Origin of the sequence: Flagellimonas nanhaiensis (genome assembly GCF_003382275.1) — a bacterium.
Taxonomy (GTDB): domain Bacteria; phylum Bacteroidota; class Bacteroidia; order Flavobacteriales; family Flavobacteriaceae; genus Flagellimonas; species Flagellimonas nanhaiensis.
Genome location: NZ_QTJX01000002.1, coordinates 173,015 through 288,357 on the forward strand (window position 1 = coordinate 173,015; position 115,343 = coordinate 288,357).

Below are 115,343 nucleotides of genomic sequence, written 5' to 3' on the forward strand. Positions count from 1 at the left end.
GCTATACGATTCATGGTAAATCATTGTATGTCATAGATAGCTTGAGTATCTATCCTGAAAACCAAAAACCCGATTTTTTACTGTTGACCCAATCGCCAAAAATTAACCTGGAGCGCTTACTGGATTCCATTCAACCCAAAATGGTCCTTGTGGATGGTAGCAACTACAAGAGTTATGTCTTTCGCTGGAAAAAGACCTGTACCCAAAAAGAAATCCCCTTTCACGATACGCGCGAAAAGGGATTTTATGTTTTTAGTTTGGAAAAAGATTAATGGACGTTGCCCATTAGTTTTTTCATTAGAGGCCCGAAAACCAAAACGATTACACCAGCCACTAAAGAATACTTAGCTATTAAGCTGAAGCCATCCAAATACACGTTCAAGGTGTCAAAACCACCCACATTGCTATCATCACTTTCAATGGCCAATTGTTTGGAGATAAACCCTACAATCTGGAAAGCATAGGCCGATGACAGAAACCAAACTCCCATCATAAAGGCCACAATGCGTTTTGGAGAAAGGTCCGTTATTTTGGAAAGTCCTACGGGAGACATGAACAGCTCTCCAACAGAAATCAAGAAATAAAGCAACAGCAAATAGGAAAAAGGCACCATTCCATTTTCATCTGCACTTCCACCACTTAAAGAAACCACGTAAAAGGCAAGGCCGGCAAAAATCAATCCCATACCAAATTTGTACGGTGTTCTGGGGTTTAACTTCTTCCTGGCCAATTTGGTCCACATAATGGATATTGGAATAGACAAAATAACGATGAACATAGAATTCAGCGCATTGGTCTGACTGGCATTGATCAAGGACAGATTTACATTTCTAGCCGCGAAAAGAGTAATCACACTTCCGTGAAGCTCGTGAAAACCCCAAAAAATGGTCATGAAGAACGTAATCAATAAGGCCATGAAAAGCTTTTTCCGTTCATCTGAAGTGGCCTTGATCATAATGGAGGCCATATAAACTATAACAGCTACACCAATCACATAAAACAGGAGATTGACAATATTGGTATCTTCAAAAGCAGTGCCCTCACCTCCTAATGATTTATAGGAATACAGCAAAAAAGCAATCAATGGAGCCGATAAAAAGGCCAATAATCTAACCAAATTATGCTGCGGAAGTCCCATGACTTTTTTCTCGTATACTTCCATACTCGGGGGTTTTCCTCCTTCTCCAAATACGTTCTTTTTTATTCCGCTCCAGAAGAACAAAAGTCCGGTTAACATTCCTATACCGGCCAATCCAAACCCGTAATGCCATCCATAGGTTTGACCCAACCAACCGCAAAGCAATGGGGAAATGAAGCCTCCAATATTTATTCCCATATAGAATATGGTAAACCCAGAGTCTTTTCTTGGATCGCCATCTTTATATAATGTCCCAACAAAGGTTGATATGTTAGGCTTAAAAAAACCGTTTCCTACAATAATGAAGGCCAAGGCCAAAAAGAAAGCGATATTGTTTTCGATCGCCAACACAAAATGGCCCAAGGCCATTAAAATACCTCCTAAAAATATGGAGGCCCGCATTCCTAAAATGGAATCGGATATTTTACCCCCTATTACCGTAGATGCATATACCAATGACCCATATGAGGCGTAAACTGCAGCAGCAGCATAATCCCTAGTAGACAGGGCCTCGAATATGACATTGACCATGTAGAGCGTGAGCAAGGCACGCATTCCATAGAAACTAAAACGCTCCCACAATTCGGCGAAAAAGAGGTAAAAGAGGCCTTGCGGGTGACCCAGAAGGGTCTTTTCGTTGGCAGGTTTTACAATATCTGACATATATTTTTAAAGTTTGGTTACAAATTTTCCTTGATGAAGTTGGTCATCTTCGTGAACAGGTGCAATCTGGTGTTGCCTCCATAAATGCCATGGTTTTTATCAGGATAAATAGCCCAGTCAAAAGGTTTATTGGCCTGTACCAAAGCTTCGATCATACGCATGGTGTTCTGTACGTGCACATTGTCATCCCCCGAACCGTGTACCAACAAGTATTTGCCTTTCAACAGTTCTGGATAATTAAACGGAGACTCATTATCATAGCCTTCTGGATTTTCCTGAGGGGTTCTCAAAAAACGCTCGGTGTAAATAGTATCGTAAAATCTCCACGAAGTTACCGGCGCCACGGCTATGGCCATTTCAAATGTATCATTTCCTTTGAGCAAGCAATTGGTACTCATGTGTCCACCAAAGCTCCATCCCCAAATTCCGGTTCTGTTTTCATCCACATAAGGTAGTTCACTCAATTTTTTGGCCGCCGCAATTTGGTCTTCCGTCTCATATTTGACCAAGTTGAGATAGGTCACTTTTTTAAAGTCTCTTCCTTTGTACCCAGTTCCACGGCCGTCTACACAAACCACAATATAACCTTCTGAAGCGAGCATTTCATGCCAATAATCATTACTCCCCAACCATCTGTTGGCAACCTGTTGCGACCCTGGCCCACTATACTGAAACATTAAAAGTGGGTATTTTTTATTAGGGTCAAAATCTTTTGGTTTCATCATCCACATGTTCAGATCATTTCCATTGATGTTGATGGTGGAGAATTCCTTCGGAACTATGTCGTACCCTTCCAATTTGTTCAACAGGGCACTATTGTCCTTGATCAACCTTCCTTTGGAAATCAATTCATTGTCCTCATTAAAATCCTTCATTCTTTTTCCCTTGGCAACCCTGTGCAAGGTAAATTCGTAAGGGGTAGTGGCATTTGAAAAGGTGTTGATATAGTAGGTATAATCGGCACTGAAAGCCGCTGAATTAGTTCCTGTTTTGTTGCTCAGCCTCTTTTTGTCCTTCCCAGAAGTTGAGATACTGTAAACATCTCTGTTAATAGAGCCATTTTCAACAGATTGATAGTAAATCTTATCATTGGACTGGTCGTATCCGTAGTACGAAGTAACCTCCCAAAGGCCCTTGGTAATCTGGGTTTTTAGCTTACCATCCTTTTTATGGAGGTACAAGTGATTGTACCCATCCATCTCACTGGTCCAAATAAAGCTATCATCTGACAGGAAGGTTAAATCATCATCAATATCCACATAGGCCTTGTCCTTTTCTTCCAATAGCAGTGATACGGTATTGTTCTTGGCATCAATAGAATGTAATTTTAAATGATTTTGATGTCTATTGATGGTCTGCACGCTCAAATGATCAGGACTGTTCATCCACTTAATTCTTGGGATGTAATAGGCATCACCCAAATTCACATCTGAGATGTTCCCTGAAGCCACATCCAACATATGCAAGGTTACTTTTGAGTTTTCTTCACCTGCCTTTGGATATTTAAACTCGTATTGATAAGGATAAAGATTCTGTCCGTAGATGTCCATTGAAAAATGGGGCACATTGGTCTCATCAAATCGTAAAAAGGCAATTTTGGTGCCATCACTGTTCCATTCAAATGCCCTTACAAATGCAAACTCTTCTTCATACACCCAATCTGTAACACCATTTATAATGGTCCCTTTGTTGCCATCTTGGGTCACCTGTTGGGTTGTTTGTGAAGCAACATCAAAAATGAAAAGATTATTTTCCAGCACATAGGCTACTTTGGTTCCATCTGGAGAAAGTAATGGTTCTTGTATTTTAATGTCCGATACCTTGGTGACGGACTTGGAAGCGACATCGTATACATAATAAATTCCCAGTCGAGAACGCCTAAATATGGGCTCAACTTCCGTGGCCAAGACTATCTTTGACTCATCTTCACTAAAAGTATAGGAAGTAAAAAATGGAATTTCATTCGAAGAGGCCACAATAGTCTCCACTTTTTCCAAGGATTCGTAATCGTATTTGTCCAAGCTACTGGAACGTGGTGAACGATTAAAATTAAGAATGGTGTATTGTTTCCCATCTTTCATGGACCTAAGCACGTCCATGTATTCTGTTCTAAATTCCCCTCCCCAAATTTCTTCAAGGGTCAATTTTTTCTTCTGGGCTATTGAAAGGGTCAAAAATCCGAAAATGGCAAGGAACAGGAGGAACTGTTTGTTCATGTATTAAAAAATTGATTAAAAACTGTCAAGTTTACTAATATTTATTCAAAAAATAAACTTTGATGTTACAATTGCAACAATAATTGGATCAGAAACCCGTGCCAAAATCACCATTGTTGATAGAGTTGATCCCAAAGTTCCATTATCCGTATATTTGAATCCTTTAACCAAGCACTATGAACACTCCCGTTGAAGGGTTTTCTAAACTTTCCAAAGAAGAGAAGATAGATTGGATCGCCAACAATTGTACCAAGGACCCCAAGGTCACAAAATTGCTGTTGGAACAGTATTGGAATCCTGACCCAGAGATTCAAAAAAAACACGATGAGTTCATAGAAAATACCATTTCCAATTACTATTTGCCGTTTGCTGTTGCCCCAAATTTTTTAATCAATGACAAGCTCTACGCCATTCCAATGGCCATTGAGGAGAGCTCTGTTGTGGCCGCGGCCAGCAAAGCTGCCAAATATTGGTTGCAGAGAGGCGGTTTCAAAGCTGAAGTTGTAGGGACTGAAAAAGTTGGGCAAGTTCATTTTATGTTCCATGGCGACACCAAAAAGCTCCAGAGGTTTTTTGACGACCTGAAACCTTCACTTCTAGAAAGCACCGCTTCGATTACGAAGAATATGGAAAAACGTGGTGGTGGGATCAAAAATATTGAGCTCCGGGATTTGAGTGACAAAGTAAAAGGCTACCATCAATTGCACTGCACTTTTGAGACCTTGGATGCCATGGGAGCCAATTTTATCAATTCCTGTTTAGAACAGTTCGCCAAAACGCTAAAGGAGAAAGCAAGTACCTGCGAAGATTTTACATCCAAAGAAAAGGATATTGAGGTGGTGATGAGCATTTTGTCCAATTACGTTCCCAATTGTTTGGTCAGGGCCGAGGTTAGCTGCCCCGTTTCCGCCTTGGACGAAGATGACCTTCCTGCTGATGTCTTTGCAGAAAAAATGGTACAGGCCGTTGAAATTGCCAAAGTAGAACCCTACAGGGCTGTAACCCACAACAAAGGGGTCATGAACGGAATTGATGCAGTAATTCTTGCAACCGGAAATGATTTTAGAGCTGTGGAAGCTGGGGTGCACGCGTATGCATCCAAACAGGGAAGCTATTCCAGCTTGACGCATGCCTCCATTGAAGATGGAGTTTTCAAATTCTGGATAGAGGTCCCTTTGGCCCTGGGTACTGTAGGGGGTTTGACCTCATTACATCCGCTGGTGAAATTGGCTTTGGAAATCCTTCAAAATCCATCCGCCAAAGAATTGATGCAAATTGTGGCCGTAGCTGGACTTGCGCAAAATTTTGCAGCACTTCGCTCCTTGGTTACCACAGGCATCCAAAAAGGACATATGAAAATGCATTTGCTGAACATGCTCAACCAAATGGGCGCTACGGAGAGTGAAAAGAAACAGCTGGTGCAGTACTTTAAGAACAATACAGTGACCAATGCATCGGTAAAGGAGGCCTTGCAAAAGATTCAATCGCAATAATGCAAAAAGAGTTTTACAGCAACGGTAAATTGCTGCTCTCTGGGGAGTATGCCATCTTAGATGGCGCTTTGGGGTTGGCCATTCCCACCAAATATGGACAATCTCTTAAAGTTTCTTCCAATTCCTCCAAAACTTTGCAATGGACAAGCCTTGATGAAAACAATCAGGTTTGGTTTCGTGGAGAGTTTGATTTGGAACATTTCGCGCCCCTATCTACTTCTAATCAGGAGGTATGCAAAACACTATCTGGTCTGTTGTTGCAGGCCAGAATTCAAAACCCCGATTTTCTTTTAAATCAACAAGGCATCCAGGTTGAAACCAAGCTTGATTTTCCAAGGGCTTGGGGCCTGGGTACGTCTTCCACCCTCATCAACAACTTGGCCCAATGGGCACAGGTGGATGCTTATCAGCTTTTATGGAACGCCTTTGGCGGAAGTGGTTATGACATTGCCTGTGCACAAAATGATACCCCAATTACCTATCAACTAAAAGATGGGGTTCCTTGTGTAGAAAACGTCCAGTTTACACCAGCATTTCGAGATTCTCTCTATTTTATCTATCTCAATCAAAAACAAAGCAGCAAGCAGGCCATTGCCAATTACAGAGCGCAAAAATTTGATAAGGCCGATTTGATAAAGCAAATATCTTCGATAACCCAGAAAATGATTTCGGTCTCTTCTTTGGGAGAGTTTGAAAATTTGATGGAAAAACACGAAGAACTGCTATCCAAAATTCTAGGTATTTCTACGGTTAAGTCCCAGATATTTCCGGATTACCCAGGAGCCATTAAAAGTCTAGGCGCATGGGGTGGGGATTTTGTAATGGCGACCTCTGAAAAGAATCCCGAGATATACTTTCAAAAAAAAGGGTTTCATACTGTGATTCCAATTTCAGAAATGCTATTGAATAACCCTCACGTTAATTAAGTATTTTTCAGCAATCCTTATTTCGACTTAAACCATACCTCCTAAATAGGTTTTTGTTTTCCTATGACAATGGGTAAAAAATTGTGATTTGACCTTCATACATAAATTCATATAGGGCATCCGTCAATTGAAATAGGCGGTCACTTATCCTTTTTTGCATTTTAATGACATTAAAGAGCCCTATTATGTCTTCTGAGAGTACCAGTTACTATTCCTCTCCTATTTTGGAGTTCCTGAATTCACTTTTACACTTTAAAAGGAAAAATGTTCTGAACAAATATAAACTGCTGTTACTTTTTTTGACTCTTTTTTGTAGTACAACCTTTATCATTCTCTATAGTTGGATGAAATCTGAAGGTGAAATTGATCTAACCTTAACCTGCACCCATATATTACAATTGCTTCTCTACGGTTTTGTTTTTTATCTATTGTTCAAGAAAACTGATATATTAAACAATGAACAAAATGATTTGGCATCTTCATCCAAAAAACATTCAAAATACGAGAAAACAGGTCTTTCAGAGGCTTTTTCCCAAGAGCTAAAAAGTAAGTTGGAGTATATGATGAATACCAAAAAATTATATCTGAAGCACAATCTTAAACTTGATGATATTGCCGAAGCCCTAGATGTTTCCAGGCATCATGCCTCTCAAGTAATAAATGCAAATTTCAGCATGAATTTTCATGACTTTATAAATTCGCATAGAATTGAAGATGCCAAAAACAAACTAAGTTCTGGTTTTGCTGATTCGTCAGATTCAATTTCAGATATTGCTTATCAATGTGGCTTCAACAATAGAGTTTCATTCTACAAGGCTTTTAGGAAGGTTACCCATAGTACTCCAACGGAATACATGGTAAAAACTACCTAATCTCATATTTTTCCATTAGAATTTTTTCTACCAACAGCTCAAAAGAGTTAGCTTTTCTATTGTATTCTTCTGTAGAATTCCAGCTATATATGTGTTCTTTCCAGTGTTGACGAATTTCTGGCACATGGCAGGTTCTCCAATAAAGTTAAACGAATCCAAAAAACCTATCGGTATGCCTTGACTTCCTATAAAATTGCCATTGTTTTTATTATCATGAATCTTTCTATACAAAGCTTTAAAAAAGATTCCCTCTGCATGTTAATGTCAACTTTGTTCGGCAATTCGTAAAGGTTCTTAAGCCTTAACAAAGTGCGCGTCTTCTTTTGCTTTTTTTGCTGAGCAATCCACAGGGGTGGGGGCTCTAAAACTTACTTCTTTCCAGTATTCGGTTTTGATTTACAGATACCGGAAGATTATTTGAATTAGCTAACAAAATATAGGATTTATCCCCCTCCCTGCTTGGATACACTAACTAACTTTTAATTCATTATTTTTTTTATGAAAGCTAAAAATTATTGGATAGCCTTTGTGCTATTGCTATGTGTTTTTACATCGGCACTGGCCCAAGAAAAAAATGTTTCTGGTAATGTTACCGATGAAAATGGTTTGCCACTCCCTGGTGTTTCCGTCATTGTTGTTGGAACCTCCAATGGTACTCAAACCGACTTTGATGGAAACTACAACATTACAGCAAGCGTTGGACAAATACTGCGCTTTAGCTACATCGGGCAAAAGACTGAAGAAAGAACAGTTGGCTCGTCTTCAATTATCAACTTAAGTATGCAAGAGGACGCTCAGGCTCTTGAAGAGGTGGTCGTTACCGCCCAAGGTGTAAAAAGGGAAAAGAAAGCACTAGGTTATGCTGTCACTACACTTAAAGGAGAAGACATTTCTGAGCGGCCCGAGACAGATGTTGCACGCGCTCTTTCTGGTCAGGTGGCAGGTGTTAATATCCTTGGGGGTAGTGGTCTAGCAGGTAGCGGAGCCAACATTACCATAAGAGGTTTTTCCACAATGACCGGCAGTAATCAACCACTTATAATAGTTGATGGCGTGCCATTCTCAAATGACACCAATGAAACCAGTACCTTCTCCACAAGTGAATCAGGTAATAACTCGGCAAGTAGACTATTGGATTTGGATCCAAACAATATTTCCAGTTTAAGTGTCCTAAAAGGACTGAGTGCTACCGTTTTATATGGGGAACAAGGACGAAACGGAGTTATTCTTATTACAACCAAAGCAGGTTCGGGGAGCTTATCCCAAAGTAAACTGGAAGTATCTGTAAGTTCTTCATACTTCGTTGAAAAAATATCTTCAACACCAGATTACCAAAACCGATATGGAAATGGTTGGCAACAGAGTCTGGGCAAAGCTTTTAGTAACTGGGGTGCCGAGTTGGACGGCCAACAAATTTTGCACCCATATTCTGGAAATGCCTATAATTCTGTTCAACAAGGGGGTGGATCATTTGATCAGTCCTTTCCTCAATTTGCTGGAAATACCAGTTATGAATACAAAGCGTATAACAGCGTTGATAGATTTTTTAGGCCAGGCTATACGGCAATCAACAATATCAATGTTTCAAAATCATCAGAGGTTGGTCGTTTCAATTTAAGCTATTCCAATAGTGAACAGAAAGGATTTACGCCAAACAATACTTTAAGGCGCAACAACTTTAGTGTTGGAGGCACAGTGAAACTATCCAACAACTTCACTTTTAATGGCACCATGAGCTATGCCAATACTGCCAAAAGAAATCCACCAAACGCAGCTAGCACAGGTTCTTCCAATGTATCCTCCGGAGGGTCAGGGGTATTTGCCAATGTTATGTACACCCCGCGCTCAGTAGATTTGATGGGCTTACCATTTGAAGATGATCTACACCGAAGTGTTTACTATAGATCCAATAATAGTATTCAAAACCCTCGTTGGACCGCAGAAAACGAAATTGACCAAGAAGTTTCCGATCGCTCCTTTTTCTCAATGTCCGGAACCTATAATTTCAATGATAAGCTTTCTGCAACTTGGAGAACAGGTTTTGACGGATATAATGAAACAGCCGCATTTAAAGTAAACAAAGGTGGAATCTATTTACCAAATGGATTATACTATGAATCCAGATATACTGGCAAAATATGGGATCATTCCGTTATACTGAACTACAACAATGACTTTTCTGATAAGGTAAATCTTAGTCTGACAGCCGGTGCCAACGCCCGAAGAAACACATTCACCTCTTCATCTGTTCGATATGACAAGCAATTGATATACGGTTCCTTCTTTGCCGATAATTTTGAAGACAGGGTAGGCACTAGCCTTTATAGGGAGCAAGAAAATGTTTATGGAGCATATCTATCAGCCACACTGGGCATCAACAGCTTTGTCTATCTGAATGTAGCTGGAAGAAACGATTGGTCCTCTACCCATGAAAGTGGCAATAATTCTATTGCCTATCCGAGTGCAAGTATTTCTTTCATCCCTACTTCCGCTTTTGAAGGCTTACAGAGCAAAAACGGACTTAATTACCTAAAACTAAGATTAGGTTATGGTAGTTCGGCCAATTTTGCCAATCCCTATGTTACCAAAGATAGACTTGGGGTAGCAGCAAAAGCATGGTTGGATAGTAACGGTAATCCGGTAAATATTAATGGGAGCCCGATAAACATTGCAGATAGTGGTTCAAACCGGTTGGGTAATTCCAATTTAAAACCTGAATTGGTCTCAGAAATTGAACTCGGAATGGACCTAAAAGCCTTTAACAACCGATTCGGTCTTGAAGCAAGTGTATATACCAAAGAGGCAACAGATCAAATATTGGACAAAAGATTGGACCCGTCTTCAGGATATACAGTAACCGCAGTAAATGCAGGAAAACTGGAAACCAAAGGGTTTGAAGCTGGCTTTAACATAACTCCTATTCTTTCGGATAATTTCAGATGGAACTTTATTGCCAATTTTGATGCTTACGAAAGCACCGTAGCAGAGCTTCCCGGTGGAGAAGAGGATCAACTTTTTCTTTCAGGCCCATTTTCCAATCTTGGGAACTTCGCCATACAAGGACAGCCTTTCAATGTTATGATGGGAAATAAAATCCAGAGAGACAACGATGGCAACCCCATTGTTGGAGCAGATGGTCTTTATCTGGAAGAAGATCAAATAGGTATTCTTGGAGATCCAAATCCTGATTGGCAAGGCACTTTGATCAATACCTTATCCTACAAAAACTTCACCTTCGGAATGCAATGGAATTATCAGCATGGTGGTGACATGTATTCCGCAACTGCAGCTACGCTTACAATTCGCGGATTGGCCGGAGAAACCGATTTTGACAGGAGCATCCCTGTTGTAGCTCCTGGCGTAAAACAAGATGGAACAACCAATGACATTCAGATAACAGCCAACGATCATTACTGGGAAAATCTGGGCATTAGTGAATTTAGAATTTGGGACGCCACCCACCTTAGACTCCGAGAGGTGTCTTTGTCCTATTCACTATCCAAAAAAGCACTGGACAAAACCCCTTTCGGTGATATTACCATTACAGCTATCGGTAACAACTTGTGGTTCAAAGCCTTCAACTTTCCAGATTCCATCAATTTCGACCCAGCTGTATCAAGTGAAGGGGTAGGGAACTCAAGAGGTTTTGATCTGCTCACAGGTCCAACAGCTAAAAGATACGGTTTAACAGTTCGTGCATCATTCTAAAAAATAACGAAAATGAAAATAGCATATAAAAATTTATTGATTCTTCTAGCATTGATCTTTTTGATAGGGCTGGAATCTTGTGAATCCATCGATTTGGATGTAAATGATAACCCCAACTCGGCTACCCCTGCCAATTCTGATATTAATCTTTTGCTCAATGGAGCCATGCTCAATTTTTCAAAGTGGCTTGGGGAAGAGGACGAGGATAACAGAATTGGGTTTGAGGCTGGACTGGAATTAGTCCGAATGTTGCACATGTACGGACCCTTGTATGAAAATGCCTATGAACCAGGTGATTTTGACGATGTTTGGAGGCAAAGCTATGGTGGACACCTTTCAGATATTCAAACCATCAAAGAATTGGCTAGCGAAAATGACCTTTTCCACCATATTGGTGTTGCACAGATTTTAGAATCCTATACCCTTACTACTTTGGTGGACTACTTTGGTGATGTTCCATATTCAACGGCTTTTCGTGGTTCTGATGAATTTAATCCCACTTTGGACGATGATGCTGAAGTATATGCCATTGCCTTGAGCCTATTGGACGAAGCCATTTTGAACTTGGCGGAGTCACCGCCGACGAGCATTGCTTCAACAGGAGACATTTTCTATTTTGGTGATATTGACAAATGGGTTACACTGGCCAATACCCTCAAGTTAAGGATATACTCCAATACCAGATTGGTTGACCCAAGTGTCTCCCAAGCAGGCATCAATGCATTACTGGCTGAAGGTAATTTAATAGACTCTCCCCAAGAAGATTTTGCAGTTCTGTATGGAACCAATTCCTCTGCACCAGATATAAGACATCCGCAGTTTATCAATAACTATCAAAATACACCCAGCGGAGAGTATATGAATATGTATTTTATGAATCTACTGGTGAACGGCTTTTCCAGTGGTCCTGATCCACGTACCAGATATTACATATATAGACAGGTTTCCGATTTTCCAGAAGCCAACGCACAAGGTATATTTGACTTTCCCTGTTTAGCAGAAAGTTACCCTTTACACTATGACCCAGACGTTGATGCCTTTTGTACCTCAATAGGTAGTGGTTATTGGGGAAGGATACACGGGGATGCGCAAGGATTGCCTTCAGATTCTGATAAGATTACCACATGGGGAACATACCCCATTGGAGGTAAATTTGACGATGATTCATTTACCGCTGTAGGAAATTCGTCTGGTATGGGAGGAGCCGGTATTAACCCAATTTTACTATCCTCCTTTGTGTATTTCATGCGAGCTGAAGCAGCTCTCATGCTTGGAACATCCGATGACGCTACAACCATGCTGGAAGCTGGTATTAGAGCCTCCATGGACAAGGTGTTGAATTTTGACCCGAATACCTTAACCAACAATTTTGCCTCCGACAGTGAGGATGTTGATAGTTATGTTGCCGAAATCTTAGCCGATTACACCGATGCAGCTAGTGATGAGGAAAAACTTAATGTAATAATGACCCAGGCGTACATTGCCAGTTGGGGCAATGTGGTTGAGGCATACAATAGCTATAGAAGGACAGGAATGCCCTTGGATATGACACCGACCCAATTAGAAAACTCAGGTGCTTTCATTCGTTCCTTCAAGTACCCATCGGTAGCTATAGACAACAACCCAAATATTTCACCAAAAGCAAATCAAGCAGTTAAGGTGTTTTGGGATTTAAATTCCATTGATTTAGACTTTTAAAAAAACAGAACTATGAAAAATATATATAGATCATTGACCTTTTTGATGGTTTTTGCGGGAATACTATCCTGTGAAGATGAAGAGAAAATTCCTTATTTACATGCTCCCGAACTGGAATCCGGAGCGTACTTTAGAAATATTAGTAACGGAGGACTCATGAATAAGCTTGACTTTGAAGGGTCAAGTTATTCCGTCACCGGTGAGTTGATCTCTAAAAATGTAAGTGATGTCTCTTCCATAGATTTTATCGCTTCTTTTGTAGACAACACCGTTGAATCAGAAACTGATGATGTAAACTTGGTAGATCCTGTTGTATTGGAATCCGTTGATCCTTCAACCCTTACAACCAATTCCAATGGGTTTCCAGAGAAAACCTTTGAAGCAACAGGAGATGAAGTGTTACTAGCTTTGGGAATAGACCCTGCCAATGTTGAAGGAGGAGATGCCGTTGTATTTTCCATTGTGATCAAAATGGCCAATGGAACCGTGTTTTCTTCCTCAAATACTGGAGATAGCGTCCGCGGTGAACTCTTCTTTAATTCTCCCCTGGATTATTCCTCCACCATTGTTTGCATACTATCAGAAGTGCCGGCGGGAGATTGGGTGGTGGAAATGGAAGATTCATACCCTGACGGCTGGCAAACCAGCACAGAAAATGGTGGTCCAGGAATTACCGTCACCTTGAACACCGGGGACGTCTTTGAAGTTGGACTATGCTCTCCTTTCGAACAGCCTTCATACGATTGTACAAGTGAACTTGGCAGCGGAAGCGCCACAGTAACTATTCCTCCCGGAATAACGTCAGCAGATTGGTACTTTCCAGGAGATATCTATGGCGAAATTTCTTATCGTATTTATGCCCCTAGTGGAAATTTGGTTGCATCGTATACCGCCAGTGGACCAGCGCAAGGAGGCCCTATCTCATTAAATTTATGTGAAGAATAATAGCTTTCAATAATTTAATCCTTAAAAAAAAAGCGCCATTGGGCGCTTTTTGTCTTTATAATAAATGAGAATCTCCATTGCTACAATTGTGGACTATTGTTAGTTAGAGTTTGGCACATGGGGCGGGGTTTTAAAATGGCCACAGCAAATAAGGAAACTTTGGATTATTTTAGCCGTAAGGGGTTTAAAACCCAAATTCCATTTTCCAAAATGCTCCTATCGCCATTCCAATGAAAAACACAATCCGTCTGGCAATATGCCTGTTTGCCCTACTGGGCTGCAAGCAAATTCCCGAAAAGAAAATCAATTATGAAAGCGAAACTCTTAAGATTCAACAGCTTTCTCCACAAACATTTCTGCATATATCCTATTTGAAAACCGAAACCTGGGGGAAAGTAGGTTGTAATGGCGCAATTTTTATTTCGGATGGGGAAGCCATTGTTTTTGATACCCCAATTAACGATGTCGTATCAGCAGATTTGATCAATTGGGTGGAAAAGGAGCTCCAATGTGCCATAAAAGCAGTAGTGGTTACGCATTTCCATGATGACTGTCTCGGAGGACTCAACGCATTTCACGAAAGAGAAATAACTTCTTACGCCAACTCAAGAACCCTAAAATTGGTTCCGGAGCATTTGACCCTTCCCCAAAACGGTTTTTCTTCCTCCATGAAAATTCCAATAGGCAGCGAGGTGATAACTTTGGATTTTTTGGGAGAAGGACATACTTTGGACAACATCGTGGGTTATTTTCCCAAAGATGGTGTTTTGTTTGGAGGTTGTTTGTTAAAATCAATGGGAGCGGGAAAAGGAAATCTGGAAGATGCCAACACCTCAGAATGGTCAAACACGGTATCCAAGGTTAAATCAAAGTATTCGGAGGCCACCATCATTGTCCCAGGTCATGGAAAAGTAGGCGGGAGAGAACTTTTGGATTTTACCATCGACCTTTTTAAAACCCCATAAAAGAAGCCTCCTTTAAGGAGGCTTCTTCATATTAAGTTTAGTTCCAAATTAATAGAATGTAGCTCTTTTATCTTCAATTTCAGCACCTTCTTTAAGTGCATTGTAAACGTCTGTGTTTACTCTGTTTGCTGCACTAGTTCGTAGGTTATTTGCATACGTACTGAAGTTTTCCATCTTAGGCGCATCTTCCTTCTTGATTACTTTTATCATAAACACTCCGGTTTCTCCCTTGATCAGTCCAGAGGTTTGATTTAAATCCAATCCAAAAGCAGTTCCGATTACCAAAGGTTCTCTCCCTGCTCCCGCAATTGTAGGTGATTTTATGTTCAAAGATGAAGCGCTGCTCAAAGTAATGTTGTTGTCTGAAGCTATAGCTTCCATTGCTTTATTTTGATTGGCAGCAATGATTTGCTCTGCTTTGCGCTCTTTTCTTATTTTGGGAAGTGCAGTAGCTGAAGCATCTTCTGGGGACATAAGTCCTTTTTTGTACTTTTTGGTCAACTGGGCAATGGCATATCCATTGTTTACATTGAAACGTTTGATATCTCCCACTTTGGTATCATCATTAAAGGCCCATTGAACAATTACACGTTGAGATCCAAGACCTGGTAGGTTCTCGTCCATTTCCTTGATTTTGTTCACGGGACGAACAGCATATCCATCTTCTTTGGCTATATCACCAAAAGCTTCTGCTTCGGCATCCAAAGAAGCCATTTCAAATTTTGTGGCGTCTGTAAAAAGAGTATTAATGGTCTCTTCTGAAGGAGCAACTTCCCTTGAAAGGGTAGCTACTTGAACAATATCTTGCTTGTCGTCAATTTTGATTACGTGATAACCAAACTGAGTCTCAACCAAATCAACAGTTCCAACAGGGTTTCCAAAACAGAAGTCGTTAAACGCATCTGCCATAACGCCTTCTTGGAAATAGCCTAGGTCTCCACCTCTAGGTGCAGAAGGTCCATCTGAATTTTCCCTTGCCAACGTGGTGAACACAGCATCTTCTTTTTGAGCTTCAGCAAGAATTTCCCTTGCTTTGGCCTCGGCTTCCTCTTTGGTTCTGGTTATAGTTGGATTGGCACGTTCAGCTCCTTGCCATGTAAATAGGATATGGCTGGCCTTTACAGTACCGTTGGCCTTTTTGTCCATAATCTTGGAAACCCTAAAAAAGTCTCCATCCCTATAAGGTCCATGGATCTCACCAACTCCAAGAGCCATCAATGTATCAGCCACTACGGAAGGTAAATCGTTTTTAGACTTATAAATAGTATCGAATTTGCTATCAGAATTTCTGTCAAGGAAGGCTTCCATATCTGTGGTGTTCCTAAAACCTGGTACAGTATCTGTAGCATTTCTATCTTCAAAAAATTCCACAGTGTCATCAAGAAGTGCACTCACAGCGTCCTCAACAGCCTTTTCATCATCTGCAGAAGCCTTTTCTTCAAAATAAACAAAACGGATATCACGAGCCTTCTCTTGTTCAAATTCGTCTTTATGGTCACTGATGTAAGACTGAATCTCAGTTTTGGAAACCTCGATGGTGCTGTCGGCTATAGAGGTATAAGGAACTCTAACATACTGAATGTCCAATTTTTGGTTGGCCAGGTTGTAATCAAATTCCCCCTCCTTAAGAGTTGCTCCAAGGCCTCCTCTTACCAGGTTAAAGTACATTCTTTCTTTCGCAGCTTGAATAATGGCTTTTTCATCTTGTAGCCAAGCATCATAACGTAAAGGATCGTTTACTTTCCAGTCAGCTATGGCACTTCTAAAAACCTCCTCGTTGAAGATTCCGTTTTCATCTTGAAAATCTGGAATCTGGGCATATCCTGAAGTCTTGACAAACTCAACAATCTGATCGCTCTCCACATCAATTCCCAAATCTTCAAATTGTTGATTGAGAATGGCCTTTCTAATTTCTTGGTCATAAACCGTGCTTACCAGTTGCAAGGATGAAAAGTTAGGACCATACCTTCTTGAGGCCGTTTCTACTTCTTTTCTAAAGTTATCAATGGAAATACTTTCTCCATTAACCTCAGCCACCGCGGAGCCAATTTTTGCTCCACCAAAATCGTTACTGGTAAAGACCCCGGATATTACAAATGCGAACAACGCCATACCAATGATCAAAATCAATACCGTTGTTCGTTTTCTAATATTCTCTAATATTGCCATTTTACTGCTTGTTTTCTATATTTTCAGTGGGCGAAAATACCATTTTCTTTTCAAATAGGAAAGCCCAAAAAGCACTGGAAACTGTTAATCCTCAGGATGAACCTGAACGCTTACCAGGTCAATTTTTGTATTGGACACTTCTAGGATCTGAAATGTAAAATTTTCGATTTTTACCTCAGAGTCCTGTTCTGGTATATCTCCTGTTTCACTCACGATCAATCCACCCAATGTTTCGTACTCTTCACTTTCGGGAAGTTCCAATTTGTAGTTTTCATTGATATAATCTACCTCTAAACGGGCCGAAAACTTATAGACATTCTCACTGAGCTGCTCTTCGTGTAGGTCTGTACTGTCATGTTCGTCCTCTATTTCTCCAAACAATTCCTCAATAATATCCTCTACGGTCAAAATTCCCGAAGTACCGCCATATTCATCAAGTACCACCGCAATACTCTTCCTCTTTTTGGTCAATACATTTAAGATATCCTGAATAAGCATGGTCTCTGGCACAAATTCCACAGGAAGCAGAATGCTCTTTATGGTCTTGGGTTTTTTAAAGAGTTCATAAGAGTGCACATATCCAATAATTTCGTCTATACTTTCTTTGAATACCAAAATTTTGGAGTACCCGGTCTCTGAGAACAATTTGGTCAGATTTTTTGGAGTCTCATCAATATCCACAGCCATGATTTCCGTACGTGGCACCATCACTTCCCTGGCCTTTACGGTAGAAAATTCCAACGCATTCTGAAAAATCTGGATTTCAGAATCCACCTCATCTTCTTCTTCCACGGTTTCCATTTGCTCTGTGATATAATCCCCAAGTTCCAATTTGGTAAATGCCAGTTGCACCTCATCTCCTTCCGTCTTGAAAAATACCCGAAGGATAAAATCCGAAACCTTGATTACAAACCAGGAAATAACGGAAAAAAGAACGTAGAAAAAGTATGCCGGTACTGCCAGTACTTTTAATAGTGTATTGGAATAAATCTGAAAAAGCACTTTGGGCAGGAATTCTGCAGTAAGCAGAATGATAAGCGTGGAAATTACAGTTTGGGAAAGCAAACTGAAATCTGTGAGCAATGAATTTACAAACTCAGAATTTGTGGGAACCAGATTTTGGAACCAATCCATGAGCATGTCGCCCATGAACAATCCATATACCACCAGGGCAATATTGTTGCCGATGAGCATGGTAGCAATGAACTTTGAGGGTTTTTCGGTAAGCCACGTAAGGACCTTGGCCAAAATACCTTCTTGCTTCTTTTCAATTTCAATGTGAATTCTGTTTGCTGATACAAAAGCTATCTCCATTCCAGAAAAGAAAGCCGAGAAAAGCAGCGAAAGCACTATGATAAGCAGCGAGGAATCCAAAATCTATTGTTGATTATCCTTTTTTCTTTGTTCAAAACGTTTGCGGTATCTTCTTCGGAAAAGGAACATTGCAATGGAAACCACTGCAAAAAAGATGAAGATATAAGTTTCCTTTGGGTCAATGCTCCAAAGCGTTGCAATTTTGTATATGGAGATTATCGCTACCGCCAAATAGAGGTATTCTGTGTATCGTAAAATCTTTATCATGTTACTCTTTTTCTTTGATGGTCATTAGGCCATAGGTCTTGTGGGCCTTAAAAAAACTAAAATCCTTGTTGAAGTCCATTCCTTCCCCGTCCATTACAGTACCATCTTCCGGATTAGTGTATGTGAAGGCTTCTTCTGTAAAAATCCAATTATTCTTTCTGTCATAGAACAGCTGCGGAGTTTCCAGTTTTTTACCGTCATGACTCTCAATCACCACATTTCCTTGCAAATCTATCAAGTTGGTTTGTGAATACACAATTCCGTAGTCTGCTGTAATTACACTTTTCTGGTTCTTCTCATCAAAAAAGTCCACTTTAAGTCCTTCTGGAAAGGTACGGAACTTAAAACTTTGGTTATCGTAATCTTCTGTAATGGGACTGGTCAAAACAGCAATAATCCTTGAATTTGATGAATCCTGGGTGTTCAACTCCTTAACGGCTTCCGTATAAGTAAGGGTAAAATTCTGTGCCACACCTTGTGGAAAAACAGGTCTAACGGCCTCTTCTCCTATACGTTCATAATCATCTTTACAGGATATAAAAATGATTGCCACGGTAAAAACCGTGGCAAAACATTTGAAGCTATTTTTTAAAATGTGTCTCACTCTATAGATTGGGCACTTTAACGCTGCCTCCTACCCAACAACTAAAGCTTACTGATTTACCTGCCATACCGGAGGTGAAAATCATTTCTTTGGTAGGTGCCTTTGCAGCATAGCTAGCAGCAGATTTGTTGGCCCGTCCACTCAAAGAAGGGTCTACTCTACCAGCTTTTCTCGCCATATCGGCCGCTTTCCAATAAATTGCCCTTTTCTCAAAAGGTGTGCTACCACATGCATTTGCACTACTTGCGTACAAATTGGCAATCAACAAATATGCTTTTCCATTGGACGGATTGGCATTTATGGCCTTTTGGGCATAATTTCTTGCTTGTGATTTGCTACTTCTTCTTACTGTAGTTGCAATTTTATAAAGGATATTGGATTTTCTATAAGGGTCTGTCTCCAATTCCACTGCTTTGTTGAAATCTGCAATGGCTCCTTTGTTGTCTCCGGCCTTTTGCTTAAGTGTACCTCCATAGAGGTAGGCATCAGCAGAAGGGTCTAAAGCCAATTGGGCCTCAAATAGTTTTCTAAACATTGGGTCGTCCGTACACTCTTTGGAGAACATTCTTCCTACGGCACGCTTAACCCAGTTTACATCACCTTTTTTGGCCTCGTAACTCTTTTCATATAGAGGAATAAGGTTGTCACAATCTGCTAAAGCTCCCAATTTGGAATCTATACTTGTGGCAATCTTTCCATACGACTCAGAATTGGTCTCATAAACTCTCTTTCTCTTTTTCTCTTTTGAGGTAAGAGCTGTTCCAGAGTCTTCCTTCTCCAATAGTTTTTGAAGCGCAGCAGTAAGTTTTTTGTTTTCTGCTTCTACCTTCTCGGTTACATCATCATAAATATCAAATACCTCTTGAAGGTCTTTTGCACCTGTTCCGTGAAGATCTACCAAACTGGAGAAGTATAGGTACAACGCCTTAGGGTTCTTAAAGTTTTTTCTATCCTCTTTAAATGCCTTGTCCAACATTCCGTACAACTGATCGGTTGACGCCATATCGTTGTCATAAAGCAAAAGAGCTTTGTCTATGGCAACATCAGCTTTGGAAAACTTGTTAGGGAAATACTTCAAGCTGTTGTCATACATTGCAAGGATATCCTGGATAAAACCATCCTTATCGGCACCTGAAGAATTTTTGATCTTGTGCTTCAAAATCTTTTCACCATAGGAAAAGTTGGCTTTGTTGATATCCGGGCAGCTTTCGTATACCATTTTCCATGGTTCATAGGCTGCATCATAGTTTTTTACTTTGGCGTGTTCTGCGTAAATGGAAAGATTGGTCATGCACTCCGGATTCTGTGCTTGAGCCATACTTAATCCCACCGACATAAGGACCGCTATCATCGTTAAGTAGTACTTCTTCTTCATCTTACTAATTTTAAAGTGGTTAATGTACAAATTTTCAATAAAAAAACATCTTAAAGAAAACTATATGAGTGGTTATTTATGAATTTTCAAAAAAAAGTCCCCATCAATTAATTTTTCTTTTGACAAACCATCTATCATTTAAGGATAGTCCCACATTAAATTTAAAGTAACTCTCCTCAATAAGGTTTGCATCGGTTGTGCCCCTTCTTCCCACCTCAAAACCAAGGTTTAAATTTGAGAAAGAGTTGCCCAACGGTAGACCAAATCCAAAAGTTATGCCAAAATTATTGATCTCTTTGTTATTCACTTCAAGGCCGGTTACATCATAACGTAATCCTGCCCTATAGGTAATCCTATTAAAATAGCTTGAAAGGGATTGATAATCAGGAATGAAATATCCTCCAAAGGCCATTGTACTGGCATCATTGTAGATGACATTTTCCAATCCCAAAAAATCGTTTTTGAAATCACTGAATTGTTGGAAACTGTATTCCCCGCCTACAAACCACTTCTTATTTTCACCAAAACCAAGTCCAAGAGTGGTCTTTGTGGGGATTTTTAGTTCTGTATTTCGAAGGTTTACAGCATCCAAATCAACATCTATAACCTCAATATCATCTCCTGTAACCAAAGAGAACGAACCTAAGCGCTCTGAATTTTCAGAAACCAGATTGGCCTGGGTATTGATCAAAACAGAAGTGTATAAGGTGTACTTATCCTTAATGGTAGGGTTATAGTTGACGGCATAGTTAAAATCCAAGCCATTGATGCGAGACTCACGTCTGTCCAAGGTACCAAACTGAACATCTTCAACACTCTGAAGCCTCTCATACTCCAATGTGCCAAAGTTATAGCTGACAGTGGCTCCAAAGCTCAAATTTTGAATAGGTTCAAAACCAAGGGACAAGTAAACTCTATTGAGCCCCCCGTCTCCATTGAAAACATTGGTGACCGTAGCTCCATCACCATTTGTGGTCTCATTGGCAAGATTATATCCCACTGAGGAATACGGCATTAGACCAAATCCCACACCAACATTCTTTGCTACCGGAAATCCTATGGCCAAATAATCCAAATTGGTAACGGACACATTCTGCTCCTCTGTAAAATCCTTTAATCGAAACTCGGAATGAGAAATTCCGGCCGTGTAAGCGGTCAGCTTTAATTTGGAATAGGCGGCCGGGTTGCTGAGATTGATATGAATGCTATCAGCGTACATGCTGATGCCCCCCATCATTTGATTGTCGACCGTACCATTGTTTCTCAGGTCTCCCACTCCAAAAAAAGAATATGGTGATAGTGTACCGCTTTGCGCAAAAAGGCCATGGGCGGCCACGCAAAATAAAGCAATCAAAAACTTCTTAACCATCTAACGTTTGTTGTATTCCAGCAAGTAATTTAGCCCCTTCAGGAGGAATTTAGAATTCGCAAATATGGTGTTTTTTAGCCTTTTGGCAAAAAAATGGGAGTCTCCGCCTGTTAAAATAACTGTTAAATCTTGAAAACGTGTTCTGTATTGATCAATAACCCCGTCTACTTCCATTGAAACCCCGTTGATTACCCCACTGTGCATACTGGAGTTTGTGGAGTTGCCAATAAAGTCCAAAACCTCTTCGGGTTCAAGCAAAGGCAATCCAGCAGTTTGGTTGTTCATGGCCTTGTACCGCATCCGTATACCTGGTGAAATGGCTCCTCCGATATATTCCCCGGCATCATTGACCATATCATAAGTAATACAGGTACCCGCGTCTATGATAAGGGTATTGCCCCGCGGATTGTGATAAAAAGCAGCTGTAGCCAGGGCAACCCTGTCCATTCCCAAGGTATGGGGTGTGGCATAGCTATTTTTAAAAGGTACTTTGGAATCATGGGACAGTACATGGACTTTGCAAAAAAGGGAAACAATGTCTTTTTCTTTATGCTCCAATTTGCCCACGGAAGAAATCAAGGCGTGTCTTATTTTTGGAAACTGCTCAAAAAGTTCCTTGACCTTGGAGAGGAACAAACCGGATTCCGAACTTTGGTGCAAGAGCAGTGTACTGTTTTCAAAAACAGCATACTTGATCAGGGTATTGCCAATGTCTATCACCAAATTCATAATACAAAGATGGAGAATTGAAAAAAAACCCGTGCCTTTTTTCAGGTTTTTGTTTGTATATCCTAATTTTGAAATTATATTTGCACCCGCTTTATTGAGCATGGTACCTTAGCTCAGTTGGTAGAGCAACGGACTGAAAATCCGTGTGTCCCTGGTTCGATTCCTGGAGGTACCACAAAAACCCGACATTTTAGTCGGGTTTTTTGTTTTTAAATCCTTCCATAATCTGGGAGCTAAACCAATTAGGTTCTCTATTTGGAATTTTGAGCCCAATTTTCACCATCCCACTTATAGTTCACATGCCAAAAACTATAATTGAGGGCTCATTTACAGAAAAACCACAAAAAAACTAAGGTTTTTATGTAACCTGTTGTTAATCAATTGTTTTATATTTAAAAACTCCCCCGTTTTAATACATCGACATCTAATTTGGCCATTGACTTTCATTTCCCCAATGAACGGCCAAAAGAAGCAACGGAATTGTACCCTAGATCAAATTGGCCCATTAGGCACCAGCAATGTTTTGATCATGTCAAAAAGTAAGCTTCCTAAAAGGAAAAGAAAAGAAGTTGTTATTGAAACTTTGGATGATTTGTTAGCAATTACCAAACAAATCGACCCATGGAAACCTCCTACCAGAGCCCAATTTTTGCTCCAACTTCCCTATTTATCCCATGAAGAACAAACCTATTATGGACAAAAGCTCTCAAAGAGTTTTTCTTCCTGCGGTTGTGATTCTGGTGCTGCTTTGGGACTTTTTTCCCTCGTGGCTTATATCACAATCATTGGTTTTACCTCGGGAAGTTTTGGTTGGAAGCATTTGCTTTTTGGATTGATCGTCTTTTCCCTGGCCAGTCTGATCGGTAAACTTACTGGCTTGACAAGGTCCAATTACCGTGTAAAAAAGATTATCAGAACATTGTCCAACATGGAGAATGAAAACTACAGATTGAACAATTAAACTTTTTATTATGTCTAGAGAATGTGTTGAATGGGGCGAGGAAACGCGCAGGGAATGCGCGGAGTATCGGGACGAAGGATACGAAGAATGCTCCGAGTGGGGCGAAAAATGTAAATGGTATAAACCATGGAACTGCGTGGTGGAACTTTTTTGCAAGGGTTGGTACTGGGTATCAAACATTGTTTGTGTGGCATGGACGTATATTACTACAGCGGTTTGTCTTGCCTGGGAAGTCATAGTCACCGTGGTCACCTATGTGGTCTTGGTCATTGAATTGATTATTGGTACGGTAATAAGCTTTGTTGGATTTGTACTGGAAGTCATATTCTCCATTCCTTTTTTGGGCAGGCTTATTCGAGAAATTTTATCCATCGTCCAGGAAATCATTTACAGGTTTATAGGACTTCTGGATGCCCTTGGCTATCTAGTAGGTATTAGGCCGGAGAAAAAACTACGACTATGCGTTATAATCCTAAGTGACGAGGGTGGACCTGTGGCCGATGAAGCCATGGTGCTTGAAGAAGTTCAGGCCGCAGCGGATATATTTCGTGAACAGGCCAATGTACGGGTAATTCCCTGTAGTCTGTTCAATGCAAAAAACCCGTTCCAAGATGACGTCGCAGCAGATGACGGCTACATCCATATCAACACTACCATATCTAGAGATGAACTTTTGGATCTGCAATGTGGTGCTGGGGCTTGGGGCGAAGACCTTGGCTTTAAGGGCACTGATCTAAATATGATGATGTCCCGTCTCTGTTTTTGTGGTAATGCAAGAAGGCTCTTGGGATACGGCTCTCCGGTCACAGTGTTTGTGGTACGATCCATTGATGGATCTAGCTCTACTGGATGCTCATTAGGACCCTTAGCAGATTATGTGACGGTAGTGGGCACCGAGACAACGGACAAGACTACCATTGCCCACGAAGTGGGTCATGCCTGTGGATTGTGGCACGTGGGGACACTACGTAATCTCATGTATGAGTTTGACTCCAATGACCGCAGGGAAATGAGCACTTTTCAAGAAATGAATTTTAGAAACTCAAGACATGTTACCTATTTCTAAACAGGATTGCTAAAAGAAAAATTAGTCTTACGAGGTTGGGCAAATTTTTAGCCCAGCCTCTGTTCATTTGCCTTCCATCTTTCCAGTTTGGGAATTGCACGGGTTGCGATCCAAGCAAAAAATGGGTTAATCCCATCTTTTTTCATCTCTTGAATACAAAACTGTTGCATTTTCTTTGCAGTGTCAATTTCAGGTGGGGTAAGGAATTTCCCATTTTCATAACACATGGAGCAGTACTTTTTACTGATTGAACCATCTTTTTCCGTACCGCCTCCTTTTTCATCTTTTTTTAACGGAAACCCACAGCTCTGACAAAATTTATATTGTTTCATGACCTCAATCTTTTTTATAACTACTTGCAGAACAACAATATGGGCCATTTAAATATAAACGGGCAAATTGTTCTATTTAACCTTTCATTTCTACTGGTCCTTATAGTTTTCTATTTGTCTCTCCTTCCGTATGTCACCTATGTGATAATGGGCAATGATTGCTTCGATCAGATCATCCTTTACATAGTACCATTCACTTACGTCCAAAGAAAAATCCTTTCCCTGCTTTGCAGTATACCGTACACAGGCTTTGTCCTCCCCGTAAACTTCATCGTGTATGTCAAAGGTCTGCCCAAGGAATTTATCTTCATTTTCTTTGACCAGATCAAGGTATGCTTTCTTTCCGTGAATTGTTCCAAATGGACTGGTATGTTTAAAATTTTCAGCAATTGGCAAGTTCAGATAATCGCCATTTTCCCATTTTTTAAACCATTGTCTTACCAAATCCCGTAATTCCATTTTTATGTGTTTAAGCCTGGGGTATTGAATTATATTTATTTGGGAATTTATCAAGTACTAAATTTAGCTTGATATTATGCTCCAAATAAGCCTTCAATCCATCTAAAACTGTTGTAAACCCTCCTGTGTTGTCCCTGATTGCCTGAATCAATTCATCTCCCTCTTCGGTAAACCCATAATTTCTTATTACCACATAAGTGGTATCATCTGCCAATGCCGTAAACTCATAGTCAACGGTTGTGGTTGGGTCACCCCATTCTGTTGAGATTTTTTTGTTCTTGACAATATTTTTCACGAATACTTCTGCTGAAACACCGTACATTTCCCATTCCCAGGTTACCATTTTGCCTTTTTCAAGTTTTCCGCTTGATTTTGTGAACCAAAAATTGGTGGTAATCTTTGGATCGATAAATGCCTGAAAAACGGTTTCAATAGGTTTTCTGATCAACATTTGGGTTTCGACTACTGGATTTTCCATTTTCTAGTATTTTTTCCTTTCGATTTTCGGGACTTCAGGACCGCAAAAAAAGCTATGCTGAGCATTATCTAAATATGCCATCTTGCGGAACGCACTCCTTCATTTTTTCTCCAGTTTGGCACGATCCCATTTAGACGTATTGACAGCAGCATCATAAGTCGATTGTAAAAACTCGTACAATGCCGTTTCAGGGTCTTTGGAGCTCTGCACGTCTTCATATTTTAAGAAAAACTCTCCCATTTCAGGATTATAAAAAGCCTCTTTGGGCAATACCTTTTGCACTCCAAAGCTAGCATCACTTGGATAGGCATAGGCATAGAAGACCGGTACGGGGAAGTCTTTTGACCCAGGCCAAAAACCCGCACTACTGACCTCTTGCGAATAGGCTTCTTGCATCACCTCCAATGGCATGTTGGGCATACCTCCTTGGTGAAGCGGAGCCGGATTTCCTGAAAATCGGGTGACCGCCAAGTCAAATGCCCCCCAGAACAAATGGACTGGACTACACTTGCCAATAAATTCACTCCTGAATCTATTAAAAACACCGTTTGCCTTTAACATAGCTTGCCAAACACGATTGGCAATCACTGGATCATACGATCGATTAATGGTATTTTCCTTGAAAGGAATGGCGGGTTCCATTTCATTTGGGCTTCCATGAATCTTCACTTTTATGCCCATGCTTTCCAACTTTTGGAAAAGCTCATCATAAAAATCGGCTACCGTCATTGGCCTAAGGTCAATGCTCAACGTTTCTTCATGCGTACATTCAATAAACAGTTTATGATGTTCAAAATCAAAATCGATTTGAAAAATCCTTCCTTCATATGGAATGCCGTGTGTGGAGTATCCATGCGCGCTTACATACAATGCTGTATGCCAAGAGTGATTCTGCCAAGGCATAGTCCTTAGTCTTATCTTGCCCACTATCTGAATCCACTGATGAAGCGTCTCAAGAGTATCCTGCAGTTCTGAAAAATCTAAAACTGGCCAATTTTGTTCGGTTTTCATAGTTTATTTGTTTGATTGATTCACATCAGCATAAAGAATGGAGGTCTTATAACCTACCTCTTTTTTATGGATGTTTTTTACTAATCACCTAAAACCTAATCATTCGTACAGTACCGAAGGGTACAATCCCACATGGGCAGCCAGGGGCTTCTAGAAAGTCAAAACGTTTGTCCATTTCAAGAGAAACATCGACATGGCTGTTAGTACAACACCATAGAATATTGCCGCTTGCCAATTAGAAAATCTGATGGGCCAATGATTCTTCATTTTTGTACCGTATTCTTTTTTAAAAAAAGTACTCCCCAGTCTCAAAAAGAGAAAAGTGAACATGATGAAAATCAGTACTGCTACTAACAATATCCATTTCTTGTCCATTTGTTTGACCTTTAGTTTTGTATTTGCTTGTTGCCGTGATCGAAAAAATAGATTCTAAATCTATTTCTCCTCAATTTACGAGATTTTCCAGACTGCCCCAAATAAACAGCTATGCCGGTCAACTTCTGAACTATGAAATTATGAGAGGGGGCGATTAGTTGTGTATAGAACTATGCGCAGGAGTTTAATTTAGTATTGCAGGAAGTATGTACTCTTTTAAAATATCTCTTGATTGATTTCCCTTTCCATTTCTGAAATTTCCAGAGGTTATTACCACTACGGCATCCAGTTTTGGAAGTATAAAAATAAACTGTCCGCCAGCGCCTCTAGCTTCAATGGATTCTATGGCTCTTCCGTTGACCAAATAGGTATCATGCCACCATTGGTAGCCATATTCGTTTTTGTCTTTTACATTCTGTAACCGCACATGTTTCATTGTCGATTCCAAAACCCAATCTTCGGAAATAATTTGTTTTCCTTGCCATTTTCCTTTATTGAGGTATAGTTGCCCAAATTTGAGCAGATCTCTAGGGGTTAAAAGCATTCCTCCCCCAAAGTAGGGCGTTATCTCTGTGTTATCTGTTTGGTTAATGTAATTGGTAATCCCCAAGGGCGCAAAAAGTTTTTCATCCATGTAAATTTCAACAGGCTTGCTCAATCGCTCATTTAAACATACTCCAAGTAAAAAGGGATTGGCTGACCCATAATCGGCATAGGTTCCTGGATCATTTACCATAGGGGCCTCTAATACGGCTTGAAGCCAGCTTTTTGAATTCCTTTCTGGATCTTGATAATAGTTTTCGGCTGCTAAATTGTTTACATCCAATCCAGAGCTCATGGTCAATAAATCCTTGATGCGAATTTTAGATTTTAGGCTGTCTTTTGTGTATTGGTAGGTCTCAGGAATGAAGTCGTATAACTTTTCTTCAACGCTTTCAATGATCTTGTCATCAATTGCAACGCCTATTATAGCCGATGAAATACTCTTTGAAGCAGACCGCAGATCATGTGGGATATCGGCATTGAATCCCCCAAAATAACTCTCAAAAACCAGTTTGTTTTCCTTAGCTATCAACACACTATGTGTGTTTACCAATGTATTGGCATGAACGCTTTCAATAAGTCGGAGCAGATTGTCTTTATCAATTCCATAGTCGCTGATGTTTGCCGTGGCCCAACCATCAGCCAATTGGGGAGGAGTGCCTGCGTTTTGGGACTGATCTACAGTATCCGTCTTGTATTCCCAGCCCTCAGTGGTATGGGTCAACTTGGTTTTGGTTATTAAAACATCGGTCAACAAAATCTCGAGCTCAATTGCCTTTTCCAAGAGGTTTGCACGAAAATTTAGGCCCGTATTGCCATCGCGGAAAAACAAAGTGTCCCCTTTTCTTGTAAACCCTTCGGTCCAAGTACCCCTAAACCTTTGATCACCAAAAAATGGATAGGCAACATAATTGCCTTCTTCTGTATTTTCTATATAAAGAAGGATATCATCAGACTGCAGCCCACTGTCTACCATAAATGCATTCCAAGCTCCGGTAAATGTGTTATTCTCCGTTTTCTGCAAGCTAATATGATACAAAAACCTTCCAGTTTTAATAAATCCGCTAAGTTCTTGTCCGTTTGGTTCATACTGTAGATTGAAAAACAGCTGTTGATTTATTGCAAAACGTATACGGTCGGAACTGGATGAAACTACATTCTCATCGATAATGATCTTATCATTGGCAATGGTCAGATGGTAATTGTCACCTTCCAACTTTGCTATGGATACCTGAAAATTGAAGCTGCTTTTATTCGGAAGAAAACCTACCCATTCTCCCTGATAGTCTTGTTTGTTATTCTGGGCATAACCCACTACCGTTGAAAGACATAGCAATACCAAAATTCTTAAGTATTTAAGCATGTTTTAAAAGATTTTAGCTACAAAACTACCGTGTGTTGATTCGTAGAAATTGTATGAGATTAACATTTCTCGTCTTTCTTCATCCTTTTTCTGTAGGAACTGGGATTCATATTAAAATGGGATCTAAAAACGCGGTTAAAATGGCTTTGGTCCGAAAATCCTGCTTGATACGCAATCTCTGTCAAGGAATTGGAAGGGTCCAATAAGAGTGGAAGGGTGTTTTTAAGCTTATTTTGCCTTATATACTCTCCTAGGCCCATGGAAAGGTATTTTGATGCAGCTCTTGAGATGTGTACGGGATGCACCTTTAACTGCTCAGATAAATAAGCCAAGCTTAAATCCGAACTGTCATAATGCAATAGCTCTTTTAACTCATCCACCCATTTGGGATACTTTTGGGTCTGCGTAGATCTAAGCTGACTCAAAGTTTCACAAATCTGAACCAACAAGACCTCAACAGACACTTTACTGAATTCATCTTCAAGCAAGAACTCGCGATACAGTTTTGCAAATAGAAAATGTACCTGTGGATGTTGAATGAGTTGGCTACCTTCAAGTAGATTTAACGATATTTCATTTTGCTCCAGCCAGCTCTTTTCAAATTCCAGATGGAAACCACCAGCATGGGTAGAGTGTTTAGAACCATAATGGGGCTCCTGCCAATTGTTGAACATTAAACTACCTGATGGACACAGGGTCTTGACCTTCTTGTTGCAATCCATCATATTCCCTTGCAGCACATACATAAAATATGGGTTTTCATGGTAATGCCAATCAGTCTGGGGGCCAACATAAGAATATTGCGACAACAGTACTCCCGAATAGGTGGTTTCGGAATTTTGTTTACCGTAATATTCTCCTTTGGTCAGGATTTTCATTTTTTGTGTGCTTTAGCCTAAGCTGAGAATATGGGCGGTATGGCCCATTAATCTTAAATATGGGAAAATTTTCTCAAATCATCTAAAAAACAGCTATGCTGGGTAGAACAACAAGAACCGATTTTTCAAGGTTTGGGTATTTAATTGTTTGGCATTAGCATCTTTTTCAGCAATACAATTTGTCCAAGATGGTAGTAACTGTGTTCTATCAAACCATCTATATTTCTTTGATACGTACCATATTTTTCATCCACAAAACTTTGATCGAGCTTTTCATCAGGTAGTTGCTCAATTAACTTGGCCAGACTTTCAGCATCCTCCCAAAATTTGGTCAGAAAAATTTCCCATTCGTTCTGTGATTGTATTTTGGCAAACTGAAAACTGTATTTGTCCCTTATTTCAAGATTACCTCCTTCAAATACATTTTTAATTCCTGCAATATAGTAATGGACATGGTGAGCCAATAGTGAGATTGTATTTAGCGATTTGAACTCCATAGTGGCAATTTTCCAATCCAAATTATCCAGTTGATCCCTGTAATTGGTGTTGGCCACCCAAGTACCGTTGAGTATTGTTTCCCTAAGCCGGTCTGCCAATTTTCTTGTTCTTTTCATATGCGATAGCAGTTTGGTCCATTTGCTTAATGCGAAACTATGGGCTACAAATACTCCTGAAAAACTTCTTTTAATTCTGCAATCTTTCTATTGTAGTGTTCTTGGGTTTGAATTTGTTTATCCGTTAACGAAATTGCTTTTCTTATTCCCACTATCATTTCAATATTGGGCTTCTGGAGACCCCAAGCCTTTTTAACTAAAGTATTGTTTGTTTCAGCCACCTCCTCCAATTTGTTAGTTGCATCCTCATGTTGCTCAACAGAACGCTTTAATTCATTGATATCGACTGCTGTTGTTGTTTCCTTTTTTTCTATCAAACTCCGTATTGGATGCAAAATGGTTTTTGAGTTCATGACTTCATATAACAAGACAGCATTGAGACCTGACAACTCCTGCAGGGCTTCAGCAAATTGAAGTCTCAATTCCTGACGCTTAACTTTTCTGTCAGTGTAAAATGCGTAACCCAATGATAAAATTGCTATTAGCAAGGCCGGTATATCAGTATTTAACGCCGCAAATAGATGAATTATGGTCATTGTCGTATTCTGATTTTTTATTTTTCAATTATAGAATCCTTAGGCTCAGGGTAATTCCCTATATGCCATTCCCACTCCTTGTTTTCAATCTGCAAGAATTTATCAAAATCAGTTGGACCTTTGCGTTGGTATTCACGCCAAAATTTGATTTTGCCATTTTTAAGTTCAACCACTACAACTCCAACATCTGAAGTATCTTTTCCGTAGCTAAACGTATATTCAGCCGCGCCTGACTGTGTACTTCTATTGAACCAAAGATTATGGAATTCCATTTTGTAAATACCGTCCAATTCATCAAAGTAAGGCCGTAATTGTTTGTGCCCTCTATAGTATTGAATATTTGGAGGCTCCATATATATTGCATCCTCATCAAAACTGATAAGTGCTCTTTCTGTGTTCTGGGTAGACCAACCTTCTGCTACATTTTCCATTAGCTCCATAAATGCATCCTCGGAGATGTTTTCTTCAGAGTTATTACATCCCCATGCAAGAAACAATAGCAATATAAAACTCAAATACTTCATTATCTAGCATCTATTTATATGGAACAACGAGGTCTTGGTTGTAATCCAGAAAGATTTTTTACAAATTATTAAAAAAAGAACTATGCCAGTACCTTAAGATGCAAATTTACGAGAGCGGTAATTGCAAGTTTTTAGCGTATTAACTATAAGAATTCTAAAAGGCTACAACTCATGAACATGTGACTAATCCACCTATTCTTATCCACATTGCTGTTAGCTGTATTTATTAAAACTCCACCCCAGGTGCTAAAACCAATTGAAAGAAAATTAACAGGAGAATCAGAAGTGCTATGGGAGCCCAATATATTTTTTCATCAATTCTATTTGGAGTATGTTTTACATGTTTGGTTACATTAACCGAAGACCATATCCACGGAATTGAATAAACGAAAACAATAAATGGAGTAATTGCCTGACGTATGGGAGGCACCCTAAACGGCACAATTAGTAAACCACCAACCAAAGCAGCCCCTACCGCTATAAACCGAATATATCTGAATCTTGCTTTAGGGTTATTTAAATCAACATCCTTTGGGGCAAATTCTAAAAGAAGTCTGCTAAACATAATATTGAGCATCGGTGTAGTGAAAATGCATATTAACGCTAGAGCTATAAGAAGAGGCTGACTCAAATTTAAATACCCCACAAGCGCTTCACCAACATCGGTGCTTGGGGCCAAATAGGCCACCGTTACTTGTGGGATTGATTGTACGAGTCCATGAAAAGCAAGCCACAAGACTAATAATTTCCAAATGCTTTGGGAGTTTTTAATGAAGCTGTATATTACCAAACAAATTAAGCCAATTAAGAAGATCGCCAAAGCTCCAGAGCCTTGCATCAAATACATCATGGGATGTTCTCCTTCCCAGGTATGATTATTGTGATACAGGTAGGACTCCAAGCCAAGTACTTTTTTCCCCAGAACAAGAAATACTTCTTGTAGAAAAAAAATTAGATTGTATGTTAAAGCATACAGCACGGCAGAATTGACCAAGGTGTTGAATGTGACTATACCTTTAGGAGCCGAAACTCCTTTATATTTGGTCCAGTTAATAACTCCCCAAAGTATTGGTCCTATCAATAGAGCTGCAAAAAATACTTGAACTATAATCATTTCTTGGATATCCTAATTTTAAAATAACATTTCTGATAAGACCTATAATTCAAAAATTAGGTTACACAAATAGCAAAATATTTGAAAGTCAGGAAATTTGCACAATGGTTTTGGCTATTATTTCTGGATGGAAAGTTTTTTACAAATTATAAAAAACCAACTATACTGGCAGGGCAAGATTGTATTTATGGGACAGGACCGTATCCCGAAAAAGCATGGCACATGCACCATGTTGGCACCAGTTTTATATTTCTAATTCTCCTTTCAAAAGGATTTGCGCTTTTCCTTTAATTGTCATTTTAAGTTCGTCAATCAATTCAACCTCCATAAATCCAGTTCGTTCGGAACATTGAAAAGAGTTCATTTTTTTCTTGTGTAACCTTTGCCCCCAATATTTGGCCAAAAATGTATGTGTTCCGCCAGTTACCGGGTCTTCATTGGTTCCGCTCCAAGGCCAAAAATATCTTGATTCAAAATCGTAGTCCGGTTTTTCCGATAAAGCAGTAACCAAAACACCATTGATTGAATCGTGTGATTTTTTTAATTTTTCAAAGTCGGGATTTAGTTTGCTCAAGACGTTACAGTCATCTATTTCAAGGAGCAGGATGTTTGTCTCTTTATTGTACTCGCTATTATTTATTTCAGTGATTCCGAGTGCTTCAAGCAATTCATTTGGTGCAATTTGATGTTCAGTTTCATAGATTGGGAATTCCATTATGATATGTTCACCATCCCTTTGAATGACCAAATCCAAATTTTGAATATTCACAAAGTGAATATTTAACATATCCGAGTCTTTGTTGAAAAGCACTTTTGAAGCAGCCAAAGTTGCATGTCCGCACAAAGGAATTTCCATTTTTGGTGAAAAAAAACGAATTGAAAATCGGTTTTGTCCGCTCAGTTGGGTTACAAATACAGTTTCGGAAAACCCAAGTTCTTTGGCAATCAAAAGCATTTCCTCATCGCCTATTTCTTGATTGAGCAAACAGACTCCTGCGGGATTTCCTTTAAAAGGCTCATCCGTGAACGAATCCACGATGTAGGTTTGAATAGTTTTCATTTAGTCCTTAGGTTTCCTCCAAAATCCTACGGTGATAATTTATTTGCCCTAAATGGTAGTTTAAATGGGAATGCAAATGAATTATGGTGAATGCCATTTCTGTTTTCTTTTCCCAAATTATAATTGGAAAGTCTTCAGTTAATCGGTCATCGTCGAGTTTACTTAATCCTTGATCAACAATTTGAATGGTTTCATCAATCCTTTTGTACAATTCCTCTCTGTCAACGAATTTGTCCGAAAACTCTAAATCCCTTTGTCTAACATATCCTATTTGGGCCAATCCGTTTCCAATGTACGTTTTTAGATTCCCAACTATATGAAGGCATAGATTACCTCCAGAGTTTTTTATTGAACGTTCAGTTTTCCACAAGGTCGTATCATCCTTGTACAGTTCAATCTCCTGTTTTAACCTCCTTAAATCCCTATAGTATAACTCTTTTATAGATTCTATTATCATTTTTTGTTTGTCGTCTTTTTAAAGTGGTGCTAACAGTCCAGGCTACAATTTCTTAGAGTTTTTACAACTATTAAAAAAGAGCTATGCTGGGTATTACAAGACACAATCTTGCGGGAGCGGGAGAATTATTGCCAAGTTACCCTACATTTTTATTTTTTAGTATTCTTTTGGCCGCCTTTTTTGCTTCATCAGTAAATTTTGAGTTTTCACCGGCTATTTCCTTCAATTCAAAAATGGTTTTATCCTTAAATTTTGATTCAAAGGATTTTATCAGGTTCTCGTTCAAAGACCTTTCATATGACCCTTCTTTTTCGGGTAGATATTTATCCATCCAATCTTTGCTCAATGCGAAGAACAAAATCAATAGGGCTAAAAAAATTGGATTTATTCCAATTCCCGAGAATCCGACTTTATAGGTCGTTATGTAAAAATCCAAAAATCCGATTAGTCCGATTATTAGGGTCAATGCATAAAATAAGAAGTAAACTTTTCTATTGAAAAAATAAAGAATCATAGATATTGTCAAACAACCAATTCCGATATAATGTTCGGTTGTGAAAATTTTATTCGTATTCAATGTAATTCCAAACGAAATCAGAACTAATACAATCGAAACAACCAGTGGTAATATGTTTAATCTAATTTTTTCCAAAATGCTGCCTAAAGATCCTGGGAATAATTTAGTTTTTCAAAGCTTTTGCAAATTATTAAAAAACCAGCTATGCAGGCACCACAAGATACCATCTTTTGGGAGCGAGGGAATTGTGGCCAATGTCGGCAACATTTTTAAAAACGTTCAATTTCTTCGTATACTTCCTTTTTAGAATTTTCAAATATTTCTCCGCCAAATTCCTCATTGTCCAATGAGATAATTGAAATGTCTTTAATCCCCATTATCCCAAATACAAACTTCAGATAAGTAGTCTGAAAATTCATATGCTCGTTTTTCTCGTTTTCTCCATAGCCTGTGTCGCCGCGGCTTGAAAGAATGAACATTTTCTTGTTTTCAAGAAGTCCAACATAATCTCCGTCTGGTTCACCTGAACGAAATTTCCAAGTTTCGTTAATTCTCATAAGTTGGTCGATGTAAGATTTTAGTCCGCTCGGAATTGACCAGTTGTACATTGGCGTTCCCAAAACATAAATATTATGTTCCTTAAACTCTTTGACCAGTTCATTGCTAAACTCAACACCCAACTGGTTTTCTTTTGTTCTATTCTCTGGTCTTACAAACGCACTCGCAATCCAATTTTCATCTATGGCAGGAATTTTCTCCAATCCAACTTCTCGGAAAGTAAAAGTGTCGTTCGGATTTTTATTCCTCCAGTTTTCTTCAAAAAGTCGTGTTAACTTTCGGCTATGCGATTTTTCGTTTCTCACACTTGCATTGATAATAAGTACTTTGTTCATTTCCTTTGATTTTGATTATGAAACAAAGTTCTGAATAGGAAAAATGAAAAAAATTGATGTAGTTTAAGATGCTTCCATTTTTTTTCGGATTCTGCTCAAGAATTCCGCAGTTATTCCCAAATAAGAGGCAATTAAATAGTTGGGAACTTTGCTGTTTATCTTTGGATAATTCTCTACAAAATCTAAATAACGTTGTTCAGCATCAAGAACATTATTTAAGATTATTCTCCTTTGTAGGCTTCCCAAATAACTTTCGAGAATAATTCTAAAAAAGCGTTCGAGTTTTGGAATTTGCCTTAACATTTCCTGAAAAGAGTCGTAGCGAATTTGCAGTAGTGTGGTTTTTTCAATGGCTTGAATGTTGTAAATAGAAGGTTTTTGTTTTTGAAAACTTTCAATATCTGTTGCCCACCAATTCTCAATTGCAAAATATAGAATTTCTTCTTTTCCTGTTTTAGAATTTATGTAAAAGGCCTTTAAAGTTCCATTGATCACAAAGTTGTCAGTTCGGCAAGTATGTCCGTTTCTCAAAAGATAATCTCCTTTTACAAGGGTTTTCTCTGTCCAAAAAGACCCCATTAAAATTTCTTCTTCGGAACTTAATTTAATGTGCTTTGAAATTGCCTTAACTAGGTGCTCGTTCATTCAAATTGGTGATAATGGTTCTCGGCCATGGTTTTGTTTCTCAGGGTTTCACAAATTATAAAAAACCAGCTATGCTAGTGCCACAAGATATAAACTTGTGGGAGCGGGGGGGGGGGGGGGGGTACAACTCGGCTATAATCCCGTTAAACTGCTGTCGGGATGGTGGATTATAGCCATTATTGCAACCATTCCTTATTTTATTTTCGCTTCGGGTGGTGGTGGTGGTATGTCGAGCATACTGAATTCCTCGAATAAAATATTATAGCGAAAAAAACCCGTCCCCATTTCCGAATTGATTTTTTTGAACTGTCTTGTTATTTCTTTTAAAACCTCTTTAGTTTTCAAAATTGAAAATTTGTCCTCAATATATAAATGTATTAATGCAGGTTTTAAGATGTCCCTATCGTGCTGGAAGTTATAATCTTTCAAACTTATGCTCTTTATTTCCTCATCTAGTCTGCTGATATGAACCATTTTATCCCAGTTTTCCGATAAGTTTTTCAACGAATCATTTTTTATGATAATCGTATTGCGATTAAAGTAGCAAGATATCACACCACTTGTCGGGCATTCCGTCCATCCAGTAAGTTTGTAAATTGTATCGTTCTGTTCGAATTCCAGTCCGATTGACTTTTCTTCACACGATAGACTTTGCATTTCTTTAATTAATTCACCAAAATCTTGAAGGGAATCCAGACTTATTGTTTCAAAGTCTGATAGCATATGGTTTTCGAGAAAACCGTTTGAAATCAATTCCGCAGTTACATGTCCCAGATCCGACTGTTGCTTTTCGACATTCAAATCGCAATTGATCAAAAACAAGTATAAAAACAATATGCAAAAAGTCGCTCTCATTAGATCTTTAGTAAGGGTCCTTGACCATGATTACTTTCCACCATTTTTACAAGTTATTAAAAAGCCAGCTATGCTGCCAATATAAGATACCGTCTTGCGGGAACGTCTATTTTTTACACCTATGCTACGTATAGTTAATTAATTCTCATTCAACCATTTTGTTGCCATATTCCACAACTCTTTTTTCTTCTTACTAAAGAATTTCATATGTCCTATATCTGTAAACCCATATTCTTTTGGTGATAGAGTCAGTATTTTTGATTTAATGTTGGGATAAACCCTGATCATATCTTTGACATTTTCATAATTGGCAATTTCATCATCCATTGCATGAATCCATAGCGAATTCAAGTTTAGCTCATTGTAAAGATGGTCCTTAATTTTAGTGTCCAAATCAACTTTCACATAACCTTTTCCGTTACACCATTTAGTCCATTCCTTTCCTACATTTTTAGGGAGCGGCTCTCCCATTCCAACCCATTGCGATTTTGTATGCCCAAAAACCAGATTACTAACAGGAATGTAGAAATTTAACCAAAAGGAAGATTTCAATCTGAAAGGGTATTTTGAATAATGCAAACTTCCCGATGAGCTACCAAAGTTGAACATTGACTTAAGCTCTGTAGCATTTTTCATAAGTCCGACTAATTGCCCACCTGCACTATGTCCGATAAGGTGATAATTTGTATTGGGGATCTCGTTTTTTAAATATTCCAATACCGCTGTCATATCTAATTTCCCCCAGTTGGCCAAGGATGCATTAGAGGAGTTTATTGAATCTCCCTTAGATTCACCAATGCCTCTGTTGTCAAAAGTTAAAGTTGCAAAACCGTTTTCTGCAAGAAAAAGAGCAAATGCCGAATAGAATTCCTTTTTTATTCCTGTAGCAGGCGCAATCATCACAGCAGATATAATCTTTTCTGGCTTAAATAACTTTCCAAAAAGCTCAAAACCATCCTCGCATTTAATTTTAATTTTTAGCTCTTCTATCAAAGTAGGTTCGTTTAATTACAGATGACTTGTTTATATGAATAAAAAATAAATCTACATACAACCAATGTAGGAATAAAACTGATGATCGAGGTTGTTTCTATATTAAATCTAGAAATCATTTTCTAAACTCAAAAAGTTCAGAAACATCTAGATTTAATGCCTTGGCAAGTAGCACCAAATTGGATATGGTGGTGTTGACCTCACCATTTTCTATGCGCCAAACTTGATTCTTGGAAAGTCCGGCAATGGCTTCCAACTTGGTTTGCGATAAATTCCGCTCTTCACGCAAAGCTCTCAGATTCATTCCAAAATCTCGGATAAACAACTTCTCTTCGCGGCTTAATTTATTTCGCATACCACCAAGATGCACTATATATAGAAATAAATCTTCCCTATATATAGGGGTAATTTTAAAATTATTTTACCTTTATATCAAACTTAACCTAAATCACATGCCAAAAAATTCAAGCCTACTTGGCACCCTTACCCATTTTCTAAACCAAAGCCCCTATACCTCGCTAGAGCTTACCTTTGCGCACCATACCGTCTGCCACCATCAAAACGGGCAGTTCCTTAACCGGCTGCATAAACAACAAAGTCGTTTGCTCATCCACAAACTGCCCAACATTGCATTGGCCCAAATGGTAGTAGTAGATAACCTGTTGTTCAATTTTTCCTTTAGCTTTCACAGGCCCACCAACCAAGAACAATACCGCGGTACTATGCTGCAACTGCCGCGCCCCTTAGATCAGGGGCATATGGAGATAACCGGTACACAGCTTGTTCTATCCTTTAGGATAGATGCTCCGGACCCGGCCCTTTCCGTGAACATAACACAGACCTACTTTGGCTCCTTTAGCTTGGAAAAGTTTTATGTACCGCAGCCCGTACTTGGAGAGTTGTAAACCCTATTTTAATAATCCATATTTTAGCTGGACCTGGTCTGCCACGGTGGATCATATACCAAAATACGATCAACTACGTGTCTTCACCACCCAACATAGATGCAACGGCTCTGCTCGGACTAGGGTTCTCAGCTATTGGGCTGTTCCTCTCCCTCTTTTTTCTTTTGCGTAGAAAATTTAAGGACGATGGATACTTTTGGGGTTACCTCATCATTTTTTTGATTGCCCTGGAGTTGGGGTTCAAAACCATGGTACATAGCAGACTCTTTTTGCAATTTCCCTTCTTTTTTGCCCCAGGCCGGTTTTATAACCTATTGCTCTATCCCACATTTTTGATGTTTATTCTATCCATCTCCCAAAAAAGACCTTTGTCCAACAAATGGAAATGGATGCTCATGGCCCCCTTACTGGGCTATGCCCTCTACCAATTTGGAAAGCTGTTCTTTATGTCCTCAGAAACCAAACTAACGATTCTGCACAGTTTTTACCAGGATAACAGACCCGGTCCTTTCAACTATTGGAGTAATCTGGGTACCCTACTCAAGACCGTGATTGTTCCCTTGCTTTTTTTGGTTCCGATTGCCTATTATTTTCTAGGATTTCTGAGAAATTCTAAAAGCAGACCGGACAAGACCCTGACCTTGCTCCTAAGTACGAGTATTTTGGCGTATTCTCTGTTTACGCTCACTTCCAATTCCATATATCGATGGTTGTTCGGCACCACCCAAATATCCATGATAGAATGGCCCGTGGATATTGTTTTTTTGAGTTTTATGGCAGCCTTGTTCTGTATGGTCATTCTTTTGGTCAACACCGGAAGCTCCTTTTTTTCCACCGGTTAAATATGCCACAAGCGCTCTTAATCCAAAGGATTATCGGCAGATTTTAAGTCGCACCGAAGCCTTGATGCAATCTGAACGGCTCTATCTACAGAAATCCATCAACATTGGCGTGCTGGCCAAAAAGTTAGATACCAATTCCAAATACATTTCGCAGGCCATCAACCACGAACTGGGGAAATCGTTTACCGACTTTTTGAACGGGTATCGTGTGGAGGAGGCCAAAAAACAACTACTCGATCAAAAAAACAACAACCTCACTCTGGAAGCCATTGGAACCATGGCTGGCTTTGGAAGTAAGTCCGCCTTCTTCGGAGCTTTCAAAAAGCACACGGGACAAACTCCCTCTCAATTCCTTGAGGAGAACAAAAAGTAGGTCCCGATTCAGGAATTGAATCCAGATTCCCCTCGGGAAAATGCCATTTTTGGACGGTCCGTCCAATATTTGCCCAAAAATCCATCATGAAGAAATTCATCATTTTCACTATACTTTTGGCCTGCTTTGGCTGTCAACAGAAAGATTCGGAGCAACCTAAATCCGAGAGGAAATACAACATTATTGAATATTATTCCACCCTCCCCCTTCGGGAATCACCCTATGCTGATTTCAGAGGGGTGGTCCGGCTTACAAAGGAAGAAGTCCGTGAGCGCAACCATTATGAGTTTGCGTACGACCAAGACTTTAGGCTCTTGAGGGTTTCCTTCAAGTTGGGCGATACCTTGGTTAATCCCAACCATACGGCCAATTACTTTTTCACTTCTCCCCAACAGCGATTTACCTATGAGGACAACAAAGAAATCCGCACATTTTTTGACCGTTTTGGAAATCAGGTTGAACAACGAAATGCATACAAGGAAATTTACCTGAAGGATGATTTGGGTCGATACACCTCACTATATTTTGAAGACGAAGCAGGCAATCGAATAGAAAACAGTTGGGGCATTTACGAATACACTTGGAAACTGGAAAATGATGGTTCCGTAATTGAGAACCGTGTAGATCAAGAGGGAAATCCGGTTTCGCTCCGCCCTGGTTTTGAGTTTTATAAAATCCGATTGTGCTACAACCAAAATGGTCTACTTGCCTTGATGCAAAATGTAGATGATGAAGGAAGTTTAGTCGAAAACAACAGCGGCGTGGCCCAAGACAAACTGCATTTTGACAAATTGGGGCGATGGTACGGTTGGACGGTCCTGGATGCCCAACACAATGTAAAACGGGGCAATGGACCCAATGTGGCCAAGGGCATCAACTCCACAGACCAATTTGGCTACGAGCGCTCAATTAGGTATGAAGATGTGGACGGGACCCCAATCCAAAACTCCTATGGTTTTTGGGGAAGTAAAAGATTTTATGACAAGCGCGGAAATTATGCTTATACCCAATTCCTGGACAAGGACGGAAATCCCGGCATCAATGAAAATGCAGGTTACAGTATTGCAAAATACACTTGGAATGCTTCGGGTAAAAACAGGACCCGGGTTGACCTTCTGGGATTGGACAACGAACCGGTACTCCACAAAACCCGAGGGTATGCTTCCATAAAACAGGAATACAATGGGGACGGAAATCTCATTAAAACCTCATACCTGGGGTTGAAGGGTGAGTTGGTCAACCGCACGGACAATGGAACCGCCTACATAACCTATTTCTATGATGAGAACAAAAAATTGATCAACCGCAAAAGATTTGACAAGGATGATACTGAAATTGACTAAACATTCACCTTGGGTAAAAGCTCTACTTCCAATTATTGCCTGTGTATTTGTTGGAAGATCTCAAGAGCTTCCAAAAGAGATCGATTCATTTGTTCAAGGGTTTGAAGAGAAACAAGAGTTCAATGGAACCATATTGGTAGCTAAAAATGGGCAGGTCTTGTTCCAAAAAGGTTATGGGTTTTCCAATGTTGCGGACAAAACAGAAAATGAAGTAGCAACCAAATTTTCCATAGGCTCTTTGACAAAATCCTTTATGGCCTGTGCCATCATGCAACAGATTGAAAAAGGGACATTGGACCTTCATGCTCCCATTAGAAATTACATTCCAGAACTACGGGATGACCTCGGCAAACTCACATTACATCATTTACTGAAAAATTCCAGTGGCTTGCCCGTCCACCTCAACCGACTGACCACATTGGAATATCGAGATATCAGCTCTAAAGAGCTGATTCAATTATATAATGAAAAAGCAGAGCTTTCCATGGAGCCTGGCAGTTCGTACAGCTATTCAAACCTGAACTATCAACTGGCTGCCCTGGTTCTTGAAAAGGTAAGCGGCATTAGCTATGAGCAATATATGAACGATAAGATATTCAAACCTCTGAAGATGCATTCTTCGGGAATTGAAAGGACACATAAATTTCCTTCGGACAAAGCAAAAGGGCATCAAGTAGAAAATGGAGAAATCATTCCAGCCCAACGAAACTTTATGGCCTATGCCAAAGGGGGCGGGGATATGTACACCACAGTCCTTGACCTCTTGAAATGGGATCAGGCTTTGTATACTGATGATTTTATTTCCGAAGAGGCAAAAGAAAAGCTTTTTGATGGCACTCCCGGTATTTACGGAGGTTATGGATATGGCTTTAAAATCAAGTACTACAAAAGGCATTCAGACAGCAGGCCAGAAGGTAAATTGGTCCGGCATGGGGGTTCCATGTACGGATATGTCTGTAATCTGCATCGTTATATTGATGACGAAATAACCATCATCATCTTGGGAAACATCAGGCCATATCCCATTATGGAAATCACAGAAGGAATTGAATCCATCTTGTTTAAATACCATTATTTGTAAAAGATCACGGGAACTTAAAAAAGATCAATTGTTTGTAAATCAATCCGGACACCATTAAATATGGGGTTCGAGCGCACTTTTTGTTCTTAATATTTTCATAAATATGAAAATCGAATACCCACATAGGCATAAAATATGAAACTAACTCTTATATTTAGCCAATCTAGATTAATTTTAAACAAAAATGACCCAAGAATTACTTGCCAAGGCAGAGGAGTTTGAAAACAGGACTTTGAGCCATATGTCCACTAGCGACAGGGTAGCAGCTTCAAGAGAGGCTAAACAACTTATACTTTCCATCAACGAGATATATAAAGAGACCAAGGATTCTTCCTTAATGGATATCATGAAGCGTCTTACCGAAAAGAAGAAAAAGATTGAGAAAAGACTTAAGGGAACTCCTTTGGTCTAACTTTAAAAGCTTATTGTTTGATTTTGAAATAATTAGCTTAATTCTTTTTTTGGAAATTACCGAATAATCCCCTTAAGGGGATTTTTTTAGTCTCCTGTTTTTACCATTTACAAAACATTAGGTACCAATTATGTCCATTTTGCAACCATGGATGAAGTTGTGTATTGTGGACATCATATATTATGTACTTTCGGAGTGTAGAAAATCACCACAACCTGAACAAAGCTATATCAAAATGAACACTGTAGAAGATAAATTGGGCTTACTGTTTTGGTATTTCGTTTTTGCGATTTCCGTTTGTTGCCTGATCAACAGCCTGTACCAATACGTGTCTTAAACCTACAAACACCATTAATTAATCTCCTAATAGAGAACTGTCTCAAAAAAGGGTGCTTAACAGCACCCTTTTTTATTTATCCGTTCATCTCCAGTATCTGCCTTACCATCTGATTGGTAAATCCCCATTCATTGTCATACCATGTCATCACCTTCAACAGGTCACCATCAACCACCCGGGTCATGGCCAAATCCACTGTTGATGCATATGGGCTTTTTATAATGTCAGATGATACAATGGGTTCATCGGTGGTATCGAGTACGTGCTTGTAACGTTCCGTTTTTGATTCTTCTTCTAGAATTTGATTCACCTCTTCGGCAGTAACAGGTCTGTCTGTAACAAAGACCAAATCAGAAATGGACCCAACCGGAACGGGTACCCTAATCGCCACTCCATCAAATTTTCCTGCAAACCCTGGTAAGGCCTTAGTTGTGGCAATTGCCGCTCCGGTAGTAGTAGGAATCAGGTTTTGTGCTCCTGCTCTTCCCATCCTAAAATTCTTTTTGGAAGGTGCATCCACAATACCCTGCGAGGCAGTGTAGGCGTGTACAGTGGTCATTATGGCCTTTTTTATACCTATGCGTCTTCCTAAAATCTCCACAACTGGGCTAATGTTATTGGTAGTACAACTTGCACAAGAGAACACGCTGGTATCTCCATCTTCAGAATTTACCCCGTGCACAACAGTTGGAGTATCTTCACTTTTGGTAGGTGCCGATATCACTACGGTTTTAGCCCCAGCCTTGATGTGGCGTTCTGCATCTTCACCTTTGGTGAAGACTCCTGTACTCTCGATAACCAAATCCACTCCATGTTCTTTCCATGGTAATTCTTCTGGATTTCTAATAGAGGTGTAGTGAATCTTATTTCCATCCACCTCCAAGGTGTCGGATTCATGCGAGACCTCTTTTTCATAAACTCCATAGACCGTATCATATTTAAGCAGATACGCAGTATTTTCTATGGGTACAATATCGTTTACAGCAACGACCTCAAGACCTGGGGTCTCGTTGATCACCTTTAAAGCGGCACGTCCAATTCTTCCCATGCCGTTGATTCCTATTTTCATATTGAATGTTCTTAAGTTATTACCTGTTTTTTGTCTTTACTTAGTCTGAAAACAGGCACTTAAATTACAGTGGGGAAATCCAGCGGTATTTGTGAAGAAACAGGGATGGTACTCCCCCAATTAGGACCACTCTATTTTGGGCAACATTACCTCTTTTTTATCCCGAAGGTTTTCCATATTGGAAAGTATCTCATCTAGAAGAACAATGGCCTCGTGAATATAGGGGCCTTTGTTGAGCATTACACATTCTGCTTTTATGGACGAAGTGGTATCGGTAATCTCCGATCGTGAAGGGACACCATTTTTGGCCAAACTTTCCAGAACCTGGGTAGCCCAAATTACAGGAACATGTGCAGCACTACAGAACGAAAGGATTCCTTCCTGCACCATTCCCATATTGTTCCACCCTACCTCCAGGGCCAAATCACCCCGAGCGATCATTACCCCTACATGTGGAATCTTCATTGCCCTTAACAATATGCTCACAAGGTTTTTATAGGCCTCATTGGTCTCTATTTTCAAAACCAGTCCAATGTCATCCCTTATCTTGAGCTTTTGAATTTCATGAAGGAGCATGTCCACATCTTCTTCGCTGTTGACATAAGAGTAGTTGATGATATCAGCATATTTGGCCACATATTTTAAGTCTTCTCGATCCTTGGAGGTCAAACCTGTTATTCCAAGGTCCAAGGTTGGAAAATTGATTCCCTTTTCCGCTTTTAATTTAGACCCGTTCTCCTTGGCCTTGATAATCTTGACTTCAAAAAAATCTTTGTTCACCTCTCCTATGACACCTTCGATTTTTCCATCATCAAATAAAATAGGTTCGCCTTGCTTAACCGAAGTAACAATGCTTGGTGGCAAGCAGGGAACTCTTCCAGGTTCAATCAATTTTCCTTCTTTGTCAAATATGGGCAGTGTTCCTTGACTTTTATCCGCGGTAACAATAAGTAAATCCCCTGTTCGTAAAACTATGGCCTGATCTACTGGAGGCAAATCCCCAATCAATCCTTTGGATAAATCTGACCGAATTGGTTTTAAATATGCCCCTGTTTGCAGATAGACTGTCTTGGAGCAATACAATAGCACTTCATCATTGGTGACTTTCTCTACCCGCAGATTTCGTGATTTGCCCCTCGTATCCTTTACCTTCAAAAAATCTCCAACTTCCAATTTCTGGAGCCATTCCTTGGGTACAGGAATCGTATTTGGCTCCATGTTGCGCTCTTCGTCCCATACCAATAGAGTTTTTGCCGGGCTCACTACCTCTCCAAAGGCATTTCGGACAGGTCTGATTTTTTTGACCTTGGGACCAGACCCAATATCTCCTGTCCTGATTTTTGGGCCGGCCAAATCCATGGCAATTTTAACCGTGGTTGAGCATTCATCAGCTGCTTTTCTAACATTTTTTGCAATGGCCTCCCAAGTCTTTGGATTGTCGTGTGCACAATTGATTCGAGCACAGTCCATTCCATTTTTCACCATCCCCAGCACCATGCCATAATCATGGGCAGCCTCTGAGGGCTGGGTCACCATAATCCGCACACGGCGTTCCTTTCCGTTGATACCAAAAAGGCGCCCTGCATGTTCTTCCAACAATCTATTCCCCGCCCCAATTTGCAAATAGTCATCCTCTACAGTTTGTACTTCATCCTGAATCAGGCTATTTATAATAGCCTTTAGATTGAGCAAACTTCCCAGAATGTTTCCTTCTGCATTGGCCAATCGGGTAAGCCCCATTTGTTTTAGGCCCTTTTGCATTTGTCGGGCATCAAAACTTCTAAATGCGCTATAATGTATAAGGTTTCTAGCACTATGTTTATATTCTTCGCAGACTTCTTTTAGGACCTCACTATTCGCAGCTTCCCGTTGTCGGATGAGACCAATGATTTGATCAATTTGCTCAGCAATATTCTTAAGTTGGTCTATGGTAAGGGACATTTTTGAAGATTTAGTTTAAAGGTCCAAACGATATCACATAAAAAAGCTGATATAAATCAGAGCTCTACGTTTTTACCAAATGGTTTCCATATGTTGGATGGGTTTTAGTTCAATTTTTTCCTGACCATCCCTATTTTCAATAATCAAGGTATTGTAAGGCTCTGATGGGAAAATCTGCTCAGTCATTGAATACAGTCCTCCATTCAAAAAAATCTCAATCGATGACCAATCCAGTAATATTTTCATTTCATAGTTGCTCTTCTCCTCTATAGAGATGGGCATATGGTGTTTTTTGTTCCCAAACTCTGATTGAAAGTCCACCTTCCCAGATTTCGTCCTATCCAATACAAAAACACTATCCTTGGCGTTCAAGGTCAGCTCCAGGCTTTCATCTAAATCATTCTTGAATAACAATGTAAAATCCCTGGAACTGGTTTTGAGCTCAACCTTGGACTGGTTTAGTCCCTCAATTTCCATTTCTTTTGAAGCACCCTCTTCAACCAACATTTCCCCAATCAATTCCGATTTGGCCAAAGTTTCCACCTGATCCAATGGTGTATTGACAAGCCAATATTCTTCGCCATGTTTCTTTAATGACAATTTTCTGGGCAAGGTCATGGCGCTTCTCCATTTCTCTGTAGGTGTATTTCGGGCATAATCCCAATTGCTCATCCAACCTATAAAAATTCGGTCTCCACTGGGCACATTGTTGTAGGTTACCCCCGCATAGTTATCTGTGCCATAATCCAACCATTTTGGTTCTTTTTGATCGGAGTTGAACTGTTTTCCGTCAAAATCGCCAATAAAATACTGTGTGCCACTGCCCCCGTTGGGTGCTCCAGGGTTAATACTGATAATCAACACCCATTTTTCCTCTTCGAGACCTTCAACCTCAAGAGGAAAAAGATCGGGACATTCCCAAACTCCTCCATGTGCCCCTTGGTTTTTTCCAAAATCACTGATATATTTCCATTCCTTCAAGTTTTTGGAACTGTAGAATTTGGCATGATCTCCGGCCACCAAAGCCATAATCCAATTTTGGGAATCTTGATGCCAAAACACTTTGGGATCTCTAAAGTCCTTTATGCCTTCATTTCCTATTACGGGGTTCCCTTCATATTTGGTCCAAGTGTCACCATTATCCAGGCTAAAGGCAATCCCTTGGGTCTGAAAATCATTTCTGCCAGCTTTTTCTCCTTCCATTAAGTGGTAGGTAAAAATGGCCACCAAGGGTACTTCTCCATTTTCTGCAAAACCAGAAGTGTTGTTTATGTCAACTACGGCACTTCCAGAAAAAATCAATCCATGCTCATCAGGATAAAGGGCAATAGGTTTATGCTCCCAATGCACCATATCTTTACTAACGGCATGTCCCCAATGCATGGGGCCCCAAACAATATCATCTGGATAGTACTGATAGAACAAATGATAGATGCCATCATGGTACACCAATCCATTGGGGTCGTTCATCCACTTTTCCGAAGGGGAAAAATGAAACTGGGGTCGATATTTCTCTTTATAACTCTGTTCTTGTGATGGTTTCAATTCCTTCTTAGTGGTTGTTTCCTTGCATGCCATTAAAAGCAAGCAAAGAAATACAAAGGCAAGTTTAATTCGTGCAGCCATAGCCCAAATTTATATGTAGTAAGATAATCATAATGGACAAGATTAAAGGGTTATCTTTGAGGGTTATTTGGCTCCTATGAGATTGCTCTCGATTCTTACACTTTGCATTGTCATTAATTTTGCCTCTTGTGCCCAAAATTCCATTCCCAATGTGCTGGAAAAATATAATGAGCACACTGTAGATTATATCTCCGTTGAAGAGTTACATAAAATTGATACAATTGTTCTACTAGATGCTCGAGAAAGTGAAGAGTATATGGTCAGTAATTTAAAGAATTCCGTTTGGGTAGGGCACAAAACCTTTGAGGTGGATAACGTTAAGAAGACGATTCCCAACCCAGATACGCCCATAGTGGTATATTGTTCTATTGGAGTGCGTTCCGAAGAAATTGGTGAGAAATTGAAAAAGGCAGGGTTCTCCAATGTCAAGAATCTATACGGTGGAATCTTTGCCTGGAAAAACAATGGATTCCCGGTTTATGATTCCCAAGGGGAAGACACGGAAAAAGTTCATGCGTACAGTAAGTATTGGGGCAGTTTGCTGACCAATGCGGACAAGGTCTATACCGATAAAACCAAAACTGTTGACAAGTAACCTACTTTTAATCTTAACACGTAATCCCGAGTTGGGAAAATGCAAGACCAGATTGGCGGCCAAGGTCGGTGATGCGGCGGCATTATCAATCTATGAGTTTTTATTAGACCGGACCGTATCCTTCACCAAGGACCTAGATGTTTCCAAGTGGGTATTTTATTCTGAATCCATTTGGGAAAACGATGTTTGGGATTCCAAAATCTATGCAAAAAAATTGCAGATAGGATCAGATCTTGGTCAAAAAATGGCCAATGCATTTGAGGAAGGTTTCAATTCTGGTTTCAAAAAAATTGTTATCATTGGCAGTGATATGTATGACCTTTCCCAAGAAGAATTGGAGGAGGCTTTTTCAAAATTGGAGAATCACGATTTTGTTGTAGGTCCCGCAGAAGATGGAGGTTATTATCTTTTGGGAATGACATCGCTAAAAAAAGAACTGTTCCAAAACAAATCATGGGGCACGGATACGGTCTTGTCAAACACATTGAAGGATTTGAACCAGGAAGACCTCTATATGCTTGAAGAAAAAAATGATGTCGATCACTATGAGGACATTAAAGATATTCCGGCTTTCAAGCCTTTTTTAAAACATATGAAAGAATGACCCAAACACAATTAGAAGAATCAGTTGAATACCTTATAAAAAAAGGGTTTGACAAACCAGAAATCGGTATTGTCCTGGGCACTGGTTTAGGGCAGTTGGTAGATGCCATTGAAAATCCCATAGAAGCACACTACAATCACATCCCTTATTTTCCACTTGCCACGGTGGAGTTTCACTCTGGGAAATTGATCTACGGTACAATTTCAGGCAAAAAAGTAGTCGTGATGCAGGGGAGGTTCCATTTGTACGAAGGCTACGATTTTTTGGATATCACCTACCCCATACGAACCATGCACATGCTGGGTATTCAAAAACTATTTGTTTCCAATGCCGCTGGGGCCATCAATCTTAACTTTAAGAAAGGAGAGATCATGCTCATTGAAGATCATATCAATCTGCAGGGTGGTTCCCCATTAGCTTTCAAAAATGTGTCTGAATTCGGGGACCGATTTGTGGATATGAGCGAGCCTTACGATCTGGATATGCGTACTAAAATTGAAGCTATCGCCAACAAAGAGGGGATATCCTTGCAAAAAGGCGTGTACGTTTCCGTGGTAGGCCCACAACTGGAAACCAAGGCGGAATATCGCATGTTGAAGATTTTAGGTGCCGATGCCGTAGGCATGAGTACTGTACCAGAAGTAATTGTTGCCAATCATTTACGACTACCTATTGTGGCGGTTTCTGTTTTAACGGACGAATGCGATCCAGATAATTTGCAACCTATTAATATCGAGGAAATTATAAGAATTGCAGGTGAAGCCGAACCCAAGATGATACAATTGTTCAAAGAATTAATTAAAGAAATATGAGTTATTTAGACGCAACCCAAGACCTCTACAAAGAAGCCGCCCTTACCCCAGATGTTGGACTATGTTGTACCACTTCCCCCATTTGGCAATTCCCGGGTCTTTCCATTCCCAAGATCATGCAAGAAATGAACTATGGCTGTGGAAGCACGGTATCTGCCCAAGATTTGGTGAACAACCCAAAAATTCTCTATGTGGGTGTTGGTGGTGGAATGGAACTGCTTCAATTCGCTTACTTTTCGAGACAAAAAGGTGGTGTCACAGGAGTGGATTCCGTAGACGAAATGCTTGAAGCCTCTCGTAAAAATTTTAAAACTGCTGAAGCTGAGAACAATTGGTTCAAAAGCGAGTTTGTTGATTTGGTCAAAGGAGATGCACTGCACTTGCCCGTGGAAGATGAAAGTATTGATGTGGCAGCACAAAACTGTTTGTTCAACATTTTTAAAATGGAGGATCTGAAGAAAGCAGTATCAGAAATGTATCGTGTATTGAAGCCCCATGGTAGACTCGTAATGAGTGACCCCATCTGTGAGCAACCCATGAACGACGAACTCAGAAATGATGATAGGCTAAGAGCCCTATGTTTAAGCGGAAGTATTCCTCTTAAGGATTATGTGAAGGTGTTGACCGACGCAGGGTTTGGCACTATAGAAATTAGGGCTAGAAGATCATATAGGGTATTAACCCCAAACCACTATCCAACGGATGAACTGGTACATATTGAATCTATAGAAATAGCTGCGATCAAAGATCCAATGCCAGAAGATGGTCCATGTATGTTTACCGGAAAAACGGCTATTTATTATGGTGATGAGGAATATTTTGATGATGGTAAAGGTCACGTAATGTACCAAAACCAGCCTCTTGCCGTATGCGATAAAACAGCTGCGGCCCTTCAAAAAGAATCGGACGAAATCCATATCAGTGAAAGCACATGGCACTACAATGGTGGTGGATGCTGCTAACATTTTGCTTCTTTTTTTGAAAGGAGGCTTGGGTTTTTGAGACTATTATGTCCATAATTCAATCCATAATGGTCAACATATGAATTTGCTATTACAGGCACTGTTAGGGGTTTTCCTTCTTTCTTGTACTGGTGTAGTCGAAAGAATAGAATCCCAAGCTTCCCTTTCATCTTCAAGTCCATCGCATGATGACTGGAACAACTTGCTACAACAATATGTGGATGAAGACGGAAATGTCAACTATTCCGGTTTCAAAAAAGATGAGGCCCGTTTAGATAGTTATTTGGAGCTCCTTTCGCATAATCCACCATCCGGTTCCTGGAAAAAGAATGAAAAACTGGCGTACTACATCAACCTGTACAATGCCGCGACGGTAAAATTGATAGTGGACCATTATCCGGTGAACAGCATTAAAGATATTTCTGGCAGATGGAAAAAAAACTGGATTCAAATAGGTAAAATTACCACATCACTTAATGACATTGAGCACAAGATTCTAAGGAAAATGGATGAACCCAGAATACATTTTGCTATCAATTGTGCTTCATATTCTTGCCCAAAACTCCTCAATGTGGCTTTTACCCCTCAAAACATGGAGCAATTGCTTTTGAAAACAACCATGGATTTTGTAAACGACCCAACCCGTAACCAATTTGAAGAGAACAGTGCCAAACTTTCAAAAATATTTAGGTGGTACAAAAGTGATTTCACCCAAAAATCTTCCCTATTGGAATACATAAATGAGTATTTGGAAAATCCGATAGCTACAGATGCAAGAATAGAGTATTTGGATTACGATTGGAGTTTGAATGAAGCCAAATAAAAGCACATCCATAAGCATTGTTATTCCGGTACTCAATGAGGAGAAGTATATCGGAAAAATTCTAGAGCATCTAAAAAATGTATCATCAACAAATACTATCAAGGAAGTTATTTGTGTGGACGGAGGGAGCAGAGATCGAACAAGGGAAATAGCGGAAAAATATGGAGCCAAGGTAATTCCATCCAAAAAAGGAAGGGCCAGGCAAATGAATTTAGGCGCTCAACAAGCCCTAGGGGAGGTCCTCTATTTTTTACATGCAGACACCTTTCCGCCCAAAGGTTTTGACCAACTGATTTTAGATGCCATTGTCCAAAATCACGAAGCGGGATGCTTTAGGATGAAGTTTGATACCCGAAACCCCATTTTAAGACTTTTTGCGTGGTTCTCTAGAATAAACCACTCTTTGTGTCGAGGAGGAGACCAATCCCTTTTCATAAAACGAGGGTTATTTCATAGAAATAATGGATTCAACGAGGCCTACAAAATCTATGAGGACACTGAGTTTATAACGCGACTCTATAAAAATTACAAATTCAAAGTACTGCCCAACTATGTGATTACCTCAGCCAGAAAGTATCGCGAAGTCGGATGGCTAAGGCTTCAGTTTCATTTTGCCATGATACATCTCAAAAACTATAGGGGTGCCGGACCTGAAGAGCTTTACCAATATTACAGCAACAATATCCTGAATCATTCCTCAATTACAAGATCGGCATAATCGTTCATTATACCACTGGTAAGCAGGTTAGCCAATAATTTTTTATCCGATTGAACCGGGATTTTAGCTTCTGCGGTTTTCTTTGATGCATTTTCCATTGTAATCAGGCTAATGGCTGGAATAATATTCCTGGCCAGGAACAAGCTGTTCTTATCCTTGAATATCAAATTGACATCTTTGAAAGATTTGTTTTTGACACTGTGCTTCCTAAACACATTCTGAATGTTCTCCGCAAATCGTTGCCCTTTTTCACTTTTGTTATAATGGTAAACAGCTACATCCATGGTTCCTTTGGGATTTACGTCGGTTGCCCTAATCACCAAAACCCGCTGGTATTTTCCCTTGTTTTTCAGAAACTTTTTATTAATCGCTTCTATATAGTTGCCCATTCTTTGAATTTCAGTCAATCCCTGAGTATCGGACATTAAGGAATCCCTTTCACTCCCTCCTAGAATGTAAACCCTGGCACCATTGACCATGAGCTCGGCAGCTAGGTTTTTGGTGATATCTTCTACAAAACCTTTACTTTGATCGGCTTGGTTTTCAATGACCAAATAGTACACGGCATCCTTTAACGCATCGCCTTTAAGGGACATATGGGCCAATTCTGAATCAAAAATGGATTTTTCCTCCTCTCCGTTCTTAACCAAAGCTGTTCCCATATTTTTAAAAGAGTCTTCAGCAACGGGCACTTTATAGGCCACTCCAACACGCAAAAAGCTTCCATCTTTGATGTTTTCCGCATTCAGCTCAAGAAATTCTTTGTAATGTTTTGCAGGGTCCAAGCCTTGTTTTCTCAAAAGGGAAAAGATACCATCACCCTGTTCCGCAACAACCGTGTAATGGTTTTCTTGGGCAAAAACGGCAAAAAAAGTGCACATCCAAAATGCGAGGGATGGAAATATTTTCATGCTTAAAATTGTAAAATGGGGATGCATTACAAATATTGCAAAAAGAGACGAAACAGGAAAGCTCCTACAAAAAAATCTATCAATATTTTAAAAATATTGCCCTATGCCAAATACAATTCCCTGAGCCGAGTCACCTGTGATGCCCTTGCCATAATCTATCCTAAAAATTGCATTGAAGATTTTCTTATGAATTAACCGAATTCCCACTCCGGGATAAATTCTCAGGTTTTGGCTTTTGCCAAAATCGCTAAAATCACCTCCAGGGTTTCTCCAAGTTCCTCCATCAACAAAAAAGTTGGTCTGCAACACAAACCAATCCTTGTCAACCAAGGTGTGTCGGTACTCCGTGTTCAGCACAATGGCTGCAGTTCCTCTATCAATAGTATTTCCAACACCTCTAATATTTAGGTTGTTGTCCACCGCAAAAGGAGCAAATGGGGTATCCATATTGCTAGAAAGTCCAAGACGAAGGCGATTTGCCCAATTTCCCCTTTCACCGACCCTATGGAAATAGGTGAAGTCATTGAACCCAATTATGAATTCTGGCAACATTGAGCTGGTACTGTGCACATACTGCAAGTTCAACGTACTTCGGAATCCGGAAAGATATTGGTAATAATATTCAATGCCATCATAGTTATAGATCAACTTTAGCAAATATTTGTCCACATTGAGGTCTTGGGGCACGTTTACATCGGTCTCACCAAACAGATAGCTGTAATCCTCATTGAAGAAATTGATTCCTAGCTCAAATCGATTTTTGAAGTTCAACTCAAAGAGTCCCATAACTTCAAAGGCTTTATTGGTATATCTGTAGTCAGCAGTCCCGCCTTCCAAAAAAACAGGTTCCTGAGTTCTTAAATTCTGATAACTGACCGCCAATCCTATGGTGTTACTGAACAGATATGGTGCCCTTAGATGAAATCCATAGGAGTTGAACACATCTCGTTGGTAAAATGCGCCCAGAGTAATATTGGACCCTATGAAATTGAATTCCTGAAGCCCCACCCTAAAGGCAAATTCATCATTGTTGGAAGTATACACATTTGCAAATGGTATGAGCGTATGGTTTTCCTCAATTCCATAAAAAACATTGTACTCGCCTTCCTCCATAGCAGAAAAAACCTGAAAATAGGCATGGGACACCGAGGGCAATCGCTTTAATCTGTTTATATCTTGCTCAATCAGGACCGAATCCAATTCCATTCCCGGTTTGAGCCTCACAATTTTTTTTATGAACGCAGTCTTGGTCCTATTGTTTCCCTGGACCTTTACATCTGCAACTCTATATTGACCCCATGCGGTTTGAAAATTGACAATAAAAAAAAGTGCAAGTACAAGATGTTTCATCTGTAGTCTAGAGCTTGGGTTGTTGAAAGGTGCGATAGTATTTTTGCAGCACCTGCTCTGCCGGTTTGTTCTGCGGGGTAAAGCGATTGTCCGTAGACCCTCCTGAATTGTCATGCCAAATAAACCATTTCCATAGAAAACCACCGGCAAACCAATCTTCGGTCCAGAATTCCTTGAACACTACTTCTGTGGCATCTGCCTGTGCTTTTAAGTTCACGCTCATATCATTCCTATCCACCAACCAAGGTTTTTTGGCGGTGTAATCCATACTCCGATATCCAAACTCCGTGAACAATATGGGTCTTTGTTTCTCTTGAGAAAACTTCTCCAGTTTTGTTTTCCAAGGTTGCCATCCCAGTCTTAATTCTTCTTGGGTGGGAAAACGCTCTTCTGACAAGGGAAAATAGGCATCCACTCCAATATAGTCCAAGCTCTGCCAAAATGGAGTTCTGGAATACTCATCCCAGTTGGCTGCATAGGTCAATTCTCCTTTGTACACTTCTTTGACTTTCTTAATTAGCATCGACCAAAATTCAGGTCTATTTTTTACGAATTCCTCCAATTCAGTTCCAATACAGTAAATCTCACACTGGGTTTCCTGGGCCAGTTCGGCATAAGTCAAGATAAAATCGGAATACAATTGTTCCAGTTGCTTCCAATCTTCTTCAGATTTCATGGACATATCCCCGGTAAATTCTCCTCGCCAAATCCAAATCTGGGGTTTCAACATAATCTTTATATCGTTGTCCTGCAGTTTTTCTATATACTGCCTGGCCCCTCTTTTGGTTTCTCCGTACCATTGCCTGTCTGTATCAAAAATAAGATTGGGAGAATGCAGGTCCCGGATAAATCCAAAAGGCATGACCGCAGCATAATTGGCGTTGACCTTAACCACAGGGTCCACATGTTCCTGAGTGACTTGCTCCCTGGACCCAACAAAGCTTATCCCATTAATCTTTTTGATCTCCTGACTTCCACTGCAACAAAATTGCAGTAAACACAAAACAAGGAGTCCCAATCTTTTCATAATCAAGATTTAAGACTCCTAAAATAACCTTTTAAGGCCACGGTCCTAAAAAATTCCCCGCAATCCTATGTTAAAAGTTTGGCCTAGGCCAGTATTGTTCCCTCGCACAAAATTTGTGTAGAGCGCCTCAATGTTCAACGCTTTGGTGAGTTGATATTTTAATCCTCCACCCAGGGCTGTAAAATTTTGGGTAAAATCGTTTCCTAAATCTAACCGTTGCGAATGCTGAGCCAAAGCCAAAACGGTGAACTCCGAACTTGGAAAATAGCTTAAGAAAACTCCTGGTGTCAGATTAAGGCTATTGTTGGCAAAGCTTTTATCCTTATCTCCAAAACTTAACTCAGAATTCAACTCAGTGAACAGTTGCCATTTACCTCCTGAAAAGGTGTGGTCATAGAAAAACCTGTTCTGCCAAATGTATCCATCCTGATCCAAAAAGACTCCTCCATTACCATTTACAGGCAGAAAATCTTCACTTTCATTATCCACCAAAGGAATAAAGAATGAGCTCTGAATGGAAAAGTTACTGACTGACCTAATTGGCACAAACTTTACAGAGGGGGCAAATGAAGTAAACCCTGATCTTGCCGTACCAGTTTCGCCGTCAAATTTGAAAACATCCAACGCATCCCTATCCGCAACCACATTGGATCTAAACTCAAATATGGCGCCGACGTTCCATCGTTTGTTGTTTCCAACACCGGTATATATTTCTAAAGTAGAAGTGAAAAACGTTTGTCTTGGTTCTTTTCCATCGGTAAACGTACTTTCTGTTTGGGTATACAGGTTGTTGAACCACTTAAGATCCCATTGACCTTTCCCAATAAGCTTAGAAGGGGTGTACTGCTGAATATTACTGGTACTCTGCTGAGGACTTGTGTCATCTTGGGAAAACCCAGTCAACGAACACATCATAATTGCTCCTAAAAGGAGATAACTTCTTTTCTTTTTCATGATTTATAGCTGTTTATTATTTATTTAGTTTCATTCAAGGACCAGTCGTAGGGATAGTAGCCCTGCTTGATCTTTGAATCCAATTTTTCTTTTCGATACTGGTTTACGAAGTCTACCAAGCTTTTTCCGTCTTGGGTAAAATCACCTTTGTACCATTCGAAGATTTGTGACAAAAGGACTTTCTTACCCTTTATTCGCACAAAATCAGGGTTGTTCAAGGACAGTTCTGTTTGTTGTTGCAATTGCTGCTCCAATGAATTGGGCAAATAAGCTTTGGCTATTATAGGAGGGCAGCCTAGACCCGCACACACTAAAACAAAGTGAAATCTTGCCTCTTTAGGGAAGTTTGCCCTCAAGAGTTTGTTTTCAATATCGTTCAGGGTAATTTCCTCACCTCCTATTCCATAAGTAATCTTGTCAAAGAATCCATTTTTGTCCAATGGAGAGTTTATGGGATAGTTTTCCACTATACCCTTAATTACTGATAAGTTATACGCGTTTATCCAAAACGCTTGATAGTTTTTTGCATCGGTCTTGGATACCTTAACCTGTTTTGCAAGGTTCAGCACTTCGTCCAGGTCCGCAGTATTGGAATGGATTTTCTTATATGCAACCCTTCCATTACTAACATTGTTGCTAAAAAAAGTATCAGCTTTCTCAAAAAAAGTGTTGATTTCCTGGGCAGTCCCCCATTGAAAAACAGCAAAAAACACTGCTGCAATCTGTATTCGTATTGATCCCATTTTCTAAATTTTGCGTTGATTGAATTTAGACCTCTGTCGAATGGATTTCACATGCCATACAAACGATTGTCAAATCTTAAGAATTATTTAAGATTTTAATAATCAATAGACTAGGGTTCGATTTTTTCATCAATCCTTACTTATCTGAAGGAAATTTAAATTCTTTCTAAATTAAGAGGGTAAGTTAAGTTCCTATATTTAAGGACGACACAATAGCCACAATCAAACTTATCGCATGGAGAATATCGTAATCATTGGAAATGGAATTGCCGGAATCTCCGCCGCAAGACATATCCGCAAACTTTCTGATAAAAGAATCATTGTAATTTCTGGGGAAACCGATTATTTCTTTTCGCGAACCGCACTCATGTACGTATACATGGGCCATATGAAATTTGAACATATTCAGCCCTATGAAGACTGGTTTTGGGAAAAGAACAGAATTGAATTGGTTCGAGGATATGTTACTAAAGTAAATCCTGAGATAAAACAACTTTTGATCGATGGGTCCAGGGCCTTGCACTACGATAAGTTAATTATTGCAACAGGCTCAAAACCCAACAAGTTTGGATGGCCAGGACAGGACCTTCATGGGGTTCAGGGGCTTTATTCAAAGCAAGACCTAGATTTATTGGAAGTCAACGCTCCCAATAAAGAAGTTTGTAAAAGAGCGGTGATAGTAGGGGGAGGACTTATTGGGATTGAGCTGGCCGAAATGCTTCGAAGCAGGGATATTCCGGTCACCTTTTTGGTCAGGGAGGACAGTTTTTGGAACGGAGTGCTTCCTCAGGGCGAGTCCCAGATGATCAATGAACACATTAAAGAACATCATATTGACCTGCGTTTAAGTTCCAACCTAAAGGAAATTGTTTCTGATGGAAGTGGAAAGGTAAAATCGGTCATTGTTGCAGAAACTGGAGAAGAAATTCTTTGCGATATAGTCGGACTTACGGCTGGAGTAACTCCAAATGTGGATTTCTTGAAGAATTCAGGCATTGAATTGGGAAGAGGTGTTAAAGTAAATAGACACTTGGAAACCAACATCAAAGACATCTATGCCATTGGTGATTGTGCGGAACAACACGAACCCATTGGCAATCGCAGACCAATTGAAGCGGTCTGGTATACCGGAAGAATGATGGGTGAAACAGTGGCCCAGACCATTTGTGGCAATAAGATAGAATACAAACCAGGCCACTGGTTCAATTCCGCCAAATTTTTGGATATAGAGTACCAAACCTATGGTTGGGTCTTTTCAGAAAAAATCAAAAAAGAACATGAAGAACACTTCCACTGGAGACACCCAAAAGAAAAAATCTGCATCACGGTGGCATTCAACAAAGAGAACAACCAGTTTTTGGGCATCAATACCTTCGGTATTCGCATGAGGCATCAGGTTTTTGATAGATGGTTGACCCAGGAAAAGAGTATCGACTATGTAATACAACACTTAGCAGATGCCAATTTTGATCCTGAATTCTATAAAAAATACGAGAAGCAGATAATTGATGGATACAACATGGATTTTGGAAAATCCATCAAACCAAAAAAGAAAAGTCTAAAAAGAATCTTTCAGATAGCATAACCCATAGAACAATGAGTACCCACGACAGAAGTATGGCCCTTACAGGGCAACCTCCAAAAATCCTGAGCAGAAACCAAAAGGTAGCGACCTTATTGGGAATGTTTGGGCTTGCTGTTATACTCCTAGCGGCCTTTAATGTTTCCTTTCCCAACAAAGGGCTTTGGTTGACCATATCCCTCTCAGCAATCTTTACAGGCACGCTGTGGTTTTCCTGGGAAGCTTATTCACAAAAATTACCTGGTATAAAAAATGACGGCGTCTGGTTCAAATCGATATCCAGCAAGGGGTTTTGGGGATGGATTGCAGGTATAGCCCTCACCGGGTTTTATATTGTATTGTATTTTTTCCCTGAATATTTAGGGCTGGTAAAAGGAGGCGAAAACAAGGGCATAATTGCACTTTTTGACCCTTTGAGCAAGCTTTTGAGCGGCAACCCGGCAAGTCAATGGTTTGTGTACGGAACCCTCTATACCGTTGCCATTTTAGCATTCGGCATAAAGTTTTTATGGAAATACAGACATAATAGCTATGAAAGAATCCGAACTATCAGCGTAATGTTCTTTCAAACCGCATTTGCCTTTATCATTCCAGAGCTAATGGCCAGATTGAACGGTGATAAAATTCTCAATGGAGGTAGTCTTCCCTATTACGATCTTAAAAATGTTTGGCCGCTCAATTATTACAACTTTGAGGGATATCGAATCAAAGGGTTTCTAAGTTCAGGCGATATAGGATTTGCCCTTTTGATATTTGGCATACTCTCTGTTTTTGTAATAACTCCAATCCTAACCTATAAATATGGTAAAAGATGGTATTGTTCTTGGGTATGTGGCTGTGGAGGATTGGCAGAAACTGCCGGAGATGCCTTTAGGCAGCTGAGCGACAAAAGCGTAAGTGCTTGGAGAGTGGAACGTTGGGTAGTGCACAGTGTGGTGGTATTTGTCACTTTGATGACCACTGCAGTGATTTACTCTTACTTGGGAACGGACACCAGCAAATATTGGCTCACCAAAAGTACATTTTTGATTGGCGTTGCGGTGCTTTTGACCTTGGTCTTTGCATGGGTCATGATATTTAAAAGGGCTCAACTCCAAAAAGATGCGCAATATGGAGCCATTGGATATTTTGTCATTATCATGGCACTTATAGGGATCCATTTCTTTAGCGGCGACGGCAATGTGTTTTTGTTCAAGTCCGAAACCCTTCGCAAGTCCTATTCATTTTTGATAGGAAGTATTTTCTCCGGAGTTATTGGAACTGGTTTTTATCCCATTTTTGGAAATAGGGTGTGGTGTAGGTTCGGATGCCCAATGGCAGCCATGATGGGCTTTCAGCAACGTTTGTTCTCCAGATTCCGGATAACCACCAATGGAGGCCAGTGCATTTCATGTGGCAATTGCTCCACCTATTGTGAAATGGGTATCGATGTACGGGCCTATGCCCAAAAAGGCGAGAACATCGTTCGTTCCAGCTGCGTAGGTTGTGGCATATGCTCTGCGGTTTGTCCAAGAGGTGTACTTAAATTGGAAAATGGTCCCCTAGAAGGTCGTATTGACAGCAATCAGGTTCTTTTGGGCAATGATGTGGACTTAATGAACCTAGTAAACCAAAAATAAAATGATAAGGCTTGCCATTGCCCTCTCATTACTTTTCTTTGTCGGGAAGAGCAAGATGTACCATCGTGAGTACTACGATAATGGACTTGTCAAGGCCGAAGGATGGAAACAGGGCGATACCAAAGAAGATTTTTGGAAACACTATTTTTCAAACGGAAAAATTCAGGCTCAAGGGCATTATAAAATGGACCTGAAGGACGGATACTGGTATTTTCATAACAAAGAAGGCAAACTGGAAAAAGAAGGGCATTTCAAAAAAGGACAGCAAATCAACTGGTGGCTGTTCTATGATGCCAATGGAAAAATCAACCATAAATGTCAGCTCCGAAACGGTGTTAAAAATGGCTATTGCCTAAAATATACCGATGAAGAACTTAAATCCGCAGAAAAATATAAAAATGGTAAAAAGATCAAGGAATGGTTTAGCTTTGATAACTTCAAAAGGGAAAACAAACTATCCGATCTAAAATAATGACAGACATCAAGGTTATCATCCCGGCCATCAACGAAGGGGATTCTATCGGAAAAGTGGTTTCAGAATTGCCCAAATCTGTTTCCGAAATTATTGTGGTAAATAACGGTTCCGTAGACAATACCGTTGAAAATGCAGAAAAAGCAGGGGCTACAGTACTTACAGAAAACCAACGCGGATATGGTTTTGCATGCCTAAAAGGGCTGGATTATCTCTCCAAACAATCCAAACCACCCAACATTGTCGTATTTATTGACGGAGACTATTCGGATTACCCCGAAGAACTCGACAAAGTGGTGGCGCCCATTCTTGAAGATGATGTGGATTTTGTAATCGGTGCGCGCAAAAAATCGTTGCGCGAACCCGGTTCCATGACCCCGCAGCAAGTGTTTGGAAATAAGTTGGCCACCTTTTTGATGCGTCTCTTTTTTGGGGCAAAATTTACGGACCTGGGACCTTTTAGGGCCATTAAATATGACAAGTTGTTGGAACTGGAAATGGAGGACCAAACCTATGGTTGGACAGTGGAAATGCAACTTAAAGTGCTTCGTAAGAAGATGTCATATGTCGAAGTACCAGTGCGTTATAAAAGAAGAATTGGTATTTCTAAAGTGTCTGGTACGGTAAAAGGTACTATATTTGCGGGCATAAAAATCTTGGGTTGGATTTTTAAATACAGTTTAAAATAACATGGGACTAACTATCGCTTTCATCATTATTGCTATCTATAGCACGGCTTTAATCCTGATTTTCTTCTATAGTCTCGCACAGTTGAATCTTCTGATCAACTACCTCGGATACAAAAAACGAAATGAGGAAGCGCCCAAATTCAACCTACTAGACCCTAAGGAAATACCCTTTGTTACCATACAATTACCCATTTACAATGAAGAATATGTAATGGAGCGGTTGTTGGAAAACATTTCAAAAATAGAGTACCCAAAAAGTAAATTGGAAATCCAGGTGCTTGATGATTCCACCGACGACTCTGTGGTCGATACCGCAAAGCGTATTGAAGAGCTCAAAAAGACAGGATTGGATATCCAACACATTAGAAGGGAAAACAGACAAGGTTTTAAAGCAGGCGCTCTTAAAGAAGGTCTGGCCATAGCTAAAGGCGAATTCATTGCCATTTTTGATGCTGATTTCCTTCCAGAGAGCGATTGGTTGAAAAAGACAGTTCCCTATTTTAAGGATGAAGAAATAGGCGTGGTACAAACCCGTTGGGGACATATCAATAGAGACTACTCTACCCTTACCCGAATTCAGGCATTTGCACTAGACGCGCATTTTACCCTAGAGCAGGTTGGAAGAAATTCCAAAGGCCATTTCATCAATTTTAATGGTACAGCCGGGATATGGAGAAAGCAATGCATCCTGGATGCCGGAAACTGGGAAGGTGATACCCTTACCGAAGACTTGGATTTGAGTTACAGGGCCCAACTGAAAAATTGGAAGTTCAAATATTTAGAGGATGTTGAGACACCTGCTGAGCTTCCTGTGGTAATCAGTGCTGCCCGATCACAACAATTCAGATGGAACAAAGGAGGCGCTGAAAATTTCAGAAAAACCGTTTGGAGTGTGATCACCGCGAAAAACATTCCCCTAAAGACCAAGTTCCATGGGGTTATGCACCTTTTGAACAGCTCCATGTTCCTTTGCGTTTTTATTGTTGCCATTTTGAGCATACCCATGCTTTACATTAAAAACACCTATGGTCATCTTGGGTGGGTCTTTGAAGTTACCAGCTTCTTTATTATTAGTACCGTTATCCTGTTCATTTGCTATTGGTTCACTTACAAGAGCATTCAAGGCAGTAGTTTTGACAACTTTGTGGATTATATTAAACTGTTCTTTACATTTTTCTCCGTAGCACTTGGCTTCTCGTTACATAACACAGTGGCTGTTTTGGAAGGACACCTGGGCAAGCGAAGTGAGTTTGTGAGAACACCCAAATTCAATATCAACAATCTGACCGATAGCTGGAAGGGCAACAAATATTTGGCAAAGAAACTATCTCCAAACATGATTTTGGAATTTGCATTGATGGTCTACTTCCTTTTTGGCATGTACAGTGCGGTACCTTTGAACGATTTTGGTTTGTTTCCATTCCACTTGATGTTGTTCCTTGGTTTCTCATTTGTGTTCTTCAAGTCTTTGACCTCAAAGGCATAATCCAAATCCATATATCCAAGTATTTTCAGTTATTTTGGTTCTTCTAAAATGACGTGAAACCTTATGGAGGAAAAACCACGACTTTCCAGACTCACCGCTATTCTCACCCAGATACAGTCCTCAAGGCTGGTAACCGCCAAAATGTTGGCGGAAAAGCACAACGTAAGCATCAGGACTATCTACAGGGATATTCGCACCTTGGAAAAATCGGGAGTTCCCATAGTGGCCGAAGAAGGAAAAGGGTATAGCATGATGGAAGGTTATCATTTACCTCCTGTAATGTTCTCTGAAGAAGAAGCCAATGCCCTTATTACCGCAGAACAGCTGGTCCTCAAAAACAAGGACGCCTCTTTTGTTTACCACTATACCGAGGCCATTCTTAAAATCAAGGCCATCTTAAAGGGAACTCAAAAAGAAAAGGCCAGCTTGCTTACCGATCGTATTTATTTTACAGATAATTACTCTTACCAAAGAACCAGCAGTTATCTGATGCGTATCCAGTCGGCCATTACCAATTTTGAAGTCTTGAACATTGACTACCTATCCTTGGACCAAAAATCTTCCAATAGAAATATTGAACCGTTTGCGCTCTATAGCACAGAGGAAAAATGGCTGCTCATTGCTTTTTGCCGACTCCGGAATGCCTTCCGGGTGTTTCGAATAGACCTTATCCAGAAAATCACGGCCACTTCAGAACATTTTGAATCCCATAACATGACCTTGGAGGAGTATTACAATTCGTATGAAAAACATTATCGCGATAGTGCTGACCAAAATGGAAAGTAGTGATGGTAAAAGTACACGTATTTTGGACCGCACATGTCGATATCGTAAATAGCTTCGTTGTAGAAAACGTCCCATTGACTCTTCAGCTTTACCTCTAAATTAGCGAATGGGGCTGGAATTCCCGTATGCAAATTCCAATCGCTATGAGCTATATACCATATTACCACATGTAATTCAATTCATTTAGATTGATTCAATCAACTCTGTACATATAACCTCCTGCAGTTCCGGCATATTCCAAAAGAATAGCTTCTTTTCCATTCACGATTCCTTTTCTGAATGCTCTGTAAGTCTCTGTCCCTTTCCCTCCATTCACTAAAGAAAAGCTTTTATTGTTTAGACTTTTTATCCCTACTCGATAATAACCTTCTTCAATAATTTCGGTTATTTCAAATTCACTTTCATTAAATTCCAAACGATAATCCCTCCGATAATCCAAATCATCTATGCAGCATCCTTCCTCAACTATATTATTTGAAAAAAAGGTATATGTCGTCGGGTTTGCATTTCCTGGATTTCGCCAAGTACCCCTCAAAAAGCTTGGTAGTGAAAAGGAGCTTGAACCTCCTTCATCGGATGAACAAGATAATAACGTAATTATGATTATTAATATTGAGATTTTTCTCATCCTTTTATTTGTAAGTTATAATATGTTGTTGTAACGATTATGCTAAAAATCGTTTTAATGATTCTTTAGCGACCGATACTGAAACAAGTCCGCCCGTGCCGTTCGGACGGGTTCAGTACAGATAAGCGAAGTTACCTGTTTTCAGTTTAAAACCTAGCCTGAAAGTAAGGGATGTGGATTACGATTTGACCAATTTCATTGGATAATAAAATGGCCAACACCAAAGGTAATTTTAAATCCCATAGCATAACCTTAGGAGAGCATACACTACACCCGTGTTGTAGCTCTTTTTTAATCATTGGAATTCTCGACATCCAATAAGAGTTTATCCAGTTTTTCCCTGTCAAACCATTGTCCCCTAATCATTACCCCAGATATTGTACGAGTATTGCTTATATCTTCCAATGGGTTTTTATCAAGTAAAACCAAGTCGGCCAATTTTCCTTCATTGATGGTTCCTGAATGGGAAATTGCATTTAAATACCGGGCCGGAATTACGGTTGCTGTTTTAAGTGTTTCATAAGTTGACAGCCCTGAACTATGTATTAATTCCAATTCATGATGAAGTGAAAAGCCAGGTAAGAATAGACCATATGTGTCACTTCCTGCCATTAATGGCACTCCATTTTTATGTAATATCAAAGTGAAATTCTTTTGCCATTCCAATTCCTTCTCGAGTCTGATCAAAGATTTTGCAGCCGTAAACCACTTTTTGTTTCTGAAGCCTATTTTATCAGATTTCCAATAATCCGAATAGTGCTTTGGAAGATATTTAATGTTTATTTCCGCATTAAGTTTGGCTGATTTTTCTTTATCTGCGTAACGCATAATCATTTCAAAGATTCCAAGAGTTGGGGACACATAAATTCCGCTGGTTTTAATCTCCTTTGCCGCTTTCTCTAGATAACTGTTAGAGTTTAATCCCTCCTTTGAGAAGATATTCATAAACTCCTCCATATGAGCGATAGATTTCATTCTGAGGGAATACTCCAAAGGCAATTCTCTTTGTCCATGACCAACAATTTCTATGTTCTCTTCATGTGCTTTTTCCAATAGTGCCAGATAGATTTTTTTGGGAAGATTGTCGGCAAGTTTTAAATAATCATATCCTCTTTTTTTGTGATATTGTACAATTGCATCAACAGAATCAATGTGTTTGAAATTATTCCTTTTGAGATATGGGCCGGTTGTGTAGTAGTGAGGTGAAAGAAATGAATTGCTTCGTGCTTTTTCCCTTATTGCTATGTGATCTTGTCCTTGGTATTCGGCCATATTCCTTGCAGAGGTAATTCCATTGGCAATTAAAAGCTTGAACTCATTTTCAATATTGTTCTGTAAGTGATAATGTGTTTCAACCAAGCCAGGTATTAAGTATTTGCCCGAAGCTTCTATGGATACATCTATAGTATCTATTCTAGGATTGGAGGCTGACTCAATCTTTGTTATTCTTCCATTGGCAATAATTACTCTCTGATCAGTAAGTAACGTATCAGTATGCATTGGAATTATATTGACATTCTCAAACGAAAATGTTTTTGTTTGGGCCAGACAAGAAGAGCCCAATATTACGATCAATAGTGTTAAATAACTTTTTGGTGTACGCATGTCAATTGATTTTGAAATTCTGGACAAAAGTACATGTTGAAAAGTTCGGTGCAGTTCGGAAATCGGCACTTTGGACAATATAGAACCTATTTGTTCTTATATTCTTTCGGTGTAAGCCCTGTCTCCCTTTTAAAATTTGTGTAGAAGGATGTTTTGGAATTAAACCCACATTCCAAACCAATAGAAAGCAAGCTATAGTTATCAAACATAGGGTCCTTCAACATCATTTTGACATCTCTTATCCTGTGATGGTTAACTAAGTCTGAAAAACTACGTGACGTATTTTCCTTTATAATTTGGGATAGGTATCCATTGCTGATTTCCAGCCGTTGCGCCACATCTTCCCTGCTTAGATATGGATCATGATGTATTTTTTCTTCTTCTATAAGAAGCAATAGGTTTTTAAAATGTGAATTTTTGGCATTCGAACTAAGCGATTTGCTTTGCTCCTTCTTAGTTATTGTTCTAATCTCGTATCTATCATTCGACAATTTAAACTGATACATTCCTTTATAAACCAACCAATAAATAAAGATTGAGCTAAAAGTCCATAAATAGGTAAGCGGCAACTTCTCTGAAAAAATAAATCGGTAAAGCTCTAAGCCAACACCGAACAACAGAATTATGGAAAGATAAACCCAGAGATGCTTTAACCACTTTTTGCTAGGGTTATCTTTATGGGTAAGAACAAACCTGTAGGATAAAATAATGGTATAAATTGGAAAAATAACAGATAAAAAACTGACTGTCTTATAAAAATGGCCGATATAATTGCCAACAATTTGAGGCAAATTATATAAACTAAATATGGTACTAACGGAAATAACAATGTTGCAAGCGCTCAATAAAATAAAAGGCACATATAGATATTTGAGGTTTACTATTTTTCCTGATGCTTCATTTGATGTTTTTTGAAAAAAATGCACCAGAGTTACAGGGTATAGAAACTGCCAAAGAAATAAATCCAGAATACTAATAATTGTTGGGCTTGTACCTCTATCCCAAAACCAATTATTAATGCCCACTATGGCAATGACCAATAAAGTATACCCTAAGTTTCTATTATGTTTACTTCTAAAAAACTTAGAGAAAAGTATTATTAGGCTTAAGACAAAACAATGAAGGACAGCTAGAAGCGAAATAATTTCCAATAAGGGGATTTGATTAGGCGGCAAGATTATAGAATTATATCTTAATTGGTTTGTACTACTTAGCTATATCAACCTTTACTGAAACAAGTTGAGTACAGATAAATGAAGTTACTGGTTTTTGTCTTAAAAATCCAGTCCAGAAATAAGGGATGTGATTATATGTTTACTTCTTTCAAACACCCCCTGACACACCCTTGTCATTAACCGTCTTTAGTTTTGGGGTCAACGATAAAATATTCACACTATGACAAGCACAAAATTAGAAGAATTGACCATTGTAGGACTCGCAATCAGAACATCCAACGACCCCGGAAAAGCAGACCAGGACATTCCACAACTTTGGAACAAATTTATGGCCGAGAATATCACAAGCCGACTTCCAAATAGGATTGGTGAGACCATTTATGCCATCTACACCGATTATGAAGGTGACCATACCAAACCGTACACCATGGTCATAGGCTATAACGTGTCCAATCTTGACAATATTCCTGAAGACATGACCGTAAAAATTGTTCCAACAGGGAACTATACAAAATTTATTGCCAAAGGCGATTTAACCAAAGACGCTGTAATCAATACCTGGATGGAAATCTGGAAAACAGACCTAAACAGAACCTATACCACAGACATCGAAGTTTATGGAGAAAAGGCTATGAACCCAACGGATGGAGAAGCAGAAATTCTGATTGCAACCGCCTAAAAATCAATATCCCGCTTTGCGCTTTTTTATTTCTTCTACGTAAAGTGGGATATTCTTGTTTTTAACCTACACCAAACCAATATAATTTCATATTTTTTGCCTTCCAAAGCGATGTTGGCAAACCATGCTCCCTCAATTATCAAGATTCTGGAAACTCCATAAATATCCTACCCTCTTTGTTTTAGGAAGTATCTTATTCTACATCAGTTTTGCCTATGATCTAGAGCGGACGGACTTCATCAAGCTTATCATGCTCTATGGTGGTGTTTTCTTTTTTTGCCATAAGCTCATTAAATTGGAACATTGGAATTTTAAATTCCTTTTGGCAGCAGGAATTCTATTCAGATTGGTTTTTCTATTGGCAGAACCCAATCTATCACAAGATTTCTACCGTTTTATTTGGGATGGGGAACTGGTCAAAAATGGCATCAACCCATACCTACATACTCCAAACGACATTATGAAAGATGGGGTTCCCAGTATTCCCCTACTTATGGAGACCTACATGGGTATGGGGGACCTCAGTGCCAAACATTATAGCAATTACCCTCCTTTAAATCAGGTAGTCTTTGCCATTTCCACCTTCCTTGGCGGAAATACCATATTGGGATCAATAATATACATGCGCCTATTTATCATAGCAGCTGATATTGGCATTCTAGTTTTAGGAAGGAAATTGCTGCAAAACCTAAAGATGCAGAGCCATATGGCCTTTTGGTATTTTTTAAACCCTCTTGTAATCATAGAATTAACGGGCAATCTTCATTTTGAAGGCGTAATGCTTTTCTTTTTTGTGTGCGCCCTTTTTCTCATCTCCAAAAAAAAATGGTTGTTGGCCACCCCTTTTTATGCGGCTTCCATCATGGTAAAATTGGTGCCCATATTATTTCTTCCATTGTTTCTTAAATATTTTGGCTTCAAAAAAAGTATTTGGTTCTATGCACTGATAGGACTCAGCTGCTTGATATTTTTATTACCATTCTATTCTCCTGTCTTTATCAATAACTATTCAGAAACCGTAGGACTATGGTTTTCAAATTTCGAGTTCAATGCAGGAGTGTACAACATCACCAAAAAAATATCTGTGGAATATTTTGATGCCAAACCCTGGAAACTCATCAAAGTATACGGAAAACTTGTTGCAGGCTTGGTAATACTGGGAGCATTGTTATTGACCTTTTTACGAAAGAACAACAATTTGCCCCATTTAATAGGTTCCATGTTGATTCTGCTAACCGGATATTACTTTTTATCCAGTACCGTCCATCCGTGGTATATTGTCTTTTTGGTAACACTTTCCATTTTTACCCAATATAGATTTGCCATGCTTTGGTCCTTTTTGGTAATCCTTAGTTATTTTGCCTACTCCAACCCAGATTTTAAGGAAAACCTTTGGTTACTGGCCATTGAATATTTTTTGGTCTTCGGCTTCCTCATTTACGAAATCAAGTATAAACAGGGAAAAAAGTTACATTTCTTCAAAAAATAAATATTGAATTAGGCCAATTGGGATTAATTCGTACATTTATCCCCGTAATGAAAGGACAACTACACATATTAACTTCTTTGGGCAACGTTGCCCCAGTACGTCCGTTCGCTCCACGTCGTCGCCCGTAAGGGTGCATTCCAGTTATGGAAATAGGTGAGTCCATTTCCGCAAAGACCTTCAGTTTTTATTTTTTATAGTTCAAAATCTTCTAGCAATGAAAATTGTAATTGCTAACGAATCACATTTTAAATACGCTCAAATAATCAGCGATACCATTACGGAATCTGCCAAAGTACGAGGTACAGGAATAGCGCAAAGAACCCCTGAATATATCCTTAAGCGATTACAAAACGGGAATGCGGTCATTGCCTTGGATGATGGCAAATTTGCAGGGTTCTGCTATATCGAGGTATGGGGAAACAAAAACTTTGTGGCCAACTCCGGATTGATCGTACACCCTGATTACCGAAAACAGGGATTGGCCAAAAAAATCAAAAAAGCAATTTTTGAGCTTTCCCGGGATAAATTCCCCAATGCCAAAATTTTTGGCATCACCACCGGTCTTGCCGTAATGAAAATGAACTACGAGCTAGGGTACAAACCCGTTACCTTTTCAGAATTGACCAATGACCCCGATTTCTGGAAAGGCTGCCAGACTTGCAAAAACTTTGACATCCTTACCCGAACAGAACAGAAAATGTGCCTCTGCACGGGAATGTTGTTCGACCCCGATACAAAAAAATACAAATCAAGAAAATTGAACGGAAAAGCCTTTCAGCGATTAAAAGAAATGAAGCAAAATCTTTTCCTCAAAAAGAAATCAAAATGAAAAAATTAGTGTTAGCCTATAGTGGTGGCTTGGACACCTCATATTGTGCCAAATATCTATCCAAGGAAAAAGGATACGAAGTCCATGCCGTTAGTGTGAATACAGGAGGCTTCAGCAATGAGGAAATCCAAGAAATAAAGCAAAAGGCCCTCGCCCTTGGCGCTACCAGTTACACTTCTATTGATGCCGTGAACAACTTCTATGAAAAAGTGGTTAAATACCTCATTTTTGGGAATGTACTACGAAACAATACCTATCCCCTTTCCGTAAGTGCCGAAAGAATTGTGCAGGCCATAGAAATTGTAAATCATGCCAAAAAAATTGGGGCGGATTATGTTGCCCATGGCAGCACCGGAGCTGGGAACGACCAAGTGCGATTTGATATGATCTTTCAAACCTTGGCTCCAAAAATCAACATTATTACCCCAATTAGGGATAACAAGCTCTCCCGGGAATCAGAAATTGAATATTTACAGCAAAATGGCATTGATTATTCTTGGGAAAAAGCCAAATACTCCATTAACAAAGGGCTTTGGGGAACTTCTGTGGGCGGCGATGAGACCTTGACTTCCCATCTTCCACTACCGGAAAATGCATATCCAAGTCAATTGGAAAAAGAACTTTCCAAGGAATTGAAACTTACCTTTAATAAAGGTGAATTAATCGCCATTGATGGTGTTTCTGGCTCTCCTGTGGAGAATATTGAAAAACTGGAGGAGATAGCCTCAAAATATGCTATTGGGAGGGATATCCATGTAGGGGATACCATCATCGGAATCAAGGGAAGGGTCGGATTTGAAGCCGCAGCCCCGATTATTATCCTCAAGGCTCATCATTTGTTGGAAAAGCACACCCTGAGCAAGTGGCAGCAATATCAAAAAGAACAATTGGGCAATTTTTATGGCATGCTGCTTCATGAAGGCAACTATTTGGATGAGGTAATGCGAAATATCGAGGCCTTCCTTTCAGATACCCAAAAGAATGTTTCTGGGGACGTGTTCCTAACCCTTCACCCTTACCGATTTGAACTAAATGGAATAGCTTCTCCACATGATCTGATGAACGCTTCCTTTGGAAGTTACGGGGAAATGAACAAAGGCTGGACAGCAGATGACGCCAAAGGTTTCATTAAAATCCTGTCCAACGCAGGAAAAATTACAAACCATGTTAACCAATACCATGATTAAAGCAGGAATTATTGGAGGGTCCGGCTACACGGGCGGGGAACTGATCAGAATTTTGTTGAACCATCCCAATGCCACAATTGATTTTGTGTTTAGTACAACTCGGGCGGGAAAACCTCTATCATCAGCACATTCCGATTTGCTTGGCCAGACCGATCTTTTGTTCTCTTCGGAAATCAATCCAAATGTTGATGTCGTCTTTTTGTGCCTTGGTCATGGAAATTCCACCAAGTTTCTTGAAGAAAACACCTTTGGTGACCAAACAAAAATCATTGACCTCAGCAATGACTTCCGACTAAAAAACAATGCTATTTGGAGTGGAAAATCATTTGTTTACGGTCTTCCTGAGTTGAACAAAGCTTCCATTCAAAAAGCAGGTGCAATTGCAAATCCAGGTTGTTTTGCTACGGCAATTCAACTGGGGTTGTTGCCATTGGCCAAAGCTGGATTGTTACAAAATGAGGTACATACCAATGCTATTACCGGGAGCACTGGTGCGGGTGTAAGCCTTTCCGCAACCTCCCATTTTAGCTGGCGAAACAACAATGTGTCCTGGTACAAACCTTTTACGCACCAGCACCTGGGCGAGATTGGTGAGAGTCTGGCTTCCTACGGAAATTCAGTGGGAAAACTCTATTTCTTACCAAATAGGGGAAACTTTACTAGGGGTATTTTGGCTACATCCTATACCTCCTTTGATGGAACACAAGAGGAAGCTGAGCAACTCTTTGAGCAATTTTATGCCAAAACTTCATTCACGCATGTGTCCAAGGACCCGGTTCATCTCAAACAAGTGGTCAATACCAACCAATGTCATGTGCATTTGCACAAACATGATGATGTGCTATTGATTACTACGGTCATTGATAATCTACTAAAGGGAGCCTCGGGCCAAGCAGTGCAAAACATGAACTTGATGTTCGGTTTTGAAGAACAAGAAGGATTACAATTAAAAGCAGGAGTATTTTAAATAAACTGATATGAAAATAGCAATCATAGGAGCAGGAAATTTAGGACTGTCCATAGCAAAAGGAATTTTGCATAGCAATGGGGCGACCACCATGTATCTGACCAAAAGGAATACTTCCCAAATCAAGGAATTTGAAAAGTATGGGAATGTCATAGTTACTTCGGATAATCGACAAGCCGTTGAGAAATCGGACATTTTGATTTTTGCCGTTCAACCAGGGCATTTTGCCAAAATTCTGACAGAGGTAAAGGACTTGCTAACAGAAAACCACGTATTGATCAGCACCATTACCGGATTTGGCATTTCTAAAATTGAAGAAATTGTTGGTGCGGACCATTACATCATACGAAGTATGCCCAACACGGCCATATCGGTTGGCAATTCCATGACCTGTATCTGCAGTAATGAACTTGGTGCAAAACGGATAGATCTTGCAAAAGCCATCTTTAATCGCATGGGGCACACTCTGGAGATTCCCGAAGATTTAATGCAGGCTGCTACTGTAATCTGTGCCAGTGGTATTGCTTTTTGGATGCGACTGATCAGGGCCACAACCCAGGGTGCCATACAACTTGGGTTCGATGCGAAGGAAGCCCAGGAACTGGCCATGCACACTTGTAATGGTGCTGCTAGCTTGTTGATAGATTCTGGCAGTCATCCTGAAGAAGAAATCGATAGGGTCACCACCCCAAAGGGGTGCACCATTGAAGGGTTGAATGAGATGGAACACCAAGGATTGAGTTCTTCCCTTATTAGAGGAATAGTGTCCTCTTTTGAGAAAATCAACCAAATCAAAAAACAATAACAAAAGCCATAACATAAACCGTGATGAAGCTTTTTGATGTATATCCCTTATACGATGTTACCCCGGTATCGGCAAACGGTATTGAGGTCATTGATGAAAAAGGGCAGAAATATTTGGATTTTTATGGAGGACATGCGGTCATTTCCATTGGGCATAGTCATCCACATTATGTAGCCCGATTGAAGGATCAGTTGGAAAAAATTGGGTTTTATAGCAACTCCATACAAAATCCCTTACAAAATGAACTTGCGCAAAAGCTGGGAGAATTGTCCGGATGTGACGATTATGCACTTTTTATGTGCAACTCAGGTGCAGAGGCCAATGAAAATGCCTTGAAGATGGCATCGTTTCATACCGGAAAGGCCAAAGTAATTGCTTTTAACAACAGTTTTCACGGAAGGACTTCCGCCGCTGTGGCCGCCACGGATAATCCAGCAATCAATGCTCCCATAAATCAACAGCAAGAAGTAACCTTTTTGCCTTTTAACGATACTGAAGCTTTTGAAAAAGCTATAGCTTCTGATGATTTTTGTGCTGTCATCCTTGAGTCCATTCAGGGAGTGGGTGGCTTAGATGAGCCCACTACAGAATTTTTCCAATTTGTCGCCAGTACCTGCAAATCGCATGGAGTGGTATTGATTGCAGACGAAGTACAAAGCGGTTTTGGTCGAAGTGGAAAATTCTTTGCCTTTCAGCACCATGGAATTCAACCAGATATCATAACCATTGCCAAAGGTATGGGGAATGGTTTTCCAGTTGGTGGGGTTTTGATCCATAACTCCTTTAGGGCCTCATACGGACTATTGGGAACAACCTTTGGTGGTAATCATCTAGCTTGCGCAGCTACCCTTTCAGTTCTTGAGGTAATGGAAGACGAAAATCTTATTCAAAATGCAGCCGAAGTTGGAAATTATCTCAAAGAAAGAGCAAAAGAGCTTCCACAAGTAAAAAATGTAAAAGGAAGGGGCCTTATGCTCGGTTTGGAGTTTGATTTTGAGGTTTCAGAACTAAGAAAAGCCTTGATTCATAACCAACATATGTTCACGGGTGGGGCCAAAAACAAAAAGTTGCTCAGAATCTTGCCCGCCCTGAACGTTACAAAAAATCATATTGACCTGCTACTCGAAGGCTTGAAAAAAGAATTGAAATGAAACATTATCTGTCCATAAATGATGTTGACTCCCTGCCCGCCTGGGTAGAGGAAGCGATAACTTTAAAACAAAATCCTCTCCAAGACAACGCGCTTGGGAAAGGCAAAACCATCTGTCTGCTATTTTTCAACAATAGCTTACGAACACGTCTGAGTACTCAAAAAGCCGCCATGAACCTGGGCATGGAGGTCATGGTGATGAATTTTGGCAGTGAAGGCTGGATCTTGGAATATGAAGATGGTACCATTATGGACCAAGGCACTTCGGAGCACATCAAGGAAGCGGCCCGGGTAGTTTCGCAATATTGCAATGTTGTAGCGATTAGGGCTTTTGCAAAACTAAAGGATAAGGCCAAGGACGAAGCCGAAGAGGTCTTGACTGGATTTGCAAAATACGCCTCGGTTCCGGTAGTGAACATGGAAAGCTCTACGGCCCATCCCTTACAGGCTTTGGCCGATGCCATAACCTTAAAGGAATTCAATACCAAGATTAATCCCAAAGTGGTGTTATCGTGGGCTCCACACCCCAAAGCCCTGCCCCATGCGGTGGCCAATTCTTTTGTTGAAATGATGAAGCTTCAGAATGCCAATTTTGTAATTACCCACCCTGAAGGATATGAGCTCAATTCAGAAATAACAAAAGGGTGCACTATTGAACATGATCAAAAAAGGGCGTTGGAAAATGCTGACTTTGTATATGTTAAAAACTGGAGTAGTTATAGCGAGTATGGAAAAGTGCTAAAGCAAGATTCCAGCTGGATGATGACCCAAGCAAAGCTTGGAGGGGCCAAGTTTATGCACTGCCTTCCGGTAAGGCGAAATGTAGTGGTTGAAGATGCTGTTCTTGACGGTGACCAGTCCTTGGTGGTACACCAGGCCAACAACAGAACATTTTCAGCACAAATTGTATTGAAAAAAATATTGGAATCGTTATGAAACAAAAGCTATCCATAGTAAAAATTGGGGGTAATCTTATTGAAGACCCAAAAGAACTATACTATCTGCTGCACCTCTTTTCAAAAATCAGGGGAAACAAGATATTGGTCCATGGAGGCGGAAAAAAAGCCACGGAAATTGGGGAAGCCCTAGGCATTAAGTCCAAAATGGTGGATGGGAGAAGGATTACGGATGCCCAAAGCCTTGATGTGGCCATTATGGTCTATGGAGGACTGGTAAACAAAAAGATTGTAGCTCAATTGCAGGCCCTAGGTGTCAATTCGGTAGGTTTGAGCGGAGCAGATGCCAATATCATCAAAGCGTATAAAAGACTGGTCAATGAAGTGGATTTTGGTTTTGTTGGCGATGTGGAAAAAGTGAATACCTATAGTATCTTCAAAATATTGCAAGCTGGACTTACCCCTGTTTTTTGTGCCCTGACTCATGATGGCAAAGGACAACTGCTCAATACCAATGCGGATACCATAGCTTCTGAAATAGCCATCGGAATGTCGAATCAATTTGACACTACACTCTATTATTGTTTTGAAAAGAAAGGTGTCCTTAAGGACATTTCCAATGAGAATTCGGTAATTCCCTTTATCAATTCAAAAAAATACGAACGACTTTTGGCCCTTAAAGTCATCAACGAGGGCATGCTCCCCAAAATGCACAATTGCTTTAATGCGCTTCGGAACCAAGTCTCCAAGGTCTGCATTGGCGATAGCAGTATGTTTGAGGAAGGCTACACAAATTTTACCACCATAACGCTATGAAAACTGACCAAAAACAATTAACCCAGAAAGCAATCGAGCTACTACAAGAACTCATTGCTACTCCTTCGTTTTCCGGGGAAGAGGATAAAACCGGAAACGCCATTGAAACTTGGCTTCAGGATTTTGGTGTTAAAACCAATCGACAGTACAACAATATTTACGCGTTCAACAAACATTTTGACGAACGTAAACCCACATTGCTCTTAAATTCCCATCATGATACGGTAAAACCAAATTCTGCCTATACCAAAGACCCTTTTCACCCGCACCTGGAGGACGGTAAATTATATGGCTTGGGAAGCAATGATGCAGGAGGTTGCCTGGTGTCCCTCTTGGCCACCTTTGTACATTTTTATGAGCAAGAAAATCTTAGCCATAATATAATTATGGCGGCAACAGGAGAGGAAGAGGACGCTGGAGCCAAAAGCCTGACCGCCCTTTTACCCATCCTTCCAAAAATTGATGTGGCCATTGTTGGAGAACCCACTTTAATGGATTTGGCCATTGCTGAAAAGGGATTAATCGTTTTTGATGCTGTTGTTGAAGGAACCCCATCCCATGCCGCACATCCCAACAATAATAACTCCATCTACAATACCATTGAGGTATTAAAATGGTTCAAGGAGTATTCCTTTGAGAAAGTTTCCAATGTTCTGGGGGAGGTAAAACTTACAGTCACCCAAATCAACGCGGGAAACCAGCATAACGTTGTTCCCGCACAGGTAGATCTGGTGGTGGACGTACGGGTCAACGATTGTTATTCCAACAAAGAGATTGCCGATATTTTGAACAGCGAGGCTCCTTGTAAAATGACTCCGCGCTCTTTGCGTTTGAACTCATCCGCCATTGACCCAGACCACAGTTTGGTACAAAGTGGCACCGCTCTAGGAAGAAAGACCTATGGTTCCCCTACATTGTCCGATCAAGCCGCACTTAGCTGCCAATCGGTTAAATTGGGGCCTGGCGATAGCACTAGATCGCATTCGGCCGATGAATTTATTTTCGTGAATGAAATTGAAGAGGGAATTGATCTCTATATCCAAATCCTTCAACAATTTTTAAATTCTTAATACCCGAAGAGATGTCAGGAGAAACCGATTTACAAAAACTGTTGGCCCAAATGGAACCTCAGCTCCATGAGAAGGAGTATGTTTTTGTTCATGTGAATAAAACTCTTCCGATTAAGTTTGAAGAGATTCAGGGCATGTTCAAAGAGAAAGAGGGCACTACCCTCATCCTAAAAAAAGAACTGGCCGAAGATCTAAAATTGGACTATGACTACGTAGCATCTTGTATCACTTTAGCAGTGCATTCCTCTTTGGAGGCTGTAGGACTTACCGCAGCCTTCTCCACGGCTTTGGCCAACAACAATATTAGCTGCAATGTGATTGCGGCTTACTTTCATGACCATATTTTTGTGGATAAACACGATGCCACTAGGGCCATGGAAGTTTTATCAACATTATCTAACGCTAACAACTAACAAATGAAACTCTGGGACAAAGGATTTAGCACCGATAAAAAAATAGACCATTTTACCGTAGGTAACGACCGGGAATTGGATTTACTTTTGGCAAAATATGACGTAGTGGCCTCCAAGGCCCATGCCAAAATGTTAGGTAAGGTTGGGTTATTGACCGAAACCGAGGCCCAAGATTTGGTCAAGGAACTGGACGTCATTTCCAAATCCATTGAAAAGGGCGAATTCACCATTGAGCAGGATTTTGAGGACATGCATTCCAAAATTGAGTTTTTGCTCACCGAAAAATTGGGAGATACCGGAAAGAAAATCCATACTGCGAGATCCCGGAACGACCAGGTATTGGTGGCTATGCAACTTTACCTGAAAGACGAGCTCTCGGCCATCAAAAGTGAAGTGAAAGCACTCTTTGATCTATTACTTCAACTTGCTGACGAGCACAAAGCTGTTCTGCTACCCGGATATACCCATTTGCAAATTGCCATGCCCTCTTCGTTTGGACTTTGGTTTTCGGCTTATGCAGAAAGCTTGGTAGATGATCTGTACTTTGTACAGGCCGCTTACAAAATTGTGGACCAAAACCCTTTGGGAAGTGCGGCTGGCTACGGAAGTTCCTTTCCAATCGACAGGAGTTTTACCACAGCTGAAATGGGTTTTGAAACCCAAAAATATAATGTGGTAGCCGCCCAAATGGGACGGGGAAAGACGGAGAAGGCTACAGCTTTTGGTATCTCCAGTGTTGCTGCCACACTCTCTAAAATGGCGATGGACATTTGCCTGTATATGAGTCAAAATTTTGATTTTATCTCCTTTCCCAATGAATTGACCACGGGGAGCAGTATTATGCCGCACAAGAAAAACCCGGATGTTTTTGAGCTCATCAGGGCCAAGTGTAACAAAATTCAGGCTGTGCCCAATCAGTTGACCTTGATCACCAATAACCTGCCCAGTGGCTACCACCGGGATCTGCAATTGGTGAAAGAGGTAATCATCCCAGCCATCCAGGATACAAAAGCCTGTCTGGAACTCATGACTTTCAGCTTAAAGGAAGTCCAAGTGAACACTACAATTTTGGAGGATCCTAAATACGATTACCTCTTTAGTGTAGATACCCTCAACGAACTGGTAAAAAGTGGAATGCCCTTTAGGGATGCCTATAAAACCATGGGCAAAGCCATTGAAAATGGCACATTTAAACCCAAAAAGGATATTGAGCATACCCATGAGGGCAGTTTGGGCAATTTATGTTTAGAGGAAATCCGGCAAAAGATGGGGCAAGTGTTGGCCTAAAAGATTTATCTCCATTTTGGTCAATTTACATGCTATGCTCATCAATTCTAGGTAGATATTTGAGTCAAAAATGACAAGTACACCCTTGAACTCATCATTTTCTATTTGGTTAACTGTCAAAAAACTTTGAACGTGGTCTTTGAATACCAAAGTAAGAATCCATCAATCCATAGGCTCTATCCGTCAATTCTGAGCCCATATTTGGCTATTTTTTTTTGAATATCGTCTCGAACACTAAAATTTTTTAACAACATCCAACCAAATTTCATCTAATATCACTTCATTATGACAGCTCAAAAAAACAGCATACAAACGGGACAAATTATCTATTACGTAGCGAGCTCCCTTGACGGATACATTTCAGGTAAGAATGATGACATTAGTCAATTTATTTTACAAGGTGAAGGTGTGGAAAAGTATCAGTCAGATATTGCAAAGCTGGGCACTGTTCTCATGGGAAGAAAAACCTATGAGTTTGGTTATCAATATGGACTTGAGCCCGGACAGCCCGCATATCCCAATATGGAAAACTATATTTTTTCAGATTCATTAAAGGTTGACACGCTTTCGGACAAGGTTCATATTGAAAAAATGAATATCCAAAGAATTAGGGAAATAAAGAATTGTTCTACCTCAGATATTTATTTATGTGGAGGAGGCCAATTTGCAGGATGGCTTTTGGAAAATGGATTGATAGATCAATTAAAAATTAAGCTAAACCCTATTATTCTTGGAGAAGGAACCAGGTTATTTGGAAATTCAACCGCAAAAGCTTATTGGAACCTTTTGGAAAAGGAATCTTTTAACGATGGTCTTGAAATACTAACTTATGAGGCAAAAGCAAATCCATCAGCTTTAAGTCTGTAAAATTTTTCCGAAATTCACTTCCCTGTACCGAGCTCTATTCTGCATTGCAGAATAGAGCTCATCAAAAAACAATTCATCCCCTATTAGTTACCAAACAAAAGAAAATCAAAGTGAAAAAAACACCTCTTGCACTCCTGGTCCTCTTCATATTCTTCACAGAAGGATATGCCCAAGAAATTGAAACCTTAAAACTGAAAATTGAGGATGTTATAAATTCCAAAAAAGCAGTTGTCGGGGTTGCAATCAACGGGATGGAGCCTAAAGACACTCTGAGTATCAACGGTCAAGGACACTTTCCAATGCAGAGCGTGTTCAAGTTTCCAATTGCATTGACCATTTTATCCGAAATAGATAAAGGCAACCTTTCTCTTGACCAAAAAATTGAAATCAAGAAAAGTGAGTTGTTACCTGGACTATGGAGTCCAATCCGAGAAAAGCATCCAGAGGGAGGCATATTTACCATTGCTGAGATCATTGAATACACTGTCGCTTTAAGTGATAATGTTGGCTGTGATGCTTTGTTGAGGCTACTTGGGGAACCGCAGGCTGTTGAAAATTACTTTTCGAGTCTTGGCTTTAAGGATTTTGCCGTTAAAATCAATGAAGAAACCATGCAAGGTAATTGGGACTTACAGTTTCTAAATTGGACAACTCCAAAAGAAGCCAACAAAATATTGGCAGCATTCTATGAAAACAAAAATGGTTTACTTTCTAAAGAAAGCTATGATTTCATATGGAATATAATGAAGGGAACCAAAACTGGTAAAAACAGATTAAGGGGGCAGTTACCCGAAGAAACAATAGTTGCGCATAAAACGGGATGGTCAGGAAAGCATAAAGAAACGGGCATAACTGCTGCGGTAAATAATATCGGAATTGTTTTCTTACCAAATGGAGAATACTTTGCCATAAGCGTTTTTGTCTCAGAATCACCGGAAGATTTTGAAACCAACGAGAAAATAATCGCTGATATTTCCAAAGCAGCTTGGGATTATTTCATAGACAAGTAGCTATAATTGCCTTAAACTAATATTGACAATGTCCCAACTTCTTAGATATAGAAAGAAATTAAACTTGACACAAGAGCAGTTAGCTGAAAAGGCAAATATTTCCGTGAGAACGATTCAACGTATTGAAGCTGGACAAGAAATCAAGGGACACACACTGGAAGTTTTATCAAATGTTTTGGAAATCAGCAAAGAAAAACTACTCGCAGGTGTAGAACAAAAAGAAGTCAATATACGCTTGATTAAATTAATAAATCTATCCTCCTTAATACTTCTTATTTTGCCTTTTGGAAGCATTCTCCTTCCCGTAATCATAATGTACTGGAAAAAAGAAGTGAATTCTATCACCAAACAAATAGTTACCATTCAAATTATGTGGACCTTGTTGTTTCCCATTATTGTAATGATCGCTGTCTTTCTTAGTAAATGGCTTTCAATAGGAAATCAAATAGTTCCAATAACAATGCTTTTTCTATTATTGGTCAATGTGTTTATTATAGTACGTAATACTGCTGAAATTGATAAAAACCAAAGGCTTCTTATCAAACTCAATTTCAGTATATTATAGTCATTGTCGGTTTATTGGCATGTTTTTGTCGGGTTAATCAAGAGCTCTTTTCACTGATTGAAAAGTAGTTTTACCTCGCAATGAAACATAACTAGAAAACCATGAAAAAGCATCTACTTTATTTACTCCTCCAATTCATTTCAGTACAACTTACTGCTCAAATTGAAAACAAATCAGAAATAAACGAATGGTTGGTGGAGAACAACGTTCCTGTTTTGGGTTTGGGCATGATCAACAATGGTAAACTAAGCCGAATTCAAGTGTATGGTGACCTTAATCCCAAAGAGAAAGCACCCCACAACACTATTTTCAACGTTGCTTCATTAACAAAACCAATTACAGCAATAGTTGCCTTGAAGTTAATCAGCCAAGGTAAATGGGATCTGGATGAACCTATATCCAAATACTGGATCGATCCCGACGTCAAAAACGATCCTCGGAAAGAATTACTTACGACAAGACATATTTTAAGCCATCAAACCGGATTTCCAAATTGGAGAGGTGAAAAATTAGAATTTATGTTTACTCCAGGAACACAATACCAATACTCTGGTGAAGGTTTTGAATATCTGAGGAAGGCATTAGAAAAAAAATTCGAAAAAAGGCTAAATGAGATAGCTTCAGAACTCATCTTTGAGCCTTTAAAAATGCATGATACTAAATACATCTGGGACAAAAACACAGATGAATCGAGGGTAGCCTTAGGTTTTGACGTTGATGGAAATAATTACGAACTATATAAAAGAAAAACTGAAAACGCAGCTGATGATCTATTGACAACCATTAAAGATTATGGTACTTTCTTAGTCAGTGTAATGGAAGGAAAAGGGCTTTCCAAAAACATTTTAACCCAACTGCATTCAAATCAAGTGGCTTCAAAAAATGGCAAACATTTTACATTGGGATTTGAGAAATATGACTTCAAGGATGGAAATTATGCCTTATCACATGGAGGCGCCGACAAAGGAGCTCAAGTGGTTGTATTCATCTTTCCCAAAACCGGGCAAGGAATACTCATTTTCACAAACGTAGATGATGGATACAAAGTTTTTGAAAAACTTTTAATTGACCATATAGGTGAGTATGGAAGAGAAATCATCCAAATTGAAACTGGGAAAGAACCTCAATATGGTAATAAAAATTAGAATAGGTTACGTATAAAAAGGCTTTTATTATTGGTTTTCCATCTAACCCTTTAGTGGATAGGTAAAACCGAAATGTTAAAGCTGTTAAAGATGGATATCGAAAAGGTTGTGCACATCTGGTTAAGATTTAAGATAAAACCTTGACTGGAAAAACTTCTGGAAACAAATATCAAAATTCAATCATTCTACTTTTATTGTTATTCAAATTTTTCACGAACTTCACCTTACATAGTTGATAGATAATTAAAGATTAGAAATTACATGACAATGGGCAAAACTGACAAACAGTGTTTCAATTGTGGTAAGGAAGGAGGCGAATTTTTTGGTTTCATAATCTGTGAAAAATGTAAATCCAAATTGAGATTGTTTACGGAAGGTACTGTACAAGGTTATCTAGAAAAAGACCCGATTGGCTTCCCAAAAGATATTGATAGAAGATTGGAATTACTGGACAAGGATTACGTCAAAAAGAAAATTAAACTTTTACATATCAAAAGCATCATTAATTAATGACGGAGTGCATTTACACATCATTCCGCATTGAAGCCGTAGCCAAAATCCAAATCCTTCAATCAAGGTCATCTTCCCTTGTTTTAAGGCCTAAATTCCCGAACTTTGTTTATTGCCAGCAACAATACAGTCAACATTTTTCATGAGAAAAAGTGGAGTAATCTTTGATTTTAACGGAACACTATTTTGGGATTCCAAATATCAGGAAGACTCGTGGGACGAATACCTGCAGCTCCACAGCATTAACCTGACCAAGGCCCAGAAAAGGGAATATATCCACGGCAGAAACGGGAAAGACACCTTTGAGATTCTTTTTAATCGAAAATTAAACAATCAGGAAGTTCACCAATTTACCGAGGAAAAGGAGGTTTTGTACAGAAATGAGTGTCTTAAAAATAAAATGGAGCTGGCCCCTGGTGCAAAATCCCTTCTTGAAGAACTGAAGGCAAGGAAAATTCCAATGGCCATCGCAACCGCTTCTGGTAAGACCAATGTGGACTTCTTTATTGAAAAATTTGACCTGCTCCATTACTTTAAAAAAGAACATATCATCTATGATGATGGCACGGTTAAAGGAAAGCCCAACCCTGATCTGTTCTTAAAAGCAATTGAAGCCTTGGGTGCGGACAGGAAAAAGTCAATCGTATTTGAAGATTCCTTTTCTGGAATTCAAGCAGCGATCAACTCCAAAGTTTCCAAAGTGTTTATCGTTAATTCCACAGGCGATAACTATGAAGGATTTGATTTGCCCGTAATCAAACATTTTGATGAGTTTGATATAACCTTGATAGCCTAACCGGCCTATCCATCAATTTGGTATTGCCATGCTCGGACTTCGATTATTCCATCACTGGATCATCTTTAAGTTCACCACTTCTTGTTCTGTTAAATGGCGCCAATGACCTCTAGGGAGGTCTTTTTTGGTAAGGCCAGCAAAAATTACGCGGTCCAACTTGGTAACCTGATAGCCTAAATGTTCAAAAATCCGACGTACAATTCGGTTACGTCCACTGTGAATCTCTATACCGACTTCTCTCTTTGGTGCTCCTTGTATAAAACTCACACTATCCACTTCAACAGGACCATCTTCCAGTTTTAATCCGTCCTCAATTTTGTGCAAATCTCCAAGGGACAGGTTCTTGTCCAAGAAAACATGATAGATCTTACGTACTCCATGTTTGGGATGGGTGAGTTTTTTGGTAAGGTCACCATCATTAGTGAACAACAGAAGTCCCGTAGTATTGCGGTCCAGTCGCCCAACGGGCAACAATCTGGCATTCGAGGCATTGGAAACGAGTTCCATAACCGTTCTTCTACCCTTTTCATCACTGGTGGTGGTTATGAAATTCTTGGGCTTATTCAATAGGATGTATTCCTTTTTCTCTGGATTGAGTTTCCTCCCATCAAAACGAACATCATCCGTGAGTTTCACCTTATAGCCCATCTCGGTGATCACTTTTCCATTTACGGATACATTACCAGCTGCTATATAGGTGTCCGCCTCCCTTCGGGAGCAAATCCCTGCATTGGCCACAAAGCGGTTTAAGCGTATTTCGTTGGGATTGGATTTCTTTTGTGGAGTGCTTTTCTTGTTGGAATGTTGGCGGCTTTTTCCGTATTGATTCTTCTGGTACCCGCCCCCATCCCTTTGGGATGGTTTTCTACCTCGGTTCTTGTCTGATCTCGTCATCAGTCATAAAATTTTTGCAAAGGTAGTTCTTTTTAAGGGTTTAAAATGAAAGCTAAATGTTTACCTATTAATCAATTCTAACTGGAATTTTAGCTCAAAAACCTGTAACTTTCACTTATCCGTACTGAACCCGTCCGAACGGCACGGGCGGACTTGTTTCTGTATCGTTGGATATAAATCATTAGAACGATTCATATCCTCGTAGTTGGTGGCAATTAAAAAAACGACAATAACTATGTTGATAGAAACTAACAGACAGGCTTTTAAGACGCCAAAAACCAAAGTAAATTTGACTTATGTACGACAGTAGAGAACAAATCCGATTTATTGACCTTTTCTGCGGAATAGGTGGTTTCAGAATAGCTTTTGAAGAAGCATGCGAAGAACAAGACATTAATGCCAAATGCGTCTTTTCCTCAGACATTGACAAATATGCTCAAGACAGTTATGAAGCCAACTTTGGGGAGCGACCTCATGGTGACATTACCCAAATTGATGAAAAAGACATTCCTGACCATGACATTCTTTTTGCAGGTTTTCCATGTCAACCTTTTAGTATAATTGGTCAGATGAAAGGACTAAATGATACTCGCGGAACCCTTTTCTTCGACATTGCTCGAATAATAAAAGAAAAAGAACCGAAATCGTTTATACTCGAAAATGTGAAGCAACTTGTTGGACATGACAAAGGGAATACCCTAAAAGTGATTTTAAAATCACTCAAAGACCTTGGATATCATGTTCAATACAGCGTTTTAAATGCTCTTGATTACGGACTCCCACAAAAACGAGAAAGAATTGTCATTGTTGGACATAAAGAACCGATTATGTTCACCTATCCTGATCCAATTAAACCTTTCAAACCACTAACCGAAATATTAGAAACAAAAGTTAACGAAAAGCATTTCGCTTCGGACTACATAAAGAACAAGAGAAAAGAAAGCCATAAATCGTCATTCTATCCTTCGATTTGGCATGAGAATAAGTCAGGTAATATTTCTTCTTACCCTTTTTCTTGTGCTTTAAGAGCAGGTGCTTCTTACAACTACCTTTTGGTTAATGGTGAAAGGCGTTTGACCCCTCGCGAAATGCATAGACTACAAGGATTTCCTGATTGGTTTAAAATCGTTGTAAGCGATGGACAAGCAAAAAGACAAGCCGGAAACGCAGTCCCAGTAAATATGATTAAAGCTGTTGTTCAAAAGTTATTGCCTTATGTCGCTACTTCATTAGACCAAGCAGCTGTTTTAAGAGAGTACGATTTAAAATTTAATCCGAGTTAATGAGCAAGAAATCACCAAAACTTAGAACTGTTAACAAATCACTTCCGCCTTATCCTCTTAATGAATTTGGCTCAGAGTTTCCGTACATTCTTGGTCGAGAAATTGTTTATTTACTTGCTTCAAAAGGTAAAGGAGTCCTTGAAGGTTCAGAATGGGAAGAAATATTTGCTCATTGCATTGGAGCAGATTGGAAACCTTCAAATGTTGGTCTTGATGACGTGGTTTTAGGAAACACCGCTTGGGGTGCTAAAACAGTAAAATCAGGGGTAAAAGACTTTAGAAGCCTAAACAAAGTTCGACTGATTTCAGGTCGAAACTCGATTGTTTACTCATATGGTGCTACAATTGATACTTCAGCTGACCCAAATGAAGTAGGCGAACAAGTCTTAGAGATTTGGAACGAGAGAGTTTCTTCTATTCGAGAAAAGTTTAAACACTTGCGAACTGTAGTTCTTGTAAAATCAAATGACTTAACTCAGGTAGCGGTCTTTGAGTTCGACACCGTTCGTTACGACCCAGAATTATTTGACTTCTCTTGGAATAAAAACGAAAACCTTGAAGGTTTCGACAAAGGAACTGATAACAAGAGATTTGTTTGGCAACCTCACGGTTCTCAATTCACTATAATCGAAGAAGTACCGACAAGCAGTTTGATTTTAAAACTGAAACCCCCGAAAGCTTTGAACAAGAAAAAAATACTTGAAGCAATCGGATTTGATAAAACATGGGTTACGGTCGAAAAAAGAGAATAAAAAACATTGCACAACAAGGTGTATGATTAATTGCGGTCGGAAATTCAACAAGTACCTTTCTCAAAACAATTAAAAAGCGGAAAACTAACTAATCGTACTAGCCTTTGATCTCAATCGTCGACTGCCGTTCCCGGTTTACGGTCAGCTTGGTCACATCAGGTCGGGAATAATGCCCCACGGGGTCAAAGTTCTGCCGTTCTTCATATACTCGGTTAAAGTCCAGTTCGGCATAGATCAATCCTTCTTTATCCACCACAGGTTCAATGATCCATTCTCCATCTGGGCCAGCAATGGCAGAACCTCCATCGGCCAAAACTGCTGGAGCTTTCTCCAAAATCTTATCCAAATGAGGGGTTTCCTTTGGAAAATCAGATGTTTTCATCAACGATGATACTGAAATGACATAGCTTCTGGATTCACGGGCAATAAATCGGGTAATATCCTTGGTGTTATGCAATCCTCCTGGCCAGACCGCCACATGTAGATTTTCACCTTGACCGTACAACGCAGTTCTGGGCAAAGGCATCCAATTTTCCCAGCAATTGAGTCCGCCCACCGTAAATTGTTTTAATGGGTGTACCTGTAATCCGTTTCCATCTCCAGGAGCCCAGGTCAAACGCTCATCATAAGTTGGCTGTAACTTTCGGTGCACTGATTGAATTACGCCTTCTTGATCTATGTACACCAAAGAGCAATACAGGCTATGTCCTCCACGATCTTTAGCTCGTTCCATCATGCCCAAGTAAATTGCCATTTTGTGTTCCTTGGCCAATTGGCAAATGGCATCAAGCTCTCCGGTTTCAATTTGGATTGAATTTCTGGCATAATGTGCATGAAGTTCCTTGTTTACCTTCAAATCCCAAGCTGCACCTTCGGTATGAGCCAGCCAAAAGGGATATCCTGGTAAAAAGGCTTCTCCAAAGACCAAAAGCTCCGCTTTTTCCGAAGCTGCTTCGCGAATGGTTTCTTTAATCTTTTCCAATGTGGCTACTTTATCCAACCAGACCGGTGCAATCTGGGCCATGGCCACCTTCAACATATTTTCCATTATATAATTCGATTGATTACGAGATCGACATCGATCAACAAAATACCAAAAACTCCAGCCACAATGATAAACTTTAAAATATTGTGCAACCAAACATAATGCTTTTTAGATTCGGCCTTGCCTAGAAGCACAAGAAATAGAGCTAAAAGCAAGATGCAGGCATAGAAATAGACGTACATATAGCCTACATCAAAAGTCTTGATCAACAGTATGGCCGGAAGCAAAGTCAACACAATCAATAATCCTATCAATAATTTTGAGGTTTTGGGGCCATAAATGATGGGGATGGTCTTGTAATTCTGTGCCATATCCCCCGCCATATTCTCCAAATCCTTGATCATTTCCCTAGCCAGAATCAACAAAAAGAGAAAAACTGCATGTACAAAAATGACGGTCTCAAAATTTCTGTAGTACACAAAGACCACAAAGAACGGAGCAATGGCCAAGGTGGCAGAAACCAAGTTTCCAATAAAAGGAATCCGCTTGAGCTTATGGGAATACAGCCATATTCCAAAAATATAGGCAGAGAAAAAGAGTACGGCCCTAAATGAAATATAGCTTGCCGTAAATACCGCCAAAAAATTAAGAATGAAATAGGTCGTTAGTTTAAATCGCTGGCTCACCAACCGATCCAGCATACTTTTGGTTGGTTTATTGATCAAATCTTTCTCGGCATCGTAAAAATTGTTGATGATGTACCCACTGGCTATGACCAAGGCGGATGCTGTAACTATCAGGAAAAGATTGATGTCCAAAACAACATCACGAAGTGGCCTGTCAGGGGCCAAAATGTATATTGAGGTGAGGTATTGGGCCAGGGTAATCACCAAAATGTTATATCCCCGAACCACAGAAAACAAACTCAATAGCTTGAAAAGCAGGAGTTTGTTCTTTCTACTAAGCATAGATTGGGTCAGAAGCTATAAACAACTTCCAAATTATGTCCGTGTAATGCCTTTTTGGCTTTTTCCAAATCCTGGGTAAAGCCCAAGATGTAACCTCCACCTCCTGAACCGCAAAGTTTTAGGTAGTAATCGTTGGTTTCTATTCCCTGTTTCCAAAGTTGATGGAATTTGGAGGGTATCATGGGTTTGAAATGGTCCAACACCACATGGGAAAGTTGTTTTAGGTTTCCGAACAGGGATTTGATGTTACCGTTGAGGAAATCCTCCACACAAGCATCAGTATGTTTGATGAACTCGTCCTTGATCATACTTCGGAATCCATCTTGCTTCATCTTTTCCATGAAAATCTGCACCATAGGTGCTGTCTCGCCGGTCATTCCGCTATCCAACAAAAAAACCGCTCCTTTTCCCTCCTTGTTTTGGGAAGGTATGCTTGTGGACTCAATATTGTCTTTAGAATTGATGAGTATGGGTAAACTCAAATAACTGTTCAAGGGATCTAATCCAGAAGATTTCCCATGGAAAAAGGATTCCATTCTTCCAAAAATCTCCTTGAGTTTTAGCAGCTTTTCCCGTGTCAAGTTTTCTAAAACTGTGATTTTGTCAGTAGCATACTTATCGTAGATGGCCGCTACCAAGGCACCGCTACTTCCAATACCGTATCCTTGAGGAATGGAACTATCGAAATACATGCCATTGGCAACATCTCTCTCCAAGGATTCAAAATCAAAAGAAACAAGTCCTTGCTCATTATCCACCAATTCTTTCAGGTATGTTGTGAAAGCTTTGAGACCTTCATTGGAGTCTTTAGCCGTACCCGTTAAGTTTTCATCAGTTTTTAGAGCTCCTTTGAAAAAGTTGTAGGGTATGGACAGGCCTTTGGAATCTTTAATAATTCCATATTCCCCAAAAAGAAGGATTTTAGAGTAAAAGAGAGGTCCTTTCATAGTTCTATACGAAGATACAAATAATTTTGTTTAACCAAACAAATCAAAACGATGAACAAATTGAAAAATCAGCTGTAATCAAATCAATCTACGCGCTCCATTTCCAATTCGGTCGCAAATATAGTGTCCATTCTCGCAATGCACAACCAATTCATTCTGAATAAATTGTATTGCTTTTTCTTTTACAGATTCGGGATACAGCACATGCACATTTGCCCCGGCATCCAAAGTGAAACAAATTGGTGTTTTGGTGGATTCCCTGAACTTCCAAATCTTATGGATAATGTGCAATGTATCCGGCTTCATTAAAATGAAATATGGCATGCTGGTCATCATCATTGCGTGAAGGGTCAATGCCTCACTTTCCACAATTTTGATGAACTGTTTCAAATCCCCATCCCTAAAAATATGTTCTAGCCTATCTAAATTATCGTGTGCTTGGGCAAAACGTTCAGTAGCAAACGGATGTCCGTGCATAAGATTATGCCCAGCCGTACTACTCACTTGCTTCTCCCCTTTATGCACCAAAAGAATGGTATCATGAAAATTCTTAAAAACAGGATTCACCTCATGGGGATATTTTATTCCATACAGATCGGAGCTTCCTGCTATTTTTTCATGCCCTCCCCATTGAATCAAATCACCTTCAATGCTCCTACACGCACTCCCGGAACCCAATCTGGCCAAAAACGATGCTTTTCTTTTAAAGAAATCCTCGCTCATTCCCGCATTCATTTGTTTTTCAATGTCCATCAGACAAAGCGAGAGGGCCGCCATACCGCTTGCCGAAGAAGCAATACCACTGCTATGTGGAAAGGAATTGGAAGTCTCGATATTGAAATGATAGGTTCTTAAAAAAGGGACGTAGGCTTCAATTCGTTCGAAAAAGGTTAAAATCTTCGGCTTAAATTCATCTTTCCGGTTGCCTTCAAAGATTACATCAAAAGAAAAACTCTCCGTATCTTCTTTTTTTGAGAATGAAACCGTAGTTGTGGTAGCACAGGCATCCAAAGTAAAACTTATGGAAGGATTTGCCGGTATTTGATCTTTCTTTTTTCCCCAGTACTTTACCAAAGCAATATTGCTCGGGGCCTTCCAGGTAATTTTTCCTTCAGCTGGCAATGTCTTGTATGGTAATGGCAGAAAGTCTTTTTCGGTCATTGAAAATGATATTTCAACAAATATAGAATTTGCAAACTGCTTCCTTCAAAGGAGAACCAAATAATTCTTATTTTAGACATAGTTGCACCGACCATGAAAAAAAAGATTGTCTACATCGCCATATGTATTGTTATTTGTCTTCTAATTGGCTTTTTGTCCAGTTTTGCCACCCAAAGCTCCGTTAATGATTGGTATGTTGCCCTGAACAAACCATCATTCAACCCTCCCAATGAAATTTTTGCACCTGTTTGGTCGGTCTTGTACATTTTAATGGGGGTTTCTGCAGGAATAGTTTGGTCCAAGGGCTTTCATCATGTTTGGGTAAAAACCGCCTTGTACCATTTTGGCTTCCAACTACTTCTCAATGCACTTTGGAGCATCGTATTTTTTGGATTGAAAAACCCCTTTTTGGCCTTATTGGTAATTATCGGGCTTTTATCCTTGATCATGTTAACCATTCGTTGGTTCAAAGTTGTAAGTAAGTTAGCGGCCTATTTGTTGATTCCTTACCTTCTCTGGGTATGTTTTGCAGCTTTGCTGAACTACAAAATTTGGGAATTGAACCCCTAACTCTCATCTTTTAGGTTTCCCTGGCCAGTTCCAAAAGCTTTTGCATAGTTCTCAGGTTGCGTGCAGTAGCTTGAACCTTTAGTTTATTTTCCACCAAATTGTTGTTGAGCTTGGCCTTTCCGTAGCCTTTTTTGCAAGACAGGTAAACACAATTGGTTTCTATATCAAAATCTTCATTTTCAAATTTCAATTTATTGAACTGTTCCATCAACTCGTTTGATGGTGATTGTTTCAGTAGGACAAAATACAGGTTGTTCAACTCGGTTTGGTTTGAAAAAGGATTTGAGGTCAGCATACTTTCTATCTCATCTTGGGAAATAATCAGTGTGGGAACTTCAAACCCAAAATCCTTTTTTATAGCATCAAAGATGGATTCCTCAAGTTTTTGGATATCGCCTTCGTTACTGCAAAAAACAATATTACCGCTTTGGATGTAAGTGGTTACACTTTCCAGGCCAATATTTTGAAGCGCTTTGCGCAAATCGGCCATTTTAATTTTCTTTTGACCACCTACATTGATTCCGCGAAGCAGGGCAATAAACGTTTTCATACTTATACCTTTTGAACCAAAATTACTCCGATTATTTTAGTAATTTCAAACGCACTAAATAATATCCAATGGACCAATATATCCTTGCCCTAGATCAGGGAACCACCAGTTCCAGGGCAGTCGTATTCGACAAAAAAGGAACCATAATCTCTGTTGCGCAAAAAGAATTCACGCAAATCTTTCCTAAACCTGGATGGGTTGAACACGACCCCGCTGAAATCTGGGCTACGCAAGCTGGAATGGCAGCAGAAGCTGTCAGTGCAAAAGGTTTGAAAGGAGAGCAAATGGCAGCTATTGGAATAACCAATCAGCGCGAAACTGTAGTGGTCTGGGACCGAAATACCGGAGAACCTGTCTACAATGCCATTGTTTGGCAAGATAAACGAACCGCAGACTTCTGTGACTCCTTAAAGAGTCAAGGGAAATCCGAAATGATTCGTGAAAAAACAGGACTTGTCATTGATTCTTATTTTTCCGGAACCAAGGTCAAATGGATTTTGGATAATGTGGAAGGTGTTCGAGAAAGAGCAGAGGCCGGTAACTTGGCACTTGGTACCATTGACACTTGGCTAATATGGAAAATGACGGAAGGGAAACTTCACATTACCGATGTGACCAATGCCTCCCGAACCTTATTTTTCAATATCAACACCATGGATTGGGACGACGAGCTTTTGGAGCTTCTTACCATTCCCAAAAGCATGCTTCCCGAAGTAAGACAATCCAGTGAACCCTATGGTTATACGAGCCCCAATTTTTTTGCATCCAAAATTCCCATAGCAGGTATTGCCGGAGATCAACAAGCAGCTCTCTTTGGGCAAATGTGCACCCAACAAGGAATGGTCAAAAATACTTACGGTACCGGTTGCTTTATGCTGATGAACATTGGCGATAAGCCCATTGTATCTAAAAACAACCTGCTGACCACGGTAGGGTGGAAAATTAATGGTAAAGTCACCTATGCCCTCGAAGGTAGTATTTTTATTGCTGGAGCCGTTGTCCAGTGGCTTCGGGATAGCTTGAAAATTATTAAAACCTCATCTGAGGTGGAAAAATTGGCCAGCTCGGTCAACAGTTCCGAAGGGGTATATTTTGTACCCGCCTTTGCTGGTTTGGGCGCGCCTCATTGGAACCAGCATGCACAGGGCACCATTTTTGGTTTGACCCGGGGAAGCACTGATGCGCACATTGCTCGTGCAGCTTTGGAATCCATCGCTTACCAAACCATGGACATTTTAAAGGCTATGGAAGCGGATTCCGGTATTTCCATTCACGAACTTCGAGTTGACGGGGGTGCAACAGTGAACAATATGTTGATGCAGTTTCAGGCCGATGTATTGAACACCACAACGGTACGTCCAAAAATTATAGAAACCACAGTAATGGGTGCCGCTTATTTAGCTGGATTAGCTGTCGGATATTGGCAAAATCAAGAGGAAATTCAAGATATTTGGCAATCTGATGTACACTTTGATCCAACACAAGAGCGACAACCCGTTGAAGAAGCCATTCAAGGATGGTACAAAGCCATTAAGGCATTGGAGTTTTGGGCAAACAATCCATAATCATTTTCTAACCACATTTTTAAGCAACTAATAGACTATGACCCCTTTTATTGCAGAAGTTATTGGCACATTTCTTTTGATTTTTTTGGGATGTGGCGTCAACGCCAACGTGTCCCTACAGAAAACATACGCCAGCGGCTCCGGTTGGATGGTGATTACCACAGGATGGGCCTTTGCGGTATATACTGCAGTGGTTGTGGTTGGACCGTATAGCGGAGCGCATATCAACCCGGCAGTGACAATTGGTCTGGCCGTAGCAGGTGAATTCCCAGCTAGTGATATTCCAAGCTATTTGTTGGCACAAATGCTCGGCGCCATGTTAGGAGCCTTTTTCGTATGGTTGACACACAAAGCCCACTTTGATGCTACTCCTGATGGCAATAGTAAAAGGGGAGTGTTTTGTACCGCTCCTGCTATTCCAAATACAGCTCTCAACCTTCTCATGGAAACCTTAGGTACATTTGTTTTGGTATTTTCCGTGCTGTATTTTACGGATGCCTCGATTGCTAAGGACAATAGTATCATCGGTCTCGGGTCTTTGGGTGCCTTACCTGTGGCTCTTATTGTATGGGGAATAGGTCTCTGTCTTGGAGGTACCACGGGATACGCCATTAATCCGGCGCGTGATCTAGGGCCAAGAATTGTTCACGCCCTGGTCCCTATCAAAGATAGGGGTTCCAATGGTTGGGGATATTCCTGGATTCCTGTTATAGGGCCAATTTTGGGTGGAGCTTTGGCTGCAATAATTGCTATAGCTTTACAATAAGCTATTCAAAGGTAATGGCTTGGGCTGCAATATAGGCTCCCGTCCATGCATTTTGAAAATTGAATCCGCCAGTAATGGCATCCACATTTATAATTTCTCCTGCAAAATATAGATTGGGATGGATTTTACTTTCAAAAGTCTTGAAATTGATTTCTTTAAGGTCCACTCCTCCAGCAGTAACAAATTCTTCCTTAAAAGTACTTTTCCCCTCTACCCTAAAGGATGACGCGGTGAGTTGTTGGGCCAAGCCTTGAAGTTTTTCCTTGGTTATATCAGCCCATTTATCCTCCTTCTCAATACCGGCGGCATTGACCAATTTTGTCCAGAGCCTTCGAGGCATATCCACCGCATGTGTTCGCAGAACCGTTTTCTTTGCTTCCAACTCCTTGACTTTTCTAAGATAAGCCTCCATAGAACCGGTACTATACTCAGGTGTCCAATTGATATTGAGCCTAAAGGCGTAACCATAATCATGAAGCACGTTAGCTCCCCAGGCAGAGAGTCTAAGAATCACAGGGCCGCTCAAACCCCAATGGGTAATCAAAACAGGGCCTTCTTCCTGCAAGACCGGCTCTTCCTTCACCTTACTTTTTAGTTGTATGTTGGTTTTTGTGGGAAAAAGGGTTCTTCCCAGAATTTCAGCGGAAACATTGGCTGTAATTCCTTGAATCCCTTTTAAACGATCATCCTTGATATTGAAAGTAAACAGCGATGGTACTGGAGCCACAATGGTGTGTCCCAACTGCTCCAGCTCCTTCCATATTTTGGAGCTACTTCCAGTTGCCAGCAATAATTTTCTGGCCGAGTAGTGCTTATTCTTCGTAGTCACTGTCCAGATTTGGTTGTCCTGGCTTAGGTGTTTTACAGCACTATTCTTTAAAATTTGGATTCCCAATCTCTTTGCCTCATTTAAAAAGCAATCTATGATGGTCTGTGAGGAGTTACTTTTGGGAAAAACACGCCCATCCTTTTCCACTTTCAATGACACTCCCCTTTTTTCAAAAAAGGCCATCACATCTAAAGGGGCGTGGGTGTAGAAAGGCCCCAGGAGTTCTTTTCTTCCTCGCGGATAATTCTTCACCAGCTCTTTTACATCGTATTCCCCATGGGTGACATTACATCTGCCCCCTCCGGATACTTTTACTTTGGACAGTACAGTTTTGCCCCTTTCAAGAATGGCAATTTTCCAATGTGGAGCATTTTCCGCAATGTGTATTGCTGCGTAAAACCCTGCTGCACCTCCTCCTACAATAATTACATCAAACATTAATCTACCCTTTCCGGGTAGTTGGTAATGATTCCCTCCACCCCAAGATTCTTCATCTTTTCAATATCATCTATTTCATTTACCGTCCATGTGTAGATTTTTAGGCCCTCATCATGTATTTTACTGGTATTTTCAGCTGTTAGTGTTTTATAATCCGGATTTATAGCTACTGCATTTAGTTCCTTGGCCACAGGAATAGCCTCCAAGGGGTCTTCCTCCGTTAGGATTGCAATTTTAATATCATTGTTGAGCTTTCGCATTTCCCGAAGTTCATCCCACTTAAAACTTGAGATGATAAAATTATCTTGCTCCCATCCCCTTTGCTCAATATAATAGTTGGTTATGAAGTTGACCCTATCTGCAGTGTTTGCCCCTTTAAGTTCAATGTTCAGTGCAACCTTGTTATCGATTAATTTAAGTACATCTTGCAGCATCGGGATCTTATGGTTGCCATCCAGAATCAATTGCTTCATATCCACAACATTGTACTCTTCTATTTTGCCTCCACCATTGGTAAGTCTTTCCACTCGTTCATCATGAAAAACCACAATTTCACCGCTCTCTATCCTAAACACATCAATTTCAATCATATCGACCCCTAAATCCAAGGCTTTTTGAATAGATGCGAGCGTATTTTCCGTTTCGTGGCCCATAGCTCCCCTATGACCAATAACCAAAGGTTTTGTATTTGTCATATTACAACTGTTCAGAAATAAAAAGGTGGCAAGCACCGTCAACAATCTAATTTTCATTTGGTCTGATTTTGATGCTAAAAATACGATTTGAAAACGAAATCCACCGTAAATATTTTAACTATTAAAAGCTCCGAAAAATCCTCCTAATTTCGAATAATTGTTATGTTATTATGATAATTTTTATCAATATGTTAAAATTTATTTGATACTTTTATCACATTAGTAACCAATAAATTAACTAGCATGTTTTCAAAATCTAATTTACTGGCCACACTTGTTGGCGCAGTTGTCATGTTCTTTTTGGGATATTTAATCTGGGGTATTGCTACCGTAGATTTTTTTGCCGATCATACCATAGTTAATACTATGAAGGAAGTTCCAAACCTGGGTCTTATTGCCTTGGGCAATTTGATTGGGGCTTTTGCATTGAGCACTTTATATAGTAAATGGGCAAGAGGTCATCATTCAATGAGTGAAGGTTTCCAGTTTGGAGCCTGGATAGGAGTATTTGTTGGAATAGGAATGGGACTTATATGGTATGCCACAGCCGATTGGATGGACATGACCGGACATATTGCTGAAGCAGTTATTGACATTATATATTACGGTATTATTGGTGCCGTAATAGGCCTTGTTTATCAAAAAACAGCGGCTAAAGAAAAGTAGACCAACTAACTTTTTTTCCGAAAGCGGATTGCTCCTGGCAGTCCGCTTTTTATTTATAGAACTTTTAGAATGTACGACTTTAAAGGTGCCAATTCCAAGCTTATACTTCCCCTCCCCTGGCTTACTTGAAGAACCGGTGTTACCTGACCGTACAGTTCTTCTTTCAAGTTATAGTCCTGATTCTTCAATTCCCATTCGGCTATGATTTCTTCCGGAACCTTTAAGTCAAAAGTATAAGACTTGGAAGCATCAAAATTTGAAACTACCACGAGTTTTTCATTGCTGGACCACCTTACAAAGGACAGCACTCTATGATCATAATTTTCCGTGTGTTCTTTATTGTAGAAATGGATATCCTTATACTCGCCCATTAGTGCTTCACTTTCCACAGTAAAGTTTAGGAGACGCTTGTAAAAATCCCTAAGATCTTTTTCATTTTCGGACAACTGGCCCCCGTCAAACTTTTTATTGTTCATCCAGCGCTGGTGATGTGGCACTCCTATGTAATCAAAGATGGATGTTCTTGTTGGTTTGCCAAAACCTGCATCTTCGGCCCCGGGCTCCCCTACTTCCTGTCCAAAATAAATCATTGTGGGAGAGCTGCTTATCGTAGCTGAAACCACCATAGCGGGCTTACCCAAATCAGCACTTCCGGCAAAGTCAGGACTTGCTATCCGTTGTTCATCATGATTTTCCAGAAAATGCAGCATATGATGTTCAATATCCATTATTCTTTCTTGAACCACGGGTATATGGTCCGTCCACCCATATCCCTTCATGATGTGTTTTATGCTATCATAAAGTTCCACTTTGTCATAGAGGTAGTCCATTTTACCTTTGTGGATATAATCTCTGTACAGACTTGGATTGTAGACCTCAGCCAAAAGAAAGGCGTTGGAATTTTTTGTTTTGATACTGGAATTCAGGTAACTCCAAAATTCTACGGGCACCATTTCTGCCATATCAAATCGGAATCCGTCCACTCCAAAATCCAACCAATAATGGACAATATCCCTAAACTTTGTCCAGGAATCTGGAAGCTCCTTTTCCTTCCAATAGTTAAAGTGGTCAGTGTAATCCTTTGTGTCGAATCCTTCAGGCAGTTCGTCAAAATCCTTGGTGCCATCTGGCCGTACCCCGTAGTTCACTTTAACGGTTTCATACCAATCGTTGAAATTGGGTTTTGCCAAACGGGAACCATTCCCGGTCCATTTTGCCGGAACTTCCTCAAACTTGGAATCTGACAATGTATTCACTTCTCCTCCCAAAGGGAGGTATCCATCTTGCCATGCTGGCACTTGGAACTCTTCATTTGGGATGTAATAAAAATTGTTATTGACATCATACTCTTTTGAAACATCATCGTTGGTCCCAAAATCTTCAACTCCATCAGGATTGGTAAGTCCCTCATAATTTCGGGCCACATGATTGGGAACAATATCAATGACCACTTTCATGCCAGCCTGATGGGTCCTGTTAATCAACGCTTTGAATTCTTCCAATCTTTTTGTCGGGTCAACGGCCAAATCTGGATTGACATTGTAGTAATCCTTGACCGCATATGGAGATCCCGCTCTTCCCTTTACCACATCTGGATCATCATTGGAAATTCCGAAAGCAGTATAGTCATTTATCACAGCATGATGGGGAACTCCAGTGTACCAAACATGAGTCACTCCCAAATCTTTGATTTCTTTTAATGCCGTAGCCGAGAAATCCTCAAACTTGCCCACTCCATTTTCCTCCATGGCCCCCCAGGGCTTGTTCGTGGTATTGGTATTTCCAAAAAGTCTGGTAAAAACCTGATATACAACAATCTTCTTTTTCATAGGTGGTTGAATAGGTTTGGTACGGGGTTTTTCCTGGCAGGCACAAATGGCCCCCAATAATGTTAGTGCAACAAGGAAGTTCTTTAAACTCATATTTTGATTACTTCTCCAGGAACCAGTGTGACCTGCTCTCCATTTACCTTGATGTTCAAATCTTGGTTTCCTGTTACCTCAAATGAAGTTCCTTCGGAAGAAACGAATATGGTGACTATCTGATTCCTAAAATTGACCCTGAATGAGTACGATTCCCATTGCTTTGGTATTTGAGGGGTGAAACAAAGCTGGTCATCCAGCACCCGCATTCCACCAAATCCTTCAACAATGCTCATCCAGGTTCCTGCCATGGAAGTAATGTGCAGGCCTTCTTCTACTTCTTTATTGTAGTCATCCAAGTCGAGCCTGGAGGTTCTTAGATAAAAGGTATAAGCTTGATCCATTCTACCCAACTTTGCCGCCTGAATGCTATGAACACAAGGAGACAAAGAGGACTCATGAACGGTAAAGGGTTCATAGAAGTCAAAGTGGCGTGCCAATTCTTCTTGACTGAAATGATCTTCGAAGAAATAGAAGCCTTGGAGCACATCTGCCTGTTTTATATATGGCGAACGTAAAATCCTGTCCCAGCTCCATTTTTGGTTGATCGGTCTTTCGGATTTATCCAAATCGTTCACCTTGATCATTTCCTTGTCCAAAAACCCATCTTGCTGCAAAAACACTTTGTGTTTTTCTGAATATGGAAAGAACATATTGCCGGACACTTTGGTCCATTCCGCAATTTCTTTTCTAGTCAATTTTACTTTGGAAAGTACCCTATCATAATCTTCAGGGTATTCCTTTTCTACTTTATTCAATTGCTCCACCGCATAATCAATACACCACTTGGCCAAATAATTGGAATACCAGTTGTTGTTGACGTTGTTTTCGTATTCGTTGGGTCCCGTAACACCCAGCATAACGTATTTCTGTTTTTCTTCAGAAAAATTGACGCGTTGATGCCAGAACCGTGCTATGCCCACCAAAACCTCCAAGCCCATTTTGGGAATATAGCTGTAGTCCCCGGTGAACCTATGGTAATTGTAGACCGCAAAAGCAATAGCCCCGTTCCTGTGAATTTCCTCAAAGGTGATTTCCCATTCATTATGGCATTCCTCCCCGTTCATGGTGACCATGGGATAGAGTGCCGCACCATTGTCAAATCCCAACTTACCGGCATTTTCAATAGCCCGGTCAAGATGGTTGTATCTATATTTCAGGAGATTCCATGCTACATCTTGATTTTTTGTAGCCATGTAAAAAGGAAGGCAATAGGCTTCGGTGTCCCAGTACGTACTTCCCCCATATTTTTCTCCGGTAAATCCTTTGGGACCGATATTCAATCTGGAATCTTTTCCTAAATACGTCTGGTTAAGCTGAAAGATATTGAAGCGTATACCTTGTTGTGCTTTAGCATCTCCAGCTATGGTAATATCACTCATTTCCCAGATTTGGGCCCAGTCTTCTTTTTGTTTTTGAAAGATAACATCAAACCCCAATCCTGAAACTTTGCTCAAAACGACATCGGCGGCCTTTTTGAGTCCATCCGTAGGATGATTGCGGTCTACGGCGTACCCTCCATATTTAATAAGTGTAAGTGTCTGGTTTTTTTCAAGATTTATGGCATAGGCATGCCCTACCATCATTTCTTCTTCCTTCGTTGAAAAATCCTCAAATTTTTCCCCGTCTACCGTTAGCTCACTCTGCATAAATGTGCAGATGGCAAAATTGGTTTTCATTGTATGGGATTCAATGAAGGCTCTATTTCCTTCGGAAGAGACTTTTGTAGTGTTCCAGAACTTATCGTCCCAGTTACTGTCCATGTTCTTGATTCCGCTGTCCAAATATGGACACACTTCTGCCTTGGCATCCGAATTTAGAATCTGTAGGTTATATTGGATTGCACCAACTTCATCATATTCCAAACTTAAAAATCTGGTCACCTCAACAGCTACTTCAAGACCGTTGGAAGTTGTTGCCACAAAGCTACGTTTGTACCAACCTTCCTTCATGTTAAGTTCTCTCCTAAAACTTGTTACTTTTTGGCAAGTGTACAAATCCAATGGAGTACCGTTGAGGGTTATATTGATACCAATCCAATTGGGTGCGTTCAGTACTTTGGCAAAGTATTCTGGATAGCCATTTTTCCACCATCCCACTCTGGTCTTGTCTGGGTAGTACACACCTGCAATGTAGCTTCCTTGAAAAGTGTCTCCTGAATAATTCTCTTCAAAATTTGCCCGTTGGCCCATTGCACCATTACCAATGCTGAACAAACTTTCTGAAGATTTCACCCTTTCGTTTTCAAAATCTTCTTCTATGATGGACCATGGGTCCGCCTTAATGTAATCCTGATTCATTGAAATAAAAATAAAACGTGGTAAGCAAATGTTTTCATCCCTGGGCTCAAGGATTATGCAAACTTAATTAATTGTGGATTCCCTGACCACTAATGTGGGTTCCAAAATTTTTGTTTGGAATGTTTCTTCTTCATCTTCGCTCTCTACCTTATCAATCAACATTTGTGCGGAGATTTCACCCATTTTTTCTCCATGTTGCGCTATTACGGTCAGGCTTGGGTTGGCATACTGTGACAATAATCCGTCAGTAAATCCAATAAAAGATATGTCTTCCGGTATATTCAGGCCTTTATTTTGGACCAGACGCATGCTATAGACCGTAAATATTTCATTTACGCAAAGGACAGCATCGACATCATTATTTTTGAAGAAATCCTGAATTCCCTGTTCATCCATTTCCATGGTTGAAAGTTTCAATATTCTGGATTCATCAATGTCCATTTTACTTTCGAGCAGAGCTTTCTTATATCCTTCGGTCCTAGCTTTACTTACACTTAGGTAATCATCCGTAGTAATCAGTGCGATTTTCTTTCGACCTTGTTCGATTAATTTCTTGGTAGCGACATAAGCTCCAAGCTCATCATCAATGATTACTTTGTCGCATTCAACCTCATTGGTGACTCTATCTACCAGTACCAAAGGAATTCCTTGCTCGGTCACTTCCTTAAGATGATTGTAATCCCCTTTTAATTGGGTCTCTGACGAAAGCGACATGATAAACCCATCAATACTTCCGTTGGCCAACATCTCCATATTGATTACCTCCCGGTCAAAGGATTCTTCGGACAGGCAAACAATTACGTTATATCCCTTTGCGTTTGCATATTTTTCTATTCCCCGAATGACCGTGGTAAAGAAATGGTGTACAATTGCCGGAATAACTACACCTATATTCTTTGTGCGCTTGTTTTTGAGGCTTATGGCTATGTTATTGGGCTTATAGTTGTACAGTTTGGCAAAGGCCTGTACCTTTTCTTTTGTATCCCTGCTAATTTCCTCACTATTCTTTAGCGCTTTGGACACTGTGGAAATAGAAACCTCCAGCTCTCTAGCAATATCCTTTAATGTAATCTTAGGTTTCAAAGATGATGGTGTTTGGTCAATGTATTAATCTGGAAAATTACTCAATATAGCCAATGGTGAAATTCAAATTAGTTTTTTTAACAAAAAAAAGATAAAAGCTTATGGATTTTACCTATAATCCATTAACATTCTCTTAGAAAATTAAAAAATGCTATATTAGTGCTGATATTAAGGATTTCACTGATTTGTTGTGTTTAAATTGCGATATAGGCAAATCCCGTCTTTTAGTTTTATTAACCTTATATCGTCCCAAAGTTATCAACACGAAACCGTTTTCGATAAATCTTAAGGTATGCTTAAATTTTGATTAACATTTTTTTTATATATGTTTAATGCTTGAATTAAAATTGACTAAACTTAAAAATTAAATTAACTAAACTTAAAATCATTATTTATGAAGATTACGCTACTTAGAAGCTTTTTGCTATTAGGAGCATTTTTATGCTTTGGTCTAGCAAAAGCTCAAACAGTATCTGGTACTGTTACAGATGCTAACGGCCCTCTGCCGGGAGCAAGCGTATTGGTCAAGGGGACGACCAATGGTACGCAAACCGATTTCGATGGTAATTATACCCTTAATGACATTGGCGATTCTGCTACATTGGTGTTTAGCTACATTGGGTACAAAACTGTTGAAATAGCGGTAAACGGGCGATCAACTGTTAATGTGACCATGGAAGAAGATGCACAAGCATTGGATGAAGTGGTTATCATTGGTTATGGTCAGACCACGGTTAAGGACGCCACAGGTTCTGTTGCCGCGGTTACCTCTGAAGACTTTAATCAGGGTGTAATTGCTTCTCCTGAACAATTGATTCAAGGTAAGACTGCTGGTGTTAACATTTCCCAATCCAGTGGTGAGCCAGGTGCTGGAATCTCGGTAAACATTAGGGGTGCCAACTCGGTAAGAGCAAACAACAATCCGCTTTTCGTTGTAGATGGTGTTCCATTGTTTGGACAAAATGTTGATGCTACCGGTAGCTCTGGTACTGGTGGTGATGACACTAGTGCAGTAGGTAACCCGTTGAACTTCTTGAACCCAAATGACATTGAAAGCATCAGTATACTAAAAGATGCATCAGCAACGGCCATTTATGGTTCTCGTGGGGCCAATGGTGTTGTTATCATTACTACAAAAGAAGGAAGAAGCGGAGCAGGTGGTGTTTTCGAGTATAGCTCAAATTTAAGTATAGCCACTCCTGTTAGAGAATTTGATTTATTAGATAGAGAAGGTTTTCTCCAAGCCATAACCGATTCTGGACAAAATGCTGCTGGTGTAGACTTTGGATCTAGCACAGATTGGCAAAGAGTAGTGTTTAGGTCTACGGCCTCTACTACGCAAAACCTTTCCTATTCCCAAAATTATGGAAGTGGTAATATTAGGGCTTCCTTTGGGTATCAAAAGCAATTGGGTGTCATTGAGAAATCTGATTTTGAAAGAATCTCGGGTAGAATCAATTGGAACCAGCGCTTTTTGGATGATAAGTTAAAAATTGGACTTCAAGGAACAATCTCACGTAATAACAGAAGTCAACCACCTCTACAAGGTAATGCCGGTTTTAGAGGAGATATTTTAGGGGCAGCTTATTCTGCAAACCCTACAATTCCTAATAGCCCCAGTGTGGATCCAGGTGGTGGTTTGTTAAACCCAACCAACTATTTGGCTTCAGCTTCTAACTTAACAAATACCAACAGATACTTGGTAAATGGTTTTGCTGAGTATGACTTTACCCCAGAATTGACAGGTAAAGTAAATCTAGGATACGATACTTCTGACAGTGAAAACGTATCCGTATTATCCGCAGATTTGTTGAATATCAATGGTATTTCGGATATCGGTGCCGGTACATTCAATAGCAGGGAACTAGAGAATAAATTATTGGAAGCAACGTTAAGTTATAATAAGGCTTTTGACAACTCAAATTTAGATGTGGTCGTAGGATTTGCATATCAAGAGTTCAGAACATTTGGATTTAATAGTGCTGCAAGAGGGTTTGCCTCTACTGATTTGAACAAAATGAGCGAGGATTTGGTTCAAACTGTTACTGATGCAGATGCTAGTGTTAGCGGGTCATACCAGCAGTTCTACTACGCTCCCAACCTAACAAATTTGACCGTTAACCGTTTGTTTCCGTCTTCAAACACAGAAGTTGTTCCTTTTGATTTCAACAGATCGGTACAATCCTTGGTTTTTGACAACTTCGATAACACAGATGAATTACAGTCTTTCTTCGGTAGGGTAAACTATAGTCTTTCCGATAAGTATTTGTTTACTGCTACTATGAGAGCTGATGGATCATCTCGTTTTGGTCCAGATAATCAGTATGGATACTTCCCTTCAGGTGCATTTGCCTGGAAAATGAATGAAGAAGACTTTGTAGGAGATAATGTTTCTACATTAAAGCTGAGACTAAGTGCAGGTATTACAGGTAACCAGGATGGTGTTGGTTATGGTAACTTTGTTGCAAGACAGCGTTTCGCAACTTTGAACCTAGGTTCCATCCAAAACAACGGAGATGTAAATGAGAATGGTTTGTCTATCGTTGCTACACCTCGTGAGGACTTACGTTGGGAGGAAACTACAGATTTCAACATAGGTTTGGATTTTGGATTTAACGCCGACAGATTCAGTGGTAGCATTGACCTATACCGTAGGGATACAAAGGATATTCTTTTACAAACTCCTCCACCTGCTCCATCTACCAACCCATTCCAGTTTGGTAATGTGGATGCCAGTGTAATCAACCAAGGTGTTGAAGTTGCTTTGAACTATGACTTCATTAGATCTGATGATACTAACTTTAGTGCAAATTTCAATATTTCGTACAATGACAATGAAATTCAGGATTTTGCCGGATCTATCAACTTAGGACCTATTAACGGACCTGGTCTTTCTGGTGCTTTCGCACAACGATTTGAGGCTGGTCAATCATTGTTCGCTTATTACATGGCAATCTTTGAAGGTTTTGATGGTGCAGGAAACCCAATTTATACTGATATTGATGGTAACGGTGTTGGTGATCCAGATGCAGACAAAACTTGGATTGGAGAAGATGGTTTGCCTGACATCACTACAGGATTGTCTTTGAACTTTAGCCACAAGAATTGGAGCATTAGCACATTCCTTGCCGGACAGTTTGGATTCCATGTATACAACAACACTGCCAACGCATTGTTTAATGCAGGTCAGTTAAATACTTCTAGAAATATTACCACTCAGGCGCTTGCAGCTGGTGAAAACCCAAGTGCATCTACCGCAGTATCCACGCGTTTCCTTGAAAAAGGTGATTTCGTGAGAATGCAAAACGCAACTATTGGATACAATGTGCCTCTTAGTGGAGAAGGAGCGTTAAAAAGCTTAAGACTTTCCGTTACAGGTCAAAACTTATTCTTAATTACTGATTACAGTGGAATTGATCCCGAAGTAACTGTAAACACTGGTAATTTGAATCAAGCTGCTTTACCAAGTAGATCTATCGACTGGAACAGTTTCCCAAATCCAAGGACGGTAACTTTTGGTATTAACGCATCATTTTAATTAAAAAAATTGTAGAATCATGAAAAGAAATCAAGTTAAACTTTATGCGATTACCCTCCTTTCGGCAGTGGGACTTGTTTCCTGTACGGATTTGGAGATTGAAGAGACTGATTCCTTTATCAGCTCGGATTTTGACGGTCTAGAAAACCCTTCATCCTCAGTAGATCAGTTGTTCAACAACGCCAACGGGAATTTAGGGGATCAGGCCAACACCTATGCGTTAAGGGAAGTCACTACAGACGCGTTGTTAATCCCTACCCGTGGTGCGGATTGGGGTGATAACGGACGTTGGAGAAAATTACACCAGCACGAATGGGGATTGGAAGAAACAGACATCATCACTCCTTTTGACCAATGGAACGCCAACCAATTATTGGCTTCTCAAATTCTGGATACCAGAAGTAATGCGTCAACAGATGATTTAGGACAGGCACACTTTATGCGAGCCTATTCCATGTGGACTATTCTTGACCTATACGGGCAGGTTCCGTTTAGAGATACTCAGCTACCTTCCATATCCATCCCTGAGGTGTTGACTGGAGCAGCTGCTGTAGACTTTATTATAGCTGACCTTGATGCCGCTATTCAGGAATTGCCAACTGTTGCTGCCGGAAACGGTGGACAGTTGAACAGAGCTTGTAAAGCATCAGCTAGGTTTTTAAAAGCTAAAGTACTTTTGAATCGTCATATTTATGACACCCAGCTTACTGGTGGTGGTGGAACTCCAAATGGAGCAGACATGGCCTCTGTGATATCATTGGTTGACGAAATAGCTGCTGACGGTTTTGCCTTGCAGGCCGGATACTTTGATCTTTTTAGAAATACCGATGATAACGAAACCATTTGGTGGGCAGAAACAGGTGTAGGAAACCGTATTTGGAACGGACTACACTATAACTTGACCACTCCTGAGCAAGCTGGTGGTTGGAACGGTTTCAGTACGTTGGCTGAGTTCTACGACCTTTTTGAAGGTGACCCAAACAGCAACCACCCAGGAAGCGGACAAGAAGAACGTAGAGGTTTTGTTCCTCTTGAAGGAGAGCCAGCTGGTGCCGATGGAACAGTAGACAATAACAATGATGGCATCGCTGATGGATCTAACATTGGATTTGGTTTCCTAATGGGACAACAATATGGTCCTGATGGATCTATCATAGAAGACAGACAAGGTAACCCATTGTTCTTCTCAAGAGAATTTGTTGATGGTGACGGAAATGCAAACCTAATCAACAATGACGAGAAAACCGGTATCCGTGTATTGAAGTATACCCCACGTTACGGAGGTTTCACAAACCACAGTGTTCAGTTCAGATACTCTGATGCTCACTTGATGAAAGCAGAGGCTCAAATGCGCAGTGGCGGTGACCCGACAGCTTTGGTCAATGAACTTCGTGCAGTACGTGGTGCTACTCCACTAGGAACTGTAGGTGAAGCTGAACTTTTGGATGAAAGAGCTAGAGAACTTTTCATTGAAGGTTGGAGACGTAACGATATGATTCGTTTTGGTCAATACCTAAGAGGATGGGAGTTTAAAGGTGGAACGGAAACCGGTAACGACACGAGATTGTTGTTCCCTATTCCACTACCACAAGTTTTGGCTAACCCTAACTTAGTTCAGAACCCAGGATACTAAGAAATACTTCTCATATTATATTATTTAATAGTAAGAGCCTGTTCGTTTGAACAGGCTCTTATCATTTATAGTTACTAGTAAATAGTTGCAAAACCACGAAAATATCATCTTCATTATATCACTTTTTCATGCCAAAACACTAGATTTCTTCACATGAAGGGAACCATATTCCTTTGAAAGATTAATCAAAAGTTAATGATCAGTCTTCTCTCCTTCATTTGCTTTATTCTTTTTCTTGGTTTACCTATCTTCACCCACATACATAGCTTCTCTATGAAAAGGGAAAATCTCATAGTCATCATAATTTGTTTTCTTTTTATTGCTTGTCAAAAAAAGTCTCCTGCCCTATTCACAGACCTTTCTGCTGAACAGACCCATATTGACTTTCAAAATAAATTGACCAACACTCCCGAGCTAAACATCTTAACATATTTATATTATTATAATGGTGCTGGAGTGGCTGCTGCTGACTTTAACAATGATGGCCTTGTTGACCTTTTCTTCACAGGAAACCAGGTTCAAGATGAACTATACCTCAACCTTGGACAAATGAAATTTAAAAAGGTTACGGAACAAGCAGGAATAGCCGTCTCCAATAGCTGGTCAACCGGAGTAAGCCATGTAGACATAAACAATGACGGTCTTTTGGATCTTTATATATGTAAAGCCTCAGGGTATCGCTCGCTTCAAGGAAAGAATTTATTGTACATCAACCAAGGTGTAAATGCTGACGGTATTCCCATCTTTAAAGAGCAAGCGGAAGCCTATGGTCTGGATTTTTCTGGATTGAGCACCAAAGCTTCTTTTTTCGATTATGACCTAGATGGGGATTTGGACATGTATTTGATGAACCATTCCGTGCATCCGAACAGAACCTACGGTAGAGGTTCTCAACGCAAACAACGCGATTCCATTTCCGGTGATATTCTATATCAAAATCAACAGGGGCGATACGTTGATGTCAGCCAAAATGCCGGAATCTTCCAAGGAAAATCCGGATACGGGCTTGGACTATCCATCGGGGATGTAAATAACGACCAATATCCCGACATTTATGTGGGCAATGATTTTTTCGAAAATGACTATCTGTATATCAACCAAAAAGACGGAACTTTTGAAGAAGTAATCTCCAAGGATAATGAAAAGTTGGGGCACACCACCCATTTTTCTATGGGAAATACCATAGCCGACATGAACAACGATGGCCTTCTGGACATCATCTCCCTGGACATGCTACCGGAAGACATGGAAACCTACAAAACCTCCGGACTTGAGTATGCTTTTCCAATATACCAACAGTACCTCAGAAATGGATATGCACCCCAATACATGCAAAATACCTTCTTGCTCAACCTAGATGGCACCCATTTTTCAGAAATTGGCTCTTTGAGTGGCATTTCCGCATCAGAATGGTCATGGAGTGCATTGGCCGCTGATTTTGACTCGGATGGTTACAAGGACATATTCATATCAAATGGTATCAAAGGCGCCACCAACGATATGGATTACATGAACTTCATTGCCAATGAAGATATTCAGCGCCGTATCGATGCGGGCATGAAAAAAACGGATTTGCCCTTGGTTCAGGAAATCCCCGAAAAGAAAGTGCCCAATTACTTTTTTAAGAACAATGGGGACCTTTCGTTTGAAAATGTCACCGAAACATGGTTCAAAAGCAAACCGAGCTTTAGCAATGGATGTGTATATGCCGATTTGGATAACGACGGTGATCTGGACATTATAGTTAATAATGTAAACGAGGTGGCATCGATTTTAGAAAATCAATCTAATGAAAACAACTATATAAAGTTCGGCTTTGAAGGCCCCTCTCAAAACACCTCAGGTATCGGTGTTAAAGCAGTTGTCTTTACCGGCACTAGAATATTTCAAAGTGAAAATTTTCCTCATCAGAGTTACCTTTCATCATTACCTCTCAACATCCACCTTGGTTTAGGAAAAGTAGCTGAATTGGATTCAGTAAAAATTATTTGGCCTGATGGTAAGCTTCAGACGTTGACAGAAGTCGCCACAGATACACTACTAAAAGTCTCGTATAAGAATGCCACCTTTAAAACTCCGAATAAGGCAAATCGAACACAGCTATGGGCCGTTAACGACACACTTGTAGATTTTACTCATGATGAACAGTTTTCTTTAGATTTTGATAGAGAACCCCTAATCCCCTATGCGAACTCTAATGAAGGCCCCAGCATTTCAGTTGGCGATTTAAATGGAGATGGTCTGGAAGACATTTTTGTGGGAGGAGCCAAAGGACAAAGCAATTCTATATTCCATCAAACCTCTCAAGGAGAATTTCAAAAAGATGAAGCCACTGATTTTTCACCTTCAAAAACCAACGAAGTAACAGCAAGCGTCCTTTTTGATGCTGATGGTGACGGCATCAAAGATCTATTGGTTGCAAGTGGAGGCAACGAATTTACAATAGGGAAACCATTACAGCCCATTCTCTATATAAATAGAAATGGAGTTCTTAAGCCAAAGCAAAATGCTTTCAAAAGTATTGAAACCAATGCCTCAATGATCAAGACCGTAGACTTTGATCAGGACGGAGATTTGGACATCTATATTGTTTCTGATCGAGTTCCCGGAGCATTTGGAAAAACACCAAAACAATATCTCCTCATTAATGATGGTCGCGGAAATTTTGAAGATCAGACCAAAAAACTGGCACCTCAACTAGAGTATTTCGGCAATATAAAAGCAATAGAGTGCGTGGATATCAACGCTGATGGCAGACAAGACTTGGTTGTAGTTGGGCATTGGATTCCCATTTCTATTTTTATACATGATGGCTCCCAATTAAGATTACAGGAAAACAACGGATTGAAAGACACCAATGGTTGGTGGAACTCGGTTCACGTGAATGATTTTGATAAGGATGGAGACCTCGATTTGGTTTGTGGGAACTGGGGCTTGAATACCAAGTTTAAAGCTTCGTTGGAGCAACCAATCACTTTATATAGAAATGATTTCGATGGAAACGGGTCCGTGGAGCCTCTGGTCACCTACTATTATCAGGGCATTGAAACACCATTTGCCTCCAAAGATGAGCTGACCAAACAAATACCACAACTGAACAAAGAATTCCTTTCCTATAAAAAATTTGCCCAGGCATCGTTACAAAATCTATTTGGAAATGAACAATTGAAGGATGCAGACCAGAAATATGTTTATGAACTGGAAACAGCATACTTCAAAAACAACGGACAGGGTGTGTTCAAAAAACATTCCATGCCAGTGATAGCACAAGCATCCCAGACCAACGACATTATGGTGGATGATTTCAACAAAGATGGATACGCAGACTTATTGATTATTGGGAACAATTACCACATTAACACTCAATTGGGCAGACAAGACGCTTTTCATGGATTAATTCTAGAAAATAATACCAAAGGTGGTTTCATATGGAATGCCAACCATTCGGTTGGATTAAATGGTGTTTCCAGAACCGTAAAAAAAATAAACACAAAAGGCCAGACTCGCTATTTGATTGGTCGAAACAATCAAAGATTAACCGTACTACAACAAAAACAAGATCAAAAATGAAAGAATTTGCATCAATGACAATCGCTATACTTTTGCTTTTTTCGTCATGTAACAATGAAGAGAAGCAAAAGGAAAATGAAGCATCGAAGCAAACACTTTTTACGCTTCTAACCCCTGAAGAATCTGGAGTTACTTTCGTCAACAAGGTAGAAAACCAGAAAGACTTCAATATTTTCAAGTATCGTAATTTTTACAATGGAGGTGGAGTCGCCCTCGGAGATATCAACAATGACGGGCTGGTGGATATTTACCTCACCGGTAACATGGAACCAAACAAGCTCTATTTAAACAAGGGTAATCTTACTTTCGAAGATATTACTGAAAAAGCTGGTGTTGGAGGCAACAAACCATGGTCCACAGGTGTAGTTATGGTCGACATCAATGCTGATGGACTTTTGGACATTTATGTTAGTAATGCGGGAAATTTAGAAGGAAACAATCACGACAATGACCTCTACATCAACAATGGGGATTTAACTTTTACCGAAAAAGCGCATGAATATAATTTGGCCAAAACAGGTTTCTCAACCCATGCCTCATTTTTTGATTATGACAAAGACGGGGATTTGGATGCCTATATTTTGAACAACAGCAACATTCCTGTAAGCAGTTTAGGATATGCAGAGCAACGCGAGGTTCGTGCCCAAGATTGGGAAGGAGTCCCCCATATTTTCAGGGGCGTGGGTGATATGCTTCTGCGAAACGACAATGGAAAATTTGTTGATGTTAGTGAGGATGCGGGCATTTATGGCAGTCTCATCGGTTTTGGCTTGGGAGTTTTGGTCACCGACATCAATGAGGACTCCTACCCGGATATTTATGTATCAAACGATTTTTACGAGCGGGACTACCTTTACATCAACCAAAAAGATGGTACGTTCACTGAAGAAATAAAGAACTATACTTCTCATTTAAGTCTTTCCGCAATGGGTATTGATATAGCGGATATCAACAACGACGGGTACAATGATATTTTTATCACCGATATGCTCCCAGAACCTGAAGAGCGTGTAAAATCTGTTATGGAATTTGAAGGGTATAATATCTTCGATTTGAAGCAAAGCAAAGATTTCTACCAGCAGTATATCCAAAACACGCTGCAATTGAACAATGGCAACGGCTCCTTTTCCGAAGTAGCTTACTATAGCGGTATAGATGCAACCGATTGGAGTTGGGCGGGACTTATGTTCGATATGGATAATGATGGGCTCAAAGATATTTTTGTGACCAACGGCATCAATCATGACCTGACAGATTTAGATTTTGTGGATTTCTTTGCCAACGAGATTATACAAAAAATGGCACTTACCGGAAAAAAAGAGTCCATAGACTCCATTATCAGTAAGATGCCAATAAAACCTCAACCCAACTACGCCTACAAAAACAACGGGGACATTACATTTAAAAATGCGAACAAGGAATGGGGCTTTGAACTACCTACGCGTTCCAATGGAGCTGCTTATGCGGATTTGGACAACGATGGCGACTTGGATTTGGTCATTAACAATGTCAACACCGAAACCTTTGTGTATCGAAACAACGCCAACAACCTCGACAACAATTATGTTCAACTTAAGCTCATTGGCGAAGATCAAAACCCGTTCGCGGTAGGAGCATTGGTTAAATTCTATTTTGGGGACAACATTATTAATCAAGAATTGATTCCCTCACGAGGCTTTCAATCCTCTATTGATTATACCATGACCCTTGGCCTGGGTAAACATCAAAAACTGGACTCCATCAGAGTGGTATACCCTAACGACAAAACTGTGCTGCTTACCAATGTAAATTCCAATCAACTTATAACATTAAAACAGGAAGAAGCTACAGAAACCTACATTCCTGGATTGGGTGCATCAACAGTTTCCCCTCTTTTAACGGAAGTCAGTAACACAAGTTTTACCGAACACAAAGAAAACAGCTACAACGATTTTGATTATGAAGGCCTTATCTACAAAAAGCTTTCCCAAGAGGGGCCGGCCTTGGCTGTTGGAGACATCAACGGAGATGGAAATGAAGATATCTTTGTCGGTGGTGCCAAAGGAAGTGCCGGTTTCATCTACAAACACAATGGAAATGGAAAGTTTTCCCTCAGCAGGCAACGTATTTTTGAAAATGATCAAAACTTTGAAGATACTGCTGCTGCCTTTTTAGATGCTGATGGTGATGGGGATTTGGACTTAATGGTAGGATCTGGTGGAAATGAATTTGCTCAGGAACAACAATACAGGACACGATTATATCTGAACGATGGAAAAGGAAACTTTTCTGCTTCAGGACAGCTTTTACCCTCCACTTTTAAAAATGTTTCCACTATCTCCCCTACCGATTTTGATCAAGACGGAGATCCAGACGTGTTCATAGGATCAAGAAGTGTTGTGGGGATATACGGTTTAGACCCAAACCATATGTTTCTTGAAAACCGGGACGGCGTATTTGTGGATGTTACCGAACGTCGTGGTTATGACCTAAAAAATGAAGGAATGGTCACCAAAGCAATATGGGCCGATTTAGATGGAGACCAAAAAGAAGATCTCATTACGGTTACGGAATGGGGAACGCCAAAAATCTACAAAAACTCTGGAAGAAGAATTTCAAAAATAGATAGCTCCCTAGACAGTCTTCATGGCTGGTGGAACACAGTTGAAGCTAAAGATTTGGACAAAGATGGTGACTTGGACCTTATTCTTGGTAACCAAGGTGAAAACCTCCACTACAGACCAGAAGAAGGACACCCCATGAAACTATGGATCAATGATTTTGATAATAACGGAACCATTGAACAAATCGTGACATTGCATAAAAATGGCAAGGATTATCCCATTCATCAGAAAAAAGAACTGACGGGACAGCTTGTTTCGCTAAAAAAGCAAAATTTAAAGGCTTCAGATTACGCCAGACGCAGTATTCAAGAGCTTTTCCCAACCGAAATCATGGAACAATCCATTGTGAAGCAAAGTTCTATTTCATCTTCTGTAATCGCCATCAATGAAGGTGGAGGAAAATTCACTATTAAAAGGCTTCCAGCTAGGGCGCAGTTCAGTTGTATCTGCGGAATTGCCTGTGCAGATGTAAATAAGGACGGTAATCTGGATTTGATCATGGCTGGGAACAACTTTGAATTTAAACCACAGTTCTCCAGGTTGGATGGTAACTACGGAAATGTACTTCTCGGAGACGGAGCATTTAACTTTGAATGGACCAATTATGATGAAAGTGGCTTTTTTATCAGAGAAGAAGTAAAGCACTTAGGGTTGATTAAGGATAAAAATGGGAAACAGTTCATTGTAGCTGCCATTAATGATGGAAAACCAAAAATATTTGCCATTGATGAATAGACCATTCATACTCCTCTTTGTGGTGTTACTTTCGTATTCCTGTCAAAAAGGAGGAACACGTTTTAATACACTTTCCGCTGAAAAGACAGGGGTGGATTTTACCAATACCCTGACGGAATCAGACGACTTGAATATTTTGGACTACCTATATTTCTACAATGGTGGAGGTGTGGCAATTGGTGATATTGACAATGACGGGCTGGTCGATATCTTCTTCTCAGGCAATCAGGTAAAGAACAAACTCTATTTGAACAAAGGAAACCTCAAATTCGAAGATATCACCTCAAATTCCGGCGTGGGTGGCAACAGTAGTTGGAACACCGGTGCAGTAATGGCCGATGTTAACGGTGATGGCTGGTTGGACATTTATGTTTGCGCCGTAGTTGGAATCAATGGTTTTGGGGGACACAACGAGCTCTATATCAATAATCAAGATGGAACATTCTCCGAAAAAGCAGCAGCATACGGATTGGATTTTGATTCATACAGTTCCTCTGCCAACTTCTTCGATTATGATTTGGATGGTGATTTGGACCTTTATCTTTTGAATCATGCTGTACACACCTCCGAATCTTATGGCAAGGCAGACCTCAGGCTCAGAAGAAATTATGAAACCGGAGATAAGCTACTTAGAAACGACAATGGAAAATTTGTTGACGTAAGCGAGGAAGCAAGCATCTATGGAGGAATAAATGGGTACGGATTGGGATTGGCCGTTTCCGACCTTAACGTTGATGGTTACCCTGACATCTATGTCGGGAACGATTTTCACGAGGACGATTATTACTATTTGAATAACGGAGATGGCACTTTC

106 protein-coding genes and 1 tRNA gene (2 of these 107 running past the window's edge) are annotated in these 115,343 nt (G+C 40.0%); 58 read left to right on the top strand and 49 right to left on the bottom strand.

Annotated elements, in window-relative coordinates:
- A protein-coding gene (locus DX873_RS08200) for a ComEC/Rec2 family competence protein (protein WP_232520880.1) crosses the window boundary here: on the top strand, nucleotides 1-272 show its 3' end. 1,654 nt of this gene lie to the left of the window's left edge; 272 of the gene's 1,926 nt are visible here — the last part of the coding sequence; the start codon falls outside the window, past its left edge; its stop codon occupies nucleotides 270-272.
- On the opposite strand, the gene DX873_RS08205 is transcribed toward DX873_RS08200, so the two are convergent.
- Together DX873_RS08205 and DX873_RS08210 are read right to left on the bottom strand one after the other, a co-directional pair.
- A complete protein-coding gene (locus tag DX873_RS08205; protein WP_116183978.1) occupies nucleotides 269-1,801 on the bottom strand; it encodes a peptide MFS transporter in 1,533 nt (510 codons plus the stop codon). The genes DX873_RS08200 and DX873_RS08205 overlap by 4 nt on opposite strands.
- A gap of 17 nt (nucleotides 1,802-1,818) precedes the next feature.
- Complete coding sequence (locus DX873_RS08210; RefSeq protein WP_116183979.1) at nucleotides 1,819-4,017, bottom strand: S9 family peptidase; 2,199 nt, start codon at nucleotides 4,015-4,017, stop codon at nucleotides 1,819-1,821.
- 176 nt (nucleotides 4,018-4,193) lie between these two features.
- Here DX873_RS08210 and DX873_RS08215 point away from each other — a divergent pair, with 176 nt between their 5' ends.
- From DX873_RS08215 to bla (DX873_RS08250), 7 genes are all read left to right on the top strand, one after another.
- Nucleotides 4,194-5,510: a hydroxymethylglutaryl-CoA reductase, degradative gene (locus DX873_RS08215; protein ID WP_116183980.1), complete on the top strand. Its 1,317-nt coding sequence runs from the start codon at nucleotides 4,194-4,196 to the stop codon at nucleotides 5,508-5,510.
- A complete protein-coding gene (locus DX873_RS08220; protein WP_116183981.1) occupies nucleotides 5,510-6,436 on the top strand; it encodes a GYDIA family GHMP kinase in 927 nt (308 codons plus the stop codon). The genes DX873_RS08215 and DX873_RS08220 overlap by 1 nt, the downstream gene beginning before the upstream one ends.
- A gap of 185 nt (nucleotides 6,437-6,621) precedes the next feature.
- Complete coding sequence (locus DX873_RS08225) at nucleotides 6,622-7,308, top strand: helix-turn-helix domain-containing protein (protein ID WP_181899454.1); 687 nt, start codon at nucleotides 6,622-6,624, stop codon at nucleotides 7,306-7,308.
- A gap of 498 nt (nucleotides 7,309-7,806) precedes the next feature.
- Nucleotides 7,807-11,016, top strand: coding sequence for a SusC/RagA family TonB-linked outer membrane protein (locus tag DX873_RS08235; protein WP_116183984.1), 3,210 nt, complete (start codon nucleotides 7,807-7,809; stop codon nucleotides 11,014-11,016).
- 12 nt (nucleotides 11,017-11,028) lie between these two features.
- Nucleotides 11,029-12,714, top strand: coding sequence for a SusD/RagB family nutrient-binding outer membrane lipoprotein (locus DX873_RS08240; RefSeq protein WP_116183985.1), 1,686 nt, complete (start codon nucleotides 11,029-11,031; stop codon nucleotides 12,712-12,714).
- Between the two features lie 12 nt (nucleotides 12,715-12,726).
- Nucleotides 12,727-13,659 carry a hypothetical protein gene (locus DX873_RS08245; protein ID WP_116183986.1) on the top strand — a complete coding sequence of 311 codons (933 nt, stop codon included), beginning with the start codon at nucleotides 12,727-12,729 and terminating at the stop codon, nucleotides 13,657-13,659.
- 230 nt (nucleotides 13,660-13,889) lie between these two features.
- Nucleotides 13,890-14,624, top strand: a complete 735-nt coding sequence (gene bla / locus DX873_RS08250; RefSeq protein ID WP_116183987.1) for a subclass B1 metallo-beta-lactamase — start codon at nucleotides 13,890-13,892, stop codon at nucleotides 14,622-14,624.
- 48 nt (nucleotides 14,625-14,672) lie between these two features.
- Here bla (DX873_RS08250) and DX873_RS08255 read toward each other — a convergent pair whose 3' ends face one another.
- The 7 genes from DX873_RS08255 to DX873_RS08285 all read right to left on the bottom strand — a co-directional run bounded on the left by DX873_RS08255 (nucleotide 14,673) and on the right by DX873_RS08285 (nucleotide 22,451).
- Nucleotides 14,673-16,793: a peptidylprolyl isomerase gene (locus DX873_RS08255; RefSeq protein ID WP_116183988.1), complete on the bottom strand. Its 2,121-nt coding sequence runs from the start codon at nucleotides 16,791-16,793 to the stop codon at nucleotides 14,673-14,675.
- Nucleotides 16,794-16,877: 84 nt separating this feature from the next.
- Nucleotides 16,878-18,167, bottom strand: a complete 1,290-nt coding sequence (locus tag DX873_RS08260) for a hemolysin family protein (protein WP_116183989.1) — start codon at nucleotides 18,165-18,167, stop codon at nucleotides 16,878-16,880.
- Nucleotides 18,168-18,170: 3 nt separating this feature from the next.
- Complete coding sequence (locus DX873_RS08265) at nucleotides 18,171-18,374, bottom strand: hypothetical protein (protein WP_116183990.1); 204 nt, start codon at nucleotides 18,372-18,374, stop codon at nucleotides 18,171-18,173.
- A 1-nt stretch (nucleotide 18,375) separates the two neighbouring features.
- The gene (lptC, locus tag DX873_RS08270; protein ID WP_232520881.1) at nucleotides 18,376-18,978 is read right to left on the bottom strand and encodes an LPS export ABC transporter periplasmic protein LptC; all 603 of its coding nucleotides are present in this window, start codon (nucleotides 18,976-18,978) and stop codon (nucleotides 18,376-18,378) included.
- A 1-nt stretch (nucleotide 18,979) separates the two neighbouring features.
- Complete coding sequence (locus tag DX873_RS08275) at nucleotides 18,980-20,353, bottom strand: tetratricopeptide repeat protein (protein WP_116183991.1); 1,374 nt, start codon at nucleotides 20,351-20,353, stop codon at nucleotides 18,980-18,982.
- 103 nt (nucleotides 20,354-20,456) lie between these two features.
- A complete protein-coding gene (locus DX873_RS08280; protein WP_116183992.1) occupies nucleotides 20,457-21,722 on the bottom strand; it encodes a BamG family beta-barrel-assembly machinery protein in 1,266 nt (421 codons plus the stop codon).
- Complete coding sequence (locus DX873_RS08285; protein WP_116184840.1) at nucleotides 21,723-22,451, bottom strand: type III pantothenate kinase; 729 nt, start codon at nucleotides 22,449-22,451, stop codon at nucleotides 21,723-21,725.
- Nucleotides 22,452-22,553: 102 nt separating this feature from the next.
- Here DX873_RS08285 and DX873_RS08290 point away from each other — a divergent pair.
- The 3 genes from DX873_RS08290 (at nucleotide 22,554) to DX873_RS08300 (ending at nucleotide 24,478) form a co-directional block, all read left to right on the top strand.
- Nucleotides 22,554-22,626, top strand: a tRNA-Phe gene (locus DX873_RS08290).
- Between the two features lie 354 nt (nucleotides 22,627-22,980).
- Nucleotides 22,981-23,412, top strand: coding sequence for a hypothetical protein (locus DX873_RS08295; protein WP_147296627.1), 432 nt, complete (start codon nucleotides 22,981-22,983; stop codon nucleotides 23,410-23,412).
- A 10-nt stretch (nucleotides 23,413-23,422) separates the two neighbouring features.
- Nucleotides 23,423-24,478 (top strand): hypothetical protein, encoded by a 1,056-nt coding sequence (locus DX873_RS08300; protein WP_116183994.1) that lies wholly within the window; start codon nucleotides 23,423-23,425, stop codon nucleotides 24,476-24,478.
- A 47-nt stretch (nucleotides 24,479-24,525) separates the two neighbouring features.
- Here DX873_RS08300 and DX873_RS08305 read toward each other — a convergent pair whose 3' ends face one another.
- The 18 genes from DX873_RS08305 to DX873_RS08395 all read right to left on the bottom strand — a co-directional run bounded on the left by DX873_RS08305 (nucleotide 24,526) and on the right by DX873_RS08395 (nucleotide 38,480).
- A complete protein-coding gene (locus tag DX873_RS08305) occupies nucleotides 24,526-24,810 on the bottom strand; it encodes a zinc ribbon domain-containing protein (protein ID WP_116184841.1) in 285 nt (94 codons plus the stop codon).
- A gap of 90 nt (nucleotides 24,811-24,900) precedes the next feature.
- Complete coding sequence (locus DX873_RS08310; RefSeq protein WP_147296628.1) at nucleotides 24,901-25,269, bottom strand: nuclear transport factor 2 family protein; 369 nt, start codon at nucleotides 25,267-25,269, stop codon at nucleotides 24,901-24,903.
- Nucleotides 25,270-25,279: 10 nt separating this feature from the next.
- Nucleotides 25,280-25,747: an SRPBCC family protein gene (locus tag DX873_RS08315; protein ID WP_116183996.1), complete on the bottom strand. Its 468-nt coding sequence runs from the start codon at nucleotides 25,745-25,747 to the stop codon at nucleotides 25,280-25,282.
- A 99-nt stretch (nucleotides 25,748-25,846) separates the two neighbouring features.
- The gene (locus tag DX873_RS08320; RefSeq protein WP_116183997.1) at nucleotides 25,847-26,758 is read right to left on the bottom strand and encodes a DUF5996 family protein; all 912 of its coding nucleotides are present in this window, start codon (nucleotides 26,756-26,758) and stop codon (nucleotides 25,847-25,849) included.
- A gap of 559 nt (nucleotides 26,759-27,317) precedes the next feature.
- On the bottom strand, nucleotides 27,318-29,039 hold the full coding sequence (locus DX873_RS08330) for a serine hydrolase domain-containing protein (protein WP_116183999.1): 1,722 nt from the start codon (nucleotides 29,037-29,039) through the stop codon (nucleotides 27,318-27,320).
- A gap of 59 nt (nucleotides 29,040-29,098) precedes the next feature.
- Entirely contained in the window at nucleotides 29,099-29,917 is an 819-nt protein-coding gene (locus DX873_RS08335; RefSeq protein WP_116184000.1) for a helix-turn-helix domain-containing protein, read from the bottom strand.
- Between the two features lie 140 nt (nucleotides 29,918-30,057).
- Nucleotides 30,058-30,531, bottom strand: coding sequence for a DUF1572 family protein (locus DX873_RS08340; RefSeq protein ID WP_116184001.1), 474 nt, complete (start codon nucleotides 30,529-30,531; stop codon nucleotides 30,058-30,060).
- 44 nt (nucleotides 30,532-30,575) lie between these two features.
- On the bottom strand, nucleotides 30,576-31,067 hold the full coding sequence (locus tag DX873_RS08345) for a hypothetical protein (protein ID WP_116184002.1): 492 nt from the start codon (nucleotides 31,065-31,067) through the stop codon (nucleotides 30,576-30,578).
- Nucleotides 31,068-31,084: 17 nt separating this feature from the next.
- A complete protein-coding gene (locus DX873_RS08350; RefSeq protein WP_147296629.1) occupies nucleotides 31,085-31,591 on the bottom strand; it encodes a nuclear transport factor 2 family protein in 507 nt (168 codons plus the stop codon).
- A 226-nt stretch (nucleotides 31,592-31,817) separates the two neighbouring features.
- On the bottom strand, nucleotides 31,818-32,585 hold the full coding sequence (locus tag DX873_RS08355) for a hypothetical protein (RefSeq protein WP_147296630.1): 768 nt from the start codon (nucleotides 32,583-32,585) through the stop codon (nucleotides 31,818-31,820).
- 364 nt (nucleotides 32,586-32,949) lie between these two features.
- On the bottom strand, nucleotides 32,950-33,765 hold the full coding sequence (locus tag DX873_RS08360; RefSeq protein ID WP_116184005.1) for a PhzF family phenazine biosynthesis protein: 816 nt from the start codon (nucleotides 33,763-33,765) through the stop codon (nucleotides 32,950-32,952).
- Nucleotides 33,766-33,772: 7 nt separating this feature from the next.
- Entirely contained in the window at nucleotides 33,773-34,222 is a 450-nt protein-coding gene (locus DX873_RS08365) for a DUF1572 family protein (RefSeq protein ID WP_116184006.1), read from the bottom strand.
- 136 nt (nucleotides 34,223-34,358) lie between these two features.
- Nucleotides 34,359-34,658 (bottom strand): hypothetical protein, encoded by a 300-nt coding sequence (locus DX873_RS08370; RefSeq protein ID WP_232520882.1) that lies wholly within the window; start codon nucleotides 34,656-34,658, stop codon nucleotides 34,359-34,361.
- A gap of 350 nt (nucleotides 34,659-35,008) precedes the next feature.
- A complete protein-coding gene (locus tag DX873_RS08375) occupies nucleotides 35,009-35,632 on the bottom strand; it encodes an FMN-dependent NADH-azoreductase (RefSeq protein ID WP_116184008.1) in 624 nt (207 codons plus the stop codon).
- 63 nt (nucleotides 35,633-35,695) lie between these two features.
- Nucleotides 35,696-36,277 carry a Crp/Fnr family transcriptional regulator gene (locus DX873_RS08380; protein ID WP_116184009.1) on the bottom strand — a complete coding sequence of 194 codons (582 nt, stop codon included), beginning with the start codon at nucleotides 36,275-36,277 and terminating at the stop codon, nucleotides 35,696-35,698.
- Between the two features lie 192 nt (nucleotides 36,278-36,469).
- A complete protein-coding gene (locus DX873_RS08385) occupies nucleotides 36,470-37,000 on the bottom strand; it encodes a hypothetical protein (protein WP_147296631.1) in 531 nt (176 codons plus the stop codon).
- A gap of 270 nt (nucleotides 37,001-37,270) precedes the next feature.
- On the bottom strand, nucleotides 37,271-38,125 hold the full coding sequence (locus DX873_RS08390; RefSeq protein WP_198412972.1) for an alpha/beta hydrolase family protein: 855 nt from the start codon (nucleotides 38,123-38,125) through the stop codon (nucleotides 37,271-37,273).
- 115 nt (nucleotides 38,126-38,240) lie between these two features.
- Nucleotides 38,241-38,480: a helix-turn-helix domain-containing protein gene (locus tag DX873_RS08395; protein ID WP_116184011.1), complete on the bottom strand. Its 240-nt coding sequence runs from the start codon at nucleotides 38,478-38,480 to the stop codon at nucleotides 38,241-38,243.
- A gap of 97 nt (nucleotides 38,481-38,577) precedes the next feature.
- Here DX873_RS08395 and DX873_RS08400 point away from each other — a divergent pair, with 97 nt between their 5' ends.
- The 6 genes from DX873_RS08400 (at nucleotide 38,578) to DX873_RS08425 (ending at nucleotide 43,081) form a co-directional block, all read left to right on the top strand.
- Nucleotides 38,578-39,030 carry a hypothetical protein gene (locus DX873_RS08400; RefSeq protein WP_116184012.1) on the top strand — a complete coding sequence of 151 codons (453 nt, stop codon included), beginning with the start codon at nucleotides 38,578-38,580 and terminating at the stop codon, nucleotides 39,028-39,030.
- A 77-nt stretch (nucleotides 39,031-39,107) separates the two neighbouring features.
- The gene (locus DX873_RS08405; RefSeq protein WP_147296632.1) at nucleotides 39,108-39,872 is read left to right on the top strand and encodes a hypothetical protein; all 765 of its coding nucleotides are present in this window, start codon (nucleotides 39,108-39,110) and stop codon (nucleotides 39,870-39,872) included.
- A gap of 64 nt (nucleotides 39,873-39,936) precedes the next feature.
- On the top strand, nucleotides 39,937-40,245 hold the full coding sequence (locus DX873_RS08410; protein ID WP_116184014.1) for a helix-turn-helix domain-containing protein: 309 nt from the start codon (nucleotides 39,937-39,939) through the stop codon (nucleotides 40,243-40,245).
- Nucleotides 40,246-40,331: 86 nt separating this feature from the next.
- Nucleotides 40,332-41,588 (top strand): hypothetical protein, encoded by a 1,257-nt coding sequence (locus DX873_RS08415; protein WP_116184015.1) that lies wholly within the window; start codon nucleotides 40,332-40,334, stop codon nucleotides 41,586-41,588.
- Nucleotides 41,569-42,669 (top strand): serine hydrolase domain-containing protein, encoded by a 1,101-nt coding sequence (locus DX873_RS08420; protein WP_116184016.1) that lies wholly within the window; start codon nucleotides 41,569-41,571, stop codon nucleotides 42,667-42,669. Before DX873_RS08415 ends, DX873_RS08420 begins: the two co-directional genes overlap by 20 nt.
- 184 nt (nucleotides 42,670-42,853) lie before the next feature.
- Nucleotides 42,854-43,081 (top strand): hypothetical protein, encoded by a 228-nt coding sequence (locus DX873_RS08425; RefSeq protein WP_116184017.1) that lies wholly within the window; start codon nucleotides 42,854-42,856, stop codon nucleotides 43,079-43,081.
- Between the two features lie 413 nt (nucleotides 43,082-43,494).
- Here the strand turns inward: DX873_RS08425 and gap are convergent, their stop codons facing one another.
- The 3 genes from gap to DX873_RS08440 form a co-directional block, all read right to left on the bottom strand.
- Nucleotides 43,495-44,487, bottom strand: coding sequence for a type I glyceraldehyde-3-phosphate dehydrogenase (gap, locus tag DX873_RS08430; RefSeq protein WP_116184018.1), 993 nt, complete (start codon nucleotides 44,485-44,487; stop codon nucleotides 43,495-43,497).
- Between the two features lie 120 nt (nucleotides 44,488-44,607).
- Complete coding sequence (locus DX873_RS08435; protein ID WP_116184019.1) at nucleotides 44,608-46,428, bottom strand: pyruvate kinase; 1,821 nt, start codon at nucleotides 46,426-46,428, stop codon at nucleotides 44,608-44,610.
- A gap of 72 nt (nucleotides 46,429-46,500) precedes the next feature.
- The gene (locus DX873_RS08440) at nucleotides 46,501-48,054 is read right to left on the bottom strand and encodes a glycoside hydrolase family 32 protein (RefSeq protein ID WP_116184020.1); all 1,554 of its coding nucleotides are present in this window, start codon (nucleotides 48,052-48,054) and stop codon (nucleotides 46,501-46,503) included.
- Between the two features lie 76 nt (nucleotides 48,055-48,130).
- Here DX873_RS08440 and DX873_RS08445 point away from each other — a divergent pair, with 76 nt between their 5' ends.
- From DX873_RS08445 to DX873_RS08470, 6 genes are all read left to right on the top strand, one after another.
- On the top strand, nucleotides 48,131-48,649 hold the full coding sequence (locus DX873_RS08445) for a rhodanese-like domain-containing protein (protein ID WP_116184021.1): 519 nt from the start codon (nucleotides 48,131-48,133) through the stop codon (nucleotides 48,647-48,649).
- Nucleotides 48,639-49,253 (top strand): TIGR04282 family arsenosugar biosynthesis glycosyltransferase, encoded by a 615-nt coding sequence (locus DX873_RS08450; protein ID WP_417935329.1) that lies wholly within the window; start codon nucleotides 48,639-48,641, stop codon nucleotides 49,251-49,253. Before DX873_RS08445 ends, DX873_RS08450 begins: the two co-directional genes overlap by 11 nt.
- Nucleotides 49,250-50,065 (top strand): purine-nucleoside phosphorylase, encoded by an 816-nt coding sequence (locus DX873_RS08455; protein WP_116184023.1) that lies wholly within the window; start codon nucleotides 49,250-49,252, stop codon nucleotides 50,063-50,065. The genes DX873_RS08450 and DX873_RS08455 overlap by 4 nt, the downstream gene beginning before the upstream one ends.
- The gene (arsM, locus tag DX873_RS08460) at nucleotides 50,062-51,027 is read left to right on the top strand and encodes an arsenosugar biosynthesis arsenite methyltransferase ArsM (RefSeq protein ID WP_116184024.1); all 966 of its coding nucleotides are present in this window, start codon (nucleotides 50,062-50,064) and stop codon (nucleotides 51,025-51,027) included. The genes DX873_RS08455 and arsM overlap by 4 nt, the downstream gene beginning before the upstream one ends.
- A 79-nt stretch (nucleotides 51,028-51,106) precedes the next feature.
- Nucleotides 51,107-51,850: a DUF547 domain-containing protein gene (locus DX873_RS08465; protein WP_116184025.1), complete on the top strand. Its 744-nt coding sequence runs from the start codon at nucleotides 51,107-51,109 to the stop codon at nucleotides 51,848-51,850.
- A complete protein-coding gene (locus tag DX873_RS08470) occupies nucleotides 51,837-52,568 on the top strand; it encodes a TIGR04283 family arsenosugar biosynthesis glycosyltransferase (protein WP_116184026.1) in 732 nt (243 codons plus the stop codon). Before DX873_RS08465 ends, DX873_RS08470 begins: the two co-directional genes overlap by 14 nt.
- On the opposite strand, the gene DX873_RS08475 is transcribed toward DX873_RS08470, so the two are convergent.
- The 5 genes from DX873_RS08475 to DX873_RS08495 all read right to left on the bottom strand — a co-directional run bounded on the left by DX873_RS08475 (nucleotide 52,541) and on the right by DX873_RS08495 (nucleotide 57,553).
- Nucleotides 52,541-53,479 carry an N-acetylmuramoyl-L-alanine amidase gene (locus DX873_RS08475; RefSeq protein ID WP_181899455.1) on the bottom strand — a complete coding sequence of 313 codons (939 nt, stop codon included), beginning with the start codon at nucleotides 53,477-53,479 and terminating at the stop codon, nucleotides 52,541-52,543. The two genes, DX873_RS08470 and DX873_RS08475, sit on opposite strands and share 28 nt — an antisense overlap.
- Before the next feature lie 87 nt (nucleotides 53,480-53,566).
- Nucleotides 53,567-54,829 carry a POTRA domain-containing protein gene (locus DX873_RS08480; protein WP_116184028.1) on the bottom strand — a complete coding sequence of 421 codons (1,263 nt, stop codon included), beginning with the start codon at nucleotides 54,827-54,829 and terminating at the stop codon, nucleotides 53,567-53,569.
- 7 nt (nucleotides 54,830-54,836) lie between these two features.
- On the bottom strand, nucleotides 54,837-55,856 hold the full coding sequence (locus tag DX873_RS08485; RefSeq protein ID WP_116184029.1) for a glycoside hydrolase family 113: 1,020 nt from the start codon (nucleotides 55,854-55,856) through the stop codon (nucleotides 54,837-54,839).
- Between the two features lie 45 nt (nucleotides 55,857-55,901).
- Complete coding sequence (locus tag DX873_RS08490; protein ID WP_116184030.1) at nucleotides 55,902-56,810, bottom strand: hypothetical protein; 909 nt, start codon at nucleotides 56,808-56,810, stop codon at nucleotides 55,902-55,904.
- 20 nt (nucleotides 56,811-56,830) lie between these two features.
- The gene (locus DX873_RS08495) at nucleotides 56,831-57,553 is read right to left on the bottom strand and encodes a DUF547 domain-containing protein (protein WP_116184031.1); all 723 of its coding nucleotides are present in this window, start codon (nucleotides 57,551-57,553) and stop codon (nucleotides 56,831-56,833) included.
- A 235-nt stretch (nucleotides 57,554-57,788) separates the two neighbouring features.
- Between DX873_RS08495 and DX873_RS08500 the strand changes: the two genes are divergently transcribed.
- The 6 genes from DX873_RS08500 to DX873_RS08525 all read left to right on the top strand — a co-directional run bounded on the left by DX873_RS08500 (nucleotide 57,789) and on the right by DX873_RS08525 (nucleotide 64,187).
- Complete coding sequence (locus DX873_RS08500; protein WP_116184032.1) at nucleotides 57,789-59,138, top strand: NAD(P)/FAD-dependent oxidoreductase; 1,350 nt, start codon at nucleotides 57,789-57,791, stop codon at nucleotides 59,136-59,138.
- 11 nt (nucleotides 59,139-59,149) lie between these two features.
- Nucleotides 59,150-60,754, top strand: a complete 1,605-nt coding sequence (locus DX873_RS08505) for a 4Fe-4S binding protein (protein ID WP_116184033.1) — start codon at nucleotides 59,150-59,152, stop codon at nucleotides 60,752-60,754.
- 1 nt (nucleotide 60,755) lies between these two features.
- The gene (locus DX873_RS08510) at nucleotides 60,756-61,226 is read left to right on the top strand and encodes a toxin-antitoxin system YwqK family antitoxin (RefSeq protein WP_116184034.1); all 471 of its coding nucleotides are present in this window, start codon (nucleotides 60,756-60,758) and stop codon (nucleotides 61,224-61,226) included.
- Nucleotides 61,226-61,915, top strand: a complete 690-nt coding sequence (locus DX873_RS08515) for a glycosyltransferase family 2 protein (RefSeq protein ID WP_116184035.1) — start codon at nucleotides 61,226-61,228, stop codon at nucleotides 61,913-61,915. Before DX873_RS08510 ends, DX873_RS08515 begins: the two co-directional genes overlap by 1 nt.
- Nucleotide 61,916: 1 nt before the next feature.
- Nucleotides 61,917-63,401: a cellulose synthase family protein gene (locus DX873_RS08520; protein WP_116184036.1), complete on the top strand. Its 1,485-nt coding sequence runs from the start codon at nucleotides 61,917-61,919 to the stop codon at nucleotides 63,399-63,401.
- A 63-nt stretch (nucleotides 63,402-63,464) separates the two neighbouring features.
- The gene (locus DX873_RS08525) at nucleotides 63,465-64,187 is read left to right on the top strand and encodes a helix-turn-helix transcriptional regulator (RefSeq protein WP_116184037.1); all 723 of its coding nucleotides are present in this window, start codon (nucleotides 63,465-63,467) and stop codon (nucleotides 64,185-64,187) included.
- 193 nt (nucleotides 64,188-64,380) lie between these two features.
- Here the strand turns inward: DX873_RS08525 and DX873_RS08530 are convergent, their stop codons facing one another.
- The 3 genes from DX873_RS08530 to DX873_RS08540 form a co-directional block, all read right to left on the bottom strand.
- Nucleotides 64,381-64,815: a hypothetical protein gene (locus tag DX873_RS08530; protein ID WP_147296633.1), complete on the bottom strand. Its 435-nt coding sequence runs from the start codon at nucleotides 64,813-64,815 to the stop codon at nucleotides 64,381-64,383.
- A gap of 291 nt (nucleotides 64,816-65,106) precedes the next feature.
- The gene (locus tag DX873_RS08535) at nucleotides 65,107-66,420 is read right to left on the bottom strand and encodes an amidohydrolase family protein (protein ID WP_116184039.1); all 1,314 of its coding nucleotides are present in this window, start codon (nucleotides 66,418-66,420) and stop codon (nucleotides 65,107-65,109) included.
- An 86-nt stretch (nucleotides 66,421-66,506) separates the two neighbouring features.
- Nucleotides 66,507-67,571 (bottom strand): helix-turn-helix transcriptional regulator, encoded by a 1,065-nt coding sequence (locus DX873_RS08540; RefSeq protein ID WP_147296634.1) that lies wholly within the window; start codon nucleotides 67,569-67,571, stop codon nucleotides 66,507-66,509.
- 244 nt (nucleotides 67,572-67,815) lie between these two features.
- Here DX873_RS08540 and DX873_RS08545 point away from each other — a divergent pair, with 244 nt between their 5' ends.
- From DX873_RS08545 to DX873_RS08630, 18 genes are all read left to right on the top strand, one after another.
- The gene (locus DX873_RS08545; protein ID WP_116184041.1) at nucleotides 67,816-68,274 is read left to right on the top strand and encodes a GyrI-like domain-containing protein; all 459 of its coding nucleotides are present in this window, start codon (nucleotides 67,816-67,818) and stop codon (nucleotides 68,272-68,274) included.
- Nucleotides 68,275-68,398: 124 nt separating this feature from the next.
- On the top strand, nucleotides 68,399-69,763 hold the full coding sequence (locus DX873_RS08550) for an MptA/MptB family glycosyltransferase (RefSeq protein WP_116184042.1): 1,365 nt from the start codon (nucleotides 68,399-68,401) through the stop codon (nucleotides 69,761-69,763).
- Between the two features lie 214 nt (nucleotides 69,764-69,977).
- Nucleotides 69,978-70,592 (top strand): GNAT family N-acetyltransferase, encoded by a 615-nt coding sequence (locus DX873_RS08555; RefSeq protein WP_116184043.1) that lies wholly within the window; start codon nucleotides 69,978-69,980, stop codon nucleotides 70,590-70,592.
- Complete coding sequence (gene argG / locus DX873_RS08560) at nucleotides 70,589-71,779, top strand: argininosuccinate synthase (protein WP_116184044.1); 1,191 nt, start codon at nucleotides 70,589-70,591, stop codon at nucleotides 71,777-71,779. The genes DX873_RS08555 and argG overlap by 4 nt, the downstream gene beginning before the upstream one ends.
- Nucleotides 71,772-72,746, top strand: coding sequence for an N-acetyl-gamma-glutamyl-phosphate reductase (gene argC, locus DX873_RS08565; protein ID WP_116184843.1), 975 nt, complete (start codon nucleotides 71,772-71,774; stop codon nucleotides 72,744-72,746). The genes argG and argC overlap by 8 nt, the downstream gene beginning before the upstream one ends.
- A gap of 10 nt (nucleotides 72,747-72,756) precedes the next feature.
- Nucleotides 72,757-73,551, top strand: a complete 795-nt coding sequence (gene proC / locus DX873_RS08570) for a pyrroline-5-carboxylate reductase (RefSeq protein WP_116184045.1) — start codon at nucleotides 72,757-72,759, stop codon at nucleotides 73,549-73,551.
- A gap of 23 nt (nucleotides 73,552-73,574) precedes the next feature.
- Nucleotides 73,575-74,702, top strand: a complete 1,128-nt coding sequence (locus DX873_RS08575) for an aspartate aminotransferase family protein (RefSeq protein WP_116184046.1) — start codon at nucleotides 73,575-73,577, stop codon at nucleotides 74,700-74,702.
- Nucleotides 74,699-75,637, top strand: a complete 939-nt coding sequence (locus tag DX873_RS08580) for a Rossmann-fold NAD(P)-binding domain-containing protein (RefSeq protein ID WP_116184047.1) — start codon at nucleotides 74,699-74,701, stop codon at nucleotides 75,635-75,637. Before DX873_RS08575 ends, DX873_RS08580 begins: the two co-directional genes overlap by 4 nt.
- Nucleotides 75,634-76,413: an acetylglutamate kinase gene (gene argB, locus DX873_RS08585; RefSeq protein WP_116184048.1), complete on the top strand. Its 780-nt coding sequence runs from the start codon at nucleotides 75,634-75,636 to the stop codon at nucleotides 76,411-76,413. Before DX873_RS08580 ends, argB begins: the two co-directional genes overlap by 4 nt.
- On the top strand, nucleotides 76,410-77,483 hold the full coding sequence (locus tag DX873_RS08590) for a M20 family metallo-hydrolase (protein ID WP_116184049.1): 1,074 nt from the start codon (nucleotides 76,410-76,412) through the stop codon (nucleotides 77,481-77,483). The genes argB and DX873_RS08590 overlap by 4 nt, the downstream gene beginning before the upstream one ends.
- A gap of 11 nt (nucleotides 77,484-77,494) precedes the next feature.
- Complete coding sequence (locus tag DX873_RS08595; RefSeq protein ID WP_116184050.1) at nucleotides 77,495-77,896, top strand: ACT domain-containing protein; 402 nt, start codon at nucleotides 77,495-77,497, stop codon at nucleotides 77,894-77,896.
- 3 nt (nucleotides 77,897-77,899) lie between these two features.
- The gene (gene argH, locus DX873_RS08600; RefSeq protein WP_116184051.1) at nucleotides 77,900-79,183 is read left to right on the top strand and encodes an argininosuccinate lyase; all 1,284 of its coding nucleotides are present in this window, start codon (nucleotides 77,900-77,902) and stop codon (nucleotides 79,181-79,183) included.
- A 285-nt stretch (nucleotides 79,184-79,468) separates the two neighbouring features.
- Entirely contained in the window at nucleotides 79,469-80,050 is a 582-nt protein-coding gene (locus DX873_RS08605) for a dihydrofolate reductase family protein (RefSeq protein WP_116184052.1), read from the top strand.
- 104 nt (nucleotides 80,051-80,154) lie between these two features.
- Nucleotides 80,155-81,060: a class A beta-lactamase, subclass A2 gene (gene bla / locus DX873_RS08610; RefSeq protein ID WP_116184844.1), complete on the top strand. Its 906-nt coding sequence runs from the start codon at nucleotides 80,155-80,157 to the stop codon at nucleotides 81,058-81,060.
- Nucleotides 81,061-81,088: 28 nt separating this feature from the next.
- Complete coding sequence (locus DX873_RS08615) at nucleotides 81,089-81,625, top strand: helix-turn-helix domain-containing protein (protein ID WP_116184053.1); 537 nt, start codon at nucleotides 81,089-81,091, stop codon at nucleotides 81,623-81,625.
- 101 nt (nucleotides 81,626-81,726) lie between these two features.
- On the top strand, nucleotides 81,727-82,770 hold the full coding sequence (locus DX873_RS08620; RefSeq protein ID WP_116184054.1) for a serine hydrolase domain-containing protein: 1,044 nt from the start codon (nucleotides 81,727-81,729) through the stop codon (nucleotides 82,768-82,770).
- Between the two features lie 267 nt (nucleotides 82,771-83,037).
- The gene (locus DX873_RS08625) at nucleotides 83,038-83,280 is read left to right on the top strand and encodes a hypothetical protein (RefSeq protein WP_116184055.1); all 243 of its coding nucleotides are present in this window, start codon (nucleotides 83,038-83,040) and stop codon (nucleotides 83,278-83,280) included.
- Between the two features lie 142 nt (nucleotides 83,281-83,422).
- On the top strand, nucleotides 83,423-84,076 hold the full coding sequence (locus tag DX873_RS08630; RefSeq protein ID WP_116184056.1) for an HAD family hydrolase: 654 nt from the start codon (nucleotides 83,423-83,425) through the stop codon (nucleotides 84,074-84,076).
- A 51-nt stretch (nucleotides 84,077-84,127) separates the two neighbouring features.
- Here the strand turns inward: DX873_RS08630 and DX873_RS08635 are convergent, their stop codons facing one another.
- Nucleotides 84,128-84,970 carry a pseudouridine synthase gene (locus tag DX873_RS08635; RefSeq protein WP_116184057.1) on the bottom strand — a complete coding sequence of 281 codons (843 nt, stop codon included), beginning with the start codon at nucleotides 84,968-84,970 and terminating at the stop codon, nucleotides 84,128-84,130.
- A gap of 296 nt (nucleotides 84,971-85,266) precedes the next feature.
- Here DX873_RS08635 and DX873_RS08640 point away from each other — a divergent pair, with 296 nt between their 5' ends.
- Both DX873_RS08640 and DX873_RS08645 read left to right on the top strand, forming a co-directional pair.
- The gene (locus tag DX873_RS08640; RefSeq protein ID WP_116184058.1) at nucleotides 85,267-86,253 is read left to right on the top strand and encodes a DNA cytosine methyltransferase; all 987 of its coding nucleotides are present in this window, start codon (nucleotides 85,267-85,269) and stop codon (nucleotides 86,251-86,253) included.
- On the top strand, nucleotides 86,253-87,005 hold the full coding sequence (locus DX873_RS08645; RefSeq protein WP_116184059.1) for a hypothetical protein: 753 nt from the start codon (nucleotides 86,253-86,255) through the stop codon (nucleotides 87,003-87,005). Before DX873_RS08640 ends, DX873_RS08645 begins: the two co-directional genes overlap by 1 nt.
- A 97-nt stretch (nucleotides 87,006-87,102) precedes the next feature.
- Here the strand turns inward: DX873_RS08645 and DX873_RS08650 are convergent, their stop codons facing one another.
- The 4 genes from DX873_RS08650 to DX873_RS08665 form a co-directional block, all read right to left on the bottom strand.
- Nucleotides 87,103-88,053, bottom strand: coding sequence for a carbon-nitrogen hydrolase family protein (locus tag DX873_RS08650; protein WP_116184060.1), 951 nt, complete (start codon nucleotides 88,051-88,053; stop codon nucleotides 87,103-87,105).
- Nucleotides 88,053-88,958 (bottom strand): geranylgeranylglycerol-phosphate geranylgeranyltransferase, encoded by a 906-nt coding sequence (locus DX873_RS08655; RefSeq protein ID WP_116184061.1) that lies wholly within the window; start codon nucleotides 88,956-88,958, stop codon nucleotides 88,053-88,055. The genes DX873_RS08650 and DX873_RS08655 overlap by 1 nt, the downstream gene beginning before the upstream one ends.
- 8 nt (nucleotides 88,959-88,966) lie before the next feature.
- Nucleotides 88,967-89,905 carry a mevalonate kinase family protein gene (locus DX873_RS08660; RefSeq protein ID WP_116184062.1) on the bottom strand — a complete coding sequence of 313 codons (939 nt, stop codon included), beginning with the start codon at nucleotides 89,903-89,905 and terminating at the stop codon, nucleotides 88,967-88,969.
- A gap of 78 nt (nucleotides 89,906-89,983) precedes the next feature.
- Entirely contained in the window at nucleotides 89,984-91,066 is a 1,083-nt protein-coding gene (locus DX873_RS08665; RefSeq protein WP_116184063.1) for a diphosphomevalonate decarboxylase, read from the bottom strand.
- Between the two features lie 93 nt (nucleotides 91,067-91,159).
- Between DX873_RS08665 and DX873_RS08670 the strand changes: the two genes are divergently transcribed.
- On the top strand, nucleotides 91,160-91,636 hold the full coding sequence (locus DX873_RS08670) for a TspO/MBR family protein (RefSeq protein ID WP_116184064.1): 477 nt from the start codon (nucleotides 91,160-91,162) through the stop codon (nucleotides 91,634-91,636).
- Between the two features lie 10 nt (nucleotides 91,637-91,646).
- Here DX873_RS08670 and DX873_RS08675 read toward each other — a convergent pair whose 3' ends face one another.
- The gene (locus tag DX873_RS08675) at nucleotides 91,647-92,186 is read right to left on the bottom strand and encodes a DUF1697 domain-containing protein (protein WP_116184065.1); all 540 of its coding nucleotides are present in this window, start codon (nucleotides 92,184-92,186) and stop codon (nucleotides 91,647-91,649) included.
- Nucleotides 92,187-92,254: 68 nt separating this feature from the next.
- Between DX873_RS08675 and glpK the strand changes: the two genes are divergently transcribed.
- On the top strand, nucleotides 92,255-93,751 hold the full coding sequence (gene glpK, locus DX873_RS08680) for a glycerol kinase GlpK (RefSeq protein ID WP_116184066.1): 1,497 nt from the start codon (nucleotides 92,255-92,257) through the stop codon (nucleotides 93,749-93,751).
- A 37-nt stretch (nucleotides 93,752-93,788) separates the two neighbouring features.
- Entirely contained in the window at nucleotides 93,789-94,517 is a 729-nt protein-coding gene (locus tag DX873_RS08685; protein WP_116184067.1) for an MIP/aquaporin family protein, read from the top strand.
- A 1-nt stretch (nucleotide 94,518) separates the two neighbouring features.
- Here the strand turns inward: DX873_RS08685 and DX873_RS08690 are convergent, their stop codons facing one another.
- Both DX873_RS08690 and DX873_RS08695 read right to left on the bottom strand, forming a co-directional pair.
- The gene (locus DX873_RS08690; RefSeq protein WP_116184068.1) at nucleotides 94,519-95,784 is read right to left on the bottom strand and encodes a BaiN/RdsA family NAD(P)/FAD-dependent oxidoreductase; all 1,266 of its coding nucleotides are present in this window, start codon (nucleotides 95,782-95,784) and stop codon (nucleotides 94,519-94,521) included.
- Nucleotides 95,784-96,536 carry a glycerophosphodiester phosphodiesterase gene (locus DX873_RS08695; protein WP_116184069.1) on the bottom strand — a complete coding sequence of 251 codons (753 nt, stop codon included), beginning with the start codon at nucleotides 96,534-96,536 and terminating at the stop codon, nucleotides 95,784-95,786. The genes DX873_RS08690 and DX873_RS08695 overlap by 1 nt, the downstream gene beginning before the upstream one ends.
- Nucleotides 96,537-96,722: 186 nt before the next feature.
- On the opposite strand from DX873_RS08695, the gene DX873_RS08700 reads away from it, so the two are divergent.
- Complete coding sequence (locus DX873_RS08700; protein WP_116184070.1) at nucleotides 96,723-97,145, top strand: hypothetical protein; 423 nt, start codon at nucleotides 96,723-96,725, stop codon at nucleotides 97,143-97,145.
- A 53-nt stretch (nucleotides 97,146-97,198) separates the two neighbouring features.
- Here the strand turns inward: DX873_RS08700 and DX873_RS08705 are convergent, their stop codons facing one another.
- The 3 genes from DX873_RS08705 to DX873_RS08715 all read right to left on the bottom strand — a co-directional run bounded on the left by DX873_RS08705 (nucleotide 97,199) and on the right by DX873_RS08715 (nucleotide 102,450).
- Entirely contained in the window at nucleotides 97,199-98,974 is a 1,776-nt protein-coding gene (locus DX873_RS08705; RefSeq protein ID WP_232520884.1) for an alpha-amylase family glycosyl hydrolase, read from the bottom strand.
- Nucleotides 98,975-99,063: 89 nt separating this feature from the next.
- Nucleotides 99,064-101,367, bottom strand: coding sequence for a glycoside hydrolase family 65 protein (locus DX873_RS08710; RefSeq protein ID WP_116184072.1), 2,304 nt, complete (start codon nucleotides 101,365-101,367; stop codon nucleotides 99,064-99,066).
- Between the two features lie 63 nt (nucleotides 101,368-101,430).
- The gene (locus DX873_RS08715) at nucleotides 101,431-102,450 is read right to left on the bottom strand and encodes a LacI family DNA-binding transcriptional regulator (protein ID WP_116184073.1); all 1,020 of its coding nucleotides are present in this window, start codon (nucleotides 102,448-102,450) and stop codon (nucleotides 101,431-101,433) included.
- A gap of 394 nt (nucleotides 102,451-102,844) precedes the next feature.
- Here DX873_RS08715 and DX873_RS08720 point away from each other — a divergent pair, with 394 nt between their 5' ends.
- From DX873_RS08720 to DX873_RS08740, 5 genes are all read left to right on the top strand, one after another.
- The gene (locus tag DX873_RS08720) at nucleotides 102,845-105,988 is read left to right on the top strand and encodes a SusC/RagA family TonB-linked outer membrane protein (protein WP_116184074.1); all 3,144 of its coding nucleotides are present in this window, start codon (nucleotides 102,845-102,847) and stop codon (nucleotides 105,986-105,988) included.
- 19 nt (nucleotides 105,989-106,007) lie between these two features.
- Nucleotides 106,008-107,621, top strand: coding sequence for a RagB/SusD family nutrient uptake outer membrane protein (locus tag DX873_RS08725; RefSeq protein WP_116184075.1), 1,614 nt, complete (start codon nucleotides 106,008-106,010; stop codon nucleotides 107,619-107,621).
- A 273-nt stretch (nucleotides 107,622-107,894) separates the two neighbouring features.
- Nucleotides 107,895-111,191: a VCBS repeat-containing protein gene (locus DX873_RS08730; RefSeq protein WP_116184076.1), complete on the top strand. Its 3,297-nt coding sequence runs from the start codon at nucleotides 107,895-107,897 to the stop codon at nucleotides 111,189-111,191.
- Nucleotides 111,188-114,529 carry a VCBS repeat-containing protein gene (locus DX873_RS08735; protein WP_116184077.1) on the top strand — a complete coding sequence of 1,114 codons (3,342 nt, stop codon included), beginning with the start codon at nucleotides 111,188-111,190 and terminating at the stop codon, nucleotides 114,527-114,529. Before DX873_RS08730 ends, DX873_RS08735 begins: the two co-directional genes overlap by 4 nt.
- Nucleotides 114,522-115,343, top strand: partial view of a VCBS repeat-containing protein gene (locus DX873_RS08740; RefSeq protein WP_116184845.1) — the start only. The gene runs 2,415 nt beyond the window's last position; only the first 822 of its 3,237 coding nucleotides appear in the window; its start codon is at nucleotides 114,522-114,524; the stop codon falls past the right edge of the window. Before DX873_RS08735 ends, DX873_RS08740 begins: the two co-directional genes overlap by 8 nt.

Excerpts from the sequence above, each read along its gene's own strand:
- DX873_RS08205 (WP_116183978.1), bottom strand. The coding sequence starts at position 1,801 with ATGTCAGATATTGTAAAACCTGCCAACGAAAAGACCCTTCTGGGTCAC.
- DX873_RS08210 (WP_116183979.1), bottom strand. The coding sequence starts at position 4,017 with ATGAACAAACAGTTCCTCCTGTTCCTTGCCATTTTCGGATTTTTGACC.
- DX873_RS08215 (WP_116183980.1), top strand. The coding sequence starts at position 4,194 with ATGAACACTCCCGTTGAAGGGTTTTCTAAACTTTCCAAAGAAGAGAAG.
- DX873_RS08220 (WP_116183981.1), top strand. The coding sequence starts at position 5,510 with ATGCAAAAAGAGTTTTACAGCAACGGTAAATTGCTGCTCTCTGGGGAG.
- DX873_RS08225 (WP_181899454.1), top strand. The coding sequence starts at position 6,622 with ATGTCTTCTGAGAGTACCAGTTACTATTCCTCTCCTATTTTGGAGTTC.
- DX873_RS08235 (WP_116183984.1), top strand. The coding sequence starts at position 7,807 with ATGAAAGCTAAAAATTATTGGATAGCCTTTGTGCTATTGCTATGTGTT.
- DX873_RS08240 (WP_116183985.1), top strand. The coding sequence starts at position 11,029 with ATGAAAATAGCATATAAAAATTTATTGATTCTTCTAGCATTGATCTTT.
- DX873_RS08245 (WP_116183986.1), top strand. The coding sequence starts at position 12,727 with ATGAAAAATATATATAGATCATTGACCTTTTTGATGGTTTTTGCGGGA.
- bla (WP_116183987.1), top strand. The coding sequence starts at position 13,890 with ATGAAAAACACAATCCGTCTGGCAATATGCCTGTTTGCCCTACTGGGC.
- DX873_RS08255 (WP_116183988.1), bottom strand. The coding sequence starts at position 16,793 with ATGGCAATATTAGAGAATATTAGAAAACGAACAACGGTATTGATTTTG.
- DX873_RS08265 (WP_116183990.1), bottom strand. The coding sequence starts at position 18,374 with ATGATAAAGATTTTACGATACACAGAATACCTCTATTTGGCGGTAGCG.
- DX873_RS08275 (WP_116183991.1), bottom strand. The coding sequence starts at position 20,353 with ATGAAGAAGAAGTACTACTTAACGATGATAGCGGTCCTTATGTCGGTG.
- DX873_RS08280 (WP_116183992.1), bottom strand. The coding sequence starts at position 21,722 with ATGGTTAAGAAGTTTTTGATTGCTTTATTTTGCGTGGCCGCCCATGGC.
- DX873_RS08285 (WP_116184840.1), bottom strand. The coding sequence starts at position 22,451 with ATGAATTTGGTGATAGACATTGGCAATACCCTGATCAAGTATGCTGTT.
- DX873_RS08295 (WP_147296627.1), top strand. The coding sequence starts at position 22,981 with ATGTCAAAAAGTAAGCTTCCTAAAAGGAAAAGAAAAGAAGTTGTTATT.
- DX873_RS08300 (WP_116183994.1), top strand. The coding sequence starts at position 23,423 with ATGTCTAGAGAATGTGTTGAATGGGGCGAGGAAACGCGCAGGGAATGC.
- DX873_RS08305 (WP_116184841.1), bottom strand. The coding sequence starts at position 24,810 with ATGAAACAATATAAATTTTGTCAGAGCTGTGGGTTTCCGTTAAAAAAA.
- DX873_RS08310 (WP_147296628.1), bottom strand. The coding sequence starts at position 25,269 with ATGGAATTACGGGATTTGGTAAGACAATGGTTTAAAAAATGGGAAAAT.
- DX873_RS08315 (WP_116183996.1), bottom strand. The coding sequence starts at position 25,747 with ATGGAAAATCCAGTAGTCGAAACCCAAATGTTGATCAGAAAACCTATT.
- DX873_RS08320 (WP_116183997.1), bottom strand. The coding sequence starts at position 26,758 with ATGAAAACCGAACAAAATTGGCCAGTTTTAGATTTTTCAGAACTGCAG.
- DX873_RS08330 (WP_116183999.1), bottom strand. The coding sequence starts at position 29,039 with ATGCTTAAATACTTAAGAATTTTGGTATTGCTATGTCTTTCAACGGTA.
- DX873_RS08335 (WP_116184000.1), bottom strand. The coding sequence starts at position 29,917 with ATGAAAATCCTGACCAAAGGAGAATATTACGGTAAACAAAATTCCGAA.
- DX873_RS08340 (WP_116184001.1), bottom strand. The coding sequence starts at position 30,531 with ATGAAAAGAACAAGAAAATTGGCAGACCGGCTTAGGGAAACAATACTC.
- DX873_RS08345 (WP_116184002.1), bottom strand. The coding sequence starts at position 31,067 with ATGACCATAATTCATCTATTTGCGGCGTTAAATACTGATATACCGGCC.
- DX873_RS08350 (WP_147296629.1), bottom strand. The coding sequence starts at position 31,591 with ATGAAGTATTTGAGTTTTATATTGCTATTGTTTCTTGCATGGGGATGT.
- DX873_RS08360 (WP_116184005.1), bottom strand. The coding sequence starts at position 33,765 with ATGAAAACTATTCAAACCTACATCGTGGATTCGTTCACGGATGAGCCT.
- DX873_RS08365 (WP_116184006.1), bottom strand. The coding sequence starts at position 34,222 with ATGATAATAGAATCTATAAAAGAGTTATACTATAGGGATTTAAGGAGG.
- DX873_RS08375 (WP_116184008.1), bottom strand. The coding sequence starts at position 35,632 with ATGAACAAAGTACTTATTATCAATGCAAGTGTGAGAAACGAAAAATCG.
- DX873_RS08380 (WP_116184009.1), bottom strand. The coding sequence starts at position 36,277 with ATGAACGAGCACCTAGTTAAGGCAATTTCAAAGCACATTAAATTAAGT.
- DX873_RS08385 (WP_147296631.1), bottom strand. The coding sequence starts at position 37,000 with ATGCTATCAGACTTTGAAACAATAAGTCTGGATTCCCTTCAAGATTTT.
- DX873_RS08395 (WP_116184011.1), bottom strand. The coding sequence starts at position 38,480 with ATGCGAAATAAATTAAGCCGCGAAGAGAAGTTGTTTATCCGAGATTTT.
- DX873_RS08400 (WP_116184012.1), top strand. The coding sequence starts at position 38,578 with ATGCCAAAAAATTCAAGCCTACTTGGCACCCTTACCCATTTTCTAAAC.
- DX873_RS08410 (WP_116184014.1), top strand. The coding sequence starts at position 39,937 with ATGCAATCTGAACGGCTCTATCTACAGAAATCCATCAACATTGGCGTG.
- DX873_RS08415 (WP_116184015.1), top strand. The coding sequence starts at position 40,332 with ATGAAGAAATTCATCATTTTCACTATACTTTTGGCCTGCTTTGGCTGT.
- DX873_RS08420 (WP_116184016.1), top strand. The coding sequence starts at position 41,569 with ATGATACTGAAATTGACTAAACATTCACCTTGGGTAAAAGCTCTACTT.
- DX873_RS08425 (WP_116184017.1), top strand. The coding sequence starts at position 42,854 with ATGACCCAAGAATTACTTGCCAAGGCAGAGGAGTTTGAAAACAGGACT.
- gap (WP_116184018.1), bottom strand. The coding sequence starts at position 44,487 with ATGAAAATAGGAATCAACGGCATGGGAAGAATTGGACGTGCCGCTTTA.
- DX873_RS08435 (WP_116184019.1), bottom strand. The coding sequence starts at position 46,428 with ATGTCCCTTACCATAGACCAACTTAAGAATATTGCTGAGCAAATTGAT.
- DX873_RS08440 (WP_116184020.1), bottom strand. The coding sequence starts at position 48,054 with ATGGCTGCACGAATTAAACTTGCCTTTGTATTTCTTTGCTTGCTTTTA.
- DX873_RS08445 (WP_116184021.1), top strand. The coding sequence starts at position 48,131 with ATGAGATTGCTCTCGATTCTTACACTTTGCATTGTCATTAATTTTGCC.
- DX873_RS08455 (WP_116184023.1), top strand. The coding sequence starts at position 49,250 with ATGACCCAAACACAATTAGAAGAATCAGTTGAATACCTTATAAAAAAA.
- arsM (WP_116184024.1), top strand. The coding sequence starts at position 50,062 with ATGAGTTATTTAGACGCAACCCAAGACCTCTACAAAGAAGCCGCCCTT.
- DX873_RS08465 (WP_116184025.1), top strand. The coding sequence starts at position 51,107 with ATGAATTTGCTATTACAGGCACTGTTAGGGGTTTTCCTTCTTTCTTGT.
- DX873_RS08470 (WP_116184026.1), top strand. The coding sequence starts at position 51,837 with ATGAAGCCAAATAAAAGCACATCCATAAGCATTGTTATTCCGGTACTC.
- DX873_RS08475 (WP_181899455.1), bottom strand. The coding sequence starts at position 53,479 with ATGAAAATATTTCCATCCCTCGCATTTTGGATGTGCACTTTTTTTGCC.
- DX873_RS08480 (WP_116184028.1), bottom strand. The coding sequence starts at position 54,829 with ATGAAACATCTTGTACTTGCACTTTTTTTTATTGTCAATTTTCAAACC.
- DX873_RS08485 (WP_116184029.1), bottom strand. The coding sequence starts at position 55,856 with ATGAAAAGATTGGGACTCCTTGTTTTGTGTTTACTGCAATTTTGTTGC.
- DX873_RS08490 (WP_116184030.1), bottom strand. The coding sequence starts at position 56,810 with ATGAAAAAGAAAAGAAGTTATCTCCTTTTAGGAGCAATTATGATGTGT.
- DX873_RS08495 (WP_116184031.1), bottom strand. The coding sequence starts at position 57,553 with ATGGGATCAATACGAATACAGATTGCAGCAGTGTTTTTTGCTGTTTTT.
- DX873_RS08500 (WP_116184032.1), top strand. The coding sequence starts at position 57,789 with ATGGAGAATATCGTAATCATTGGAAATGGAATTGCCGGAATCTCCGCC.
- DX873_RS08505 (WP_116184033.1), top strand. The coding sequence starts at position 59,150 with ATGAGTACCCACGACAGAAGTATGGCCCTTACAGGGCAACCTCCAAAA.
- DX873_RS08510 (WP_116184034.1), top strand. The coding sequence starts at position 60,756 with ATGATAAGGCTTGCCATTGCCCTCTCATTACTTTTCTTTGTCGGGAAG.
- DX873_RS08515 (WP_116184035.1), top strand. The coding sequence starts at position 61,226 with ATGACAGACATCAAGGTTATCATCCCGGCCATCAACGAAGGGGATTCT.
- DX873_RS08520 (WP_116184036.1), top strand. The coding sequence starts at position 61,917 with ATGGGACTAACTATCGCTTTCATCATTATTGCTATCTATAGCACGGCT.
- DX873_RS08525 (WP_116184037.1), top strand. The coding sequence starts at position 63,465 with ATGGAGGAAAAACCACGACTTTCCAGACTCACCGCTATTCTCACCCAG.
- DX873_RS08530 (WP_147296633.1), bottom strand. The coding sequence starts at position 64,815 with ATGAGAAAAATCTCAATATTAATAATCATAATTACGTTATTATCTTGT.
- DX873_RS08535 (WP_116184039.1), bottom strand. The coding sequence starts at position 66,420 with ATGCGTACACCAAAAAGTTATTTAACACTATTGATCGTAATATTGGGC.
- DX873_RS08545 (WP_116184041.1), top strand. The coding sequence starts at position 67,816 with ATGACAAGCACAAAATTAGAAGAATTGACCATTGTAGGACTCGCAATC.
- DX873_RS08550 (WP_116184042.1), top strand. The coding sequence starts at position 68,399 with ATGCTCCCTCAATTATCAAGATTCTGGAAACTCCATAAATATCCTACC.
- DX873_RS08555 (WP_116184043.1), top strand. The coding sequence starts at position 69,978 with ATGAAAATTGTAATTGCTAACGAATCACATTTTAAATACGCTCAAATA.
- argG (WP_116184044.1), top strand. The coding sequence starts at position 70,589 with ATGAAAAAATTAGTGTTAGCCTATAGTGGTGGCTTGGACACCTCATAT.
- argC (WP_116184843.1), top strand. The coding sequence starts at position 71,772 with ATGATTAAAGCAGGAATTATTGGAGGGTCCGGCTACACGGGCGGGGAA.
- proC (WP_116184045.1), top strand. The coding sequence starts at position 72,757 with ATGAAAATAGCAATCATAGGAGCAGGAAATTTAGGACTGTCCATAGCA.
- DX873_RS08575 (WP_116184046.1), top strand. The coding sequence starts at position 73,575 with ATGAAGCTTTTTGATGTATATCCCTTATACGATGTTACCCCGGTATCG.
- DX873_RS08580 (WP_116184047.1), top strand. The coding sequence starts at position 74,699 with ATGAAACATTATCTGTCCATAAATGATGTTGACTCCCTGCCCGCCTGG.
- argB (WP_116184048.1), top strand. The coding sequence starts at position 75,634 with ATGAAACAAAAGCTATCCATAGTAAAAATTGGGGGTAATCTTATTGAA.
- DX873_RS08590 (WP_116184049.1), top strand. The coding sequence starts at position 76,410 with ATGAAAACTGACCAAAAACAATTAACCCAGAAAGCAATCGAGCTACTA.
- DX873_RS08595 (WP_116184050.1), top strand. The coding sequence starts at position 77,495 with ATGTCAGGAGAAACCGATTTACAAAAACTGTTGGCCCAAATGGAACCT.
- argH (WP_116184051.1), top strand. The coding sequence starts at position 77,900 with ATGAAACTCTGGGACAAAGGATTTAGCACCGATAAAAAAATAGACCAT.
- DX873_RS08605 (WP_116184052.1), top strand. The coding sequence starts at position 79,469 with ATGACAGCTCAAAAAAACAGCATACAAACGGGACAAATTATCTATTAC.
- DX873_RS08615 (WP_116184053.1), top strand. The coding sequence starts at position 81,089 with ATGTCCCAACTTCTTAGATATAGAAAGAAATTAAACTTGACACAAGAG.
- DX873_RS08620 (WP_116184054.1), top strand. The coding sequence starts at position 81,727 with ATGAAAAAGCATCTACTTTATTTACTCCTCCAATTCATTTCAGTACAA.
- DX873_RS08625 (WP_116184055.1), top strand. The coding sequence starts at position 83,038 with ATGGGCAAAACTGACAAACAGTGTTTCAATTGTGGTAAGGAAGGAGGC.
- DX873_RS08630 (WP_116184056.1), top strand. The coding sequence starts at position 83,423 with ATGAGAAAAAGTGGAGTAATCTTTGATTTTAACGGAACACTATTTTGG.
- DX873_RS08635 (WP_116184057.1), bottom strand. The coding sequence starts at position 84,970 with ATGACGAGATCAGACAAGAACCGAGGTAGAAAACCATCCCAAAGGGAT.
- DX873_RS08640 (WP_116184058.1), top strand. The coding sequence starts at position 85,267 with ATGTACGACAGTAGAGAACAAATCCGATTTATTGACCTTTTCTGCGGA.
- DX873_RS08645 (WP_116184059.1), top strand. The coding sequence starts at position 86,253 with ATGAGCAAGAAATCACCAAAACTTAGAACTGTTAACAAATCACTTCCG.
- DX873_RS08650 (WP_116184060.1), bottom strand. The coding sequence starts at position 88,053 with ATGGAAAATATGTTGAAGGTGGCCATGGCCCAGATTGCACCGGTCTGG.
- DX873_RS08655 (WP_116184061.1), bottom strand. The coding sequence starts at position 88,958 with ATGCTTAGTAGAAAGAACAAACTCCTGCTTTTCAAGCTATTGAGTTTG.
- DX873_RS08660 (WP_116184062.1), bottom strand. The coding sequence starts at position 89,905 with ATGAAAGGACCTCTCTTTTACTCTAAAATCCTTCTTTTTGGGGAATAT.
- DX873_RS08665 (WP_116184063.1), bottom strand. The coding sequence starts at position 91,066 with ATGACCGAAAAAGACTTTCTGCCATTACCATACAAGACATTGCCAGCT.
- DX873_RS08670 (WP_116184064.1), top strand. The coding sequence starts at position 91,160 with ATGAAAAAAAAGATTGTCTACATCGCCATATGTATTGTTATTTGTCTT.
- DX873_RS08675 (WP_116184065.1), bottom strand. The coding sequence starts at position 92,186 with ATGAAAACGTTTATTGCCCTGCTTCGCGGAATCAATGTAGGTGGTCAA.
- glpK (WP_116184066.1), top strand. The coding sequence starts at position 92,255 with ATGGACCAATATATCCTTGCCCTAGATCAGGGAACCACCAGTTCCAGG.
- DX873_RS08685 (WP_116184067.1), top strand. The coding sequence starts at position 93,789 with ATGACCCCTTTTATTGCAGAAGTTATTGGCACATTTCTTTTGATTTTT.
- DX873_RS08690 (WP_116184068.1), bottom strand. The coding sequence starts at position 95,784 with ATGTTTGATGTAATTATTGTAGGAGGAGGTGCAGCAGGGTTTTACGCA.
- DX873_RS08695 (WP_116184069.1), bottom strand. The coding sequence starts at position 96,536 with ATGAAAATTAGATTGTTGACGGTGCTTGCCACCTTTTTATTTCTGAAC.
- DX873_RS08700 (WP_116184070.1), top strand. The coding sequence starts at position 96,723 with ATGTTTTCAAAATCTAATTTACTGGCCACACTTGTTGGCGCAGTTGTC.
- DX873_RS08705 (WP_232520884.1), bottom strand. The coding sequence starts at position 98,974 with ATGAAAAAGAAGATTGTTGTATATCAGGTTTTTACCAGACTTTTTGGA.
- DX873_RS08710 (WP_116184072.1), bottom strand. The coding sequence starts at position 101,367 with ATGAATCAGGATTACATTAAGGCGGACCCATGGTCCATCATAGAAGAA.
- DX873_RS08720 (WP_116184074.1), top strand. The coding sequence starts at position 102,845 with ATGAAGATTACGCTACTTAGAAGCTTTTTGCTATTAGGAGCATTTTTA.
- DX873_RS08725 (WP_116184075.1), top strand. The coding sequence starts at position 106,008 with ATGAAAAGAAATCAAGTTAAACTTTATGCGATTACCCTCCTTTCGGCA.
- DX873_RS08730 (WP_116184076.1), top strand. The coding sequence starts at position 107,895 with ATGAAAAGGGAAAATCTCATAGTCATCATAATTTGTTTTCTTTTTATT.
- DX873_RS08735 (WP_116184077.1), top strand. The coding sequence starts at position 111,188 with ATGAAAGAATTTGCATCAATGACAATCGCTATACTTTTGCTTTTTTCG.